Genomic DNA, 112241 nt, shown 5'->3' on the forward strand with positions numbered 1-112241 from the left:
CCCAGAAATTCACAACTTTCAATATCTGTAAAGTTGGATACGGGCTAGTTTATGGTTTGATGCACCTCTAGTGAACCAAAGGAGGATTAATATCGCCTTGATGTTGGATTAATGGCAGGTTAAAGATCCAAGAATAGACGGATAGTGGTGTGTTGGAAATGTGACAAAAAAGTTGACATAAACACAAAAGCGGTTAAGAAAATGCGTAAAGAGGCTTTCTAGGGGGATTCTCTCGCTACAGTGAAATTATTGGCAGAGGCGACAGGCGATCGCCCCAGGCCATGTAATTTTAGACAATGGGAAATTCAACTATGCAAGGACTTAACGACTGTCTCCGCCATAAGGTTGCGTATGTGGCGATCGGTGAATTTAAACCTGGACGGTTTGCCCAGGCCCAAACCCTTTATGAAAAAATTGTGTCTAGCTATTCAGAGGGATTCCAAGGGGCTTTTTTGCTGCAAAAAATGGGGCCAAACAGTGATCAAGGCATTGCGATGATCCTTTGGGACAACATCGAGGATATGGATAAAAATCAGACGGAGCTTAGCCAAAAAATTATGGCGGAAATGAATCCTCTCTTTGCAGAACCGCCAGAAACAGATTTTTACCAGGTTTGCAGTGAGGTTCAACCATAGGGAGGGGACTTCTTCCGAGCGGCGATCGCCTTTCCCAGGGCAGAACCCCTTCCGGCCTATGGCCACCTTCCCCAGGGAAGGATTTATTAGCTTTCGGCGGCGAGTTGTTCGAGTTGAGCCTGTTGGTCTTGGGAGATGCAAGCCTGGAGCATATCCTCAATATCTCCTTCTAGGGCCGGGGCTAAGGAAAAGTTTTGGCCTAGGCGGTGATCTGTGACGCGATTATCTTTGTAATTGTAGGTGCGAATTTTTTCGGAACGGGCTCCGGTACCCACCTGGGATTTGCGCATGGAACTGACTTCCTCTTGCTGTCGCTGGAGTTCCATCTCATAGAGCTTTGCCCGGAGAATTTGCATTGCCCGCTCTCGGTTCTGTAATTGCGATCGCTCTTCTGTACAAAAGACGCGGATTCCCGTCGGTTTGTGGAACAGGTCAACGGCCGTTTCTACTTTGTTGACGTTCTGGCCCCCAGCACCGCCAGAACGGGCGGTGGTCATCTCAATGTCCTTGGGATCAATTTCTACTTCGACATCATCAACTTCTGGCATCACAGCAATGGTTGCTGTGGAGGTGTGAACCCGCCCCCCAGCTTCGGTGACAGGCACCCGCTGGACTCGGTGAACGCCAGCTTCATACTTTAATTTGCTGTAAACTTGTTCCCCTTGAATTTCTAGGATGACGGCCTTAAAGCCCCCCATGTCGGCGGCCGATTCACTCAGGAGTTTCACCCGCCAGTTTTGACCTTCGGCATAGCGAGAATACATACGGAGCAGATCCCCAGCCCAAATGCTCGCCTCATCGCCCCCTGTTCCGGCGCGAATTTCTAACATGATGTTCTTTTCGTCGTTGGGATCCTTGGGTAACAGCAGAATCTTCAGGCGATTTTCGAGGGTATCAATGGTATTTTCAAGTTCCTCGACTTCTAAAGCCGCTATTTCCTTCATTTCGGGATCTCCGGCGGATTCTTTGAGGATTTCCTTTGCTCCCCGGAGTTCTTCTTGTGCTTCTTTCCACTGATTGAAGGTATTTACTGTTTCTTCGAGGGAGGAGCGAATTTTTGCCACCCGTTGCAGTTCATCGGGGTTCGTCGCGATGTCGGGATCGGCCAGGCGTCGGGTCATTTCCTGGAAGGTTTGTTCGACGGACTTTAGTTTATCGAGTAAGTATGCTTCAGCCATAATGCACAGAACGTTTTTACGCTAGGGGAAGGAAAGAGATCCCTAAAAAACAAAGGAACCCAGCAGGGGGCTGCCGGGTTGGGAAAACTCAAGGAAATACCTATTTCTGGTCGTCGGAATTGTTGCTGAGCATACCGTACTTCCGGAGGAAACGGTCTACACGACCTTCGGTATCGATAATCTTTTGAGTTCCGGTGTAGAAGGGGTGGTTACCAGACCAAATTTCAACGTTGATTTCAGGTTGGGTAGAACCAATCGTCATCACAACTTCACCGTTACAGATGACTTTGGCGTCTGGGTACCATTCAGGATGAATATCAGCTTTGGGCATGGGAATTATTCTCTAATCAATTTAGTTTAATAAAATGCATAAAGGCGATCGCCACAGTAGCCATAACGAACGCCAGACCAAATAATTAACGCTTGGAGAACTGAGGCGCTTTGCGGGCCTTGTGTAAACCGTACTTTTTCCGTTCCTTACAGCGGGGGTCACGGGTCAAATAGCCTTCAATTTTTAAAGGCTGGCGGTTGTCTGGATCCAATTCACACAGCGCACGAGCAACACCTAGCTTCACGGCATCTGCTTGACCAGTCAAGCCACCACCATGGGCATTCACAAGAATGTCATACTCGCTTTCTAGGCCCAGGGTTTCCAGGGGAGACTTTAGCACCGCAAGGTAACCAGGAATCCGGTTGAAATAATCTTCCCCGGAGCGGTTGTTAACAACAACTTTGCCAGAACCAGGTACAAGGCGTACCCGGGCAATGGATGCCTTACGACGACCTGTTCCCCAGTAAATAGGGCGATCTTGAGTAGCGGTTGCGTTCATTAGTTATCTCCTCCGGGAATAGTATTGATGGTCAGAACTTCGGGTTGTTGGGCGGCATGGGGATGTTCAGTCCCAGCATAGACCTTTAGCTTGGTGAACAAACGACGACCAAGGGCATTTTTCGGCAGCATTCCTTTCACTGCTTTTTCGATAATGCGCTCAGGAATCCGGTCTTGCAGCTGATTAAAGGTTTCAACTTTCATCCCACCAGGACGACCGGAGTGACGACGGTAAAGCTTTTGCTCAGGCTTGCGACCCGTCACAACCACTTTTTCGGCATTCACGACAATCACAAAATCCCCAGTATCCATGTGGGGAGTGTATTCCGCTTTGTTTTTGCCCCGGAGTACTTTGGCAACTTCGCTGGCTAAACGACCCAAGCGTTGGTCAGCAGCATCGACCACGTACCATTTCTGGTCGAGGGTTTCTTGTTTCGGTAAAGGTGTCTTAATCATAAAATTTTTGCGCTAGATGACGCATAAGGAATTCAACTAATGAGTTAGTAGAAAAGTTGGCTGGGTATCAAACCAAATATGGGGTGGAAACAAAGGCTCAGGATAACCAACCCTAAGTAAACATAAGCCTTTTGCTGGGGCTGAATATTTTACAAGGTGTCGCTTCTCATTTTTCCAAATATCTTGGAATTGCGCTAAAGAAAGTTTACCTTGTCCAATGTCCACTAGCATCCCGACCAGTAGGCGAACCATCCCATACAAAAACCCATTGGCTTGAATTTCTATATGAATAAAGGAGCCTCGACGGGAACATTCTGCTGCCTGTACATTGACCCATGCATGGGATCGCTTGGAACCAGTCCGTTGAAAAGCAGCGAGGTGATGTTCACCCAATAGGGGCGTCAGGGCTGCTTGGATGAGAGTCTCATCGAGGGAAGCTTGGTAATAATGCCAAGCATAGGGCTGAATGAACAGGTTTGGGGTTGGGTGGGTATAGATGGTGTATCGATACCGTCGCCATTGGGCAGAAAATTGTGCGTGCCAATCCTGGGGAACTTCGCAAGCACCACGGATATTGATATCGGGTGGCAGGCGATCGTTGAGGATTTTGGCCCATTTATAACCAGGGATTAGGCTTTCACATTCAAAGTGGGCGAATTGTCCGGCGGCATGGACACCACTATCGGTTCGGCCGGCACCATGAATTGTGATTTTTTTGCCGACAACGGTGGAGATTGTCTCTTCAATGACGGCTTGCACTGTTCTTTCTGCTGTTTGCCGTTGCCAACCACAAAAGTGAGTGCCGATATATTGGATGACCAACGCGATGCGTTTTCTGGGGTTGGCTTGGGACATGGGCATGGACAGTTGGCAGATTAGTCTGGGTTAGACTAATTCGATAATTGCCATTTCTGCGTTGTCACCGCGACGACGAACGGTGCGCACAACGCGGCTATAACCCCCTTGGCGATCGCCATAGCGATCTTTTGCTTGGGCGAACAGGGCATGGACAAGATCTTTGTCGTACATATAGCCCAAAGCCCGACGACGGGCAGCCAAGGAACCATCTTTTGCCAAGGTGATCATGCGATCCACTTCAGAACGAACCGCCTTAGCCCGCGCTTTGGTGGTTTTTACTTGGCCATGGCGAATCAGTTGAGTGGTGAGGGCACGTAAGAGGGCCTTCCGTTGATCCGCCGGTCTCCCCAATTCGGGAACGCGACAACCGTGACGCATTTTTTCTTCCTCCCTAGGATGTAAACAGTACAGTCAATGAAAAATCAAATAAATTTAAACTTACTTCGCCGTTTTTTCTTCCGGTAAAGTAATGCCTAAACGGGTTTTGAGGGCGTCGATCACTTCTTCAGCTGATTTTTGACCAAAGTTTTTGATTTCTAGCAAATCTTCTTGGCTATAGTCTAAAAGATCAGCGACAGAGTTGATTTGCGCCCGCTTGAGACAGTTGTAAGCCCGTACCGATAGCTGTAATTCTTCGATGGGAATTTGGCTAGTGGGGTCTTCGTCCTCTTGCAACTCATCTTGGATGGCTTCGAGGGTGAGATCCTTGAGGGGATTAAACAGTTCAACGGCGATCGCCGCTGCCTGGGATAATGCTTCCTCTGGCTTAATACTGCCGTTTGTCCAGATTTCGAGAGTTAGGCGATCGCGAACCGCGTCTCCCTCACTATGGATACTATCGACGCTATAGTTCACCTTAGTGACTGGCATGAACACCGCATCAATCTGTAGAAAATCTAAAGCAGTGGCCTCGTCCCGATTCCGCTGAACGGCGCGATAGCTTTTCCCCTTCTCGATCCGAAACTCCATTTCCAGCTTTGCACCATCAGCGAGGGTCGCAATATACTGGGTCGGATCTACGACCTCCACCTCAGAAGGCAGATCAAACTGAGCCGCAGTCACTTGACCAGGGCCAGTGGCTGTTAAGCGGCCAATCTGAGGCTGATGGGTGTAGCTCTTGAGAATGATTTCCTTCATATTGAGGATAATCTCAAGGGCATCTTCCCGCACACCAGGGATCGTCGCAAACTCATGGTTCACGCCACCAATCCGCAGCGCTGTTACGGCGGTTCCTTCTAAGTTAGACAGTAGAATTCGTCTGAGGGAATTGCCGAGGGTTGTTCCTTGACCCCGCTCTAGGGGTTCAAAGACAAACTTGCTATATTGACTTTGATTTTTGTGTGTTTTGCTTTCTACACACTCGATTTGAAACTGTGTCACGCTTTTTCTGATCTCCCGTTTTTCGCGATCTGAGCCAGGCACCAAGCCTTCAGACAAGATGGATATTTACTTGGACTGATTTTCCTGTTGTCAAGGATTCAGTCGCAGAGGATTTATACCCGTCTACGCTTGGGCGGACGACAACCATTGTGGGGAATGGGGGTAACATCGCGAATCAAGGTAATCTCCAAACCAGCGGCTTGTAGAGCACGAATCGCAGTTTCACGACCCGCACCGGGGCCACTCACCATCACTTCGATTTGGCGCATTCCTTGTTCCATTGCGCGGCGAGCTGCGTTATCAGCGGCAGTTTGGGCAGCAAAGGGAGTCCCTTTTTTCGCCCCTTTAAAACCACTTGCACCGGCAGAAGACCAGGACACGGCATCGCCTTTGGTATCGGAGATGGTGACGATTGTGTTGTTAAAGGTGGATTGAATGTGGGCAACACCGTTGGGGATATTCTTTTTAACCTTCTTAGGGCTGCCTTTCTTTTGTCGTGCCATAATTTTAATCTGTAGAAGATAGGATAAATGCGTAGCTTTGTGAGGTAAAACTCAAGGGATTAACGCGGTGCTTTCTTCTTACCGGCAACAGTGACGCGACGACCACGGCGGGTGCGGGCATTGGTCCGGGTTCTTTGACCACGTACGGGCAAACCTTGGCGATGACGACGGCCCCGGTAGGTGCCGATGTCCACCAGACGCTTGATATTCATGGACTCTAGACGTCTGAGATCCCCTTCAACTTGGTAGTTGTCGGTAACGTAAGACCGGAGCTTAAGAGCATCTTCGTCAGATAGATCCCTTACTCTGGTGTCGGGGTTTACCCCAGTGTTTGCGATGATCTCCTGGGCTCTTGATAAACCAATGCCATACACATAGGTCAGGGCAATTTCAATGCGTTTATCGCGGGGAAGATCAACACCTGCAATTCGTGCCACGATTTTTTCTCCCTAAATGAACAATTTCAATAATTTATAAGTTACGGAATAAATGCCTCAGCGACTTCTACGGTTTACCCTTGACGTTGCTTGTGCTTGGGATTGGCGCAGATCACCATGACACGACCGCGACGGCGTATCACGCGACATTTATCACACATTTTTTTGACGGATGCTCGAACTTTCATAGGTTTTCAGGTTAGATTTAGCAATTTTCTATATATTGATTCTGCTATGAACCGATTGGCGATTAGCACAAAACTCCGCAAGCTTATCATCATAGCAAGTTTTTTTGCTATTGAATATAAGAAACGGATGGGATTGGCTTATTTTTTTCGGAGTCGGTAGGTGATCCGCCCTTTGGTTAAGTCGTAGGGGGTCAGTTCTACTTTGACGCGATCGCCCGGTAAAATTTTGATGTAATTCCGGCGAATTTTGCCAGAGATGTGGGCAAGCACATTAAAGCCATTGTCCAAGTCAACCCGGAACATAGCGTTGGGAAGGGACTCGGTGACGGTACCTTCCATTTCAATTAGATCTTGTTTAGACAAAACAAATAGATCTCCTAATAAATTTCATCAATCGGCATCGAGTTCTAACCAGGAGTTATGAAGCGATCGCCTGCTCTAGGGCGGCGGTAACTTCTTCGAGGGAGCGATCGCCATCGACGGATTTCAGAGAACCCTGTTTTTGGTAGAAGTCAATCACTGGGGCTGTTTGCTCCCGGTAAACTTCTAAACGACGCCGAATGGTCTCCTGGTTGTCATCTTTTCTGCCACGACTTAGTAAGCGTTCTACCAATGTGGCATCGGGAACTTCCAAGTTAAGGGCAACGTCACATTGCTGCTTCAGCTCAGTGAGTAAGGTGTTAAGGAACTCGGCTTGGCTCACATTGCGCGGAAAACCATCCAAAATCCAGCCTTGCTGGGCATCTTGCTCCTGTAGTCTTTCGCGAATTAAATTCAGAATCAGACTATCGGGCACTAATTCACCACGATCCACAAACCCCTGGGCCTGTTGGCCAAGTTCTGTTTGATTGGCGATCGCCGCCCGGAGAATTTCGCCAGTAGAAATGTGGGGGATTCCACAAGACTCTGCCAAAACCTGAGCTTGAGTGCCCTTGCCAGCCCCTGGGGGCCCCAAAAAATTAACCTTACTCCCTGAGCCATAACGCCTCTATTCCCATCCAAATTGCTTACTAAATCAACAAAGAGTTTAGATATTCCAGCTAATATCTAAACCCTGCTAAAAACACTACTGTTTAACCATGCCTTCATAACGCTGGGAAATAACATAGGTTTGAATTTGCTTGGCTGTGTCAATCGCAACCCCCACCAAGATGAGTAGGGAAGTGGCCCCAAAACCCCGTAGGGTCGTGACCCCCGTTGCCCCTTCGACAAAAGTAGGAACCGTTGCAACTAAGCCAAGGAAAATTGCCCCCAATAGGGTCAAACGATTGATCACTTTTTCGAGGTATTCACTCGTGGCCCGACCAGGACGAATGCCAGGAATACTAGACCCCATCTTCTTCAAGTTCTGGGCCATATCTACCGGATTCACGATCAAAGACGCGTAGAAATAGCTGAAAAAGAGAATCAAAGCGAGATAGACCAACACATAGGGAATTCTGCCCGGTTGTAGCAGTGTCGAAATTGTGGCGATCGCTTGACCAAAGAACCCTTCCCCTGAGCCAGCCAGACCCGCCAAAGAAGAAGGCAGCACCAGAACAGCCGAGGCGAAAATAATCGGCATTACCCCACCCTGATTCAGTCGTAGGGGCAAGTAGCTTGTGCGTTCCCGATAGAGCTTACGACCCACCTGACGACGGGCAGAAACAATCGGAATCCGGCGTGTCCCTTCTTGCACAAACACAATCCCGACAATCATGATCAGAAAAACGACCAGCAGCAAGATGACTTTAGCAATCACTGCTCGACCACCAGTCTGGGCAAATTCAATAGTATTGCCTAAAGTTCTTGGTAATACGGCCACAATGTTGACGAAAATCAACAGAGAAGCCCCATTGCCTAAACCTTTTTCGGTAATCAGCTCAGAAATCCACATCACAAAGACAGAACCTGCCGTCAGTGCTAATGTGGTTTCCAACACGAAAGTAAAACCAGGATCTAAAGCATAGGGGCGCAGAATTTGCAGCGTAATCCCAAAACTTTGTAAAGCCGCCCAGCCCACCGTCACATAACGGATAATCTGGGAAATTTTACGACGCCCAGCCTCACCATCATTCTTTTGCATATCCTCAAGGGCAGGAATAGCCGCCGTCATGAGCTGCATAATAATTGAGGCATTGATGTAGGGAAGGATCCCTAGGGCAAAAATGCCGACAGCGGAAAGACCACCACCGGCAAATACATCTAGAAAGCCCAAGAGAGGAGAATTTTGGATCCCCTCACTTAGAGCCACCCGGTCAATGCCGGGGATTGGAATAAAAACGCCAAACCGAACAAGAACCAAAAGACCAAGGGTGACAAGCAGACGACCCCGAAGGCCAGCGGCTTGTGCCATTTGCATAAAGGTTTCCTGGGCGGTTGGTGTTTTTTCGCGACTGACAACCATAGTGATGTTCTCTTCGGGAGTTTACGTAATGAACAGTTCTAAGAAGTATTAAGCAACCTTGATAAATTCTAACTTAGTGCTTTGTTCCCGAATTTTTCTAGGCTTCACAACTGCCGCCAGCCGCCTCGATTTTTGCTTTAGCGCCGTTAGAAAACGCCGCCGCAGTTACTTTGAGAGCAACGGACAATTCACCATCACCAAGAACCTTGAGGGGGCCATCGTTGGTGGTGACAATGCCTGCTGCCATTAAGCTTTCAAGGGTAACTTCTGTATTGGCTGGCAGGTCAGCTAATTGGCCAACATTCACAATGGTGAAGTTTTTCGGATTCACGATGGTGAAGTGCTTTAGCTTCGGTACACGGCGGTAAAGGGGCATTTGTCCCCCTTCAAATCCAGCTTTTGTACCAGTACCAGAACGGGATTTTTGACCCCGCATGCCGAAGCCACAGCTTGCGCCTTGGCCAGCAGCGATGCCACGGCCGACACGACGACGACGCTTCTTTGACCCCGCTTTAGGGGATAGATTGGATAACTTCATGGTTTTTTTGAGTAAACGTTTTACTAATGTCCTTAGCCCGCCAAATTAGGGTTAGGCATAGATCCGTTCGATAGAAACGCCACGCTCTTGGGCAACGGAAGAGAAACTCCGGAGGTTACCCAATGCATCAACGGTCGCCCGAGCATTGTTCAGGGGGCTACTAGAACCCAATTGTTTGGCGAGAATATTTTTCACACCAGCGAGTTCGAGTACAGTCCGCACAGCACCACCAGCAATTACACCGGTACCGGGAGCAGCGGGACGCATCATTACTTTTGCGCCACCCGCAACGCCATTGATCCGGTGGGTAATGGTGTTGGTTTTTGTTAAAGGAACATCGACAACGTGTTTTTTCGCATCGGAGACACCTTTGCGAACAGCACCAATGACATCTCCTGCTTTACCGACGCCAACGCCGACCTTTCCGGTCTCATTGCCAATGACAACAATGGCGCGAAAACTGAGTTTCTTACCACCCTTGACAACTTTGCTGACGCGACGGATTTGGATCACACGCTCTTGCCAGTTTGTTTCTTTTTCTTTGTTCTTTGATGATTTACGACGCTTTGCCATAATTATTTTCCTAATGATTTCATCAACAGCTTAAAAGTCCAGACCGGCTTCTCTAGCGGCATCTGCTAAGGCTTTGACACGACCATGATAAAGGTTACCGCCGCGATCAAAGACGACTTTGGTAATGCCTTTTTCGAGGGCGCGCTTGGCAATGAGATTACCGACTGCAGTGGAAGCTGAGATGTTACCACCGGATGCGAGTTCGCCCTTGAGATCTTTGTCTAGGGTAGAAGCAGCGACTAGGGTATGTTGCTTCTCATCGTCAATCACCTGGGCATAGATATGCTTGTGGGAGCGGAATACTGCTAAACGGGGGCGATCGCCAGTCCCTTCGACACGACGGCGAATACGGAAATGACGACGCTGCGTGAGTTGTTTGCGAGTTGCTTTCATCTCTACTTCTTACCTGCCTTACCAGCTTTACGTCTGATGTATTCACCTTGGTAGCGGATCCCTTTACCTTTGTAGGGTTCAGGAGGTCTGACAGCACGAACTTTAGCAGCCGTGTTACCCACAACCTCTTTATCAATACCAGAGATGATCACTTGAGTATTTTTTTCACCCATAGCCGCAGTCACGCCTTCAGGCATTTGCATTTCTACAGGCTTACTGTAGCCCACATTAAGGGTGAGCTTATTTCCCTGTACCTGGGCCCGATAACCAACACCGATAATTTCGAGTTGTTTTGAGTAACCCTGGGAAACGCCTTCAATCATGTTAGCCACGAGGGTGCGGCACAAGCCATGACGTTCGCGGGCCGTCCGAGAGTTATCCACGGGGGAGACAACAACGGTGTTGTCTTCTTGGGTGACAGTTACTTTTTCGGGTAATGTCCGCTCAAGGGAACCTTTCGGGCCCTTAACCGCAACATTGGCACCATTGAGGGTAACGGTCACTTTGTCGGGGATGGGAATTGGTTTTTTACCAATACGAGACATTCGTTTTTCTCCTGATATCAACTTCAGCCACGATTACCAGACGTAGCAAAGAATTTCACCACCAATACCTTCTTTACGGGCTTGGCGATCTGTCATCACGCCTTTGGAAGTTGAAATAATCGCAATTCCAATCCCACCGAGCACGCGAGGCAAGTCTTTGTGGTTACTGTATACCCGAAGCCCCGGCTTACTTACCCGTTGAAGTTTTTGGATAATCGGTTGACGATTACGACCTTTGTACTTCAGGGAAATAACAAGGTGTTTTTCAATCCCTTCACCTGCTTCGGTGTAGTTGTCAATGAAACCTTCGTCCTTCAGCACTTCAGCAATGCTCCGGGTCATGCGAGTCATCGGGACTTTTGTGTTGTCATGCTGCACCATGCACGCATTACGGATGCGGGTGAGCATATCGGAAATGGTATCGTTAGCCGCCATTATTACCTTTAATCTCTCCTAAGATTTAGCTTTCACGGAAGGGCATACCCATTTCTCTCAGCAGCGCACGACCTTCTTCATCGGTTCTCGCGGTGGTGATGATGGAAATGTCCATTCCTCGGATTTGATCAATGGAATCGTAGTCAATTTCAGGGAAAATCAGTTGCTCACGAATCCCTAAGCTGTAGTTGCCACGTCCATCGAAACTTTTAGGGCTGATGCCACGGAAGTCACGGATGCGGGGCAGGGCTAAGCTGATGAGACGATCCAAAAAGGAATACATTTTTTCGGAGCGCAGCGTCACCATCACGCCGACGGGCATCCCTTCCCGAATCTTGAAGCCGGCGATCGCCTTTTTCGCACGGGTGATTACGGGGCGTTGACCAGTGATGGTTGACAGTTCCTTGATGGAAGACTCCATCGCCTTGGCATTAGAAGAAGCTTCCCCGAGACCCCGGTTCACTGAAATTTTGACAAGCTTGGGCACTTCATGGACATTGCTGTACCCAAACTGCTCCGTTAATTTAGGAACAATATTGTCTTGATAAAGGGTTTTGAGTCTTTGAGACATAGATTTTACGTTTAACCTCCCTGGGCTTGGTCAGGGAAAAACTAAATGTAGATAAAAATTTCAAGAAAAGCCGATTAGTCGATCACTTCACCGGTTTTCTTTAATACACGCACTTTACGGCCATCTTCAGTCAGCTGGTAGCCAATGCGACTAGCGACTTTTTCCTTCTCGGAATAGTGCATCACATTGGAGCTGTGGATCGGTGCTTCAAAGGTTTGAATCTGACCCGACTCACCTTCCTGTTGAGGCTTGACATGCTTGGTGCGGATATTGACATCCTTGACTACGACTTTGCTGGATTTGGGCAGAGTCTTAATGACTTCGCCTACTTTGCCTTTGTCGCGACCAGAAATGACTTGAACCGTATCACCCGTTTTCACATGCATTTTGTGACGTGTGGGGGTGGAACTTTTGCGTCCTGCCATGGTTAAATGACCTCCGGTGCAAGGGAAACAATTTTGGTGAAGTTTTTATCCCGTAACTCACGGGCGACGGGACCAAAAACACGGGTGCCTTTCGGATTGCCTTCTGCATTGATAATGACAGCGGCATTGTCATCGAAACGAATACTCATACCGCTAGCACGGCGGAGTGGTTGACGCGTCCGCACGATAACGGCTCGAACGACATCAGATTTTTTGACACCCATGTTGGGAATTGCTTCTTTAACAACAGCGATGATTTGATCGCCGATGCCACCATAACGACAATTCCCTGTACTCAGAACCCGTAAGCACATCAGTTTACGAGCACCGCTATTATCGGCAACATTAAGATAGGTTTGTTGTTGAATCACGGCTTTACGGTAAGGGTAAAGAAAATAGATTAGGGTCAACAGTTAGTTAAAACTATTGGTTGAGGATTTCGGCAATAGTCCAGCGCTTGGTTTTGCTGGTGGGAGGGGTTTCGCGAATACGAACGCGATCGCCAACTTTGCACTTATTTTCCTCGTCGTGGGCTTTAAAACGCTTGGTCTTAACCACGATTTTTTTGTATTTCGGGTGGGGAGAGCGGTTTTCCACAGCCACAATCACGGTTTTATCCATCTTGTCGCTGACGACCATTCCCACTCTTTCTTTCGTAGCCATACGAGATTCTGTCTCCTACTTTTACTGAGCTTGGAGTTGTCTTTGGCGCTCGACTGTCATCAACTGGGCGAGACGGTGACGAGCATGCTTGATCTCATGGGTTTTCTCCAGGCGACCAGTACCTTGTTGGAGACGGAGGTCAAACAATTGTTTCTTGACGGCAACGATTTCGTCAGCAAGCTCTTGGTCATTGAGTTTGCGAGCATCTTCAATCTTGGGTAAAGGCATGATTTAGATATACTCCTCGTTGCGGGTGATGAACTTGGTTTTAATCGGCAGCTTTTGGGCCGCAAGGCGCATGGCTTCACGGGCGATCGGCTCAGCGACACCATTCATCTCAAACATGATCCGGCCAGGCTTAACCACAGCAACCCAGAATTCAGGGTTACCTTTACCAGAACCCATACGGGTTTCTGCCGGACGCATGGTGATGGGCTTATCGGGGAAAATTCGGATCCAAATCTTACCACCCCGCTTGATGTAACGGGTCATCGCACGACGGGCGGCTTCAATTTGACGGGCGGTAATCCAACTGGGTTCCACGGCTTGGAGCGCGTAGTCACCAAATTGAATGTTGTTGCCGCGATACGCCATTCCCCGCATGCGACCGCGATGCTGCTTCCGGAATTTTGTACGTTTTGGACTTAGCATTGTTTCCTAAAGGGTAAACAGTGAGGGTAGAAAATTAAATTGCCAGTAGTTGGGCAATTTATTGTTCGCTACGGTCTTCAAACTGCTGACGTCGGGATTTACGACGGGGCAGAGGGGCAGCATTAGCGGCAGAAGTTTCTTCTTGACCCGGAATAATTTCGCCTTTGAAGATCCAAACTTTAATCCCAAGAATTCCGTAAATGGTTTGGGCAGTTTTGTAAGAGTAGTCGATGTCAGCGCGGAGTGTGTGTAGGGGAACACGTCCTTCGCGCACCCATTCTGTCCGGGCAATTTCTGCGCCGTTTAAGCGACCACTTACCTGGATTTTGATCCCTTGAACTTCTGCTCTTTGGGCCCGTTGAACGGCTTGGCGAACAACCCGACGGAAAGATACCCGTCGCTCAAGTTGCTGAACGATATATTCAGCAATGAGGGCAGCGTCGGCGTCAACGCGGTTAACTTCGACAACGTTGATGCGGATTTGGCGCTGATCGCCAAGGACATCCTGGAGACCCGTTCTGAGGGCTTCGATGCCAGAACCACCACGGCCAACGACAACACCGGGCCGGGCAGTGTGAATCTCTAGGTCAACTTGATCGGCTTTGCGTTCGATCAAAACTTTAGAGATACCAGCGTTATTGAGGTTTGCGTCAATGTGCTGGCGGATTTTGTAGTCTTCCTGCACGAGGGCAGGGTATTGTTTGGGGTCGGCGTACCACCGGGAGAGGTGCTCTTTTGTAATCCCCAAACGGAAACCAACTGGATGAATTTTCTGTCCCACGGTTTGTTCCTTTTGATGTTTACGATCTACGACAGGTTAGGAGTACTATTCGGCAGCACCAGGGGCCACAGCAACGGTGATGTGACAGGTGGGCTTACGAATTTGATAAGCACGTCCTTGGGCCCGGGGGCGGAACCGCTTCAACACGGGGCCAGCATCAGCAAAGGCTGCACTAACAACGAGATCGGCGGGGTCTAACCCTTCGTTATGCTCTGCATTAGCAACGGCAGATCGTAAAACCTTCAGTACAGGTTCACAAGCGCGATAGGGCATAAATTCGAGAATGATTAAGGCTTCGCGGTAGCTACGGCCACGGATCTGATCGAGGACTCGTCTGACCTTGATCGGAGACATCCGAATATAGCGGGCGATCGCCTTGACTTCAGTTTGAGTATCGATAGTCATTGTTTTCTTTAACCCTTATCGACGTGCTTTCTTATCACTCTTGGCATGACCCTTGAAGGTCCGTGTGGGGGCAAATTCTCCCAGCTTGTGACCTACCATTTGCTCAGACACAAAAACAGGCACATGTTGGCGACCGTTGTGAACGGCGATCGTGTGACCCACCATCTGAGGCAAAATTGTCGATGCCCGTGACCAAGTTTTAATCACTTGTTTATCACCGGAAGCATTGAGCTTCTCGATTTTTTTTAGGAGGCTGTCCGCGATGAACGGACCCTTTTTCAGTGAACGACCCATAGTTTCTTACAGCGTGTAATGAACAAAAATAGATAATTAACGGCGACGGCGCACAATCAAAGAGCTACTTTGCTTCTTCTTCTTGCGAGTCTTCTTACCGAGGGCAGGTTTACCCCAAGGCGTCACAGGACCACTGCGACCAATGGGTGCTCTACCCTCACCACCACCATGGGGGTGATCTACCGGGTTCATAACACTACCGCGGACTTGGGGCCGACGTCCCAGGTGACGGGTTCTCCCCGCTTTCCCAAGCTTCAAGTTCCGAGCTTCGGCGTTGCCCACTTTGCCAATGGTGGCGTAGCACTCTTTGCGAACCATCCGGACTTCCTTGGAAGGCAGCTTGATGGTGACATAATCACCTTCTTTAGCGACCAATTGGGCAAAAGCACCCGCAGAACGAACCATTTGGCCACCACGACCGGCATAAAGCTCAATATTGTGGATTTCAGTACCAAGGGGGATTTTGTAGAGCGGTAAAGCATTGCCGATTTCGTAGGGCGCTTCTTCCCCAGCGATAATCGTGTCACCGACGCCAAGGCCAGCTGGTTGCAGGATATAGCGTTTTTCGCCATCTTCGTACTGCACCAGGGCGATGCGAGCATTCCGGTTTGGATCGTACTCAATCGCAATCACCTGGGCGGTCATATCCCGCTTGTCGCGGCGAAAATCGATCAGACGATAAAGGCGCTTGTGGCCACCACCCCGGTGACGACAAGTGATCACACCACGGTTGTTACGGCCTTTTTTGCGGTGTTTGTATTTGGTAAGAGATTTTTCCGGTTTGGATTTGGTAATCTCCGAAAAGTCAGAGACCGTAGCCTGACGAGTTCCCGGAGTATATGGTCTAAATGAACGAATACCCATGATTTATTCAAGTGAATGACGACTATACTTCTGGGAACAATGTGATTGTATCCCCTTCTGCCAAGGTGATGACTGCCCGCTTGTACTGGGGTTTGAAGCCCATAAAGCGACCGACGCGCTTTTTCTTGCGGGGTGGCCGACTGGTGTTGACCTTAACAACTTTGACTTCAAACAGAGTTTCAATGGCTGCTTTGATGTCGGTTTTTGTTGCTTTGAGAGCAACATCAAACACATATTTGTTGTCTTCAAGCAGAATTGTCGCCTTTTCACTAACAATGGGCTTGAGAATTAGATCGGCGAGGTCACGGGTTGGAACCCGGCTCGCGGTAGGCATTCTACTAGTCATTGTAAACCTCCTGGATTTTAGCCAGTGCTTCGGAGGTGACTACGATTTTGCCAGCGTTAAGAATATCAAAAATATTCAAACCATCGGCAGGAACCATTTTCACAGAAGCAATGTTGCGGGCAGAGAGATATACGTTGTCAGTCATCTCAGCAAGTACAAGGAGTACTTTTTCACCGGATGCGACGCCCCAGCGGGTCATGGCATTGACCAACTCTTTGGTTTTGGGAGCGGCAAATTGCTCGGCAAAGTTTTCAACGACGATGAGATCTTCGTTCCGGCTGTGGAAAGCGGTACGAAGTGCTAAACGACGCTCTTTGCGGTTCATTTTAAGGTTGTATTCTTTGGGTTTGGGGCCAAAGATGACACCGCCACCTTTCCATAATGGGGAACGGATTGAACCAGCTCTTGCCCGGCCAGTTCCTTTTTGACGCCAAGGTTTGCGTCCACCCCCACGGACTTCTGCACGGGTTTTCGTGGAAGAAGTTCCCTGACGTGCGTTATTTAGCTGACGTACAAGGGCGCGGTGGACAATATGTGCGGCATTTTCTTCTTTGGCAACTTTGAAGTCGAGGTTGGCTTGGCCAACTTCTTCTCCTTGCCAATTTTTTACTGCGCAGTTAACCATAGTGATGAAGTATCGGATTATCGGTTATCAGCTAATGAAATAAATAAAGCTGTGGTTTTTCGTAAAGGGGTTGTAAATGGCGATCGCCACGCAAACCTAATTACTTTTGGCCCACAATATTGCTCGGAGCAATACTTAATAAATTGCCGGCTTTGCCAGGAATTGCACCTTTGATCAGCAATAAATTCTTTTCTTCGTCAACGCGAACGACTTCGAGTTTACGGACGGTGATCTTGGTTCCACCATAACGACCCGCCATGCGCTTACCGGGATAAACACGACCGGGAGTCGTCCCTGCACCGGTAGAACCGGGGAGACGGTGGTTCTTAGAACCGTGGGTCATGTTGCCTCGCTTAAAGTTATGGCGTTTTTGATAGCCAGCGAAACCACGACCAATGGTATTTCCAGAAACATCGACAACTTGGCCGGCCTCAAAAATATTCGCAGTGATCGCTTGGCCAAGTTCATAGCCAGAAACGTCGTCGAGGCGATATTCCTTGAGGTGGCGGAGGGGGGCAGCATCTGCTTTTTTGAGATGCCCCAGTTGAGGCTTCGTTAAGTTCTTTTCCTTAACGTCTCCGTAGCCGATTTGCACGGAGGTGTAGCCATCTGTTTCGGAGGTTTTGATTTGGGTGACGGTACAGGGCCCTGCTTGGACAACGGTAACAGGAATCGCAGTTCCGGTTTCGTTATCAAAGATTTGGGTCATACCGAGTTTAGTACCGAGGATACCGAGTGACACGGAACAGAGACCTCTATCTACTAATAGACAACATTAAAAGGTGAGTAGAAATAATATGAACCGCTCCCGAGGGAGTTGTGGTTCTTGTCTTCTACTCTTGGATATTCAGAGTGTTTTATGGCTCTGAAAGGTTTTTGCCTACAGGTAGGTGTGCTACGTTTTACCCAAGACTTAAAGCACTTGCTTCAGTATCTTGCTGTAACTGCAGGAGGGGGGCTGTCGCTTGGGGCGATCGCCTAAAAATTGTGACCGGAAAATGCAGCCTGAGGGAAGCCTGTTTCTGGGTTGAACCGATGCGACGAACAAGGGGGCAGGGGTTCTATGCTTCGTCAGGAAACTTCGTATAACTGGTTACATTTAGCCACAAGCGAGCATTATAAGCGGAGAAAGTGAGCCTTGGCAAGGGGCGTATCAGAAAAACATGACAGTTCTTAATTCTTGAGACAGAGATTGACGCTTTGAAGGAGATTTTTGGGAGTTCAAGGAACCAGGGGCGATCGCCAATGCTGTCTAGGATCGGGGCCAGCATAAAGTGTTACGATTGCCACAGAACGAAGAAAAGTGATCATAAACAAAAGGACAACACGCAATAATGCAAGAACATATTCAGTCGATTTCTTTCGATGGGCGAGAAATTCGACTAAAAACAGGTTTGTTTGCGCCTCAGGCCGGCGGGTCAGTTTTAATTGAATCAGGAGATACAGCGGTTTTAGTCAGTGCAACGACAGCCCCTGGCAGACAAGGAATTGACTTTCTACCTTTGTTGGTAGATTACGAAGAACGGTTATACGCAGCAGGACGAATTCCCGGTGGTTATCTAAGAAGAGAAGGCCGCCCCCCAGAACGGGCAACGCTCATTTCGCGCCTCATTGACCGACCGATGCGCCCGCTATTTCCCCAGTGGTTGCGGGACGATATTCAGATTGTTGCCACAACGCTCTCCCTCGATGAAGAGGTGCCGCCGGATGTTCTCGCTGTGACGGGGGCTTCTGTGGCCACATTGCTCGCGGGTTTACCTTTCTACGGGCCGATGGCTGCCGTCCGGGTTGGTCTGGTGGGGGATGATTTTATCCTCAATCCCACCTACCGAGAAATGATGAATGGGGATTTAGACCTCGTAGTTGCTGGCACCCCCGACGGTGTGATCATGGTTGAGGCCGGAGCCAATCAGTTGCCAGAAGCGGACATGATCGAGGCGATTGATTTTGCCTACGAGGCGATCCAAGAGTTGATCGAAGCCCAACGTGCGCTGATGAAGGAACTTGGCGTTGAAATGGTCAGCGCTGAGCCACCCGCTAAGGATGAGGAGCTCGAAAAATTCATTGGCGATCGCGCCACGGACAAGATCAAAAAAGTCTTGAGTCAATTTGATCTCGATAAAAATGGTCGCGATGCCGCCCTCGATGAAATCAAAGCAACAGAAGTCATTGAGGCCATCGAAGCTCTGCCGGAAGATGCACCACTGCGGCTGAAAACCACAGAAGAACCTAAGCTCATTGATAACACTTTCAAGGCGCTGACGAAAAAGCTGATGCGGAGCCAAATCGTCGAAGATGGGGTTCGGGTTGATGGTCGTAAATTGGATCAAGTGCGCCCCATTTCCTGCCGCACTGCTGTATTACCGAGAGCCGTCCATGGTAGCGGTTTATTTAACCGAGGTCTAACCCAAGTTTTATCCATTGCCACCCTCGGAACGCCCGGTGATGCCCAAGAGATGGACGATTTACATCCCTCCGACGAAAAGCGCTACTTGCACCATTACAATTTCCCCCCCTACTCCGTGGGTGAAACTCGCCCAATGCGATCGCCTGGCCGTCGAGAGATTGGTCACGGGGCCTTGGCCGAACGCGCCCTTTTACCCGTATTGCCGCCGAAGGATGAATTTCCCTATGTCATTCGGGTCGTTTCTGAAGTCTTATCTTCCAACGGATCCACCTCCATGGGTTCTGTTTGTGGCTCTACCCTCGCATTGATGGATGCTGGGGTGCCCATTGCCAAGCCCGTGAGTGGTGCCGCGATGGGGCTGATCAAAGAAGGCAAAGAAGTCCGCATCCTCACCGATATCCAGGGGATTGAAGACTTCCTCGGCGACATGGACTTTAAGGTTGCCGGGACAGCGGACGGGATTACGGCCCTCCAGATGGACATGAAGATCACTGGCCTAGCCGTTGAAGTGGTGGCAGAAGCGATTAAGCAAGCGTTGCCTGCTCGTCTCCATATCCTCGAAAAAATGACCGATGTCATTGCCGAGCCGAAGGAATTGTCCCCAGCCGCTCCCCGTCTACTCACCATCAAGATTGATCCCGATTTAATTGGGATGGTCATTGGCCCTGGTGGCAAAACCATTAAAGGGATTACCGAGCAAACCCGCGCTAAGGTGGATATTGCCGATGACGGTACCGTAACGATCGCCTCCTCTGAATCGGAAAATGCCGAGAAAGCCAAGCGCCTAATCGTAAACATGACTCGCAAGCTCAACGAAGGGGATGTGTATTTCGGTAAAGTCACCCGCATTATTCAAATTGGTGCCTTTGTGGAAATTATGCCGGGGAAAGAGGGCATGATCCACATTTCGCAACTGGCAGAAGGTCGCGTGGGCAAAGTCGAAGATGAAGTTGCTGTCGGTGATGAAGTGGTGGTTAAAGTGCGCGAAATTGATAACAAAGGACGCATTAATCTCACCCGCCTAGGGATCCATCCTGATGAAGCGGCCGCCGCTCGGGTTGCTGCTCAATAAAAATATAAAACATCACTATTTTTCGGTGTTGTAATTTAATGTAATTTCCCTCAAGTGACTTGGGGGATTTTTTTTGTTTGGCACCAGAATTTATCGTTGTCAAATGGTCGGAAGAATAGACTAACCAATCAAATTGTTTCAAGGTAAGAAATTTTCAACAAAAGGTTAAGATTAGACTTTAAGAAAGTGTAATTTTCAGGGAAGCTAAATTAGATACAAGCTGGTTTGCTAGAAACTGCCATACTCTAGGGTAACCATCGCGATCGCTTTAAAGTTATTCAGGGTATGGATCGTCCCCACGCTGCACCTCAATTTTCTCAAACCCCTTTTCAACGAGTGACAACTGGGTCGATCTTTTTTTTAATCACCATTGTGATTGCGATCTGTGGCTATATGTTGTTTGGTTGGACGGCCCTAGAATCGTTTTATATGGTGGTGATCACGGTGTTTGGGGTGGGATATGGAGAAGTCAACCCCCTGGAGACAACACCAGAGAAGCTCTTTACAATTTTTGTCATCTTAGCGGGGACATCAGCGGCCATCATTGACTTCAAAAAAAGATCTGGATATGATTTAAGGCGTTATCATTGTGTAGATTAATCAATTAGCTGTTGCCATGAATGTAAAAAAACTAAGCCTATATCTTTTCTCTATCAATTTAGTGACTAGTTTTTTTGCTGTGGCTACAGCAGATGAAGTCAACGAATCTCTGATAGGAAATTCTACAGATACCAATGCTTTCGACTTAGAAAATAGTGCTCAGATGCTGATTTCAGATATTGTTGAGCAGGAAGATGCCGATACTCAAGAAGCAATAGTCACAGGAAATCGAGTCATTGAATATTCGACCAGTCCTTTCGAGGCTAATTTTTTAGAGCCTGCAACTATAGAATCAGCAACTACATTGCCTTCAGGCGTTCTTGATCTTAGTTCTGGATTTATTGTCTATCCTACTAATTCAGAATCCACTGGTGTGGGGTTACAAGTATATTATGGTTCTATTGAATATGGTGTTACGGACAGATTACAAATAGGTGCGGATGTCTCATTTTTTGATGATGTTTTAGGTGATAGATTTAATGGAGAAAGAACTAATCTAACTTTTTCATCTGTAGCACCAAATGTTAAGTACAAACTGATCGAAGAGCCTTCCTATAGTCTTGGAATTGTTGGTTCACTTGAATGGATACAAGTCCGTTCCGAAAATGGTTTATTCAGTGAACAAGGTACTTCTGCCCGCCAAAAAGATAATGTTCTGGCTGGTACCATTCAATTACCAGTGATATATAATATCTCCGAAAATGCTCAGTGGCATGCAGTGGCTGGAGCGACGATTTTCCCTGAGACCGTTAATGGGGGAGATTTCTACGGTACTTTCTTTAATGTTGGTACAGGGATAACTCTTCAATTAAGTGAAAGATTTGGTTTGCTAGCGGACATTAATTTTCCGATTGGCTCTTCTGGCGGCAATAGCGTCAATACAGACGGTAGTATTAGCGAAAAGGTGGTTTGGAATGCTGGTTTTAGTTATTTGCATAGTCCGAACCTCGCCTTGGATTTTTCAGTGACCAACCGGCTAGGCACCACACCAGCAACTAAGTTACTAACTTTTCTGCCCAATGGTGATGAAGTAGGAGCTTTATTTAAGCTTAGATATACACCTGATCTTGCTCAAACCTATCGGGGGAACTTTGGAGATAACCCTTTTCCTCCTATGACGTATCGAGAGAAGCAATTACTATTTGATGGCATTCTTCTTAGTAGTCCCACCACTGTTCGTAAAGGCATGATTCTTTTGGATGGTGGAATTACTACTGATGGGGACAGTGGTGGCGCACAGCTTAGTTTTGGTCTCAGTGATACCGCTCAAATAGAATTTCTAGCTTCGCAATTAGCAGATAATGATCAGCCATTACAAAATAATTTTAAATCTGGTGTTGCGACTAAACTTAATTTTTTGAATCAGGCCCAAGGTGATTCCTTTTCCTTAGGTTCGAGAATTGCACTTGTATTTCAAGATGGTACCGATTCCTTTTTAGGAGATTTATCTTTTGCTTATTCTCCCAATGATACGATCAGTTTTACGTTAAATCCGAAAGTAGCGTTATTTTCTGACGAGAGCATTGTTGGTGCAGGTTTAGGTGTTAATTTACAGCTGTCTCCCGGACTACAGCTAATTGGTGAAGTAACTCCTATGCTTAGTGATGATCCCTTTGTTTGGGCAGCTGCTGCGCGTTATCTATTTCCCAAATCCAATTTTGGTTTAGGAGTTTATGGTACCAACACCTCAGGCAAAGGAAATATTGGTAGCCTAATTCGTCAATCTGATGATGATGTGAGCGTTGGTTTTAATTTAATGTGGTTACTAGGTGGTGGTAGAAGTGATTAAACATGTCTTATGAAATCGTCTCTATACTTCTAAAAAAATGACTGATGTCATTCATTTTGAGTTAAAGGAATTGTTTCTGGCAGCCTCGTCTACCCGCTGCCAAAACTGAGCCCAATTTCCTACATTTTATCCCCTCAGTTTAGCTTCAGAATTTAGGAGTAACATCGTTATTTTTCAGGGTTTTTACTTAACATAAAATCCTCAAGCGGCCTGGGGACTTGTTTTATTTAATACCATTATCTATCCCTGTAAAATCAGCAGAAGAACAAATCAATCAATTTTCTCCGGAGTAAGAAATCCCGAACAAAAGGTTAAGACTAAATTCCAGAAAACTACGATTTTCAGGGAAGCTAAATTAGATACAAGCTAGATTGAAAGAAACTGCCATACTCTAGGGTAACCATCGCGATCACTTTAAAGTTATTCAGGGTATGGATCGTCCCCACACTGCACCTCAATTTTCTCAAACCCCTTTTCAACGGGTAACAACTGGGTCGATCTTTTTTTTAATTACCATTGTGATTGCGATCTGCGGCTACATGCTGTTTGGTTGGACGGCCCTAGAATCGTTTTATATGGTCGTGATCACGGTGTTTGGGGTGGGATATGGAGAAGTCAAACCCCTGGAGACGACGCCGGAAAAACTGTTTACGATTTTTGTCATCTTAGCGGGGACATCAGCGGCCATCTATGGGGTGGGAGGATTTGTGCAAATGGTGACAGAGGGAGAGATTAATCGGGCGTTTGAGGCAGAAAGACAACGTAAAAGCATTTCCAATTTAGAAAATCACATTATTATTTGTGGCTTTGGCTATATTGGCCAAATTCTAGCCCAAAAACTCGAAGATTCGGGGCAAGCTTTTGTGGTGCTCAGTATTGATCCAGAACAGTTGGCGATCGCCGAACAGCGAGGGTATTTAACGAAGGAGGGAGATCCAGCAGATGAGCTGATTTTGCAGGGGTTAGGCATTCGGCGGGCCAAGGCTTTAGCAACGGTGCTTGATAGCGATGCCAGCAATGTATTTATTACTTTGACTGCCCGGGAGTTAAACCCAGACTTAATGATTTTGGCGCGGGGGGAAGTGCCCAGTACCGAAAAAAAGCTCCGGTTAGCAGGGGCAAACCACGTTATTTTACCTGCCAGTGTCAGTGGGGCGCGGATGGCTAATTTGATTACGACACCTCCCGCAACGGATTTTTTTAGTCAGTCTTCTCAACAGGAACAACTGAATGATCTTTTGCAACAAATTAATGTGCAGATGATCGAGTTGGCGATCGCCCCCCAATCATCCCTCGTGGGGAAAACAGTCCGGGAGCTAGAAATTCGCGGCAAAGGGGCTTTTATTGTGGTGGCTTTACGGCGATTTCAAGGCGATTTTATCACCCATCCGAGTCCAACTTTAATGTTAACTTCTGGGGATATTTTAGTGGTTTTGGGTCACGAAGAAGACATTCCTAAATTTGCCCGGTTTTATCAATTATTTCAACCTAAATAAGCTTTTTTCCTTCAGCAAAATTAATTTAATCCCGATGAATTATCCGTTTCTAAGGAAACCCATTACTTTATGATTGATCAACTGTGGTTGCTAATTTGTGCTGGTTTGGTACTGTTGATGCAAGCTGGCTTTATGTGCCTCGAATCTGGCCTGACCCGCACAAAAAATAACATTAATGTGGCCGTTAAAAACCTCTCCGATTTTGGTCTGTCGGTGATGCTGTTCTGGGGGATTGGCTATGGTTTGATGTTTGGGCTATCCCAGTGGGGAGGGATCGGTGGGAGCAATTTCTTTTTGGGCACGACTGGGAACCCCGAAGAAGCGGCGTTTTTCCTATTTCAGGCGATGTTTTGCGGTACGGCCACAACGATTATTTCGGGGGCGATCGCCGAACGCCTCAAGTTTGAAGCTTATATCATCATTGTGATCCTGGTATCGGGGTTTATCTATCCGGTTTTTGGACATTGGGCCTGGAACGAAGCGGGTTGGTTGCGACAACTGGGGTTTCTGGATTTTGCGGGTAGTACGGTGGTGCATAGCATGGGGGCTTGGGTGAGCCTGGGCACCTTGCTTTTAGTCGGGGCCAGGGAAGGGCGATTTACCCCCACAGGAACCCAAAAAATCCAAGGATCGAACTTGCCTTTTGCCGTTTTGGGGGCGTTGCTGTTGTGGGTGGGCTGGCTGGGATTTAACGGGGGAAGTACCTTCGTTTTTAATGACCAGGTGCCCCAAATTATTACGAATACAGTACTGGCAGGAACTGCGGGGATGGTGACGGCGATGCTCCTCAGCCAATGGTACCTCAAGCGCTCAGAGGTCGAGGAAATTATTAACGGTTCCCTGGCGGGACTGGTGGCGATTACGGCCTGTTGTGATCTGGTGTCGAGTCCTTTGGCGGTGGTGGTGGGGATAACGGCGGCGGGGGTGGCCCGGTGGGTGTCGAGTCTTTTAAAGCGCTACAAAATTGATGATGCGGTGGATGCGATCGCCGTTCATGGGGGCGCGGGACTGTGGGGAACCCTCTGTGTCGGTTTATTTGGCAATGTTGAAGCCCGCCATAGTCAACTGTTGGTACAACTCTTGGGGGTGGCGATCGCCCTTGCTTGGGGGACGGGACTGACTTGGCTAATTTTGCAGCTGTTGCAGCGGTGGTATCCCTTGCGGGTTTCCCCGGAAGCCGAAGCCCTGGGTTTGAATATTTCTGAACATGGGGCCAAAACCGATGCCTACGAACTGTTTCAGGTGATGGATCACCAGGCCGCGACCCAAGACTTGACCCTGCGGGTACCCGTAGAACCCTTTACGGAAATTGGCCACATTGCCACCCGTTACAACCAAGTGATCGACGCCCTCGAACAAAATCACCGCGAAAATGCCGAATCCCTAGAGGAACTTTATACAATCACCGCAATGGCCGTGGCCGCCATTGAGCACCAAAATTTTGACCCCGATTTGTTTGCCAGTTTTGGCGATCGCCCCGATGAATTGGGCATTTTAGGCCGCTCCCTCCAACAGTTGCTCCAGACCATTAACCAACAAACAGCCGCCCTCGAACAACTACAGCAGCAACAACAAACGACCCTAAAGACTGTACTCGGAGAAATTTTCCAGCAGCGGTTTGGGGAACCGAGCCTCACCTATCAAGGACAATTACCCGATTTGCCTCCGGCGCTGACCATGGCCGAAATCACCCACATGGCGATCGCCGCCACCAGCTTTGGGCAATTTTTAACACAAGTGCAGGCTACCAACGTTGCCTCTGGAGAAAATCAGCCAGTTGCCGCAGATTGGAGTGATTGAAAATATAAATTCACCAAGTCCTGAAACACTGACAAAGCCTCTACCCCTGGGCCTGCCTTTTTCCGGGAAAATTAAACCATAGGTCTTTTCGGAGAATTGTTAGCCGTGGTCATCGATGCTCAGGATCGTTACGAAGCGCGTACCCAACAAATTGCCAGGGAGTTAATCGCTGCCACCAGGGAAAAACGGTCATTTTTCTCGAAAATCCAAGACCAGATGCGCCTAGATGATAAATTGCTAGGCTGGGCCATGGAAAATCCCCATTTGCGGGTGCAACTGTTTCGCTTCATTGATGTGTTGCCAGCCCTCAAGGACAATACGGCGATCGCCCAGCATCTCCAACAGTATCTAGGGGATGAGTCGGTGGAGTTACCTGGAGCTTTAAAAAAAATCCTCAATTTTACTGAACCCCATTCTCCTCCGGCCCAGATTGCGGCCGCAACCATTAGTAAATCCGTGGAAACCCTCGCGTTTAAATATATTTCGGGGGAAAACGTCAAGCAGGTGCTTAAAACCGTTGAACGTCTGCGTCGAGACAAAATGGCGTTCACCATTGATCTCTTGGGCGAAGCGGTGATCACCGAATCAGAAGCCCAGAAATATCAGCAAACTTACCTCGATTTAATGGCGGATTTGGCGACAGCGGCAAAACATTGGTCTAAGGTCGATGCCATTGATGCGGCGGACGGTGAGGATCTCGCCAAGGTGCAAGTATCCGTAAAATTGACAGCGTTTTATTCCCAGTTTGATCCCCTCGATCCGGCGGGCAGCAAAGAAAATGTGGCGGAACGGGTGCGGCTATTGTTACGCCATGCCCAGGAATTGGGGGTTGCGGTGCACTTTGATATGGAGCATTACGAATATAAAACCCTCACCCTCCAGATTTTGAAAGATGTATTGCTAGAAGCGGAATTTCGGCACCGCCGTGACATTGGCGTGACTTTACAGGGCTACTTGCGGGATTCCTATGCAGATTTAGAAAGTTTGATTGAGTGGGCCAAGGAACGGGGTACCCCTGTCACTGTCCGTTTAGTGAAAGGGGCTTACTGGGATCAAGAAACGATTACGGCGCTGCAAAACCACTGGGAACAGCCGGTTTTTAACGAAAAGGGCGCAACGGATATTAATTACGAACGCATGACCCGGCTGCTGCTAGAAAATCATCAATTTCTCTACGGGGCGATCGCCAGCCATAATGTGCGTTCCCAGGCGGTTGCCTGTGCGATTGCAAAAGAACTCAACATTCCCCGGCGTAATTTTGAATGTCAAGTGCTGTACGGCATGGGCGACCAAATTGCGAAGGCGTTGATAAAAGAAGGTTATCGGGTGCGAGTGTATTGTCCCTACGGCAAAATTTTGCCGGGCATGGCCTACCTAATCCGGCGTTTGTTGGAGAATACCGCCAACAGTTCTTTCCTCCGCCAGAACCTAGAAGAGCGTCCCGTTGAAGAATTAATCGCGCCCCCCACTGGTGATCTCAAGGCAACGATTCATGATCTTGATAGTAGTCATCTGCAATTTGCCGGGGCTGCCAACGTTGATTATGCCGAGCCGGAATTGCGGGATAAGTCCCAATTTGCGATCGCCGAGGTGAAAAAACAGCTTGGCAAACGTTATCTGCCCTACATCAACGGTGAATATGTACAAACCGAAAATTTTGTGGACTCGGTGAATCCCTCCCGTTCCACAGAACTCATTGGTAAAGTTGGTCAAATTTCCCTAGAGCAAGCAACGGAGGCGATCGCCGCCGCCAAAGCCGCTTTTCCCGCCTGGAAGAAAACCCCCGTCTCGGAACGGGCCAACATTCTCCGTAAAGCTGCCGACATCATGGAAGCCCGTCGCCACGAGTTGAATGCGTTGATTTGTCTAGAAACAGGCAAAATCCTTAAGGAAGCGGATCCAGAAGTCTCCGAAGCCATTGATTTTTGTCGCTACTACGCCGACGAAATGGAGCGTTTGCACCAGGGTTATACCGTTAAACCCGATGATTTATCCCAAGTGCAGGGTTTCAAAAAATACGATGTTTGCGGCGAAACCAACCGTTACCATTACCAACCGCGCGGCCTTGCGGTGGTGATTTCTCCGTGGAATTTCCCCTTTGCGATCGCCACAGGGATGACCGTTGCAGCCTTGGTGACAGGCAACTGTACCCTCCTAAAACCCGCCGAAACCTCCAGCGTGATCGGTGCAAAAATCGCGGAAATCCTCATTGAAGCGGGGATTCCTAAGGGCGTCTTTCAGTTTGTGCCAGGGCGTGGCTCCACCGTAGGCGCAGCGATGGTTAAACACCCCGATGTGCATCTGATTGCGTTTACGGGTTCCCGTGAAGTGGGTTGTAATATTTATGCCAACGCGGCGATCGTCCAACCCGGTCAAAAGCACTTGAAGCGGGTCATTGCCGAGATGGGCGGCAAGAATGCGATTATCGTCGATGACAGTGCCGACCTCGACCAAGCGGTGACGGGTGTACTCCATTCGGCCTTTGGCTATAGCGGTCAGAAATGTTCGGCTTGTTCCCGTGCCATTGTGATGGGAGCGATCCACGATATTTTTGTGGAACGTTTGGTGGAGGCGGTGAAATCAATCCAGGTCGGCGAAACGGATAATCCGAGCGTCAAGATGGGGCCGGTGATTGACGGGGCAGCCCAAGCGAAGATCAAGGACTACATCCTGAAGGGCAAGGAACAATCAAAAGTCGCCTTTGAAACGGCAGTTCCCAACAATGGTTATTATGTGTCCCCAACTATTTTCACTGATGTGCAAGCGGATCAGGCGATCGCCCAGGAGGAGATTTTTGGGCCAGTGCTGGCGGTGATTAAAGTGAGTTCTTTCGATGAAGCCTTAGCAGTTGCCAATGGCACAGACTACGCATTGACCGGAGGCCTTTATTCCCGGACACCGCAACACATCGAGCGAGCAACGGAGGAATTTGAAGTGGGCAATCTCTATATCAACCGGGGGATTACGGGGGCGATCGTGGCCCGTCAACCGTTTGGGGGCTTTAAGATGTCCGGTGTGGGTTCTAAGGCGGGCGGCCCTGATTATCTCCTGCAATTCTTAGAGCCACGTCATGTGACGGAAAATGTCCAGCGTCAAGGGTTTGCGCCCATTGAAGGAGTTGATTAATTTCTAAAAAATGGCGATCGCCTTTCTGTAGAAATACGGGAGGGCGATCGCCTCAATTACTTTAATCGGGTGGGTGCCATCCTGCCGAAATCCAAGCTTGTCGCACCATGACTGCATAGGGATTATTCAGTTGAAGAGCAAGCACTGTCGCACGACCACAAGCAGTTAAACCACGAATCAAAGCACCTTCTCTTTCCCAGATGAAATGCTCTGACCACTTTTGAGTACGGGGATTAAACAAAGCAACGGTGGTATTCGTCACTGGATCGATGCCATGGGTTTTCGTGCCTTTGTAGGAATTACAGAGACGGCAAGCTAGCCACAAATTATCTTCTTCGTCTGAGCCGCCCGCTGCTTTTGGGATAATGTGATCGATTTCTAAGATACCTAAAACATATTTCTGAAGGCTTTTGCAGTAACCACATTGATTATTGGCGGTTTCTTTCACCTGTTGGCGCAGCTCTTTTGGGATGTAGCTCATTCGCTGAGGGGCTGAATTAATCCACGTTTTACGGCTTCGTTTAATGCTGTCGCTTTACGCAGAAGTCCTTCTTGATAAACTTGCATCAGAGTCTGAAGTTCGGAGGAATCGGGATTGGACAGTTGCCCTGCTTGTTGTAAATCCAGTAGCTGGCTAAGGCGGGCATCTTGTTCTGGCTCCATCTGTAGCTCGGTTAGACCTAAAATCTCTTCATCATCTAAAGCTGTAATCGCAGGAGTTGCTGTGCTATTGGGATGGGAAGCAGGAATGAGAAGCTGAATACTCTCCGCCACAACACTGGACAAGTCACGATTGGCGAGATGGGCAAATTGCTCAACTCTCTGGTAAACGTCATCTGGTAACTCAATCGTAATGCGAGTGCTCATAAATTTTGACTACTTAATGAGTTGAACTCTGGCTAAAATTATATCGTGAGGTTTTAGTGTTCAAGCTGTCTGGTGTCGAGTCTAAGGCGGGTGGCCCTGATTATCTCCTGCAATTCCTAGAGCCGCATCATATAACTAAGAATGTCTAGCGTCAAGGGTTTGCACCCATCGAAGGCGTTGATTAATCGATGAAGTAGTGGCGATCGCCTTTCTGTAGAAATATGGGAGGGCGATCGGCTATTAAAAATAAAAAAGATTATCCTTCAAGACTCTAAAATGATAGAATCCTAGACCATATATTTAACCAAGTAAGTAAGCGCATTATTTTTTAGACTGATACTAGAATGAACGATCAAGTGTATCCAATTCTTAAAAGACAAGAGAAATTAAACAATATGTTTTCTGACAAAAACTCTATCTCCAAAGAAAAAACACCGATTCAAAAAATATTATTTGGCAGCCCTGGAACTGGAAAAAGTCATAGAATCAAAGAGGAAATCATCCCCATAAACTTGGGAATTGATAGGCAAAAATCTCCAGAAGATATCATTAAAACAGTATTTCACCCAGAATATACTTATGGCGATTTCATGGGGAAATTAGTGCCGATAACGAAATCAGGAAAAGTGGAGTACAATTACTACGAAGGTCATTTTTTAAAAGCCTTAGGGCAAGCTTATAAAAATATTCAAATGACTAAGCCCAAATCTTTTCAGGACATTCGGTGGGAAGATATTTCTAATGTTGTACTTGTAATTGATGAAATAAATAGAGGTAACTCTTCTGCAATTTTTGGTGTGGCTTTTCAGTTGCTGGATAGAGATGAAAGTGGTTGGTCAGATTACTCTGTTAATCTTACAGAGGTTGAGTTTTATAAATTTATTGAACTGATTGGAACCAAGATTTCTCTTGTTGATGGAAATCTAAAATTTCAATTTCCGGGAGATAGTCACTTTGTTTTTTTTGAAAATCTCAAAGATAAATTTTCTCCATTAGGAATTAATACAGAAACAAAAGAAATCAAGCTTCCACCTAATCTCTCTATTCTTGCAACGATGAATACATCAGATAATTCCATCTATTTTATGGATAGTGCATTTAAGCGTAGATGGGACTGGGAATTTATCAATTGGGACAATAGCAGATCGCCAGAAGCTACTTATGGAAAAAATGGCATTTTAGATGCATCAGAATGGAAAAAGTTATTTTTAATTTTAATGGTTTTATCAAAAAGCATCACACTTCCATTCGAGGTATTGAAGATAAACAGATTGGGTTTTATTTTATTAAGAAACCTTTTACTTCTCAAAAAATTCAAAATAAACTTATGTTTTTTGTTTGGGATAGCATTTTTAATCGTGACAAAAAGCCGTTGGCTGATTTGTTAGGAGTAAGTCGTGATAGATTGGTGACTTTTGGTGATTTTACTAAGCTTCACAATGAGTTTGTCACTAGACTTATGGAGTGGAAGGAAGAATAAATTTTTAATTTATGTTGGATTTTTCTGCTTTAAAATTAGTCAAAAATAATAACGATTCATTTGTTGGTATTCGTAAATCATCTTCTGGTAAAGAATTTGAATTTTGTTTACCCTATGGATTTGACGACTTTCCTGATGGAGATTTTAATGCCATTAAAAATTTTTTCTTCTCCATGTATCGGACTTTCAAGAAATTTGAGAAAGACAATTTAGCTTCAGCTCGATTCAAACACAACACAGAGACTTATCAGCAAGCCCAAGATCAAACTACTCTTACCGCAGGTGGTATTACCCTTCAAACACAAGAAGGAGATACCTGTGTTTTGTATAGTAAAATCACAATGATCGAACGTATTTTAGAAGCTTATGATGATCTTGCAATAAATTCAATCCAGAAAAAGATCAGAAGGACTGATGAAATTGACTATTCTCAAATTCACCGATATTTAGAACGAGCTACATATTTAGATAATGACGTAATTTATATCGACACCATGGACTTACCACGTCCCACAATCCATTATGAAAGTACAGATCTAATTAATTTATATTGCTATATTTTAGATGAAATTGTTCAACAACTTCAAGAAGATGTGCCTGACAACGTAAAGGCGAGACTAGCTGATATACAGTTTCTTTCCCAAAATTTCAAAGATTCATATCTTACTGCCAATCAATCAATCTTTGATCAAGATACATTTGATGAAACCATTAGTATTTTAAAAGAAACGTTTGACGCAATAGATAGAAATACTTATTATAAAGATGTAGATTATTGGCAATTGTACGAAGCAATAGAAGCTTTTCTTTATGGAGAACTTAATCCAAACGATCTTGATGGTGAATTTTGGGGGATGCACGGCTTTCCACTTGTATGGGAAGATATGTGTAGCACGTTCTTCTTTAAAAGATATCGTCAGCAGATTCTTTATTCTGATTCGGATATTATTTTAAGTGATTATTTTAATCCCGACAGAAATTCTCCAGAACAAAATAGAGTTGCAAATCTAAATGTTGCGGGTCACTGGATTTATACTAAGCAATCAGAAGTACTTTCTCCGACAGAGGATCGATATTTTCAGTGGTATGAATTTTTTGCAATCGAATTAGATTTATCCCCAGCGATTCATGTCTATGAAAATGAAGAACATAGTAATTTCAAGCAAAGAGGTCAAAACAAATTCTGTCGTTATTCAAGACCAGATTTAATTTTACAAGATCAAGATATATCTTCTAAAATTGAAATTTATGATTTCAAATATGTACCTTTTGATTTTTATGCTCTAAATCGAAGGTCAGAAAAATTTAAAGATGATGTGACAAAACAGATCATGTATGAATTTGCAATTCAGAAATACTACAATGTTTCTAGTAGCTACTTTTTTCTCCCTTATTTTTTTAAAAGTGATCAACAAATAGGACATCTTTATGGAGAAAAAGGATCACCAATTAGAAAAGAAGGGAAAGCTACTGGGATTTATGTATATAAAGCCGATTTTTTACTTATTCAAAAAACTTACTTAGAAGAAAGCATATTATGAGCAGTAATTTTTTTCAGTTGCATTCTCTTGGAGGTGAACCTGTTAAGACTGTTTATAGTTCATACATTCCTTTTATAACGTTTGTTGATCCTGAGAAAGTAGAAAAATCAGAGCAATATATACTAAAAGAAGCTGAAGACTTTTTTTTGAAAATTTTAGGATTGCCAAATGTACCTGAATTAATAGATTATCAAAAAACACTCAACTGGAAAGATTTTCATAAAGTTCCTTTTAAATACTTTTATGATGTGATCTTTTGTGATTTTTACGAGCGAAATAGAGAAGGAAAATTGATCAATAAGCTTAAATGGGCGATCACCTTCGACGAAGAGCTTACTCCAATACAAGTTGCATCAATACGAAGAGATCTTAATGCAACAAACCAAGAAGGTGTAAAGCGTGATTTTTTTGATCGCCGAAGAAATCGTGTACGCCCGCATTACCGCAATCACAATCCATATCCGCCATATCGAAAATATGGATATATCAGCATTAGCGGTGAACCTGTCTTGTATTATTTGCATTTTACGCTACAGGAAATTTTAGATGCATTAAAACTTTGAAGAGTGCGATCGCTATTCAGTAGTGTGGGGAAAAAGGGGGCGATCAGCGTAGTGAGTTAGGTACTTTGAAAGGGATTCACAATTTTCAAGCCATCGATAGCCGAGTAACCAAAATCTTCGGTGTATAGGATTTCAATATTTGCATCTAAACAAGCCGCAACAATCATCGAATCCCAATGGGACAAACTAAAGCGGTTCATCAAGTCTTCAGCACGATTAATCACATTCCAATTTGGCAAAGCCGTGTACCAAACCTGTTGTAAATCACGAATATATTGATATGCTTGCGCTTTGTCATAGCCTAATAGTTCTAGCTTACGACTGGCAGCTAAATACTCACAAGCAACCTGCCAAATCAAAACACCGTCTGTTAATGAACATATTAGAGATGCAGCGATCGCCTGTTTTTGCGGGTCACGAGGATCGTTAACGTAAATAAGAATGTTCGTATCAACCGCGTTCATGCAACATCTCCCGCGTAAACCGAGGAGCATCAGAAGGGATAGGAGCTTCTTGCATCCGTTCTACAAGTTGCATTAGAAAGTTTTGTCGAGCGGCAAGGTCAGTGATTTTAGGAGGAATAACTTGAGAGGATTGCACCAAAAGCTCCACTTCAACGCCTTCAGGCAAGTCACAATCTGTCTGAAGGATAAACGTACCACTTCGATAAACGGCTTTTATGGCTTGGGACATGGGGAAACTCCTTCTGTAAGGCAGGCAACCTTGCGAATAACGACTCAAACTACTGACATAACATTATTTTAATCCAGATACTAATATAGATTTACTGAGACTGCTCATCATAAAATACATGCCTCAAAATTCGGAAATAAATGACGACTTGCGTCCTGAATATGACTTTACGCAGATGCCGATTGTGGCACGTGGACAACGGCGACAAAAACAAACTGAGACAGTCGATTTAGTACAAAAATTAGAGAATTTAGAAAAAGAAGTCAGTGCCCTCGAACTTGCTGGAGATATTGTTGGCTGTGTTGAGGCTCCAGAAGACCTAGCAACCAACAAGGATTACTTTGCAGATTTTGGTAAATAAACGGAAGTTCAGTTGTGAAGAGAGAGAAGGGGGCGATCGTGGCCTATCAACCGTTTGGGGGCTTTAAGATGTCCGGTGTAGGTTCTAAGGCGGGAGGCCCTGACTATCTCCTGCAATTCCTAGAGCCGCGTCATGTGACGGAAAATGTTCAGCGTCAAGGTTTTGCTCCTATTGAAGGCGTTGATTAATGACCGGAAGAATGGAGCTAAAACCCCGTCCTAACTTCGGCAAGTTCAGTCACCTTCTAGGACAGCTTTCTGGTAAAGAGCATCGGGAGACCCTAAACGGACATGGAGAGATGGTAAGGCCAATTGTGTTGCAACCCAGCTAAGTATCAAGAAATCTTCGACCGTTTACGGCGGGAAAGTATGTCAACTTTTTACTGGAGTGTTCAATGGACGGTCATCCATATCGGCAACATTTGAACGTTGTTTTCCCTTGTGAATATGACCATTTTTGACCGTGTGGGAAAATGCGCCGTTAAGACCGACAGGCATGGGGTTTGGCGACCCAAAAACTCCACTTTTCCACCATTACATCTTGAGCACGACCGAGTCGTGTCCTAGGGGTGGGGCATAATATTGGGGATATGTTGCCCATCACGGGGTTGCCACAAGGGAGTTGCAAAATCTGTAACCCAACGCTGGTCTCTATTTTTCTCACCTAAGCTGTAACTATGCGCCCTAGTCTCCAAGCCGTTCCTACCCCTGCGTCTTTTGCGGATTTGCCCCTGGCCCAGCCCCCCGATGGTCAGCAGCTAGAGAATATTAAAAGTCATCTGGACTTGGTTTTATTGGCGTTGGAGTCCTTAGCGGGCCTGAGTTCAGAGGCGATGTTACAGGCGGCCAAAGAGCTAAATTTAGAGGCGGTCATCGGCGATCGCGTTACCTTATGGCGACTGCGACAGTCCAACCCCCTCCGGAAAAGTAGTGGGGGCCGCAAAAAATTAGACGTCGAAGAAGCCCGCTCTTTGGTGTTGATCATTTGCCATTTAGCCCGCCAGCAGCAGGATGACATTCGCCGCGCCTGCGCTCTCCTGGAACAGATGACCGAACAAGGCCAGGAACCCCACCGAGCCGCCCTTTTAGGGGATTACCTCGATAACTTTAGCAACACCTACCAAGAACGCATGGAGGAAGGGGAGGCGATCGCCTCGGCCTCTTTAGTGGGACTCGCCCTGAAATTACTGATTGATTTGCTGTTCTATGGGGCCAAAAATGGACATCGACGCCTCTGGTTGGCATTAATCGATCAAGGCAAAACCTAGAGACTTGACCTAAACTCCACCCTTGATTTTTTCTCTTTTTTACTCAATTCCCCCGTAGTTTGTTTTCGTTCTTAGATGGTTCCTATGCTCTCTCCCACCCTCACCCGTCGCTATACTCCCCCCACCTGTAGCCTGGAAGTGGCAGCGAAAACCTCGGCCCTCTCCCAGTGGACAGGGAAGCCGCTGATTAAAGAATTGAATTTTGAGTTGAGTTTTGATGATCCGCGCCTTGGCCCCGACCAGCGCATCGTCATCAAAGGCGATCGCCCCCAATTGGATGCCCTCGCCACCGCCGTCAATGAGTATGTCCAAGGGTTTCTCCAAGACCTCAGTCCTGACTTAGAATGGCTGCCCCAAGCCACCTCTGTCTATGGCTACCACAACACCCCTGGTCAGACCGTCGCCACCCTGCCCCAACCCCAGCTTGTCACCCAGGGGCTTTTGTCCCATACCCTCCACCTGGGTCGCCTAGCAACCAAGGAATCTGGCCCGACCCTCCAACTCAACGCCACCCAACTCCATGACCTGGCGGAGGCCCTCGAAACCTACCAGACGGACATGGTGGCTTTACCCAGCCTCACTGCTAGCCAACAACGCCGGACTGTCACTCGCTGGGGGGCGATCGCCGCGTCTTTTCTCCTCGTGGTGGGGATTAGTAACGCCGTTTGGCAACAGCAACAAATCCCGGAAACCAGTAGTGCCCTAAACCTCGAAGCTACGGATGAAGCGGGCAACCAAGTAGAGCTTATCCCTCCGGATCCCCACGCTTCCTATACCTTCTCGCCAGTGCCATCCGCAGCCGATGCGCCCCTAGATGACCCACGAGTTGCCCCCCAAACCGTTGATCTGACTCAACCGACGCCAGGGGAAACCACGACTGCGAATCCGGCTCCCCCAGCCGCATCCCCCCCTAGTCCCCCTAGTAATGATCCGGCCCCGATCACGGCTACTGCCCCCAGGGAGAATACCAGCCTGAGCGTCGCTCCCAGCTTTGGGGGACAAATGGCCAGAACTACCGCTGCCGATCAAGCAGAACAATTTGCTGATGCGCCCCAGCAAGAGGCGATCGCCCTGTCTCCCGCCAATGCCCCAAGGCTAAACCCCGAACAGCGAGTTGAACGTCATTTTCAAACCCAGTGGCAGAGTCCCGCCGACCTCGGTGAAGTGTTGGAATATCGTTTAAAGCTCAGTGAACAAGGGGCCATTGAAACAGTCTTTCCCATTGGTAAAGCCGCCGAACTGTATCAACCCCAACTTTCTTTTCTCTCTGTGGGTCGCAATGTTGGCGCTTCTTTTCCTGCTGAAAGTCGGACATTTCGCCTGGTGTTAAATCCCGATGGTCGTGTCCAAGCTTTTACCGAAGCACCCCGCTAAAAACAGCCTTGGTAAAGGGGAAGTTAAATTCGCGATAAGCCCAAAGAAATACGCAAAAAAGCGGCCTTAGCTCCACTATGATCGTGAATAGGCGGGCATTGACTCGTTTTTAGAAATTTATTTCGAGAGTTCAGAAGGAACTAAATCATGATGGCGCATTTTGACTTATTTAGACATGACCACGACACCCAGGATTTCGCAGCGGGCACTGTAATTTTTAGCGCAGGCACCCCGGGCGATCTGCTCTACATTATCCAAACCGGGGAAGTGGAAATTCAGTTTCAAGGGCAACCCTTGAGTATCCTCGGTGAAGGGGAAGCTTTAGGAGAAATGGCCGTCATTGAGCCGGGTTCCCCCCGCAGTGCAACGGCGATCGCCAAAACGGATTGTCGCCTCGTGGTGATTGACCAAAAGCGATTTACCTTCCTCATCCAGCAAAATCCCTACTTTGCCATCGAAATCATGAAAACCTTAGCCGAGCGTTTAAGTCGCACAAACCAAAAGCTAGAGGCCCAGGGTTAGGGACAGTCATTAACAAAAGTGCCTTGCGGTTGAATCCCGCTGAGAAGATTCACTGAGAAAAGCTGCTTCAATTTATCCCCTGGGAAATGGCAGATCAGGGGGCACCACATTGGTAAACATCACTGTAGTAGCCAGAAACCCAAACTTGTTCAGAAGCGCGGCAGTTTGACAAAGGAATCGGTTCAAAGATGTTGATCGACCACAGTTCAAAGGGCGTTTGGGGAAATTGAGCACTGATTGTGTCTAGATCGTCAGTGTAAGCTGCTGGCGCATCTTGTTTTGGTACAAAAGCAAAAAATACAGGACGTTCTAGGGCACGTCGTTGCTGTTCCCAGGCAATCCCCATCATTTCGCCAATTTGCACGGTGCTTTCCCGGGGGAGCACCATCAGTACAGGTTGAGTTGCTGTTGCGAGTCTGTCAACGATTTTGTCGGGGTGGTAGTACTTTTGGTAGCCCCAATCATGGACGACGGTTAGGGCACTACAAAAACTAATCAACACCATAAAGGCGATCGCCTTTGTCCCAGATTTCACCTGGGGAAACCGAGTCCCCATCGTTTCAACCCCTAGACAGCGAATATTCTCCCGCTGCCAAAAATAGCTCAGGCCAACGGCTCCCAAGAGAATCACCGCCGGAAAATACACAAAACTGTAGCGAGCCCCACGGGTAATATCGATGCCGAGGCCAAAACTGAGCACCCCAAAGAGTCCCCAGGCAGCCCCCACAAAACGACAGAGAAAAAATAACTCATCCTGAAATTGAGAAACCGTGCTCTGGGCCTTGATGCCTTGTCGCCACAGGGTTAAAAAACGAATACCCACCACGATCATCACCGCACCACAGACAATCACCGTCGGCAAAAAATCCACCTCGATGGGCAAAAGCATCACCATCGTGACAACGGTGGCCAACAACTGAAAGACCGGACTGAGCCATGCCAGCCAATCACTGCGATCGAGGCGAATCCAGCTAGTCATACTGGTGCCATAGCTGTCGGGGAGCACCTGGGTTTTCCAGATCAGCCCCAAAAGCCCCACTGTCAGAATGATCGTTCCTAAACGCCACCATTGCTTCGGAATCGGATATTTGCGGTGGGCCACCATCCACCACCCCAGGGCGATCGCCTCGGCCAGAAGCGTCAGAACAAAAAAGTAATGCACTAACAGCCCCGCCCCACAGAGGACAATCCCCACAAAAACTTGCCCCCAGGACAACGCCTGCCGGGTCTTAATTTGGCGCAGCACTAGGAAACTAAATCCCAAGGAAGCGATCACAAACAAACCAATCAATGTATAGTGACGAGCCTCCTGGGCCAGGTAAATATCAAAGGGCGAAAAAGCCATCAAAGCCGCCGTAAGTTGGGCAATTTTTTCTGACTGAAAGAGCCACTTTGCCAAACCATAAAGCGCTCCAATGCCTAACAAACTAAGCAGCACCGAGAGGAGACGCACCCCATCAATGGAAATGTAGCTCCCCATCTCTAGGGGAAATAGGCGCTGCCAGAGGTTAACCACCATGAAATACAACGGCGGGTGGTTATCGTAATGGATCAAAAAATGGGCCGCCGCAGTGACACCTTGGTCTGGGTAGCCGAGCAGTGGCGCTAAAAGCTCTTTCCCCGTGAGAATTTCGTCGTAGGGCAGTTGATTATAATTTTCGGCGCGACTGTAGAGGAGGGTCGCAAATTCATCGGTCCAAGGGGGTTTTGCACCAAGGTTTGTCAGGCGAATAATCCCGCCTAAAATCACCCAAAACCATAATAAAAAAACGGGCAAAGTTTTGCTTGAAATAATATTTTTTGGGGCGGTATTTAAAAAGAATTTCAACTTAAAAATGAAGCCTTAACTAAAATGGACGGCAAGGGGATGCAACCCCAGGGAAGTCTTTGTCTTCTCGCAATGGTGAACGATATTAGCAGACCGCAGCGATAATTTCGACGATGGCAGAAGCGTGACAAAACTTGTTAGGATGTGGTTTTTATCCATTAAAATCCTTTTGTTTTTTTCACCATGGAGGTTACGAGTGAGTCATGAAGTCCCAATCCCCCGAAGCGCTACTATTAGTGGATGGTTATAACGTCATTGGTGCTTGGCAGGAGCTTAAGGCAACTCGCGATCGCCACGGCCTTGAGATGGCACGGGACGAATTGATCGAAGTTTTAATTAACTACGCCTCCCACAACTGCTACCGGACAAAAGTCGTTTTTGACGCCCATTACCAGCAGACCCCTAGCCAAGAAGAAGAACATACGCAATTTGTTTCCGCTTACTACACCGCTTTCTCGGAAACTGCCGATACTTACATCGAAAAAGCCTGCGCCGCTTTTCGGCACGACTATAATACGCCCCGACGGGTAATTGTGGTGACCTCCGACCAGGCCCAACGGCATACGGTGGTGGGTTATGGGGCGGAATGGATGTCTTCTTTAAAGTTGCAATCGGCTGTGGCCGCCGCCAATCGACGTTCCCGGGATCATCGCAAACGTCAACGCCAGCAGCGACGGGGGCAACTCTTGAATAGTCTTGATCCGAAAACCCAACAGATTTTACGTCAGTTACGCCACGGCCTCTAGGGTTTCAAGGTTTCAAAAAAAGGCGATCGCCAAGCCGACGATAAACGCGATAGACCGTGCGTACATGGTCTAAAAAAGCATAGGGTATTTTTAATTTGAGACCAGCAATCAGGGGTCGATACAGGCAATAATAGGCCCGTTTAAGATCTTTCCAGGCATAACAGGGCTCTGGTTTGAGGAAGTCGGAAATATCTACCACAAGTCCCCGACCATCGACCCCCAACATCACATTTTTCCCGTGGACATCATGGGGATTAAGGCCCTGGGCATAGACATAATCCAAGGCTTGATCAATATCTTCAATAACTTTTCTCGGAATTGGAATCCCCCGGTGGGCACAGTCGTAGAGGGTCGTGCCATGCAAACGCCGCAGCACTAAAATGCCATCCTTGGCGTAATAACATTCCGAAAACGCAGCATGGGTCCCTAGGCGACGATAAACTTCCACTTCTGCGGCAAATCCTTCCCGGTGGGGGGCATAGACCTTTACTACCCACGCCGGAAAGTCAGGATGGGCGACAACCGCAGCATAGTTCCCGGTGCCCACGCAATACCAAGGGCTGGGACAATGGCGCACGATCACAGGATGGTGGGGATGCTCGCTGGTGAGATCGAGGTGGGGTCGGAGTTCCTGTTCGAGGCGATCGCAAAAAACTTGGAGTCGGGGTTGAGCCATAGATCCTTTAGGGGAGGATTTTTCGCATCAAGATTGCATGGGGCTGGTAGGTGAGGGTCTGGTAAAAGCTCTGGGCCGTCTGGTTATTTGTGAAAACCTGGAGGGTGATTTGGCGATCGCCTTTGGTTTTCGCGTACCGTTCCGCTGTGGCCATAAGCGCCGAACCCAGCCCCCGACGGCGATACTCCGGCATCACATACAACAGAAAAATATGACTGTGGCGATCGCCGCTAATCTGATCAACACTATTGCCCAGCCAGAGACAACCCACCACTTGCTCCGTTTCTGTCCGTACCCACCAGAGGGGCGTATCCACTGTGAAATAATGGTTCAAGGTTGTACGGAGGTGATCGAAGCCCGTTTCCGGATAAAGTTCCTGGTAACTGCGGTGCAAAAACTTTAACAATAACGGTCGGTCGATCATCGCACCCCGTCTCAGAGAAAAGCCCGCTGGTAGCATGACCTAGCCCAAAAAACCAATGGGTGCTGGGGCGAGCATATCGGTGGGGAGAAAAATCCGGGCGCTGACAATCCCTAAAGCCAAGAGGAAGACCAGCAAAATTAAGAACGGCAGAATCTGTTGACGAAATAAGTCCATAGGTGGCGATCCCAAACAACACATAGAAAATATCTCTGTCAGTGTAACCTCTCCCCTTGGCATAATGGAATCTGTGCCAAATTGAGTATCCATGACCATTGCCATGACCCCCCTTTTGCAATACCACCAGCACCAAGGCTTTCCTTTAACAGCTTCCGGTGAGGCCGTTGTAACCTTTGGGAACGACGCCGACATTTCCCAAGATTTCAGCAATGGCTGTCTGCTCTACGACCAAAGCCATTGGGGTCTCCTCAACTTTACGGGCGCTGACCGTCAACGCTACCTCCATAACCAAAGCACTAATCAAATCCAGCAGCTTCAACCGGGCCAAAGCTGTGACACTGTCCTCGTTAATTCCACGGCCCGCACCATCGATCTCGCCACGGTGCATATTCTGGATGATGCCCTCTGGGTGCAGGTCTCACCCCAGAAAAAGACCTTTCTCCTGGAATGGTTTGATCGGTTTCTCTTTCCAATGGACAAAGTAGAAATTAGTGATCTTTCTGGGCAGTTCAATATCCTGTCTTTGATGGGTGTTCAGGCCAAAGAAATTCTCGAAAAACTCACTGGCGTAACCTTAGCTGACTTTCCGAATGGTGGCCATCAATTTCTAGAAATCCAGGGACAAAACATTCTCTGTGCGACGGGGAACAGTTTGAAATTACCGGGCTATACCCTGTATATTCCCGCCGAGGCTGGTGTCGAAATTTGGCAGGCTCTGATGAATTTAGGAATGATCCCCTGTGGCGAAGCAGCCTGGGAGAAACTGCGCATTCACCAAGGCAGACCCGCCCCGACCAAGAACTCACCGAAGACTATAACCCTCTGGAAGCAGGGCTTTGGGATTGCATTTCCTTTGATAAAGGCTGCTACATTGGCCAGGAAACCATTGCCCGCCTCAATACCTACAAAGGCGTTAAACAGCGCCTCTTTGGGATTCAACTTTCTGCCCCCGTAGCAGTCCCTTGCAAAATTTTTGTGGGTGAAGAACGGGCTGGCGTCATCACCAGTATTGACCCGGATAACACCTTTGCCCTTGGTTATATCCGTACGAAAGTGGGTGGAGAAGGGTTAGAAGTGACAGCAGGAGAAGTGACTGGAAAAGTTGTCGCGGTTCCCTATGTGACCCATGCTTACCCCGAACCCTAGGGAACTGTCTTTGGTCGCTTTATTTATTCGTCTAAAAAGATGAAGCTGCCGCCCCAGGAGCCATAGTCGGCAGTAACTACGCCATTGCGATCGCCGCCGGTGTAGCTGTCCTGACCGGGGGCAATTTCGATGGTGATCGGGCCGCCCGTAGCTAGGTCAATTTCTCCGGCATGGACTGCCGCCACACAGATTGCGGAATCGTTGGTGTAAATATCTGTCCCCCAGACCGAGGCCCCTAGTTCACCGTTGGGTGGGCAATTGAAACTGTAGCGATCGCCAACATTTTCGGCAATCCCGAAGGAGCCTGGGGTTGAATCCCACTGGATATTTGGCGTTGTTGCAGCGTTACCACTGGCCTCCGGAAAACGGAAGCTCCCACCCCAAGCGCCGTAATCACGACTGGTCACTGCATTTTGTTGACTACCGGTGTAGAGGTCTTGGCCCGCGAGGATTTCTAAAGTTAAATTCCCCCCGGTCTCTGCGGCGAACAGACCTGCATGGACGGCGGCGGCACAAATGGACGAATCGCTGGTGTAAACACCCGTACCCCAAATCCTTTGGCTGGGATCCCCCGGCGGACAGGAAAACTCGAAGGTTTGTCCCACCTGGTCTTGGATTTCAAGGCTAACGGGGCTTGCTTCCCATTCTAGGGCGGTAAATTGGAGGGTTGGGGGCGACGCCGGGGTTTCCGGTGCTGCTTCTGGGGGCGCCACAGTTCCGCCCCCAGTGGCGTTAGATTCTGGGGTGGTGCTGCTTTGGGTACAGGCGCCCAGGGAAAAAGCCAGGGCGATCGCCCCGAAAAAATAAGTCGTAGATTGCATCATGAAGCTTAGAAATAAGAAGAAATTCGTTTAGGGATGAAGGTCAGGATCTGGGTCTAGGCCAGTTGGCTATTGGCAAAAAAGGCGATCGCAATACCCAAGGAAAGCCCCACAAATACCTGTACTGGTGTGTGACCGAGTAATTCCTTGAGCCGTTCTTCGCTAAATTCTTTTTCCTGGAACATATCATCAATGATCTGGTTGAGAATACGCGCTTGCTTACCCGCAGCTTGGCGCACTCCGGCCGCATCGTACATCACAATCACTGCAAACAAACAGGCGATCGCAAACTCAGAACTATCCCATCCCTTCGCCTGACCAACCCCTGTCGCTAAAGCCCCGACCAGAGCAGAGTGGGCACTGGGCATCCCCCCAGCACTAAAAAGGGAACGGAGGCTGGTTTTTTGATAACGAATTAAATCAATGGGAATTTTGAGCAACTGTGCCGTAATGCAGGCCACTAATGCCACAATCAGGATGTGATTTTGGAAAACTGCGCTGAAATTATCCATGGTGCTTGGCCGTGACGCGGGTTAGTTTTTACGGTTAACGATGTATTCCGCCAGGGCTTTAAGGGGATTGGCCTTTTCACCATAGGGTTCGAGGGAGGCGATCGCCTCTGCCACCAGCTTGCGGGCCTCAGCCTGGGATTTTTCAATACCCCATAGGCTCGGATAAGTCACTTTCTGGGCTTCGAGGTCTTTGCCCGCTGTTTTACCCAATTCCTCCGCTGTGGCGGTGATATCGAGAATATCATCGACAATCTGAAAAGCCAGACCAATATTTTGGGCATAACGGGAGAGTAATTGTACCTCTTCGGGTTTCGCCCCGGCTAAAATTGCCCCCGCCGTAACGCAAACTTCCAGCAATGCCCCTGTTTTATGGGTATGGATAAAGTTCAAGGTTTCTACAGAAACATCGGTTTTCCCTTCCGATTCGAGATCCACCACTTGGCCACCGACGAGGCCTTCTGCCCCCACCGCTTGGCCGAGGCGTACGATCACTTGCAACAGACGTTCTGCCGGAACATCCGGGGTGCGGGCCACATATTCAAAGGCGTAGGAGAGCAGGGCATCCCCTGCCAAAATGGCAATATCTTCCCCATAAACTTTATGGTTCGTGGGTTTGCCCCGACGGAGATCGTCATTGTCCATGGCGGGCAGATCATCATGGATTAAAGACATGGTGTGGATCATCTCCAGGGCGCAGGCCGTATTCATCGCCATGGCAGCGGTGCCCCCCAACATTTCACAGGCGGCAAGACAAAGAATCGGGCGTAGCCGTTTCCCCCCAGCCAGGAGGGAATAGCGCATGGCTTCGTAGATGGTGACAGGCTCAGTGATAACTAAGGATTGGTCAAGGGCGGTTTCGACGATGGTCTTTTGTTCTTGGAGATATTGCGCGAGGGAAAAGCCCTGGGTGTGAGCGTCTGCAACTACCATAGCTACGTTTGGAAAACTGTTGATTTTTTCAAGAATATTCTACAGGGCTTTGGGGGCAAGTCTGGGGGAATCATCCTGGGTTGCTTGCAGAGAGGTGCTAATTCTGGCCTCTAAATGTGAAGTTGTTTTGCTCTGTGTGGTTCATTACACTCGCCGGGAACGTTTGGGTTTAAAACAGGAAGGGTAATTGATCTGTTGAGATAAGTCCTGATCAACCCAGGCCCAGTTTCCATGCAACCAAAAATTATTGTCTGTGGTTTAGGACGAACGGGATATAAGATTTTTCGTCTACTGCAAAATCAAGGGGCTGAGGTGATCGGCATTAGCGATCGCCCGAGCCATCAGCGAGCATCCGGAATTATTGTGGGCGACCCCAGGCAGGGACAACTCCTTGTGCGGGCGGGCATTCATGCGGCCCAAACCCTTGTCCTCGCCAGTGATGACGATGCTCTCAATCTTGCGGTGCTGACCCAAGCGCGGGTGCTGAATCCAAATATTCGCATTGTCAATCGTATCTATAACCAAGCCCTGGGCGATCGCCTCGATCAAACCCTGCCGGATCATGTGACCATGAGTGTTTCGGCCCTGGCCGCTCCCATTTTTGCCTTTGCCGCCCTGGGCAATAAAGCCATCGGCCAACTGCGTCTCTACGAAAAAACCTGGCCGATCTATGAAGAAGTGATCACCACGGATCATCCCTGGTTAGGCCAACCCCTCAGTGAGCTTTGGGAAAATCCGGAGCGGATGTTTATCCACTACCTACCAGCCCAGGGGGAAATGGATTTGGTGTCAGCGGTGGTGGCCGACCAAACCCTCCAGGTGGGGGATCATTTAATCTTGGGAACGCCGCCCCAGGTTAAAAGTCAACGTTATTCCCTCTGGCAAAAATTTCGGAAGGCGATCGCCAATCTACGGCAGTACCAACATCACGTGCGGCCGATGACCCTGGTGACGGTGGCGTTGTTGGTGACCATCTGTATTGCCACCTTTACCTATGTTTGTGTGAATTTTAATTTGTCCCTGGTGGATGCCCTCTATTTTTCAGTGGGGATGATCACTGGGGCCGGGGGAAAAGAAGAAGTCGCGGAACTCGCCCCCGATTGGGTCAAGGTTTTCACGGCGGTGATGATGGTGGTCGGCGCCGGGGTCGTGGGGATCTGCTATGCGTTGATCAATGATTTCATTTTGGGAAGTCGAATTCGCCAGTTTTGGGATGCGACAAAAATTCCCCACCAAAACCATTACGTGATCTGTGGCTTGGGAGGGATGGGCATGGCGATCGCCCGCCAACTGCACCACCAGGGTTATGACGTTGTTGTTCTCGAAACTGACCACAACAACCGCTTTTTACGCACCGCCAGAACCTTGGGGATTCCGGTCATTCTTGCCGATGCCAGTGTGACCAGCAGTTTACGGGATGCACGGATTGCCAAAGCAACGGCCCTGATTGCCGCCACCAGCCAGGACATGACCAACGTCGAAATTGCCCTGAGTGCCAAGGCGATCGCCCCCAAGGTCAATGTGATTGTCCGTATTCAAGATACGAATTTTGCCCAGTCGACCCAGGAAGTCTTTTCCTTTGATCTGGTGCTTTCCCCGACGGAACTCGCAACCCATTCTTTTGCTGCCGCCGCCCTAGGGGGACGTATCCTTGGCAACGGCATGACCGACGATCTGCTGTGGATTGCCTTGGCAACCTTGATTACCCCAAACCATCCTTTCTGTGGACAGCGGGTTCAAGATGCGGCGATCGCCCAAAATTTTGTCCCCCTCTACCTCGAATCCCAGGGGGAAGCTGTGCACGGTTGGCCCCTCCTGCAACGGCAACTGCAACCCCAGGATGTCCTGTATATCACCATCGCCGCCAATGGTCTCCAAAAGCTATGGCGTAAGGAACCCAGCAATTCAGAAGTGACCTTTAACCCCTTTCCGTCAGTCCAAGGAAGCGAAGCCTTTGTGCCCTAGCAATCAATAAAGTTACATCTCAATCCAGGCGATCGCCCAACTAAAAGCCCTAAAATCAGAGATGTTGAGTACAAAATGACCCACAGCTTTGAATTTTTGGACGTTACTGTTACCCCCTGTTGCTGGCACTGTGATTGGGTATTTCACCAATGACATTGCGATCAATATGCTGTTTCGTCCCTACAAGGCCATCTACCTTGGCGATCGCCGTTTACCCTTCACCCCAGGCCTGATCCCCGCCAACCAAGACCGCCTCGCCCGCAATATTTCCCGGATTATTATGGGGTCGCTGCTCACCCCCGAAGAAATCCAAAAGCTCGCCCAAAAACTGCTCCAAACCGAACGCATCGAAGCCGCGATCCGGTGGCTGCTGCAATTGGCTTTTGCACAAATCCAGGGCGAACAAGAACAAAAAACCGCTGGGATTCTGGCGGCAATTCTACGAGACTTAGCCAGCGAATCTTTGCCCCGCCTCATTAAAGTTTGGTCTCGGGAAGATACCTTTTTAGAAGCCCAGGTTTACCAACTGTTTGATCAACTGCTGCTGGATTTTAAACTTACGGAGGCCCAAGCCCGCCAGCTTACCGATTGGCTGTTGCGTACTGTTCTAACCCCCGATATTCTCCGTCAGGCGACCATTGATTTTCTTACTGACAAAAATATTGAAATTATCGACACCAGCCTCCGGGAAAAAACCAGCGGTACCTATTGGGTCGTTGCGAACCTATTTGGCGTTAAAAATAGCCTGACCCGCCTCCGGGCCTTCTGTTTAGAAGAACGAGAAATTGCCAATGCCCGTCTCCAGGAGTTAATCCTCACCCTCGAAATTCGCCTTAAATTGCGCCTCTGGCTCCAGGGTTTGTCCCTCCAAAATTTACCTGTGTCTACGGTGCGGCAACTCCGTAAAAGTTTTCACCAAACAATCCGCCAGTATTTCCAGGATAAAGGGGCGGGCTTGATGGAATACATTGGTGAGTCGGTGGATTGGGATAATTTGTCGGTGGTGATTTTACGGCGGCTCCAAGCGTCTCAAGTCTTAGATAGTTCCCTGGGTGTCGTTAGCCAAGAATTATCTTTGCTTTTGGATCGCTATTTAGAAAAAGACCTCGAAAAAATTATCAGTCAGGTGATCCCGATCCTCGCCATTGATCAAGTAATCATTGAGCGGGTGAACAATACCAGCCCCAGGGAACTAGAACGCGCCATCCAGGGCATTGTCAAAAATGAACTCCAAGCCATCGTTAATTTGGGGGGAGTACTGGGCTTCCTCGTTGGTGTAGCCCAATCGGTTATTTTATTGCTCAATTGACGTCAAGGTATTTGCTGGGGTTGCTTGGGTAGACGATGTTTCAAGGGTGTTAATGATCTCCAGGAGTTCCCGCTCAAAGGCCACCTGGGCGCGATTGGTTTTCCCTCCCAGATAAAAGCGATCGCCAGCGGCCAGGGCCCACACTTGGGAATAGGAAACGTAGCTCATCACCACCCCAACCATCACCAACAAAAAGCCTGTGTATACCACGGGAACACCGGGATCAGCCTTGATCTGGAGGCCAGTGCTACCAACGAGATCGACTAATTTCAAGCTAATGTCACCCACATCTAGGCGATCGCCAACCCGTACCGCTCCGACCAATTCTCCCTGCTCGTTATAGACAATGGCACTGCCCTGGAGATCCTGCATCAAGATCGACACTCCAGCACTCATATCTGGCTTAATGGGGACCCAACTGCCCCAGAGTTTCGCCCCATTCTCCGTGGGGATTTGGGCGGCGGGTAATTGAAAAATCGGGCTATTATTCAGTTGAACTTGGACACCACCAATAGACCAACTGGTTTGATAAAAGGTGATGCCATCATAGCGGAGGGGGTGGTTTACCGAAATCGTTTTGCGCTCAAGCTCCTGGCCCTGTTCATCGACCACCGATAGATCTGAATAGAATTGATCAATGTCACCCGTGGGGGTGTAGTCGATCCAAAAACGATTCACATTTACCGACCAAGGGCGATCGCTCTCGGAAAAAATCCCCGCCTTAAATACATTATTGACCTTAAAATTCACGCCGCTGGGAATCATCTCCTGGGCCATGAACCCCCCAAAGGCTCCCCAAATAGAACCCACCAAGGTAACGATCATGCCGATGTGGACAATAATCGGCCCAATGCGCCCCACAATTCCTTTCCGGGCATAGAGCTTTTCGCCGTCCTGAAAAATTTTGTAGCGCTTTTTTTCGAGTTGGGGTTTTAGGCTCTGGAGCGAACCATGATCCAATTCCGTACTCAGGGCTAATTTATTAAATTGCCGGGCTTGGCTGTAGTAAGTCCAATTTTGGGCTGTTTTCAGGGCAGGCAGTTGCCGCCGAAAGGTACAGGCGATCAAACTCACCCCAAAGGCCAGGAGCAAAACCAAGTACCACCAAGTTGTATAAACATGATCCAGTCCCAACCCTAATAGAACTTTCCAAGACAAAAACCCCAACAACGCCGGATCTTCAGGGTAGTTCTCTTGGTAAAACTGGATGGTACTGCCCTGTTCGATGACGGTTCCTAAAATGCTAAATACCGCAATGAGCAACAGCATGGCGATCGCCACCCGGAGATCCGCAATCCACTTTAAACCCGTGCGCCAGACCTTGCGGGGAAAACTGTGCCACGGAGAATTAGGAGAAGAATCAGAAACTGTCATGGTTTAGGGGATGAGAAAAGACAAATTAACAAGAAAAAAGCCCGTTCAGGGTTAGGGAAAATCTAGGCGAGGCCAATGGGCAGACGAATGAGGAGCGAAAACAGCCCAAATCCCAGGAGCAAAGCACCACTCACGGGGTTAATCCAGCCCGACCACTGCCGCAGGGACAGCAAGCGCTTCAGGGAAGCGGTAAAAATTCCGGCAATCAAGACAGGCACCACATAACCAAGGGTATAAGCAAGGAGCAATACCGCCCCCAACGCGAGGTTTTGGGTGGTACTAACCCAGGCTAAAAGGGTAGCCAGCACCGGGGTACTACAGGGGGAAGCCACCAAACCAAAGGTTAAGCCCACGAGATAGGCCCGTACAGCTTTTGGAAAATCCGGCTTAATCCAGTCGGTCGCTCCCAGGGAAGGAAAACGCAAAGGGACAATTTCGAGCAGATTTAAACCCATCAAAATGGCGATCGCACTGACAATGATCGGTAAGCCAACACCAATTTGACCGTATATCTGGCCAAAGCCCGCCGCCACGATTCCCAGGCCCGCCAGGGTCGTCGCGAGCCCCAAACAAAACCACAGGGATTGGAAAAAGGCTTGGAGGCGATCGTTATCCTGGGTGCCGCCGATGTAACCAATGGTGATGGGCAACATGGAGAGGGTGCAAGGGGTCAAGCTGGTGAGGAGGCCCGCCCCAAACACCAAAAAGATACTCAACAAACTCCAATGGCTCAGCTGCTCATTGACCAGGCTGTCACTAAATTGCTGGAGGTGATACAGTTGCAGACTGAAATTTTCCCACATGGTGCCGTGCCCAAAGACTGTTTGCTATTGTATCGGGTTTCTTGGGGGCAACGGCAAAGGTATCTTCCGCCTAAACCAGGGATAATTCACCCACCACATCTAAACGCTTATAGGGACTAAGGGATAAAAATTGTTCCGCCAAAGTATCGGAGACCGCCGGGGTGATCCAGCCCAAACGGGTCAAAAGATAGAGGGCGACGGCATATTTAGCCCGTTTCGCGCCGTCTTTGACCTTGATTGCCAAGCCTAACCCTTCACCGACGCGACCAATGCATTGAATCCCCTCGGCACCCGATTTACTGACGATTTCTCCCTCCGAGAGGCGCATTAATTCTGTGTCGAAGCCGCCCCGGCCAGACACCATGGTGGGGTGGTAGGTCATCGCCCGTACAACCCGCTCAACATCTAGGCGATCGCCAGACGCGAGGTGAGCATAGAGGGTAGCCATTTGGCTAAGCTGCATTAAATAGGTGGGGACACCGCAATCATCCCGCGCGCCGATAAATTCCTGGGCGGGCATCTGGAGTAATTCGGCAATCTTATTGAGGATCAGAGCCTGGACGGGGTGGGACTTTTCCATATAGCTACCGAGGCCCCAGTTGCAATGCTTACAGGTCAACAGCATCCCTGCGTGTTTTCCGGAACAATTGTGCTCGAGGGCGCTGTCTTTGCCGTGGGGAATCGGACATTGCAAAACGTCAGATTCTAGATCCGCCTGCCAGAGGATGCGAAACACCTGACGGGCGTGTTCCTTGGTGCCTTGGTGGGAACTGCAAATGACGGCTAAATCTTTATCGGAAAGTTTGTAATGATCTAAGGCCCCGGTGCCAATCACGGCGAGGGCTTGGAAGGGTTTAAGGGCTGACCGGATAAAGGCAGAGCTTTCGGCATCCCCAGCCATGGATAGGACACGGCCTTTGGTGTCACACACCACGGCTTCGGCAATGTGGGTGGATTCTTTGAGACCTTCCCGGAGGAGGTTAATTTCAAGGGGGGGAGCTTGGACGCGTTTGCCTCTGGACATAACGATTGGGGGTAAAAGTTCAGCAGTAAAAGGATAGGGGAAAAGTACGGGGGTGGCGGGAATGATTGTGAAGATTTAAGGGTTTATAGCAGCCACAGACCGCTGATCAAACCGATGGCGATCGCCACGACAATCAAGCTGGTTTGTTGGATACGGGCGAGGATCGGCGCAATTTGGTAGGACACAATCAGGCGATCGCGTTGGAGGACGGCTTCGGGTTTACGCCAAATTTGGCCATCGTACCAGCCAGATTCTTCGTAGGTGAGTTTCTCGGTTTGGAGGCGATCACGGATGTAGCGCCACCCTAAGTAAAGGCGTAGTAAAACCAAACTCAATAAAAACATCCCGCCGAGATTGGCACTCAAGACCAATTTAATCGGATAGCGGTCGAAGGGAAAACTCGCCCAAGCAATGGGGGTAAAGATGAGGGTCGCCCAAAACCACACCCAGGCTACCTTGCGGATGTAGCAGACCATTTCCATGTTGCCCCAACTAAAAAACCAGGATTCCTTGAGTTGGTCATATTCGTTGAGGGGCTGTTGCTCTTCCGGGACGGGACAAAAGGTAGTGGGAGAATTGTTCATGGATGGCGACGGGACAGAGAAAACCTATGCCCAACAGTGTATCGTTTTTTTCTGGGGGGGCGCAGGGGGCGATCGCCTTTGTATTTGCCAACAAAAAAGTGACCCAGATAGATTTGGATCACTGGCAATATTTTGAACTGTTACGGGACGTGGTAATGCTCAAACGCGACCTAGTCCCTTTTTATTTCACGAGGAGATCTTCTCCTTCGACAACCCGCGCCGATTGAATGCGATCGCCCATTTCAATTTTGTCGATTACCGCAAGACCCTCGGTAATTTGGCCAAACACTGCATAGTTCCCATTGAGGAAATCATTCGGCCCCAAGGAAAAATAAAACTGAGACGAGGCAGAGTTCGGCAGTTGGGAACGGGCCATGGCGATCGCCCCTTTGTCATGTTTGAGCACCACCTGATTCGGATCAAGTTCTGCCTTGCCATACACGGGCTGCTCTTCACCCTGGAGCTTAATTTCTAGGGGGACATCCCGACGAATGCCCGTCTCCGGATCCGTAAAACCACCCCGGCCCAGGGCATTGAGGGGCACTTGGCTGTCCTTACTGAGGGGGTCTCCCCCTTGGACAACGAAGGGTTCCGGCGTCCGAATTACCCGGTGGAAAGCGGTGCCATCATAGACGCCACGGCTGACTAAATCCACAAAATTCCCCGCCGTCACTGGCGCATCTGCACCATTGAGTTCAATGCGGATCGTTTGGCCATCCACTGCTTCAGATTGGCTCTGGAGTACCATTTCGACCACCGCTGTACAGCTATCTTCTGGGGTGGCCTCGGTAGAAGCTGGATTCGGGCAATTTAAACGGGGCTTATAATTTTCGGCACTGGGTGGGGTAGCCGTTGGATTATTGGAAGATGTTTCCGTTGTCGGCGCACAGCCACTCAAGCTGAGGCTGCCCACCAAGAGTGCGAGACATAATAGCTGCCAAGGTCGTTCCATAGAAATTTAGTCGTACTTTTGTTTTAGATAAAACCTGGAAAAATTATAGGAAGCAGCGAAGGTGATCGCCCACTGTCTTTTTTTCGTCTCAGGTGCTTAGAAAGATCTAGAGACCTTCCAGGGGAATGGTTAAAAAGCGGGCCAACTCAGCCCCTTGATTTTCCAGTTCCGCAAGGGGAATCGGCTCTCCGACTCGGTTGAGGGGAATATCACCCCGATTTTTTACCCGGAGATAAAGCACTCGCCGGGGGTTTAAGCCTTCTTTGATCTCTGCTCGAATCGACAAAATATCCTTGAGGGGATACTGGAAATTAATAATCCGGTTTTTGCCCACAAAGCCATTCCGGAAAATAGTCACCTTGCCCGTTTCTTTATTAAATTCGTTGTAACCACCGCCCACATCAAGAAAAAACACAAACCAGAGATAGGCAGACAATAGCGTTCCGGCAACGCCATAGAACGTTAAGGCAGCCCCTTGGGGAATGAATTGGATATTACTAGGGTCACTCACCCCCAGCAGATTTTTGTGAAAATAACTCGAAAGACCAGCTAACAGAAAACCAATGCCACCAATGGCAGAAACACTGGCCCAAAGCATATTACTAAAACGACGGGAGCCGAGGATCGGCTGCCGCAAAACTTTATCCGTTGAAGTTGTCACCTGTGCTGCCATAAACGTTTTTTGTAGAAAATTTATTTAATTTAAGCCCCCTCATTTTACTGGATAATCTTGACTTCCCTGCTTGGAAGCCATCACCTGGGCCATCAGATCCGCCACGGCGCTGGTGCCTTCTGAAGCTTCGAAGGTCACGGGAAATTTGCCATGCCACAGCATCCGCCAACCCAACGGAAAAATCTCACCAACGCTTTGGAGGCCAATCACCATTAAGGCAAAACGCCGTTCATCGATCCATCCCCCAGCTTGCACCAGGTGAAGGAGGGTTTTTCGGTGGCGTACCGCACGACTTTCAGCGGGATCTTTTTGCTGGAGGAGGGTACTTTTGATTTGGGTAATGCGGTCGAGGGGGTCAACCTCTTGGGGACAGACATAGTTGCATTGATAACAGCGGGTACAGGCCCAGGCACCGGCTTCGGGTTGGTGGTAGTGATCTAGCCTGGCGGAAGTCGTATCGTCCCGGGAATCCTTGATCAGCCGTTCTCCCTTGGCGAGGGCGTGGGGACCTAAAAAGTTGGGGTTGACAGTGACGGCATTACATTCGGCGTAGCAAGCGCCACACAGGATGCAGTTGCCGGCTTGGTTGAGGGCTTCCCGCTCCTGGGGAGACTGACGAAATTCTGTTTCGGGAACCTGGGGCGATCGCCTTTGGACATAGGGAACTACCGCTTCTAGCTGTTGCCAAAAGGCAGTCATATCTACCACTAAATCCTTAATCACCGGAAAATTATTCAGGGGGGTAATCGTAATTTTGGGAATGGCTCCAGGATCAGAATCGGTGCCTTGTAGACGGGTAATTTCTTGGCGCACATTTTCTTTACAGGCCAAGGCCGCCCGGCCATTAATCCCCATGGCACAACTCCCACAGATGGTATTGCGACAATTTTTGCGAAAAGCTAAACTGCCATCCTGCTGCCATTTGATCTGATTTAGACAATCTAAAATTGTTGTACTTTCTGGCACAGAAAGCTGATAAGTGAAAAATTCTGGTGCGACGTTTCGTTGCCGTTGGCGCAAAATATTGAAGGCGATGTCCATGGCCAACCTCTTTTTGCCACAAATTTCTTCCCTTCCTAGTCTATCGGGATGAATTCGGCAGTTAAAATCATTGTCGATAAAGTTAACAAATAATCAGCGCCACTCCGAAAACTTTAAAAAATTCCAGGGCCTCTTTTAAAAAACTTTTTAAAAAAACTGCGCAAAACAGAATTTTTGCAGTTATATTTACAAATGTGGTAAGTTTATTGCCGACAAAAATTTAGACTCAAAAAACAAGCGTTTTAGAAATATGAGTGACATCCCGACAACTCCTTTGAAAGGAAAGGCTCTGCTGAGTAAAGTAAAGGAATTATCCCATTTGCCCCGGCGAGAAACAGCAAAGCTTTGTGGATATAGCAGTACGAAAAATGGCTCGACTCGTGTCAATTTGACGGGTTTTTATGATGCTGTCCTTGAAGCAAAAGGACTCCCCCTAGACCCCGGCGGCAGTCAAGATGGCCGTGGGAGAGAGCCGACCTATCGGGTAAGTGTTCACAAAAATGGCCAAATTGTCATTGGTTCAACTTACACGAATCAAATGAACCTGAAACCAGGGGATGAATTTGAAATTAAAATTGGCTACAAGCACATTCACCTAAAACAGATCAACGAAGGCTAAAAAGGCAACAATAGTCAAGCCTTTCGGCAAGTTTTTAGCGTCCCTCCTTGACACGCCTGATTTCATTCCTGGGGTTTGCTAAATCTACGGGTTGATATTTAGAAGAAATCAACTGCCTTAAATGGATTCTCTCCGACAAAATTCTACGGTTGATGCACAAATCACAGGTAGAGATTCCGGGTAATCTGTTGCTTAATTTTTAAAGCTATTTTTGGCTAGTTTCGATGGGAGCTGTGGTCACCATGGCTCTTTTTTATTGTTTAGAGGTTTCAGGGAAAGGATTTGGAATCATGTTAGGGCGAGTGATTTTGGCGATCGCCATTGCCTTATGGTGGGGCCTATGGGTTGTTTGGGCGGCGCCTCAATCGCAGTTTTTGACAATCGCAAAAACCGTCGCAACCCCTTGGAATTACGCAGATCTTGGCCCCCAGCGGTGGGGCGAGTTGCAACCAGAGTTTCAGACCTGTGCCGTTGGCGAAACCCAATCACCCCTGGCGCTTTTTCCTGAATCGTCTACTCCAGTTTCGGGGGCGTCGCTGCCTTGGCAGTATCAACCAAGTCTCGGGCTTATCCAGGCGACCCGTACCACTCTACAAATCCAAGTGACGGGGAATAATACCCTACAGCTCGGCGCTGACCGCTACAAGCTTGAGCAAATTCATTTTCATTATCCCAGTGAGCACCATGTCCAGGGAAAACAATATGCCATGGAAGTTCACTTTGTCCATCGGCGCGCTCCCCAAGGAGTCGCGGTTTTGGCGGTGCTGGTTGAGTCCGGAACAATGAATCCAACGTTCACCCACATTTTGCAACGGTGGCCAACCCAAGCCCATCCTAGTCAGGTGATTCATTTCGACCCGGCAGCGTTACTCCCCCAAGGCGATCGCCCTTATTTTCGCTATCTTGGTTCCCTGACGACTCCCCCTTGCACGGAAGGGATTTCTTGGCTGGTTGTGGCAAAACCTATTTTCCTGGGGGCAGCGCAAATCGAACATTACCAGAACTTGTATGCACCGAACGCCCGCCCCCTCCAAACAATGACAACCCATCAAGTGCAGTATTATGTGCCGGGTCAGAAAATGGAAATTTAGGCCACTTTCACGAAAATATTCTCGCCTTCTTCGCGGACTTCGTAGCGGGGTAACCCGGCGGTAGCTGGCCCCTGGATCAGTTCCCCATCTAAAGCAAACCGCGAACCATGGCAATCGCAAACCAGGTCAGCATCGGCGAGTTTTACGGGACAACCCCGATGGTTACAGGTGGGGTCAACGGCCACAAGGCTCTGGTCATTAGGATTACGGAAAACATAGACTTTCTGCCCATTGACCTCTGTGGAAAGTTCACCATTAGCATCGAGACTCCCCACAGCGGTGAAATCAGCCACAAGATTCGCGGCATCTTCTGCTTCGGCGATCGCCCCATCATTGGCCGCAGCTTCTTCTGCCTCGTTGACTGCCGTTGATTCCGAGCCACCAGAACAGGCGGCTAAAATCGTCGGAAAAGAACTCGCAAGTAAACCTAAACCAAATAAACCTACAAATTGACGGCGTTCCATAATTGTTTCTCAAGGGATGTCGAAAATGATGTCTTGACTGTTATAACGAATTTGAAAGGCGTTTTTCGGATTAATGGAGATTTCGTGAAAATGGCGGAGATTGGGATTGCGATAGGCGATCGCCCCGGAAAAACCCCTTAGCAATTGAGGGCTTGACGTTGGGCTTTCGCTTTCTGTAACGACTCGGCCCATTCTTGCTCTGGATCACTGTCCGCAACAATACCGGCCCCCACCTGCCCGTAAACGGTGGCTGACCCCTGGGTATTCGGCACATAAAGTAAGGTGCGAATCAAAATATTGAGATCTAAATTTCCCCGTTGATCTAGGTAACCACAGGAACCATAAAATAAACTGCGCCGCACCGGTTCTAGGGCTTCGATAATTTCCATACAACGCACCTTCGGACAACCGGTGATCGTGCCTCCCGGAAACATTCCCCGAATTAGATCCACTGCATCTTTGTCGGCGGCCAGTTCCCCCACCACATTACTAACGAGGTGAATGACATGGCTATAGCGTTCTAGGACAAATTGCTCATCCACCGCCACACTACCCCAGGTACAAGCCCGACCAAGATCATTCCGTTCTAAGTCCACCAACATGGTGTGTTCGGCCCGTTCCTTGGTGTTCCGCAATAGTTCTTCGCCGAGGGCTTGATCTTCGCTGGGGGTTTGTCCCCTTGGTCTGGTGCCGCCGATGGGACGGGTCTGGGCAAAGCGTCCCTGTTTTTGGATCAGACGTTCTGGGGAGCAACTGATCATCTCCCCCCAGGGCGATCGCCAATAGCTGGCAAAGGGGGACGGATTGATCTGCTGGAGGTGCTGATAAATGGCCCAACTGCTATGGGACGTTTGGGTACGGAAGCGCAGGGAAAGATTAGTCTGAAAAATATCGCCCGCTTGGATGTACTGTTTCGCCTGGCGTACAGCGTCGGTGTAGGCTTGGCGATCGCTGAGGAATTCAAGGGAAGGAGCTTCAGAGCTGACTTGGAATTGATCAAGGTCGGAGGATGCACTCGGTTGACTGAGTTGAGTTGTTAAACGATCGAGATCCGCAACGGTGGCCGCCGCCAGCCAAAGCACCTGTTGGTGGTGGTCAAGCACCGCAAAGGAATCGGGCTGGTACCAATAGGCCACGGGAAAAGGCAGGGGATCTGGATTTTCGTAGGGGAGCGTTTCAATCTCCCAGGCAAAGTCATAGCCGAGCCAGCCTAGATATCCCCCCGTAAAGGGCAAATGGGCGATCGCCGCCGGGGAATCTATTTTTGTGGCGAGGAGCTGCTTTAAACAAGCAGTAATTTCCCCTAGGGCGGGCGTAAATAGCTGATTGGCCTTCGGTGCCCCGGCACAGATGGAGTAGCGGGAGAGCTGGGGATAATCCTTGGGGGTAGGGTAGGGGCTTTCGAGGAGGGTGGCAATCTTGGCTTGGCCGTATAGTCGCGTGAAAATTTCTGCACCAGTGCGTTGTGCTAACGGTTGCGATCGCCAATGCCACATACATTCAACCCCAAGGAAAACTCCCTAGGATTTTGACATACTTTTTTGGTGCGATGGTACTGTCGTCAACACCGCAAAAGCGGATTAATTTTTTGAGCCAGCTATCCTTGGGTGGCCTTACCCCAATCCAGACTACGCAGAAAATCTTGCACCAGTTTGCGACCAGCCACATTGTCGCCATAATCCCCGGAGTCATCATAGAGCACTGACCAGCAATCGAGAATTTCAGTATCCAAGGCGGCACGAATTTTTGGGGCGGCAATAATGATATCGGCGCTGCGGTGGAGGGGGGTCGGGGCCTCGGCGGTTGCGCTCAACAAACACAGCGGTCGTAGCCAATAGCTAGCCTGGGCTTCAATAAATTGAATAACAGCACCATATAAGCGGCGATCGCCAGCGGCTAAGCAAACAATCTGCTGGGGTTTAAAAGGTTCTGTCGTGGTTTGGGACATTGGCAGTTCCAGGGGCAAGTTCAATGATTGAATAATCAGGGTGGGAAAAATTGACAATCTAGTTCTCCAGTTTAAGGCGATCGCCTCATTTTTTTCGCAAATCCCAGCGCTAGAACAAGACATCTCTACCCGTATTTCTTTACAATGGCTGAATGTCTTTAACGCCTGCTAAATTAGCTTAAAAATTTTCAACTGAATCCCCTGAACATCCCCCATTGTTGCTCCCAGGGAGAGCCATCGCCCCCAAACCATGTCCAAACCGAACGCTGCCACTGAAATCCAAGGAATTTTTAATCGCATTGCGCCCCAGTATGACGCGCTCAATGAATGGATTAGCCTCGGTCAGCATCGCATTTGGAAAAAAATGGCGGTGAAATGGAGTGGCGTTACCGGAGGCGATCTTGCCCTGGATGTGTGTTGCGGCAGTGGCGATTTAACTTTACTGCTAGCGAAAACCGTCGGCGTTTACGGTAAAACCGTTGGCATTGATTTTGCGAGCCAACAATTGGCGATCGCCGCCCAGAAACAAAACCGTCTCTGTCCTCACCTCGATATCCAGTGGCAGGAAGGAGATGCTCTGGCTTTACCTTACCCCGACAATCATTTTGATGGGGCAACCATGGGCTACGGGCTGCGGAACGTTACCGATATTCCCCAGGCACTGCGGGAATTACAGCGGGTGTTAAAACCAGGTAAAAAAGTGGCTATTTTAGATTTTCACCGTCCGGATAATCCTGGGAAACAGGTGTTTCAACAATGGTATCTGGATCGCTTTGTGGTGCCCCTCGCAGAACGATTTCAGCTCACCCCCGAATACGCCTACATTCAACCCAGTATCGAACGGTTTCCCACCGGAAAAACTCAAGAAAAACTGGCTAAAGAAGCGGGCTTTCGGAACGCAATTCACTACGGCATCGTCGGCGATATGATGGGTGTACTAGTGGCTACCAAGTGACGGGGATAGGGGACACATGGGTCAGCGACGAATCTGTATAGGAGATGTGCATGGTCATTACGATACGTTGATGGCCCTGCTGGAGCTGGTTGCGCCCGGAACAGAAGATGCGGTTTACTTCCTCGGTGATTTGATTGACCGAGGCCCCAAAAGTGCGGACATTATTGAGTTTGTGCGCCGTAGTTCCTATCAGTCTCTCCTCGGCAACCATGAAATGATGATGCTAGAGGCGATCGCCAACGATGGCAGCGTCCAGCAAGAAACCTTTATCGCCTGGTACCATAGCGGCGGTGCGAATACCCTCCAAAGCTATAACCACCGCATCCCGGCCGAACATTTACAATGGTTGCGCCAGCGGCCCACCCACCTCGATCTAGGGGATGTTTGGTTAGTCCATGCGGGCCTTTCCCCCCACCTACCCATCGAGCAACAGGGGGCGGAACAATTCTGTTGGGTGCGCAGTGAGTTCCATTCCATGACCCAGCCCTACTTTGCCAATAAGCTGATTATTGTCGGCCATACGATCACCTTCACCTTTCCGGGGGTACAACCGGGACAGGTGGTGCAGGGGCCGGGCTGGTTGGACATTGACACCGGGGTCTACCACACCAAAAGTGGCTGGTTAACGGCCTTTGATATTGATCAACGCCAAATTTATCAAGTGAATAGCCACACCGCCGAAAAACGCCAACTCCCCCTAGATGCGATCGCCGTTACACCCTTTTTATCGTTCTAGTCGCCAGCCTTGGCCGCACAGGTTTTCTTAGAATTTTTCCGATCAGCAGTCGAGATTCACGCTATGATATTTCTGCTCATCACTTTTGGAGAGGTGGCAGAGCGGTTGAATGCGCCTGACTTGAAATCAGGTTTCGGGGCAACTCGGACGGGGGTTCGAATCCCCCCCTCTCCGTACAGATTTTTTTAATTCATTTTTTCAAATAGCGGACTGTCGTCGCCCCAATTGCCGGTTCCCCCATTTGTGAATAAATAAAATTTTTGGGATATTTTCCTGCGCCGCAGCGATGGATTTAGGCAAAATAATGGGAAGCGCTTGCCTGAAAATAATTCTGTCTCCATGTCTAAACCTGATTTTTTCCCGACCCAAACTGAGCCGATGCTCGTGCGTTTAGTGCAAAGTATTGCCTATTGGGTGGGGCGTTTTAAATATCAACTGAAATTGCGGGTGAGCGAGGCAGATCTCGGTAAGATTCGGGATTTGGGAGATGCGCGCGTGATTTTTATGCCCAATCATCCCACCTTTGACGATGGTTTGGTGCTATTTTTGCTCTCAGCCCAGTTGGGGGAAATCTTCCATTACCTGGTGGCCTACGAAAATTTTACGGCGCAACTCGCTGGGTTTTTGCAAAAGATGGGCTGTTATTCCATTCGTCGGGGCCTTGGCGATCGCCGCAGTATTGCCCACACGTTAGATCTGTTGAAACAGGAACGCTCCCGGATGGTGATTTTTCCGGAGGGAGGCTGTTCCTTTCAAAATGATGCAATCATGCCCTTTCGCACCGGGGCGATCCAGTTGCCCATGCAAGCGATGTTGGCGATCGCCAAACAAGAGGGTCAATTTCCCCCCTGTTATCTGGTGCCCATTAGCATCAAATATCGCTACCTCAAGGCCCCTGAACTAATTATTCAGCAGAGCCTCAAAACCCTAGAGCAGAAACTAGAAATTACCCCCAGTGACCCCGAACCCTATGGCCGTCTGCGGGGGGTCGCCCAGGTGGTGATGCAGCAACTAGAAGCAGAATATAACCTCACTCCGGCGGCCGATGATGATTGGAATGACCGGATTGAGCGCATTCGGAACCGGGCCCTCAGCCTCTGTGAAACGGAATTGGGACTAAATTTTCCAGAGGATTTCCCGCTCCGGGAACGGGTTTATAAAATGCAGGCGCTCCTCATTGAAAAAGCCGATGGGGAGATGGCCCTCGACCTCGACACCTACGAAAGCCTCTACCAAACAACGGTGCGTTTGCTGAACTTCGATGCGATCTACGATGGCTATGTGGGGGATCATCCAAGCCCTGAACGGTTTATTGATACCCTCACTCGCCTAGAACGGGAGGTGTTTCGGGTGGAAATCCCCGCGCCCAAGGGACTCCACGAGGGCTGGCTTCGGGTGGGCACGCCGATTAATCTCCAGGATTATGTGGCCCAATATAAAGGCGATCGCCAGGGCACCCTGCAGCAACTCACAGACGCAATGCAGTACGAAGTGCAGAACAACCTCCTCGATATGATTTATCATCCTTAGAATATTGGCAAAAATAAAAATTTCCCCAAACCAACCATCGATCTAAGCTGAAATCACCGTTCCTTGATAACGTTAAAACAGGGTGATTAAGACGCCTCTCAATCCCTTCTACCCCAGCCCTAAAGTGTGAGGAGAATCTACTGTGGATGCCGCCAGTCAACAAAAAATTCTCGGCTATTTCATTGAAGAAGCCAAAGAACACCTTGAAACCTTAGAACAGGGCATCCTGGAGCTGTCGGAGGTGGTGGATGATACCGAACGGGTCAATGAACTTTTCCGGGCCGCCCACTCAGTAAAAGGGGGGGCAGCGATGTTGGGCTACACGAGCATCCAAAAAACGGCCCACCGCCTCGAAGATGCGTTCAAGGTCTTTAAGGACAATACGATTACCGTCGATGAAACCCTAAAGTCTCTTTTTCTCAATGCCTACGATGTGCTCCAAGAGCTCCTCGAGAAGCTGCAAAGTCCCTTTGGCCTCCAGGAAGAAGAAATTGAGAAAATCATGGCGGAGGCTGACCCTCAATTCAGCGAATTACAAAAGTATTTGGATCGTCTCGCCGTCAGCGATAACCGTAATCCTGTCGTTTCTCCAGAGGTTGCGCCGCCGCCGCTAACGCCTGCCCCTATGGGATCACCAACGGCGACGGGGTTTTCTTTTGGGCCGCAAGTTCGTGGCTTGTTGCAGCAAATGTTGGGACTATTTCGCCAGGATGCCACCCCAGAATGCCGCCAGCAACTCCAAAAGCTCTGTATTGAACTGGCTAAACTGAATAAAAAAGCGAAACCTTGGCAAAAATTACTCAAGGCAAGTCATAAGGCGATCGCCAATCCGGCCCATCGTTTTTCGACCCTTGCCCCCATTGTGCTTAAAAGCATCAAAGAAGCTGCTGACCATTTAGAACGCAACGAACCGGAACGCATTAGCCTGCCAACGGATTTAAAAAATTTGGCGATCGCCCAACTCCCCTACATTCTGATTCCCACAGAACCCAAGGAGGCGGCCCAAATCTTGAACAGTGCCTTTAGCGAAGCCCAACTGGCCCAATTGGTCCAGGCCCTGAAACATCGCGCTTAGTATTCTGCAAAGTTTCCGAACTGAACCCGAATCACGAAAATCACTATGGCGATCGCCCCCTGGGTAGTGAATGGTCAGTCTCTTAATGCTTGAAATGGCTGCATCAATGTTGGAGATAATCACAACAAAAGAGGCCCAACCCTGGGGCTGAACCTCCTTGCTTTTTTTAAACTGAGTAGAAATTGAAAGATTGGTTAGAGGGTCGCGGTCAGACGCTCAATCCTTGCCCCTAGAGCCTTAAACTTCCCTTCAAGGTCATCATAACCCCGATCCATGTGGTGTACCTCGCGCATAATGGTTGTGCCCTCAGCCGCCAAACCAACCAAAACCAAGGCTGCTGAAGCCCGGAGATCGGTCGCCATTACGGGAGCCCCAGATAAGAAAGGTACCCCTTTAATGATGGCGTTATTGCCCTTAACTTTGACATCCGCCCCCATGCGCTTAAATTCTGCGACGTGGTGCATCCGGTTTTCAAAAACCGTTTCCGTGACGACACTGCTCCCTTCACAGAGGGTGAGCAACGCCATGAACTGGGCTTGCATATCCGTAGGGAAGCCGGGATAGGGTAGGGTTTCAATGTCCGTCGCCCGGAGAATCCCTTGGGGTTTGATCCGCAGACGGTTCGGCCCTTCGGCGATGACCTTTGTCCCCGTTGCTTCGAGCTTGGCAATCACCGGTAAAAGGTGGTCTGGGACGACGGGAAAGACGCTAAATTCTGACTGGGTAATGGCCCCGGCCACGAGAAAAGTCCCGGCTTCAATGCGGTCGGGAATAATCGGGTAGTCGGTAGCGTGGAGGCGATCGCACCCTTGAATCACAATTTTGTTGCTGCCATCTCCGCTAATGTGTGCCCCCATAGACCGACAGAAGTTTGCCAGATCAACAATCTCTGGCTCCTGGGCGGCATTTTCAATGATTGTTTCCCCTTCAGCGAGGGTTGCCGCCATCATCAGGGTTTCGGTCGCCCCAACGCTCGGATAATCTAAGTAGATTTTGGCTCCCTGGAGCCGTCGTCGATTTCCCTTGACTGTCGCTTGGACAACCCCATGTTCAATAATTACCTCGGCCCCCATCGCCTGGAGACCTCGCACATGGAGATCTACGGGCCTAGCACCAATGGCACAGCCCCCCGGCATCGGCACTTTTGCTTCCCCAAGGCGGGCCAGGAGTGGGCCAATGACAAAAAAGCTCGCCCGCAGCTTGGAAACCAATTCGTAGGGCGCTTCTGCTGTCCTAAGGTGGCGAGCATCGAAATCAAGGCTGCCAGGGGTAGCAACGATTTGTACCCCAAGGGCGGCAATGACTTCGGCCATCCGTTTAATATCCGCTAAATCCGGGATATTTGTCAGACGGCATTGATCGCTACAGAGTAGGGTTCCCGCCATGATCGCCAAGGCAGAATTTTTCGCGCCACTGATTTTAACCTCGCCACTGAGGGGGTGTCGCCCTTCAATTTTGAGAATGGTTTCAGCGGTCGCACGGGTGGGGGTGAGGGGGGCAGAAGTTTTAATGGGTCGATCCTCCACAAATGGAAAGAAGATGGGGGAAATTTTGTCAAATTTTCGTCTTGATTCTACCGGAAAGTCTTGGCCTATGTTGCTCAGAATTACACTTTTTTGTTCACGGTTTAGAATAGGTTCCTTGGTAATAGATAATCTTTTGGCAATTGGCTTGACGCTTTTCGTTCTTCAAGTAATAATTGTTGATTGTGTAATTACATATTTACCTGCGGAACTGGCGGAATTGGTAGACGCGCTAGATTCAGGTTCTAGTGGGAGTTTTATCCCTTGCGAGTTCAAGTCTCGCGTTCCGCATTTATCCGGCAAAAGTTGTTTGCCTTGCCTGAAGCCTTTTGACGACAACGGTAAGGTCGATGGGGGCAAAGATGCTCACAAGTTTACAAAATCCACTGGTCAAGGAGATTCGCCGACTGCACCAAGGGCGGGAGCGGCAAAAACAGGGTCGTTTGTTACTGGAGGGAACCAATCTAATCGAGGCGGCGATCGCCAAGGGATTTTCTTTCCAGACGATACTGTTTACGGCAGCTTGGCAGACAAAATATCCGGCATTGGCTAGTCAACTCAAAGGCGATCGCCAAACCTTAGTTTCAGAAGAGGTGCTGCAAAAGGTGGCAACCACGGTGAATCCTGATGGCATTGTGGCCACCCTCGACCAGGCACTCATTTCCCAGACCCCACCCCAAACCCTCCAATTGGGGGTAGCCGTGGAACGACTCCAGGATCCGGGCAACCTGGGAACCATTATTCGCACGGCAACGGCGACAGGGGTCGATGGTCTGTTATTGAGTCATGACAGCGTCAATCCCAGTAACCCGAAGGTGCTGCGGGCTTCGGTGGGGGCTTGGTTCCAGACGACGCCTGTGGTTATCCTCACCTTTGCTGAACAACTGCAACGGTATCGCGCCCAGGGGGTACAGATTGTGGCAACGCTCCCCCAGGCAACTAAAACCTACTGGGATGTGGATTGGCGGCAACCGAGTTTGATTTTATTAGGCAATGAAGGGGCGGGTTTGTCCCCAGCGATCGCCAGCCTCGCCAACGAAACGGTACAGATTCCCATGGGGCCGGGGGTAGAATCTCTCAATGTGGCGATCGCCTGTGCCTTGATGCTCTACGAAGCCCGTCGCCAGCGGGATCACCAAACTCTTCCCTAATTTCCCGACAGTTGGGTTTTGAGCGTCTCCAGTACCATTTGAGCATGGCCTTTAACCTTCACCTTTGACCAAATTGCCGCCACTTGACCTTGGGGATCGATTAAAAACGTGCTCCGAACAATCCCCATATATTCTTTGCCCATAAATTTTTTTAGTTGCCAGACCCCATAGGCCTCAGCGGTTTGATGGTCGGGATCGCTCAACAATTCAATGGTTAACTCTTTTTTTTCAATGAAGCGGCCATGGGATTTTTCCGAATCGGGACTCACGCCTACGATCACGGCATTCAAGGCGGTAAATTCGGGGACAAGGGCCGTAAAGTCTAGGGCTTCGGTGGTGCAACCGGGGGTATTGTCCTTGGGGTAAAAATAAAAACAAGCCATTTGCCGCCGTAGTCCACCAGGGTACGGGCTTCACCTTGGGCATTGGTGAGGGCAAAATCAGGGGCTGCTTGGCCAATCGTCAGGGTCGTCATGGAATTAGGCGTTCACTTGAAAATTTATAATCGTATTATTCCTTAGGCCAAAGCAGATCTCTAGAGTGAGATTTGAGCAAAGCCTTGCATTGCCCCAAGATTTTTCCAGACGACCCAATCCTTGGGAAAAGTCTAGCGATTTTCGTACCAGTAGCCGATGAGTTTATACACCAGCTTGGCGGCGGTGTACTCAGAAACCACAGAGTCATCTAAGGGGGCCAGTTCCATAATGTCGCAGCCGATCACTTGTTTTTCCCGAAACAGGCGACGCAAAAAGCGCAGGGTGCTGTACCAGTCCATGCCACCGGGTTCAGGGGTGCCGACGCCAGCGATCAGGGTCGGGTCAATGCCGTCTAGATCAATGGTGAGGAAAACTTTTTCTGTTTTAATATTAGCGATCGCCGTTTCGATCCAGTTGGTGTCATTTTGCATCTCCCACGCCCAAATCACTGGAATTTCCTTCGCTGCCAATAAATCCGCTTCTTCCCGACAGAGGCTCCGGATCGCCACGGGCAAACTCGGCAACCCCAAATCCATTACCCGTCGCATAATGCAAGCATGGTTGTGTTCAGAACCTTCGTAGCTCTGGCGCAGATCCGCATGGGCGTCAATTTGCACCACCGTAAAGGGTTCTTGGTAAAACTCCAGATGACCTTGCACCACCCCTGTGGTGATCGCGTGTTCACCCCCCAGGGCAATCACAAATTTTCCATCTTGCAGGAGGTTTTGGGTGGTCTTGCTGGTGACCGCTAACATTTCCTCGGCAGATAGCTCCGGATTCTGGCGCGTATCGGCGATCGCCCCATGGGTAAAAATCCCCACATCAAAGCAAGTTTCCCGGCGCAACTCATCGTCATAACATTCCAGCTGATGGGACGCTTCTAAGAGTGCATCCGGCCCCCATTCACAACCTTTGCGATAGGTGGTTGTCGCTTCGTAGGGAATGGGCAAAATCACCACCGGAGATTCTGCATAGCTCCGTTCCACTTCAGAACCAATGAAATCTTGTAAGACAAATTGAGACATAGATATTCCCTAACCGCGATAACCGAAAAATAGACCTAAAACTATACGTCAAAACGGTCTCAAGGGATCTGTTGCGGGGGAAAATGGGGTAAAGTCACCAAATTCAACCAAAAAGCAATGATTTGCTGCACCACGGTAAAAAAATCATCCACATTACTAGGTTTGGTGATAAAGCAATTGGCCTGGGCCTGGTAGCAACGGAGGATATCTTGTTCAGCCTGGGAGGTGCTAAAAATAATCACCGGGATCGCCTGGAGATAGGGATCTTGTTTGATCCGATGGAGGAGATCCACGCCGGATATTTTGGGTAAATTTAAGTCTGAAATGATTAGGGAGGGATAAATCCAATGGCTCTGGTTCTCGGCTGCCGACGGTGCAAGGGCTTGTCCTTGATTGAGAAACTGCCAGGCCTGTTCACCATTGGGGGCTGTTTGGAGGTGCAATTCTGGAAAGTATTCTTCGACGACTTCTGCCATCAACTCTAGATAGCCAGGTTGATCATCCACCATCAGAATGGAGCGTTGGATGGCGGTCAAGGAACAAGCAGAATAAATGGGGGCGTTGGGCGTTTGGGTCAAGGGCGTTGGGGTTAGAAGCCAAAGAAAGGGTCTAGGCTACGATGACTCTAAATTTTTCAAAATATACTACCGATCTCAATGGTATCGAACCTACCTAGGGGCATGACCCTGCGGATGCCTTAAATTTTTCTGTTATTTTGCGGCTAAAGGCGATCGCCCCTCAACTTGCTGTCAATTAATCACTCAATGGTGATAAATGGGCAGCGTGAAGTAAAAAGTTGCCCCTGCCTGGGGTTGGGAGGTGACCCAAATATCGCCCCCATGGATTTTGACAATGCGGTGACAAATGGCGAGACCAATTCCAGTGCCGGGGTATTCTTCCTGGGTGTGGAGCCGCTGAAAAATTTGAAAAATGCGCTGTTGATGTTTGGGATCGATCCCAATGCCGTTGTCTGCGACCATAAACTGCCAGTGGTGTTCGGTTTCGGTGACGTTGATCGTGATTTTGGGTTGGCGATCGCCCCGGTATTTAATCGCATTGCTGAGGAGATTTTGCCAGAGGCTCTGGAGTTGACTCCCATCACCCAGGACTTCTGGGAGAGTTTTGGGACAGTGGAGTTGGGTGTGGGTGCGCTTGAGTTTGAGCTTGAGGTTGGCGATCGCCCGTTGGAGACAATCCTCCATGGACACCAGTTCCGGTTTACTTTGACGGGTATTCAGGCGGGAATAACGCAGCAAGTCTTGAATTTGCGTTTGCATCGTGCGGGTGCCGGCGGTGATGTGCTGGAGATACCGTTGGGAGCGCTCATCCAGGCGATCGCCATTGCGACGGGCTAGCAGTTGGGCATAATTGGCCACCAGTTGCAACGGTTCCTGGAGGTCATGGGAAGCCACATAGGCAAACTGTTCGAGTTCTTGGTTAGAACGGGCCAGTTCATTGGTGTAATGGCGTTGGCGTTGCAGTAGTTCCGCCTGGTTGAGGGCAATGCAAATTTGATTGATGAGCTGGCGCAGAAGATGCAATTCATCGGCATTCCAAATTTGAGGAAAATGGCACTGCTGGACACAAATCAAACCCTTTAGCCGCGGTTCTCCTTCGGGATCATCCATAGCACTCACGAGGACGGGTAAAACAGCGTAGGCGACAACGCCATATTCCCGGAGCATAGCATCGTGGGCCGGGGGAAACTTCGCGGCTTCTACGTCGATGCAGGTCTGGAGTTCCCCCTGGCGAAATAGATCAAAATCACCCCGGTTAAAAGCCGCCAGGGGAAACCGATGGTGGAGCATCGAGCGGACATTGGGGTGAGTCGCCTCCGCCGTCACTTTACCTTCAGTTTCATTCAAGATCTCCCAAAAAATCACCCGGTCGGCTTGGAGGGTTTTGCGGAGTTCCTGCACCGTCGTAGTTAACATTTTGTCCATATCCCAGGAGCGCAAAATTTTAACCGTCAAGGAAGCCAACATATGTTGATGGCGACTGTAGCGCATTTTGGTCAGTTCCAGTTGACGCTCTTCGGTGACGTCCCGGGCGCTGCCTTGGATCTGTTGGATGGTGCCCTGGCGATCGCGGATCGGGATCAGACAAGTCCGCCAAATTTGGGTGCAGTCGGGAAGTTCGATCACTTCTTCAAACAACAGCGTTTCACCAATTTCGAGGCAACCCTGGAAAGAATCACACAGTTGTTGCGCCAGCTTTTCGGGAAAGACGGCTTGGGGCGATTTCCCAATGATTTGCCGGGGATAAACCCCCATTTTTTCGCAGTAGGTGGGGTTGACCATTTCAAAGGTAAACTCAGTCACCAACTCGGTCAGGTCAACGGGAGCCGCAGCAGTAATGGCGATCGCCCGGTGGACACGGATCAAAAAAATAGCCTCCGCAGAATGGGTCACAATCCCGGCATAGAGTGCTTCGGAGGCTTCTAGTTCCCGTTGGGTAGCAGTGCGGATCAAATTGTGGTGGAGCAGTTCCGCCGCCATCTTTAGGGCTTGAATCTCTAGGGCTGACCAGGGATGGGTGCGGGCCACTTCGCTGGTAAAAATTAAATGACCCCAGTGGTGGCCTTGGTGGTCAAAAATCGGTAGTCCCAAAAATGCCTTGACATCTAAAAATTCCAACAGGGGAACTAATTTTGGGTCTTGGTGCTGGTGGGCGATCGCCACGACATCACCAAGCTCTAGGAGTTGTTGCCACCAGTGGAGGGGAAATTCTGCGACCTTTTTTTGGCAAGGGGGAGAACCATCATAGGACCATTGTTCAACAATGTTGGGGGGCGAATTAATCTGACCTGCCCCATCCCAATGCCATTGAAAAATAGTGATCCGCTCCATCTGGAGGTGGCGTCCCAGGATTCCCAAGGCCTGATCGAGGGTGGCTTCAGGACGGAAAAGGGCCTGGGAAAATTTGACCAGAATGGTGGTGAGCTGGAGATGGGTTTCTAGGGGACGGGGGGCTGGCTGACGCACCAAGTCGGAGGATTTTTCCTGGAGCACAGCCCGAAAACCGAGTTCTAGGGTCAACGGCGATAGCTCTCCGGGGGGAATTGCGATCAAGCCAGGTTGCTTGGGGAGCGGAGCTGCGGTAATCACCACCACCGGGAGTGCCAGGGCCAAGCTTTGATCAAGCCATATTTCGGTTAGTGCTTCAGGACAAAAGAGAATGATCAAGTCAGCAGGTTCTAAGGGGGTCACAAAGGGTTGCGATCGCCAACTCAGATCCCACCGAGAAATTTGCTCTAGGCAATCCTCCAGGGGCGATCGCCCTAAATCTTCCCCTACAATCAAAATATGGAGTAATGACTTTGTCAGGGTTGATGCTTGTGCCAGCGGAAGATAGGTCATTGGCCCGGTTGCGATAGATCAGTGCTCATCCCCATTGTCGCGCCTAATTTAAAAATTGCCCGCTGCCCCCTGCTGTGTCCTGTTTCGCCATGTCCCAAACAAGTTTGACCATTATTCCACCCGGTCAGCCCGGCGATCGCCATCTGTTGATCTGTCAGCACCGGAGTTGTCGTGAGCGGGGTAGTGCTTTAGTCCTCCAAGCTTTTCAGCGGGCATCCCTACCACCACGGGTCTTGGCGATCGCCAGTCCCTGCCAAGGCCAATGCCACTTGGGTGTGACCGTGCGCCTGGTACCCACAGAGGTGTGGTATTGCCAGGTAACTCCTGCCGATGTGCCCCATATTTGTGCCGCACTCCACCAAGGCGATCCCCTAGGGCATCGAAATATCGCTAACCCCGTGCGAGCAAAACTTAACCCCAGAATTCATCCCCCAGGGTCGTTGATTTAAGAGGTAACGGCTTCCTGGGCGTTTTTTTGACGATGTTGCACCTCCAAATAAACCAGCAACGCATTAATATCTGCCGGGTTGACGCCACCGATGCGTGTGGCCTGACCAATGGTGAGGGGGCGCACCTTATTTAATTTTTCCCGGGCTTCCATCGACAGGGTTTCCACCGTCAAGTAATCCAAACCTTCCGGCAACTTCCGATTCGCATGGCGGCTAATTTGGTCAATTTGGTTTTGTTGCCGCTTGATATAGCCAGAATATTTAATATCAATTTCTGCCCCTGCTTGCTCTGCCTGGGTGAGCGCCTCATTCCCCAAGCCATAACTGGCGAGATCGGCATAGTGAAACTTGGGTCGCCGCAATAAATCCGCTAAGGTCACAGAACTTTTGATTTTCTGGCCCGTATCCGCCGCAATTTTCTGACCCAAGGGATCCAATTCTTTGACCCGCTCCGTGTGGAGTCGTTCTTTTTCGGCAGCAATATTTTCCTGCTTCGTTTGGTACAAAGCCCAACGGCGATCGCCAATTAAACCAATTTCCCGGCCCAGGGGTGTTAACCGCTGATCGGCATTATCAGAACGGAGAATCAAGCGATATTCCGAACGGGAAGTCAACATCCGGTAGGGTTCCCGCAAATCCTTTGTACACAGATCATCAATCAAAGTGCCTAGATAGCTTTGTTCCCGGGGGAAAACAACCATCTCCTGACCCTGGGCAAATTTCGCCGCGTTGATGCCTGCCACGATTCCTTGGGCTGCTGCTTCTTCGTAGCCCGTGGTGCCATTGATTTGTCCCGCTGAAAATAAACCTTCGACCCGCTTGGTCATCAGGGTGGGGTAACACTGGGTTGCGGGTAAGTAGTCATATTCCACCGCATAGGCTGGGCGGAGCATCACACAATCTTCCATCCCCGGCAGACTTTGGAGCATTTGTAACTGGAGACTTTCGGGCAGTCCCGTCGAAAAACCTTGGATATAAAGCTCTGGAATCGTGCGCCCTTCCGGTTCAATAAAAATTTGGTGGGAGTCTTTATCGGCAAACCGGACAATTTTGTCTTCAATGCTCGGACAATAACGGGGGCCTTTGGAATCAATAAAGCCACCATAGATGGGAGACAGGTGCAGATTATCTTTAATCAATTGATGGGTCTTTGGGGTTGTTCGAGTCAGGTAACAGGGCATTTGTTCACGCTCTACCCAGGCTTCAGGATCAAAGCTGAACCACCGTACCTCTTCGTCCGCCGGTTGAATTTCCATTTTGCTGTAATCGACCGAACGGCGATCCACCCGGGCGGGGGTGCCTGTTTTTAAGCGCCCCGTCTCAAACCCTAACTCGTTCAAGGTTTCCGTCATGCCCACTGCGGCAAATTCTCCGGCCCGGCCCGCAGGCATCGATTTGTTCCCAATCCAGATCGTGCCCCCAAGGAAAGTCCCCGTTGTTAGGACAACAGCCTTGGCCCCAAAACAAGTCCCAAAATAGGTTTGAATCCCACAAATTTCATCGTTGTCGCCTAACACAAGATCCGTCGCCATCCCCTCGCGAATCACAAGATTATCTTGGTTTTCAACGATATTTTTCATCACTGCAGCGTACTCGCGTTTATCGGTTTGGGCGCGCAAGGCCCAGACGGCTGGCCCCCGGGACGCATTGAGCACCCGCTTTTGGAGATAGGTGCGGTCTGCCATCTTGCCAATTTCTCCCCCAAGGGCATCCACTTCGTGGGTTAGCTGGGATTTTGCGGGGCCGCCCACGGCAGGGTTACAGGGTTGCCAGGCGATTTTGTCGAGGTTGAGAGTCAACATCAGCGTGCGGCAGCCTAAACGGGCCGAGGCCAAGGCCGCTTCACAACCGGAATGGCCAGCACCAATGACAATGACATCAAACTCATCTTGAAAATCAACGGGGGTTCGCAGCATTGTTTTGTTTTGGGGAATGATGGGTTAGGACTAGGGATTCAATATTCTATCAAGGCGAGGCAGATTGTTCGCTGGGCAAAATGTGAGTTTAGCCCCTGAAATTTTGAGGATATTTTTGGGTTTGATCGGGATTGTTTTCTACATTTCGTAGCCAAATTTGTTGGGATCAACGGCGGTTAAATCGATATCAGCGAGGCCATATTCTGCCCAACGGCGATCGCACCTTTCGGCAATCTTAGGATCGGACTCAAGGACTTCACCCCACTCGTGGTCAGTTTCGGGGGGAATTTTTGTCGTCGCATCAATGCCCATGCGGCCGCCCATACCGATTTTTTCGCTGGCAAAATCGAGGGTATCGAAGGGGGTATCCGGCAGGATAAACACATCCCGCACGGGATCAACTTTAGAACTGATCGCCCAGACAACTTGACGGGGATCGCGGATATTTACATCCTTATCCACCACAATCACAAATTTCGTATAGGTAAATTGGGGCAGGGCACTCCAGAAAGCGAGGGCAGCGCGACGGGCTTGGCCAGGATAGGCTTTGTCGATGGAAATAATCGCGGCCTTGTAACTGAGGGCCTCCATCGGCAGGAAAAAATCGACAATCTCGGAAACTTGTTGCCGCAGGATCGGCGTATAAATCCGGTTCAAGGCGATCGCCATCATCGCTTCTTCCTTGGGAGGGCGACCGCTAAAGGTAGCCAGATAAATCGGATCCTTGCGGTGGGTCAGGCAATGGAAGCGCACCAGGGGAGAATCCTCGACGCCGCCGTAATAGCCCATGTGATCGCCAAACGGCCCATCGGGGAGCATTTCGCCGGGGGTGATCGTCCCTTCGAGGATAAATTCGGCATCGGCAGGGACTTCGAGATCAACGGTTTTACATTTGGTCAATGCCACCCCAGAACCGCCATATAGCCCTGCAAACAGCCACTCTGACAAGTCCACCGGAATCGGTGTTGCTGCCGCCATGATTAAGATTGGATCGATACCGATGGCGATCGCCACCTCTAATTTTTTGCCATTTTCTGCCGCCTTGCGCAGGTGACGCGCGCCCCCCCGCACCGAGAGCCAATGCACCGTCATCGTATTTTTTGATTGCAATTGCAGGCGATAAACCCCCACATTGGGCACACCCGTTTCACAGTCTTTTGTAATCACCAAGCCGAGGGTAATATTTTTCCCCGCATCCTTCGGGTAGGGCCGCAACATCGGGATCAAACCCAAATCCAGTTCTTCCTGCTCAACAACAACCTGCTGACAAGGAGGGAAAAAACTCCCACCGGGTTTTGCCTTCAGGACATCAAACAGCACCTTGCCAAAATCAATCGCCTGGGAAATCTTTTTCGGGGGCTTCGGCTGTTGGAGCATCGCCAATTTTCGGCCTAGATCTTCTAATTCTTCGGGCTTTTCCATTTTCATCGCCCAACAGATGCGTTCCACTGTCCCCAGCAGATTTACCACCACCGGAACGGAAGTTCCCCGCACATTCTCAAATAACAACGCCGGGCCACCGACCTGAAGCATCCGGTTTGCAATCTCGGCAATCTCTAGATCCGCATCCACCAGAGCCTTAATGCGGCGCAGCTGCCCCCGTTCTTCTACCAGTTTGATAAATGCGCGTAAATCCCGTGCCATGTCTGCCGTCTGAGTTATATGAGTACGTTCTATAGCTTAACGGGTTTATTCAGGGAACAGGGATCAGATATCAGCGATTAAAGGCTCCATAGCATCTAGCACTTAGTGCTATACTCAACCAAGGGGAACGCTATGATTATTTATCAAACACGTACATTTTGGCGTTGGGCAAAAAAGCAAAATATCGCGGATCAAAATCTTTGTCGGGCGGTACAAGAAATTTTATCGGGTCTGCATGATGGAGATTTAGGCAGTGGCTTAATCAAGAAAAGGGTGGCTCGTCCAGGCCAGGGCAAACGCGGTGGTTTTCGCACATTGCTGGCCATTAATCAGGGTGATCGCTGTTTCTTTATCTATGGTTTTTCTAAAAGTGAACGGAGTAATATCGATGAGCGAGAGAAAGAAGCTTTAAAAAAATTGGCTCGGTTCTATCTATCACTGCCTAAACAAGATTTAAAAATAGCCCAGGATGCAGGTGAATTAGTTGAGGTAATTTGTAATGAAACAATCTAAACTTCTTGAAGCGATCCATGAAACCGTTGATGGTTTGCATCAAGCAGGAGTGATGGATCAAATGACGTTACGAGAATTTGAACAGCTTTGTTTGCCTCCAGTGCCGTCATTAAATCCCGAAGAAATCAAAGAAATCCGAGAAACTTGTCAAGTCAGTCAAGCTGTATTCGCTGCGCTGCTAAATATTAGTGTTTCTACTGTACAAAAGTGGGAAATTGGCAAAAAAAAGCCGAGTGGAATGGCATTAAAGCTACTCCATTTGGTCAAGAAGAATGGCTTGGAAGTTGTTCTATTTTGATGTGGGTTTTTTGAAGAAAATCCCTCAGTCTATTTTGTACAGATAGCACCTTGAGAAACTAGGGGCGATCGCCTCTAAAAAGAGGATTCTAAATTAGATCATTTTTAGCCAATGAAAAATCTGATCGACACTGAGCTTGATATCTAACTCTGGTAAGACAGGAACCTCTTGATCCCCTTGGAATAAGATGGGTTGTTGCTGGGGTTCTAAAAACAAAATACTAAGATCATCTGGGTCAATAAACCATCCCAAACGACTGCCATGTTCCAGGCAATAGAGAATATTACCAAGAACCTTATTCGCTCTTTGGTCTGGGGAAAGAATTTCAATCGTCCAATCTGGTGCTAGATCAAAATTATCGGGAACGCTGCCAGTTGCGGTAAAGGGAATTCGATCCCACCGAAAAACTGCAATATCAGGCACGATGGAGCGTGTACCAAAGCTGCATCTTAATTCAGGGAAAGCATAGGCAACTTTTTGGTCTTCTGTGATCTGATTAATCACAGCACAAAGCTTTCCTTGTAAACGACTATGCCTTCCTTTTGGCATCGGCTTCTGAACGACTTCTCCATCAATATATTCGCTGGCAGGTGTTGTTTCTGGTTGCTGTAAAAAAGCTTGGAGGGTTAGTCTTTGGGCGAGGGTGTCTACCATACCAAGCACCTTGATTCGTTGATGATGTTTCTTTAATCCTACTCAATTCTGCAGATGTTGCTTTTGACTTCAAGCATTTGAATTGACTAAGACCACAAAGCACGCCAAACAAATTGCGGTAACGCCAACATCCGTCGCCAGCGCCAGGGTTCCTGATAAAGACGATAAAGCCACTCTAAATGGAGTTTTTGCCAAAGTTTTGGTGCCCGCTGTTTTACCCCAGCCCACACATCAAAACTTCCCCCTAGACCAATCCAAGTGCTGTGGGGACAGAGGTGACGATGCTCTTCGATCCAAAATTCCTGTTTCGGGACACCGAGGCAAGTGAAAATAAGTTGGGGTTGTAACTGTTTAAGTTGACTTTGCCAGTCCGCTGCCATTTCTGGGGTGAGATAGCCGTGCTGGGTCGTGATATCTAAATCAGGATAACGTTTGAGCCAATTTTCCTTTGCTTGGTCGGCAATCCCAGGGGAGCCACCAAAAAAGACGACGCGCCAATCATGGGCCGCAGCCTGGGCTAACAGTTGTTCTGCGAGTTCGATGCCGGGTACTCGGTGTTGTTTTTTACCCTTGAGCTTGAGGTAGAGGACGATCCCTGCGCCGTCGGGAATAATCAAATCTGCCTGCTTAATCACCTTGGCGATCGCCTTACTTTTTTCCGTCATCATCGCAATTTCGGCGTTGAGGGTGACCACGTGCGTTCCCTGATGGTGCTGGATCCGCTCAGTCAGCCATTGGCAATAGTTGGGGTGTAGATGTACCAACACCTGAAATACAGGGACACTCGGCAGAAAAGATTCAGCAGTCAACATAGACGAACGTCAACACCTTAGTGAAATAGACAAAAAATTAGGCGTCAAGATATAGCATCCACTCTAGCAGGCTATTGATCGCGCTTGTCTAAAGTTCTCAGGAAGATTTGGCGATCGCCACTGATAAAACACTTTGCCTGGGCAGTTAGACGCTAAAATTCTAACTCAACCTCTGTTTTGTCCCCCGTCCGGCGCTGATGGTACACATCAAGCAAATCGAGCTTTCCCACTTCAAATCCTTCGGTGGTACCGTCGCCGTGCCCCTACGTCCTGGTTTTACGGTGGTTTCTGGGCCAAATGGTTCGGGAAAATCGAATATCCTCGACGGCATTTTGTTTTGCTTGGGCCTCGCCAGTTCCAAGGGGATGCGAGCCGAACGATTACCAGACTTAATCAATCACAAACACAGCCAAGGGAAAGGTGCTGCCGAAACGGTGGTGTCGGTCACCTTTGACCTCAGTGATCTCGCCCAGCAATATCAAACGGAAGCCACAGAAGCCTCGGAATTAAAGGAATTTTTAGCGCAATTCCAGAGCCACGATTGGACGGTGACGCGCAAACTCCGGGTTACCAAAAGCGGCAGTTATGCCTCGACCTATTACATTAATGACCAGCCCTGTACCGCCACGGAACTCCACGAACAACTGAATCGCCTGCGTATTTACCCCGAAGGCTATAACGTCGTGCTCCAGGGGGATGTGACGCGGATCATTACGATGAACGGGCGGGAGCGGCGGGAAATCATCGATGAACTGGCGGGGGTCGCAGAATTTGACCGCAAAATTACCCAGACCAGAGAAACCCTCAATGCAGTCAAAGAACGGGAAGAAAAATGCCATATTATTCGCCAGGAGCTAGAACGCAATTTAGAAAAGCTGGCCGACGATCGCCTCAAGGCCGAACAATACCAACGGCTTAAAATTGACCTGGCCCGCCAGCAGCAGGAAGAAGTTCTTTTAACGTGGCGATCGCTCCAACTCCAGGAGGAAAAACTGCAACGGGATCTCGCCAGCAGCGCCCAGGAACGCACCCAGTTAACTCAAAATTTGAACGCTTTGGATGGGGAAATTTTTCAGACTGGCCAAACCCTAGAAAGTTTAAACGCGAAAGTAAAAGCCCTTGGGGAAGATGAACAACTTTCGGTTGCGTCCAAACTCGCCACCCAAAAGGCAAAACGGCACCAATGGGGCCAACGGCAAACGGAATTAGAGGAAGACCAACGGCGATCGCTCCAGCTCCACCGCCAACTTTTAGCAACGGTGCAGGTCAACCAACAACAACTCCTACGCCTCGAAGAAGAAAAACTCACCCTCCAGGAAGAAACCCTCCCCCAGCACCAGGCCGCCCAAGCCGCCGCCGCAAAGATCCTCCAAGACAGTCGCCACCGGGCCGATGAGTTAGCCAGTTCTTCGGAAGCTTGGGTACAAGAACAAGCCGCGATCGCCAAGGATATCCAAGGCATCCAAGACCAGCTCAATCCCCGACGCACCGAACAAGCCCTCCTGCAAGAACGCCTTAGCCAGCTTCAACAAACGATTACCAGCCAAACTGAGCAAATTACCCAACTCAGCGCCGATATTACTCAACAGGAAACGGAATTAGCCACGGCCCAAACGGAAATTACCCGTCAGCAGGAAACCATCCAAACCCTTGCGACACAATTCGCCCAACTGGAAGAAAGTCGCAAACTCGACCAGGAAACGGGCGATCGCCTCCAGCGAGAACAACGGCACAAACAACGGCAACTCGATCAGCTCGAAGCCCGTTCCCAGGCTCAACAGGAAGCCCAGGGCACCTACGCGACGAAGGTGATTTTGAACGCCAATTTACCCGGTGTCCACGGCTTAGTTGCCCAACTGGGTCAAGTGGAAAAAAATTACCAGCGAGCCTTAGAAATTGCCGCTGGGGGTCGCCTCGGTTATCTCGTCGTCGAAGATGACGAAACAGCGGCGACGGGGATCAAGCTCCTGAAAAATCAGCGGGCAGGCCGTGCCACGTTCTTGCCCCTGAATAAAATCCGCCCTCCGAAATTACAAACCAATGCCATCCCTCGCTATGCCCAGGGTTTTGTTGATTTTGCCGTTAACCTGATCCAATGCGATCGCCGTTATCTAGATATTTTTCGCTACGTTTTTGGCAATACCGCCGTCTTTGAAAATCTCGATTTCGCCCGGAATTTTATGGGGCAAACCCGCATCGTTACCCTCGACGGGGAGCTTCTCGAAACCACAGGGGCGATGACTGGGGGCAGTCTTGCCCAAAAATCAACCCTCCATTTCGGCAGTATGGCCACGGGGGATTCAGCGGAAATCGTTGCCCTGCGGGAACGACTCGAAGAAATTGAGCACCTGTTGCGCTACACCGAAAATGCCCTCCTCGACAAGGGCGATCGCCTCCAGGATCTCAGCCAACAACTAACCCAAGCCCGCCAACGGGAACGGGAAGCCCAACTGCACCAGGCACAACTCACGAAATCCCTCGAAAAATTACGCCCCCAACTTGCCCAAACCCAACAACAGCAACAGCAGTCTCAAAACGAATTGGCGATCGCCGAAACCCACCTCGAAGATCTCACCCAGACAATTCCGCAACTCGAACAACAATTAGCGGCTCAACAACAACATCTAGCCCGGCTCGAAGCCCAGCAAACCCACCGGGAGTGGCAAGAAATCCAACAGGAAATCAAAGCCCAGGAAGTCACCCTCCAAGCGGCTGCCCAGACCCTCAACAGCACCCAACAAACGATCCAAGACCGCAACGCCCAGCTAATTCGTCTCAGTGAAAAATTAACCAACGACGAACAACGACTCCAGGAAACCCAAACCCAACTAGAAGATCTCCAAGGCCAAATCGCTGTTATCCAAACCCAACTCGATCAAATTGATACGGAAATCCAAACCACTGAAACCCTGCTGGCGGAACTCTCTGCCCAGATGGGCGATGTAAAAAACAACGGGATCAGGCGGAAATTCAGCTCAAAAATCTCCAAAAACAGCACCAAGACAGTCAATGGCGTCTGGAAAAACTCCAAACTCAGCAACAGGAACGGGCGCAACAGCTCGAAAAACTGCAACAACACCTCCAAGCCCAAGAAGCCGAACTGCCGCCAGATCTTGATCCCGCCCATCTGATCCTGGAAGTAGTACCCGAAAAACTCGACCAAGCCCTCCAGGAGATCACAGAACAGATTGAGAAACTGCAGCGGGCCAGCCGTCGCACCCAAAAGAAAATCGAAGATCTCGAACCCGTGAATATGCTCGCCCTTAAGGAATATGAACAAACCCAAATTCGTCTGGGGGAGCTATCTGAAAAATTATCCACCCTCGAACAAGAACGCCTCGAAGTCTTGGCCCGCATTGAACGCTTTACCACGCGCCGCTTCCAGGAATTTAAAAAAGCCTTTGACGCCGTTAACGAAAATTTCCAAAAAATCTTTGCCACTCTTTCCGACGGTGATGGCTACTTACAACTTGATGACCCAACGGATCCCTTTGCGGGGGGCTTGAATTTGGTGGCTCACCCCAAAGGCAAACCAGTACAACGGCTCAGTTCCATGTCCGGGGGGGAAAAATCCCTCACGGCCCTATCGTTTATTTTTTCGCTTCAACGTTATCGTCCCTCTCCCTTCTATGCCTTCGATGAGGTGGATATGTTTTTGGATGGGGCGAATGTGGAGCGTCTTTCCAAGATGATTAAGCAGCAGGCGGCCCAGGCGCAATTTTTGGTGGTCAGTCTACGGCGGCCGATGATCGAAGCTTCCCAGCGCACCATTGGTGTCACCCAGGCCCGGGGTGCCTATACCCAGGTTTTAGGGATTCAATTGTGATGCTTTTTGAGAACTTTGTCAGGGATATTTTTAGGGCTCATTTAATAGACAATCACCCATCGCTAGAAGGTAAAAATCAAGAAATCTGGATTGCGGAATAGGTATTTAAACTTAGTTGGTGAAATAAGTCTATCTTTAGCTAGTTGCGCTTTTTGGAATATTGATAAATGTTTTCTTTGGTTTCGGTCTGTAACGATTTTCGCTGAAAACCAGAAGAAACGTTGTTATTCTACCCAAAACAGACAAAAAATCGATCCCCTGAGGAATCGACCCGAACGAAACAAGTTGAAAAGAATTTTAGTAGTTTATTATGTTGGGATCTATATATATCAGGTGATCCCTTGTTATATTTTCTGTAAAAGATTATGCCTGATGATTGCCAATCTCAACAGATTCGTAACATTTTTTTTATATTTATCGAGGTTTACTTTTGTGGCCTTTTGTAAAGGTTTGTTTCATGTCATCAAAGGAGGCCCCAAGAAATTTTGAAATCCAGACTTCGATATTCCGCACTGGGTTTTGGCGTGTCGCCACGAGGGGATCAATCATCGGCTCCACCAAAATCGTAAATAAACCCAGGCGATTGCCAGCGAGGACATCTGTAAAAAGGCGATCGCCAACCATCGCCACTTCTTGGGGACGCAGATCCATGGCATCCATCGCTTTACGGAGCTTTTTCCGAGATGGTTTTTTTGCCCCGAACAAATAAGGTAACTCTAGGGACTCAGCAATCCGCCCAATCCGTTTTTGGCTGAGGTTATTACTCACGAGCCAAATATCCGCCACCCGTCTGACTTGGGTCACCCACTCCAGCACATCATCTGAGGCATAGCTCTGGCGCATCGAGACCAACGTGTCATCCACATCGAGGATCAAACCCTTTAAACGGTGATGACGGATAATCTCTGGACTGAGATGCAAGATGGTTTTCCCTAAAATTAAGTTTGGCTCCAGTAAATTGGAATTAAATAGCGCCATAACACCTCAGTTGCTGTTGATTTCCAAGCTTTTATTTTAGCGGCTCACTTCCCGGTTTTCGGCTCTGGATCATCTGCAAACTTCCGCCTGCATACTGTTCCTGTTTATGGATTTCAAAGCCTGTGGCGGTGAGTTTTTCGGCTAAATCAGTTTTGATCAGCTGCCAGGCGGTCTCGGTCTCAAAGAGAAACATAAACGTATAGAGACTGGGAACGAAAAAAGGGTTGGTCGGCTGGTGTAAATCGATAAAGGTAAAAATGCCGCCGGGCTTAAGAACACGGTACACTTCCTGGAAAATTTGGCTCAGTTGCGTCGGGGTCATTTCATGGAGGGCGGCACTGGTATGAACCAGGTCAAACTGCTGATCCGGCAGGGGCATTTTTTCGGCAGGGGCAACGACGTAATTCGCCTGGGGGACATTTTTTTCGCCCGTTCAATGGCGAGGGGGGAAATATCAAGCCCGGTGACGTCGTCGCTATATTGGGTGAGAAATTGGGTGGTTTGGCCAGCACCGCAACATAAATCGAGGATTTTTAGGTTTTTGTCTCCGGTTAAGCCCTGGAGAGCAAGGTTCCGAAAACGGGTCTCACCACCGACAGTTAGGGCCGCGAGGCGGGAAATGGTGTCGTAAAGCCATTGATAACGGTAGCTGAGAGTCCGGAGAAAGGTAGCCATGGCGATCGCCTCGGAAAAATATCGTCAAAAAATGCACAGTCCAGAACATAAGCTAACAAAGAATCCCCGACGCTGCCGCGCTATTGCTGGATGCCTCCCTGGTGATAGAGGGCTGTGATTTCTCGCAAAAAGTTAAGGCTCTGGGGGCCAGTCATCGAAACGGGCGAAAAGGTCTCTGAATGGGAATATTTCAGGATAATCTGCCGCACTTCGTCCTGATTATTCAGTTGCAACACCTTCATCGACCAGATCCCAAAGTCGCGCTGGTCAATTTCTGAAAACTCGATTAATTCGGCGTTGGTGTGGCGCGAATCTAGCAAAATGCGATTGTAAGTTTCACTAATGGCCCGCCGACTCCCTTCCAAAATTTGTAAAAACATCAAATCGCCAAAGGCTAACATCCCCGTAATTCCAGCTCGACGATTGTTAAACTCCGATTTCTGCAAAATTTCGATGAGATCGCGGTACTCTAGCTCGGCGATCGCCTGGCTAACGTAGATAAGTCGATAAAGCGCCATGGTTTTGTGTTTCCACCCCGAAATAACGTGTATAAGACTACCAAAAAAAATTCATCTCCGGCGGTGATCAAGAAGGCGATCGCCTGGCTTCTCCCCCAAGCTCAAGGACGACTCTTGGGGAAATTGCAACCCCTGGAATTGAATAAAGCAAGGTTGATGGGGCAAAATCAGTATTGGTTTAGTTGTGTAGTTGAGATTTACCGTGACTATTTGGGAACTTGATTTTTATTCGCGCCCGCTTTTGGATGACAACGACAAAAAACTGTGGGAAATTCTCATCTGCGAAACTCCCACCCGCATCCAGCAGGATCCGACGACCCTTTTCCGTTACAGTGAATTTTGCAGCAACACCGATGTAAATTCGATCACCCTCAAGACAGCCATCGAAAAGGCGATCGCCACCTCCGGCCAAAGCCCCACCAAGATCCGCTTCTTTCGCCGCCAGATGAATAACATGATCACCAAAGGTTGCGAAGATGCAGGCATTCCCGCCGCCCCCTCCCGTCGCACCTATACCCTAATGACCTGGATCACCCAGCGGGAACAGGAAGTCTATCCCCAGGAAGCCAACTACGACGAGAAATCCGCCAAATCTAGCTCCGTCCAATATCCCGCCCTTAATGCGATCGCCCTTCCCGATGCCGTCCGGGGAGATAAAGGAGACAAATGGGCGATCGTTTCCCTCGAAGCTAGTGCCTTCAGTGATTTTGACGAATGGGACATTGCCTTTGGCGAACCCTTTCCCCTGACCCACCTCGACCCCACGACAAAGATCCCCGGTCTTTTGATTTTTTCTCCTCGGGCTGTCCCCCTCGCTGGTTGGATGTCTGGCCTCGAACTCGGATTTCTCCATCTCCAAAAAAATCCCCGCAGTAGCCTCGTCCTCGAAACAGGGGTGAGCGACAGTTGGATCGTCGCCGACCTACCCAACGCCCAAACCCTCAAAGAAGCAGAATCATTTGAAGCCGCCAAAAAAGCCGCAGCAGGAATTCATTTCCTTGCTATCCAAAAAAGCCCCGACGAAGAACAATTTGCCGGGTTTTGGATGCTCCAGGCATAATCCTTAAAATTCTTCCTTAGAAAAACAAACTTTCCCTAGAAAGCGTTCTCTAATGGGCATCAGCCTTTAATTCCTCAACCAAGCGACTCAGGTGATCCACATCCGCATGGTACACCTCGTTGCAGAAATTGCAGGTGGCCTCTGCCCCACCATCTTTTTCGATCATATCCAGCAACTCATCCTGGCCCAACATCTTCAGGGCACCCATCATCCGCTCAAAGGTACAGCCGCAGTCAAAGCGCACCATTTGTGTCTCTGGGAAAATGTTGAGATCTTCATCGCCGAGGAGATCCTGGAAAATATCATGGAGAGACTTGCCCTGCTGCAATAGCGGCGTAAAGCCCGATAATTGTCCCAGCCGACTTTCTAGTTTGGCCACTAAGCTCTCGTCACGGGCCGCTTTCGGTAGGATCTGCAGCAAAATTCCCCCAGCGGCGGTTACCCCCTCTGCACCGACAAAGACTCCCACTAACAACGCCGAAGGGGTTTGTTCCGAGGTTGCTAAATAATGGGTAACATCATCGCCAATCTCCCCAGAAACCAACTCTACCGTACTGGAGTAAGGGTAGCCCCGACCAAAATCTTTCACCGCATAAAGAAATCCTTTGCCCACAGCGCCGCCCACGTCTAACTTTCCCTTCGCGTTCGGAGGCAACTCCACGCCTGGATTTTGTACATAGCCCCGCACGGTGCCATCTGGGCCAGCATCCACCAATAATCCCCCCAGGGGGCCATCGCCTTTGATGCGCAGATTGAGGCGGGCTTCCTGTTTTTTCATACTTGAAGAAATCAACAGGGCCGAAGCCATGGTGCGACCTAGGGCAGCCGTCGCCACATAGGATAATTTATGGCGTTGTCGGGCTTCCTCAGTGAGATTTGTGGAAATAACGCCCACTACCCGAATGCCATTGTCTGCTGCGGTACCGCGAATGAGTTGATCTGCCATAGGTCTAGGAAAAGTGAATTTTTGTAAATTCTATTATGGCAACTTCTCCGTCACAAAATCGTGGTGGGTACCGGAGATTCTCGTTTTAGATTTAGGCCAGATTATTTCGCAATGCGGGTGGCAAAATTCTCTGCGCGGGTCGGAGAAAGGGCACGGGCCTTGAGGATTGCCGCAGCAAGAAAAGCATAGGAGAAAACCCCCACCACCGCCAACAGGATACTACTGAAAGAGCCGACAGTATTCCAAAGGGCATGGAGTAACGAGGAGGTAAGGCAACCAATAATCAGGATCTGCACAGACTTTGAAGGTTTGAGGACACTGAGACCGATGAAATAACCAAAATAACCGCTGTAGGCCATGTGCCCAGCAACGGAACCGAGGATTCTGGGAATGAGCAGTTGTAAACCGAGTAATTCCCCTGTGCCGGGATCGACTTGAAGGGAAACTTCGTTAATGATGTTGGGGACGTACTGACCGAGGGTTTCAATCAGGGTAAAACCGACGGCGGAGGCTGCTCCAAGCAAAATACCATCGAGGGGTTCGGTGACACCAATTTTTTCGCGACGTTTCGGGCCAAACAGGTTGCCGATGCCCATGGCGACGAAAATAGGAATTGCCTTCAAAATTTCTTCCATCAGGCCAGCACCAAAAAACATGCCGACGAAGAGTCGACCCACGCCATCAGCGTCACTGATATTGCCCGGCAGAATGACTCGAAATACAAAAATGAATAAGTCAACAACCGGGGTAACTAACATGAGGGCTGTAAGGAAGCCGGAACCAAGTATAACGATCCAAGCTTTACGCTTACCACAGAGTTGATAAATGTAGTAAAAAGCGGCCCCAGCAATATAGGTTCCCAGTAAAAAATTAAAGAGGCCAGGTGCGCCAATGGTGGCGAACATGAGGACGACAAAAATAACGGTGAGGATCCCCGGCACGAGATAGGCTTTGCTGGAGAGGTCTTTCCCGGTGGCGGCGATGGGAAAAAGTTGGGTCAGGGTGAGGTTGGAGTTGGGACTGACAATGGGGCCGGGGACAGGGATATGGGAACCGGGATCGAGGGGAGCCTGGGGATTGTGGCCTTGGCTCTGGAACTCGAAACTAAAGCTGGGGCCATTGTCTCCGAGGGTGAGGCGATCGCCTGCTTGCAGGATTCGTGAACCCTGTAACCGTTGACCATTGATAAAGGTGCCATTCGCACTGCCGAGATCAACGGCTTCCCAACCTTGACCCTGGGGACGAATCAGAACGTGGCGACGGGAAACAACGGTGTAAAGATTGGGGTTGAGGGCAATCTGGCAACTGGGTTCGCGGCCAATGAGAATTTCTTGACGATGATCAAGGGAAAAATCGGGCAGCAGTGGGGCTTGAACACCGCCAGTAGAAATTTGGCGCAAAATACCAGAAGCGTGCATCGTAATAATTTTTTTCTAAAACGCAAAAGGCGGAGGAGCGCCCCGCCTCAACTTTAGTTATAACGATAGATTGCCGGATCTTAAAGATATTTTTGTAAATTGATACGGGCTGTTGGATGCCTACTCTTGGTTGGCGCGGGTATCTTGGACGGCCCACAAAAAAGAGGCAATGGTCAGGGGAATACTGAGGGCCAGGATAATGGTGGTATTGGTCGCACCAAGATCGGGTTCGCCGGAACTGAGTTCAAACACGCAACCCACAGCGGCGATCGCAAAGACGCAGCATAGTAATAATAAAACACCACTTTTGGGGGTCATCGAAACCATGGTTTTATGCCTCAAAGATTTGGTTTAGGGGATTATAAAAAAGAGTGAGATAAGGGAAAAACAGAGGTTCCTTTGAATCTATTCAGCGAACAACCCCTGTTTTGATGCCAAATTCTAACGTAATTTATGCAGTGACTTTCGCTCGCTTATAGGCTTCGTCGAGAACTTCCGAGAGGGTCGGGTGGGCGTGGACGTTAAACGCCAATTCTTGGACGGGTTTTTTCTCGGCGATCGCATTGGCGGCCTCTTGGATCAGATCCGAAGCGTGGATCCCCATAATATGGACGCCCAACAATTCCCCGGTGTCCTTACGGTAGATAATCTTGGCGATGCCGTCGGTTTCTTTTTCAGCGAGGGCTTTAGAATTTCCCTTAAAATAGGTTTTAGCCGTGGCAATTTCAAAACCACCCGCAGCGGCGGCTTCCTTCGCTTGGGGTTCGCTCATCCCCACATAGCTAATTTCTGGGTGGGTAAACGCTGCTGCCGGAATCGCGGCATAGTCTACGGTCATGGCATTGCCGATCATATTTTCTACAGCCACAACCCCCTGACCAGAAGCGGCATGGGCCAGCATCATTTTTCCGGTGGCATCGCCCACAGCCCAGAGGTGGGGTACAGGTTGACCGTCTTTGATCACCTGCATTTTGTCATTTACCTCAATGAAGCCCCGGCGGTCTGTTTCTACACCAACGGCATCTAAGCCGAGGTTTTTTGTGGCGGGGACGCGTCCAGTGGCGACCAGACAAGCATCTACTTCGAGGTTTTCGACGACTTCTTTAGTTTTTGCGTCGGTGAGTTCGATCTTGACCGGAGAGCCAGGAATAACTTTCGTGGCAAAAACGCCGGTGTAGGTTTCGATGTCACGGCTATCAATTAAGGCGCGTTTTGCTAGTTTCGCAATCTCTGGGTCAAAGCCAGGCATCAGATCATCGAGGGCTTCGATCATCGTAATTTCGCAACCGAGGGCGGTGTAAACGTCGGAAAATTCGAGGCCGATGTAACCGCTCCCAATGATCGCCACCCACTGGGGCAGGGTTTCTAAACGGACTGCATCGTCGCTAGTGAAAACGGTTTTGCCATCGACTTGGATGCCGGGGGGGACAAAGGGTTTCGAGCCAGTGCAAATCATAATTTCTTTGGCGGTGATGTTTTTCACACCGTCTTCGCCAATGACACAGACTTTCTGGACGCCGTCAATTTTTCCCCAACCGCGAATAATATCGACATTCAAACGCTTGAGGCTATTGGTGAGATCGCTTTGGATTTTGTTTACCAAATCGGTAGCATGGGCGGCGATCGCCTCACGACTAAAATCAACCGCACCAACATTAATACCCATCTCGCTGAGGTGCTTCTGGTCGCGCATTTCCCGGACTTTTCCGGAGGCAGCCAACAGCGCTTTAGACGGAATACAACCACGATTGACGCAAGTCCCGCCCATGTCTGCGGCTTCAACAATGGCCGTTTTTAGACCACATTTCACGGCATGGAGCGCGGCACCGTGGCCACCGACCCCCGCGCCGATAATCACCAAATCATAATCAAACTGTGTTTCACTCATGAAGTTTTAATGCTCTCACTCAGCCAATTTCCTTTTGTTAGCTTATCCTAATTGCCGTCCCCCACAGTCATCTCCCCCGCAAAACCGCAATGGGCGATCGCCTGTTGTGTTTGTCGATCTCTAAGGGAAAAAAGCAGTGGGGTTATTCGGTCAATCAGGTTGAACCATGATGTTGCATTTCACACCCCAGAAGTTACTGGCCCTCAGCGTGGCCCTACTGCTGTTTACTTCACCGATGTCAGCGGCGATCGCCACGCCCATTGATCCCTGCCTGCTGCGGGAAGAAAGTTTTGGCTTTACCATCGATGACTATGCCATTGAGCACCAAGATTGGGCAATTCTCAATATCGCTGTCGATTTTCGATACGTTGACCAACCCACAGCCCAGCGGTCAAACTACATTAATTTTGTGCCCCTTGCCGCTGAAATTGAGCGTTTTCTGCGGGAATACCCCAACGAAACAGATTACTGGGAAATTATGAACCGGAATTTAGCCGAATCTATTTTTGCAGACCATCCCCAGATGAGCGCCCTGAAAGTCAAGTTAGACATTGCCAAAAGTTCTGGGGAAGAACCCTATTCTCGCCATAGTGTTGTTTCCCTCACCCGTGACCAGGGTTGCCCCTTGACGCAATAAATCCAAAAGTTATGTTTTTAACTTGTGGGACTCATTACTTCCGGTGTGATGTCAATACCTAATACTTAAACAGCACTATCCACAACCCTTGATCGCTATATTCTTCCGCAGTTGTAGCCGCCATTATTTCAGGTCTAGGAGCCCCTGTTCCTTGAGCTTGGGCTGAAAGCGGAGGTCAATTTTGAGGCCCCGCCCGATTAGGTATTCTTTGATAGTTGCTTCCCGCTGGCGAGCATAGTTTTTCAGGTGTTTGACCATCTCCAATTCGCTGCTCTGCTGGAGGGCTTCCCGTGCTGCTGGGGGCAAATCTTCTTTAATGTCGATGGGTTGCGTCCAGAGGGATTCTGCCTCGCCGTTGCCGGGGGGCACGGTGCCATTTTCTGTTAACCAAGCAGCCCGCATTTCCTCTAGGAGAGTCCGGCTGGGGCGATCGCATTGAAAAATTTTCACCCAATGGCATTGTTCCGGACAACGAATAAGGTGCTGCTGCAAGCTTTTGGACACATCACGAGAATAACCGACATAGCAGAGGGTCTGGCTCCCGTCGAAGATCCCATAGAGACCAATCTTGCCCCCCAGGGTCGGGGCGATCGCCCCATCAGCATCGATATAGGGCAGAAAGTCTAACTCAGCGAGTTTGGGCAAAGACATAGACAATTGGGAACAATGGAAAGGGGCATTACTATTGATCCTAGGTAAGGCCGTCCCCCGGCGAGGGGCGATCGTAAACATCCTTAATGGTTTTCTCTTCAACCTATGGCACAACCGCAGCATAATTTTTACCTCAGCCTCGAACGACGTTGGGTCGCTCCCGCCTATGGGGGTGGCATTTTATTTGTCATTGCCCTCTGTTTTTTTGGGGCCGCCACAAATACGATGGCGGGCTGGTTATATGTCCTCAGCGGTACGATCCTCGCCATTTTATGTTTAGGGGCAATCCTGCCAGTGCGAGCCTTGAGGCAACTTGAAATTCGGCGATCGCCCACGGCCCCGGTTAGCGTTGGGGAAGTTTTAAGCCTCCATCTCACCTTGACCAATGACAGTAAAAACGCCAAAACCCTCATTGCTGTCACAGATCAAATTTCGTCTGGCTTGGGGGCACCCCGGCGGACAGTCCTAGAAATCCTCTCACCCCAGGAAAGTTTAGATTGGGTCTACGAGCTAGATGCCCAAAAACGTGGTGTATTTCAGTGGGAGGGAGTCGAGTTGCGCACCGCAAACCCCTTGGGCTTGTTTTGGTGTCGGCGGCGGCGTTCAGTACCGGGCCGGGTTGTGGTTTATCCGCAAATTTTTCCCCTGAGTAGTTGCCCGATCATTGACCACATCGGCAGCGAAGACAGCACCAAATTTCAGAGTGAAAATCTCTATCAAAACGCCACCGAAGGGATGACGAAGGCGATTCGGAACTACCGGATGGGCGACCCAATGCGGTTGATCCACTGGCGCAGCAGTGCCCGCTTTGGGGAATTTAAGGTACGGGAGCTAGAAATTACCACGGGCGGCGAAGAACTGATTATTTGCTTGGATCATCATTTTGCTTGGGAGGCCGATAGCTTTGAACAGGCGGCCAGTGCAGCGGCTTCTCTCTATTTTTATGCCCGGCGATCGCAACTGAATGTGAAATTTTGGACAGCCCAAAGTGGTCTGCTCAACAGCCGCGCGACGATCCTCGAAGCCCTCGCCCGGATTAATCCTGAGCCATTGGGAGAAAATACCTCTCCATCCCGTCCGGAAGGTTCATTGTTATGGTTAACCCAAAACCCCCAAACGCTCCTGGAGCTAAACCCCGGCAACCGCTGGCTCTTTTTCCAAGGAGCGCCTGAACAGACGGTGACCGGGGGCCATTGTCCAGGTCTCATCATTAATCCCATCGATCCTCTACCCCAGCAGCTACAACGGCAAAGCGATCGCCTTTTGTCCTAGGGTAATCCCAAGCAAACCAGGGCAGCGTGAGCAATTCTCCACAATTGCCGCGAAAAATCCCGGAGGCCCCCTGTATAATGGCTTGCAACCCATCTAGCGTTGACGAAAACCATGGCAAATTGGCACAAAATTTCTGGCAGTGTGACGGCTCCCAAGGGCTTCCGGGCCGCAGGGATCACCGCCGGACTCAAACCTTCGGGGGCACCAGACCTGGCGCTGATTGTTTCTGACACCGAAGCGATTACCGCCGGGGTGTTTACCCAGTCAGAAGTGCGCGCCGCCTGTGTCGATTATTGCCGTCAACGCCTCCAGGAAAAACCCAGCAGTCGGGCGATTTTGTGTAACTCCGGGCAAGCCAATGCCGCCACGGGGGAAGCCGGTTGGCAAGATGCGATCCAGTCGGCCCAGTGGTTAGGGGAAGCCCTCAATATCCCTCCAGAAAGTATTTTGCTGGCCTCTACAGGGGTGATCGGCCAGCGGATCAAAATGGCTGCCCTAGAAACGGGAATCCCCCAGGTGGTATTTGCCCTTTCCCCAGAGGGAGGCGATGCAGCGGCCCAGGCGATTATGACCACGGATCTTGTGTCAAAGGCGATCGCCCTAGAAACAGAAATTGAAGGGCGGCCTGTGCGGATCGGCGGCATTTGTAAAGGCTCCGGGATGATCCACCCCGACATGGCAACAATGCTGGGCTTTATCACCTGTGATGCGGCGGTTTCGACACCACTGTGGCAAGGGATGTTGAGCCGGGCCGTGGCCAAAAGTTTTAACCAAATCACCGTCGATGGCGACACCAGCACCAACGATTGCGTCATTGCCCTGGCCAACGGTCAGTCCCGCACCACGGCGATCACCGATCCCCAGTCCAAAAGTGCCCAACAACTAGAGGCGATGCTCACGGAAGTGTGCCAGTATCTCGCCAAGTGCATCGCCAGGGATGGGGAAGGGGCCACCTGTTTAATGGAAATTCAAGTGTCTGGCACCGTAGATGATCAAGCGGCCCGGAAAATTGCCCGTACCATTGCCGGATCATCTTTGGTGAAATCAGCGATTTTTGGGCGAGATCCTAACTGGGGCCGCATCGCCGCCGCTGCTGGCCGGGCTGGGGTGACCTTTAACCAAGAAGATCTGCAAATTTCCCTGGGGGATTTTCAGCTTATGGACCAGGGACAACCTCTTTCTTTTGATCGGGCAGCAGCCAGTCAATACCTCGTGGATCGTGCTGCCGGAGCCTATCTCACAGACGATACGGTGTTGATTGCTGTTTGTGTGGGCAATGGCTCAGGTAAAGGTACGGCCTGGGGCTGTGACCTCAGCTATGACTATGTGCGCATTAACGCCGAATATACGACCTAATCGATCTGGGGTTGCCAGGGCATGAGGGCATAGACCTGCTTGGGATCATTGAGCGATCGCCACAGTTTGATGCTGGCCTGGAGCCGGAGCCATTCTTGGGAAAGGGGATCACTCGCTTCGATCTGAGCCCCAAATAGATTACTAAAAATTTCTTCTTCCCAAGTTTGGGGCCGGGGATATTCTTGAACAGTGAAATCTTCCCCTAATTCTGCGGTGTCCACGGCATAGGCGATCGCCGCCGATAGCCCCCCTAATTCATCCACGAGCCGAATCGCCTGGGCATCTTCCCCAGACCAAACCCGTCCCTGGGCAATTTGGCGCACCTCAGCTTCCGTAAGACCCCGCGCCGCACTGACCCGGTCTAAAAATTTGCCGTAAATATCATTGACAAAGTTCTGAAAAATCGCCATTTCCGCTTCGGTTTTCGGGCGAGATGCCGTGCCTAAATTCGCCAATTCCCCCGTTTGGACGCTATCCCAGGTGAGGCCATTATTATTACCAATGGTTTGGATATTGGGCAAAATGCCAAACACCCCAATCGAGCCGGTAATGGTATTGGGCTGGGCAAAAATGCGATCGCTTTCGGTGGCAATCCAATAGCCTCCGGAGGCCGCCAGATCGCCCATGGAGACAATCACGGGTTTGTCTGCTTCGCGGATCAGTTTCAACTCCCGCAGGATAATTTCTGAGGCGATCGCACTACCCCCAGGACTATTGATGCGCAGCACGACGGCTTTGACCTCAGGATCCTGACGCAACTCTCGCAGTTGTCGCGAGAGGGAATCCCCGCCAATGGTGTCCGGCGTCCCTTCGCCACCGACGATATTGCCCTCGGCATAGACCACCGCCACGGTATTTTCCGAGGTAACCCCGATCTGGGCTAAATCCTGTTCCAGACTGTAATCGGCCAGATCCACCTGGGGTAAATCTTCATCGAGTTCTGTGCCCGTAAAGGTTTTGAGCTCCGCCAGGATTTCATCAAAATAGGCCAAGCGCGTCACCAATTGCTCCTCTTGGGCCACCTCTGGCAGAAGAATCCCCTGGGTATCAGCCAGGCTCTGGGGCAAGGTCGCGGCAAAGGGGCGATCGCCAGCCACCGTATCTTTAAAATCTGTCCAGAGATCACTGAGCAGGGCCTCGGTTTGTTGGCGATTTTCAGGACTGAATTCCTCTTGGGTAAAGGGTTCTACAGCACTTTTATAATCACCGACCCGCACCACCTGCACCCCGATCCCATATTGATCCAGGGCTCCCTTAAAGAAAAGCTGCTCACTACCCAAACCGTTCATTTCCACAACCCCCAGGGGATTGAGCCAAATTTCATCGGCCAAGGAACTCAGGTAATATTCCCGCTCCGTCATTTCCACATCGTAGGCATAGATTTTCTTCCCGGCGGCTTTAAAGTCCTGGAGAGCTTGGCGCACTTCCCGCAGTGTGGCATAACCATTCAAGCTATTTTGCCGACCATCGAGGAAGAGTCCCGTAATTTTGTCATCCTCGGCGGCAGCGCGGATACTTTCAGTGACATCCCGCAGACTGAGGGTTTCGGGAAAATCTCCGGCAATGACATTCCCAATGGAACTAGAGGGATCCCGGTCTTGGATAATCGTCCCCATATTGAAGATCAAAATACTGTTTTCCTTAGGTTTGCCGCCACCTTCTTGGGCAGAGAAGAGGGCAATCAGGGCAATAAACGCTGACAGAGAGAGGGTTGATAGAAGGCTGAGGGCGATCAGGGTACCGAGGCAACTGCTAAAAACCTGTTTAAAAAAATCTTTCATGGTTGAGGCATTCGGGAGAGAGGTCTTAGTTTTTACCTTAGAACTTGTGCAGGCAATTCGCCCGTTGCAGTTGCTGAAAATTAGCATTGCCCGTACAAAACAGCACTGTCCGCAATTCCAGTAGCAGCAGTTCGACCCACTCGGCCAAAGCCTCTGGGGATTCACTCGCCGCCTTGAGAAAGGGTTGGGCATAGCCAACAAGATCAGCCCCCAGGGCGATCGCCTTGGCCCCATCTAAACCGTTCCGCAGGCCCCCGGAAGCAATGAGGGGAATTTCAGGATCGTAATGGGCGATCGCCGCGAGACAGTCCGCCGTAGGAATTCCCCAGTCCCCGAAGGTTTGCCCTAGATTGCGCAAAAGTTGGTTTGGCGATCGCGCCGCTTCTACTTTTGCCCAGGAGGTGCCACCTGCCCCAGCCACATCAATGACCTGCACCCCCAAGTCCCGGAGACGCTGCACCATTTTGACGGAGATCCCATTGCCCACCTCCTTCGCGATTACAGGTACGGGCAGTTGGTGACAGACCTGTTCAATTTTGCCCAATAGCCCCTTAAAATTCGTGTCCCCCTGGGGTTGGATGCATTCCTGGAGGGGATTGAGATGGAGAATTAGCGCATCAGCTTCGAGCAAATCAACAACTTTGCGGCATTCTTCTACGCCATACCCGTAATTGAGCTGCACTGCCCCGATATTTGCAAACAGGAGAGCATCGGGGGCTTTTTGACGGACTGCAAAAGTAGCCGCCACCTCTGGTTTTTCGAGGGCAACCCGTTGAGAACCAACCCCCATGGCGAGGCGATGGGTTTGGGCAACTTCTGCCAAGCGAAAGTTAATCTGCTGGGCCTGGGCTGTGCCACCGGTCATCGAAGAAATCAGAATCGGTGCACCGAGGCTTTTCCCTAAAAAGGAGGTACTCAAATCAATATCGGTGCAGTCCAATTCAGGCAGACAGCAGTGCTCAAAACGGTACCGTTCAAAACCGGCGCGATTGTGGTGAAATTGGACATCTTCTTCGAGACAGATGCGGATATGGTCGGCTTTACGAACTTGGGTGCTGTCAGTCATGGGTTAGGCAAGGTTTAAGCTCCCCAAATTGTACAGAATCCCTTCTGGGTTCTCGGCGTTAGGCAATGGATTGCAATATTTTTAAGCTGCCAGGGCGATGGGTCTGGCTTCACTGATGCGTCAAAGACTCCAGATTTATCTCCTAGAACAGGGGTAAGATCAGCCTAAAATTTCGAGTATTCCTTCGCCAAAGACCAATAACGATTCCAGATGAATGCCAATTTTCTGACTGCGGTGCTGCTCCCCCTAGCTCTTTTCGTGATTATGCTGGGCATGGGTCTGGGTTTGACCCCCACGGATTTTAAACGGGTCTTGGTTGAACCTAGGGGGGTGATTGTCGGGGCGATCGCCCAATTGTTACTGCTGCCCTTGGTGGGCTTTGGCCTCGCAAATTTGTTTCCCCTCACCCCGGAATTGGCCGTGGGGGTAATGGTACTAGCGGCCTGTCCTGGGGGATCAACGTCTAATCTAATTACCTATCTCGTGCGGGGGAATGTGGCCCTTTCGATTACCCTCACGGCGGTCAGTAGCTTGATCACAGTTTTTACCATTCCCCTGGTGATTAATGGGGCAATGCAATATTTTCTGGGGGCCAGCGCCACCCTCCAATTGCCATTTTTTAAAACGGTGATCCAAATTGCGGTGATTACCCTGATTCCCATTGGGATTGGCATGGTGCTCCATCGTTACGCCCCGAAATTTGCGGCCATGGTCGAGGGCTATGTGAAATGGTTATCGCTCTTTTTCTTGGGTTTGGTCATTGCGGGTTTGCTGTTGGCAGAACGGGCCAATGTGGTGAGTTTCTTCCTCCAGGTGGGCTGGGTAATGTTGGCGCTCAATGTGACCATGATGTTTTTGGGTTATGCGATCGCCCTCGGCACGAAGCTGGATGGCCCCAGTGCGAAGTCTATTAGTGTAGAAGTGGGGATTCAAAATGGCACCTTGGCGATCGCCATTGCCAGTACACCGACCCTTTTAAATGCGCCAACAATGGCGATCCCGGCCGCGATTTATTCTTTGCTGATGTTTATTACCAGTGCGGCCTTTGGTTGGTTTATTCATTCCCAAACCCGGTCGCCAAGGCCAACGGAGAAGGATTCTCGTCCCTAAAAAATATTTTGTTACAAGAACATAGAGCCAAGGCAACCAATCAATACAATGGTTCAAGTCTGCTTGGCTCCTTCGTCATGGGGCTGACTAACGAATTGTGAGGTGTAACAACAATGGGTGTAATTGACTGGGCGATTGTGGCGATCTATGGCTTGATTGTCATTGCCATCGGCGTCATCGCCAGCCGCAAACAAACCAACACGGACGAGTATTTTCGGGGCGCCCGGCAAATCCCCTGGTGGGCGATCGCCTTTTCGATCATCGCCACCTCCTTTTCTGCCGCCTCACTCTTGGGGGGGCCAGGGGAAGGCTATACCAATGGCTTTCTATACCTCCAACTCCAACTGGGCGACCTTCTTGGTTATGGTCTTGTGATCGCCCTGCTTCTCCCCTTTTTTGTGCGGCTGAATCTCACCACCGCCTACGAGTACCTCGAAAAACGCTTCGATGCTAAAACCCGTTCCCTCGGTTCCCTCTGCTTTTTGCTGTTTGTCATTGCCCGGCTAGGGGGATTGCTCTATGCCGCTTCCCTCGTGGTCGCCACGGTGACAGGGATGCCCACCGGCATCGCCATTCTCTTGGTGGGACTCATCTCAATTGCCTACACCGTCGCTGGGGGCATTACCGCCGTCGTTTGGACAGATGTGTTGCAGTTTGCGATGATTTTTGTCGGGATTGGTGCAGGGATCTGGACGGCCGTGACCGGGGTTCCCGGCGGCTTTGGGGAACTATGGCAAGTGGCGGCGGCCAATGATAAGCTTGCAGTCTTTAATTTTTCCTGGGATCCAGGCTCGATCCGGTCTTTACCGACAGCCCTCTTTGCCTACGGGATCCTTGCTTTTGCCGTAGCTGGCACCAATCAGCAATCTGTACAGCGTTATGTTTCCTGCGCCGACGAAACTTCAGCCCGCAAAGCGATTTTACTCGGTTGGTTTTCCGGTCTTGTGGGTGTAGCGGCGACGCTTTTACTAGGGGTGCTGCTATTTGGGTTTTACAGCATTAATGGGGGTTTACCCGCCGAAGTGCCCGCCGACGGTATTTTGTCCCACTTCATTATCAATCAAGTACCCCCAGGGGCTTCTGGCTTTTTGGTAGCCGCGATTTTTGCAGCAGCAATGTCTTCCATTGACTCGGCCCTCCATTCCCTCGCGACTTGCATTACCGTCGATTTCTATGACCGCTACCGTCAACCGAAGGCCAGCGAAAAACAATCTCTACGCATTGCCCAAATTCTGATCGTGATTTGGGGCCTAGTAGGCATTGGGGCGGCGTTTTATGTGGCCTCAACGGGGAAAGATTTACTGGAATTTCTGGTGAGCTATACCACCATGTTCCTGGGGCCATTGCTCGGTATTTTCTTGATGGGGGTTTTGTGTCCTCGGGTCAACGGTACGGGCGCTTTCTATGGGACGGTGGCCGCCGTCATTTTGGTGATTATTGGCTCGAATGCGGGGTGGCTGACATTTCCTGGTATTTGGCGATCAGCGATCACGGCTCCCCTGGGGATTTTATTGGGCTATGGGATCTCCCTGTTGGGTCAAATTCCGCCCCGGCGATCGCTACAGGGGCTCACCCTCTGGAGCCAAACCCAAGGGACTAAACCCCTAGGAAGACCGGGCCTAGAGGAAGATGTTTCTCGCTATGAGGATTATTAGGCATTTGTATCAATAGGCCGAGAGTAGGGTCAAATGGCACGTTGCACCACGGCTCCGCCCAAAAGTTTAACGACAGGGGCTAAGGGAATCCGATATAATTTTTTGGCAAGTTCAATCCATCTCAAGATCGTAAAACCATGGCACTTCTGACCACCGGCAAAAGCTTCATTCGCACCGTAGAAAAGTCTGGCGCAGTTGCAGTCTATGCTCCCCTTGAGGGTGGTTTTGAAGGCCGCTATATGCGTCGTTTACGTTGCTCTGGTTATTCAGTGGTCAATTTGACGGCGCGGGGTTTGGGAGATGTAGCGGCTTATCTAACGCAATACCACGGGATTCGTCCTCCCCACCTGGGTAAAAAAGATATTGCTGGCAGTGGCGCGGCGGTGGGCCTCCGGTATTATGTGCCGGGAATTGCGAGCTACCAATTGGAAAATCTTCCCCAAAAGAGCAAAGGGATTATTCTCTGGATCATTGAAGGGTTTGTGCTTTCTCGCCAGGAACAGGAATACCTTGTGAGCCTGGCTCAGGAAAATCCTCAGATTAAAGTGGTCGTAGAAATGGGTGGCGATCGCCAATTTTCCTTTAAGCCCCTGGCTGACCTCTTGGTTTAGTTAGAGAGCCGGGCGTAATTTTAAGTAACCGTACAAAGCAGTTACGCCCACCACAATCCCAGCGACCATTAAGCTACCGTTAAGCCCCCACAGCCACGTTGCGCCATTGGCGATCGCCGCCAGCCCGATAAACAGCAACCGAAACGCAAAGCTATTCAGGGAAATTAGGGTCGCCCGTAGGTTCGAGGGAATTCGTTCATTGAGATAGCTCAAGACCAAGGGGGTGTTGCAGCCCCGCACAAGATAAATAACGACAATTAATAAAATCCCCCAGAGGTTTTCAATCAGGCCCATCGCAATGTAGGCGATCGCCATGCAGCCCGGCAGGAGCGCAAATAGACGTCGATAGGAAAACCAACGGACGAGGGTGTGAATGCGCCAAGAAATAAGGGCCATTGCCCCGTGAAACAGTAGCCAAGCCCAGCCCAGTTGGGTCACATCCAGACCCCGTTCTACGAGATATTCTTGGGAAACCCACACCACCAAAAAAGAACCACAACTCAAGGACGCCGAAAAGAGCAGGAGCCACCGGAGCGATCGCCTTTCCTGAAAAATTGCCCGAATCTGCGGCAACAAAGTACGCCAGCCCGGTGTTTTCTCAGAGTGCTGTTGGGGCGGTTCCCGGAGTGTCAATGCCAAGGCGAGATAAGCGCCAATGCAGAGAGTTTGTAAATAAAATGGATAGCGCAGATCCCACTGGGCGACCCAAGCACCACCGAGACCACAGATCGCTTCTGTGATGCCCATGATTGCTACCCCTTTTCCTTCCCAGGCGGCATATTTTTCGGTGCGACCGAGGGAAAGCAAACTATCGTAGGCGATCGCACTATCGGCCCCAGAGATTAAACTGCCACCAAGCCCCGCTAAAATTTCGGCCCAGGCAAACCAGCTAAAACTACCCTGGGTACAATAAATCAGCCAACCCACCAACCACAAACTCGCCCCCAGTACCAAACTATTTTTGCGGCCAAATTGATCGGCAAAATAACCCGAAGGAATTTCCCCCACAAAGATCGCCGCTGACAAAATAGCCTTGAGGGCGATCGCCTGGGCAATGGACAATCCCTGGGATTCATAAAACAGCACAATTACCGGAATGGGAAACCAGGCAGATTCAAGGCCCTTGAGCAGCCAGAGGGTTGTTAAATTTTTAGCGGTTAGTTCTGCTGGTCTTAAATACGCCATGTTTTGTCAAATACACCACTGGTTTTATCAGGTGTTGCGAAACTCTGATTTTCATTGCTCGCCTGAATCGCCCAGCCCTTGTATCCATTGGCGATTAAGAAACAATAAGCAACGACTGTCAAGCATAAATCGTCACTACAATGACAAATATTTCAAGGTGCTGCAAAAGACCTCAAAAAATTCAAATCTTACCCTAAGCAAACGTTTTTCGATCGGTTGAGACCGCCCCAAAAAAGGCAGTTTATTTGAGGTTGCTTTAAGATTCGCCCTTCTTTATTGTCGATTTTTTAACTGATTGATCATGGTTCGTTTCACAAATTCTTTTTTACAACCGATGCTACGGGCCGTTGCTCCCCTCACGGTGCTGACCCTCGCTAGCTGTTCTTTTTCCGTCGAGGGCTTATCCTTTGGTTTCGGCAACAGAACCCTCGATGCTGAAAAACTCGAAACAGAAATCTCCCAGGGACTTACCACCCAAACGGGATTGGCGACGACAGCAGTGACTTGCCCTGAAGATCAAGCCATCGAAGCGGGCAATGTGTTTAGCTGTGAGGCCGCTTTGGAAGGAGGCCAAACCCTCGCCATTCAAGTCACCCAAAATGATGATGAGGGCAATGTTAACTGGAGTGCCGATGAGGGCCTCGCAAATCTCCGGGGATTAATCTCCAGTGAGACTTTAGAAACACAAATCGCCCAGGGTATCGCTGAACAACTGAACGTCGAAGCGACCATCGATTGCGGTGCTCCCTATCGGATCTTGCTCACCGGCGAAACTTTTAACTGCACGGCCACAGATAATTCTGGTAATTCGGCTTCTGTGGCAGTAACCGCCGAGGATGATGCGGGTAATGTGGTGTGGCGACTGCAATAAATTAGGCTTCGGGATTCCCGGAGTGCCCCAAAAGGCGATCGCCACCTTGTAAAATACCCACTTAACCATTGAGTTTTTTAACAGCAAGCACCTCAAAGCATTATGGACGCAACAACGCGGGTAGAACTGGGAGAAAATAGCTACAATATTGCGATCGCCAAAGGAAGCCTCCAACAAATCGGGACTTTTCTCCGTCCCCTCGACTTGGGTCAGAAGGTCTTAATCATCTCCAACCCGGAAATTTACGGCCACTACGGCGAAACGGTGGTGAATTCTCTCCAGGCCGCTGGCTTTAGCGTTGATACCCACCTAATCCCTGCCGGAGAACAGTCTAAAAATCTGGCCTCCATCGAAAAAATTTACGACACAGCCTTTAAAAATCGCCTTGAACGCTCCTCGACGCTGCTCGCCCTTGGGGGTGGTGTAATCGGTGACATGACTGGGTTTGCGGCGGCCACCTGGCTCCGGGGCATTAACTTTGTGCAGGTGCCCACAACTCTATTGGCAATGGTCGATGCGTCCGTCGGCGGTAAAACAGGGGTGAATCATCCCCAAGGCAAGAATTTAATCGGGGCATTCTACCAGCCGAAATTTGTCCTCATCGACCCGACGGTACTCAAGACTTTACCCGTGCGAGAATTCCGGGCGGGCATGGCCGAAGTGATTAAATACGGTGTGATTTGGGACGCCGATCTCTTTACGAAACTCGAAGCCGCTGAGCAGATTGATTGCTACGAAACCATTGACCCCGATTTGCTGGATCTGATTCTGGAGCGTTCTTGCCGGGCGAAGGCGGAAGTGGTCAGTCAAGATGAGCGGGAATCGGGTTTGCGAGCCATTTTGAACTACGGCCACACCCTCGGTCATGCCGTCGAAAGTTTGACCCACTATGAGACTTTTGTCCACGGGGAAGGGGTTGCCATTGGGATGGCCCTGGCAGGGGCGATCGCCACCCGGATGAATCTCTGGACAACGGCTGAAACCCAACGCCAAGATGCCTTGATTAAAAAAGCGGGTCTTCCCACCGAATGCCCCAATCATTTAGCGATTGAAGCCATTCTGGAAACCCTCCAGAGCGATAAAAAAGTGAAGTCGGGGAAAGTCCGGTTTGTCCTCCCGACCAAAATTGGGGAAGTTTTGATCACCGATCAAGTCAGCGCCGGCCTGATCACCGACGTTTTAGCACCTGCCCTCTGCTAGAAATTTAGGGGGATGTCTGCTCTGCCACCCATTCGATCACCTGTTTACCGATGGAGACCCCATCGAGGCGATCGGCTTCCCGGACACCTGTGGGACTGGTGACATTCACCTCCGTCACATAGCCACCGATAATATCGAGGCCGACAAAATATAACCCATCGGCTCTAAGTTGGGGAGCTAAGGTTGCGGCAATTTCCCGGTCGCGCTCCGTAATATCCACCTGGGCGATGCGACCGCCAACGGCCATATTCCCCCGGAAATCGTCCCCTGTCGGAATCCGGTTTACGGCCCCAATCGGGTCTCCATCTAGGACGATCAGACGCTTATCGCCTGCCTGGGCAGCGGGCAAAAATTCCTGCACCATCACCGGCTCTTTACCCTGTTTGGTGCTGATTTCCACGAGGGAATTGAAATTGCGATCGCCTTTTTCGATTAACAAAATCCCTTCCCCTGCTTTCCCACCCAGGGGCTTTAAAACGGCTTTTCCTTTAGCTTCGATAAATTGTCGTGCCACTGCCTTTTCTGTAGTGATAATGCTGGCGGGAATCACCGTGGGAAACCGGAGGGCATAGAGTTTTTCGTTGGCGGCGCGGATCCCCTGGGGATTATTCAACACCAGGGTTTTGGTGGGGATGAGCAAATCCAAAATGTAGGTGGCATAGAGATAGGCCGCAGTCACAGGCGGATCGGTGCGCATAAAGACCGCATTCATCTCCGTGAGGGGCAACAATTTCCGTTCTCCGAGGCGAAACCAATGTTCCTCAGCAACCCAGAGACCATTTTCCAAACGCACTGGCTCTAATTGCACTGCCTGCAGCGTTGCCCAGGCCTGGTGGTCAACCACACTCAACTGTTCCATGGTCGTAATCCAAACCTCATGGCCGAGGAGTTGGGCCGCTTCCATAAAAGCCACCGTCGTATCATGGCAGGGGTCAAGGTTGGCAATGGGATCGAGGATAAAAGCCAGTTTCACAGGGAGTTGCTTCCTAAACACAATGGAACCCACTGATCATAATCAATCGCTAATTGAAAAGGCAAAGGATTAGTTTTACCCAAGGGAGGCGATCGCCGTGGCAATATCTAAAGCTAAAAATCGATCCAGGGCTTGGTACATCCAGTGGATCGAACCTAAATCCCCTTGTTGAGTCGGCTGAAAACCCAGGGCCGTAGCCAGTTGGGCATAGCTCGGATGGATGATTAGAGTATGCAGATCACACAGATTGGGAAAATCCCCTTGCATTTTCTGTAATGTTTGCTGGGCATCCACCAGGAAGGTCAGTCGATAAGCCGTTAAATATGTCGGATCAATCACCCAACTGCGAATAAACACCGACACACAGGTTTCGTCACCCACAGTGGCCAGGGTAAATGGATCGACGGCGGCCATCGTACTGAGGTGCAATGCCTTTTTTGCAGGCCGAAAAAAATTCACATCGGAGCGGGGGGCGGTCGGATAGAGCAGATAAAAGCCCACCGGATTTTGATTATCCACACGCCTTAACACCCGCATTCCCCTGGGATATTGTTGTCCCCACTGGCGCAACAGTCTGGCAATCCGGTGGGGCACGGCATCGTTATTTTTGTTCATCCAGTTGTAATTTACCGCGAGCAAATTCGCTACGGGAATCGCATCACAACGGGGATTAAACTCCCCCAAGGTTAGGGAAACAACCTCGTCGGTTTCAGCACTCAAAACCTGTTGCGGTAACGGCAAAATTTCAATGCAGGTGGTGTTGCCGTCGAAATATTTGCGAATCAACCCCAAGGCCGCCAGCTTATCTAGCATCATACCTGCGGCGCGATCGCCGCCTTTTTCCTGATCGCCATAAAACAATTCTGCTGCCTCTCGGTGGGTACAAATAATCGCCCCAAATTGAGTTTGCAATTCTGTTAAGGGGGGCCGTAGCTGCGGCTGTTGCGTTAGTTTCGCCTTCACCAGGAGATAGATCCAAAGACGCAAAAAATATTCAGCCCGCACCCGCGTGAGGCCCACCACCTGCTTTAGCTGGGTCAGCAAGGCCTGTTTTTGGGTAGTAGGGAACCAGTGCTCAAGCTCCTGGAGGGTAATCATGGCTTTCTCTGGAAGTCTAATTACTTCATCCTACTTCACCTTACTTCTACGGGCTTGGGTTTGCTCATTGCGACTACAGAAAATCTTTCCCGACAATGAAAGTAAGCAACGACAAGTCTTCATTGAGGTTCCAGATCATGGCCACTCCTAAATTTGATGCCCCAGCCACCCACACCAATGCTTGGATTTTTCAAACCTGGTTAGCGTTTATTCTGTCCCTCAGTGCCATGGGGATCGGCATTTATCTGTTGCCCCTCAACGGTTGGATGAAAAGCTACCTGGGCATGGGGTTTGTGTTTTCGATTAGCTCTACCATTAGCCTAGCGAAGACGACTAGGGACTTAGAAGAATCAAAACGCATCTTCAATCGGGTTGACGAGGCCAAACTCGAAAAACTATTGGCAGAATATGATCCGTTTAATAAATAGGCATTGGTTCCCAAAAAATTGGGGAGAACATTATTGCTCTCCCCGGACTGAAGATATTGGGCGATCGCCTTTATTTTTTCCTTTATTCCACCGTGACAGATTTGGCGAGGTTGCGTGGTTGATCCACATCTAAGCCCCGTCGTGCAGCGATGTGATAGGAAAGGAGCTGGAGGGGAATCACCGCCAATAGGGGTGACAAAATTTCGTCCACCGCCGCTACAGGTAACACTTCATCAAAGGTTTGGGTCGCTTCCGTATCATCTAAGGCCGTCACACCGATCAAAAGGGCATCCCGCGCCTTCGCTTCCTGGGCATTGGAAATGACTTTTTCGTAAATGTCCCCTGGCATGGCGATCGCCACCACGGGCACCTTCGCATCCAGGAGGGCAATGGGGCCATGTTTCATCTCCCCGGCAGGATAACCCTCGGCGTGGATGTAGCTGATTTCCTTGAGTTTGAGGGCACCTTCTAGGGCAATGGGAAAGTTAATCCCCCGACCAATAAAGATGAAGTCCTGGGTATCAGTGAAATTGTGGGCCAATTCTTCGATGCTCTTTTCTTGATCCGCCAGGATCGACTCAATTTGGGTCGGAATCTGCTGTAATCCGGTGACAATGTGCTGGAGTTTTTCAGGGGCGAGGGTTTGACGTCGGGCCGCCAACTCCAGAGCCAGGAAATAAAAGCTCATCAGTTGCGCCGTAAAGGTTTTGGTGGCCGCAACGCCGATTTCAATGCCGGCATGGGTATAGAGCACTTGGTCAACGATGTGGGTGATCGTGCTTTCCGAACGATTGGTAATACCTAGAAGGCGGGCCTTGAGGTGGTCGTTGTGGTGGAGGCGACGCTCTTTTTCCATTTCTAGGGCGGCGATCGTATCGGCGGTTTCACCGGACTGGGTCACGCCAATGGTCAGGGTATTGGGCATGATCGGTGAAGGAGAATAGCGAAACTCCGAGGCATAGTGCACAAAGGTGGGAATGCCGGCGAGTTGTTCGAGTAAATATTTCCCCACGAGGCTGGCGTGCCAACTGGTACCGCAGGCCACAATTTGGATATGGTCGATGTCGTCGAGAAATGTGGGGTCATTAATACCGAGGTTGATCGGCTGGGCTGCTTCTGGATTGAGATAGACTTCGAGGTTGGTGCGCACCACCGCCGGCTGCTCATAGATTTCCTTGAGCATGTAGTGCCGGAAGCCTTGTTTTTCCACTTGACCGGGGTTCCAGTCGAGGGTGCGGGGGGCTTTTTTGAGGCGATCGCCCGCGAAATTATAGATTTCCATCCCCAGGGGCGTCATCCGGGCCATTTCGCCATTTTCAAGGGTTAGAACTGCCCGGGTGTGGGGAATTAATGCCGTAATATCCGAGGCACAGAAAAATTCTCCCTGGCCAAACCCCAGGGTCAAAGGCGCCTGCTGCCGGGCAACGATCAACTCATCGGGATAGTCCACACAAATAACGGCGATCGCAAAGGCTCCTTCTAACCGTTGCACAGCCTTTTGTACCGCAGCGAGGAGGGGTTCCGGTTCAGATTTCGTCGTTTGGAGCAGATCCGCAATCAGATGGGGGATGACTTCCGTATCTGTTTCCGACAGGAAAGTATAACCCTTACCCTGGAGTTCTTCCCGCAACTCCCGGTAATTTTCCACGATGCCATTTTGAACCACGGCCACCCGTTGCGCCATGTCCAAATGGGGATGGGCATTGTGTTCCTCTGGTTTCCCATGGGTCGCCCAGCGGGTGTGACCAATGCCAATGGTGGCGGGGGTACTGTTTCCTTCTAATTTTTCCCGGAGACGATATAGTTTGCCCTTGGCCCGTACCGAGTGGAGTTTTTCTTGCCAGATCGTCGCAATGCCCGCCGAATCATAACCCCGGTACTCTAGCCGTTCTAAGCCTGAGACCAGAATATCTGTTGCCGCTTGCGTGCCTAAATATCCCACAATGCCACACATAAAATCAGGTCTCCCTACACGAAAAATGAGCCGTTACTATCCTATAGTCTTTAACCTTGAATTTTTGTTTTTGTTCCCTAGAAGCGGTCAGATTCTGGGACTGAGGTCGTTCCAGGTTGATTGAGGAAAAGATTCCCTGCCGCATCATTTTGATAGATACAGTTAATACTCGGTGACCCTTGTAGGCTACCGGTATAGCCAAAGGTATTCATGCGCCGTTTGCAGTCATTGACCTGTTCTGAGGTGACCAGGTTTTGGCGTTCGAGAATCGCCCAGTTATTTTGCCGAATCACACAGCCTGGTTCCATCTGCGGCTGAGTGACAAAGACGTTGAAGGGGTTGAGGGTCACAAAGATTTTCATGTCCGTCACAATGGCACTCGCACCAAATTGTTGGCAAAGTTCAGCATCCGGAGCTTGACGGTCAATTTCCAGGCGAGAATCAATGCTTGTCGGGTTAAGATTGGTACTGGAGCTAAAGCCGATGCCCACCGTCACCCCTAGGACAAAAATTCCCCCAAACAGTGCCAGGGTTGCATAGTTGAAGTTAAAGAGGGACTTTTTGGGTTCCCGTTCGGGATACCTCGGACGGTCGTAGGGAGGGCGATCGTAACGTGAACGAGTTTGACGTTTCATCAGCGGATATCTATGGGGAACAGCGGCTCCATCAAGTCGATACGATACTTTGTTAAGTGATCATTCTATCCACTATAGCGATTTACTACTCCACCCGGAGCTTATCTCGAGGTTTTCCATGGCGGATCGGCACACATTAGTTTTATTGGATATTCTCATTTCGGCGCGGCTCGCGATTAATTATTTAGCGGATCTGAGTTGGACGGAATTCCTCGGCAATATTGTGGTTCAGGATGCGGTGATTCGGCGGATCGAAATTATGGGTCTGGCGGCGCGAAATATTCCCAAGGTGATGCACCCAGAACTCCCCCAAGTGCCTTGGTTTGAACTAGAGGCGATCGCCAAAACCATGAGTGAAGATTACGAGGCGGTCAATATTGCCTTTGTCTGGGATCTGGTGCGTAATGATCTCCCGGTTTGGGCAGAGGCATTGGAAGTGATCTTGCCGGAAAATCTCCACGTCTAGGGATGCTGTTTAAGCCTGTTTCCTATAGCGCCTGGGGCCGACAGTTGTGGTTTGTGCGCCACGGAAATCGCTTAGATTTTGTGCAACCGGCTTGGTTTACCACGGCCCTCTATCCCTACGATCCGCCCCTTTGTCCCGCTGGCCACCATCAAGCTCAGGATTTGGGCGATCGCCTCGCCCCAGAAACGATTCACCACATTTTCACCTCCCCTTTCCTGCGCACGATCCAAACGGGTCACTATTGCGCCCAACGTTTAAACCTCCCTCTGAAGCTAGAGCCGGGCCTGGGGGAATGGCAAAATTCCCATTGGATGACTCGCCCGCCGCTGACCCACCCCAAGGCTTTTTTACGCCAAAACTTTATCCATATCGACTGGCGCTACCAGGAAAAGTATTTACCCGACTACCCCGAAAATGCCGCCCAGGTGCAGCGACGGACGATCCAGACCCTCAAGCGATTACTAAAATCCTATTCCGGCAACTTGCTTTTCATCGGCCACAAAATTCCCCTGGGCATTTGTCTGAATTATCTACTGGGAACAAACCAGACCATTAGCCCCGATGTATGTGCCCTCAATCAATTGGTTAACCTTGGCGATCGCTGGCTCTGGCAACGACAAAATGAGACCGATTTTCTGACCGACCCAGGCATCAAGGTGGCCCCCTAAACCATCAATCCGCCCAGTCGCCATCGAGGAAATTCCCGGAAATATTGTAAGATTGCTCCCATTACCGGGCAAAAATCACCATGAAAAACGAAGCGAACGGCCAATCTTCCCCTTGCTTTCCTGTCAGCCTCAGCGAACAGACCATGAGCTATGACATTGTGCAAGAAGCCGTGTTATCCCTCTGGCAAGTGGTCAATGGCCTGAGTAGTATTCAGCCGCCCCGCCGCGATCGCTATCGCGTGACAATTTTTGGTTCGGCCCGCATTACCCGTGACTCGCCCCTCTACCAAGACGTGCGCCGCTTAGCCAGTGAGTTGACGACCCTCGGCTGTGACATTGTGACGGGGGGTGGCCCTGGTTTGATGGAAGCAGCGAACGAAGGCAGTGTTTTAGCAGATCCCCATGACCGGACAAAATCCATTGGTATTCGCGTGGATTTGGGGTTTGAACAGGAGGTTAACCCCTTTGTCGAAGAGGTGTTTCAGCACCAGACTTTTTTCTCACGCCTGCACCATTTCGTTTTGGTTTCCGATGCGTTTGTGGTGATGCCGGGGGGAATTGGGACAACCCTCGAAGCGTTGATGATTTGGCAATTGCTCCAGGTGCGTTCAATTCATAATATGCCGTTTATTTTGGTGGGCGACATGTGGACAGAATTAGTCCAGTGGGCCGAACAAACCATGGTGCCCCAGATGGCCGATGCAGTAGATTTTGAAATTCCTGTGTGTGTTGGGTCGGTGGATGAGGCGATCGCCCGTTTGAAACTCTCCCATCAGGCCTGGGCGCAATGCTCCCCCTAGCTTTTTTCTGCCCGGTAGGTGTAGAACTGCTGAAAAATCCCCACCGTCTCAAAGGAGTACCGTGGAAAGGGCTCCGGCAAAACGATATCCGTTTGGTAGATGCTAAAGAAAAAATAATTATTGACGCTGGTTTGCCGACTGACGATTTCGCCCAGTTGGGCCTGGCTCGCGTCCACCAGGGTTTTGCAGTAGTTGCGCAGCAAATCGCTTTGGAGATTGCCTAAACCGAGGGGCAGATCCTCGCCCGAATTTTGGCAGACATTATCCTTAAGATAGATGGCAATCTGTTCGCCCGCATAATTGCGATATTGGCTCAGGGGAGGATTGGTTAAGTAGGCGATCGCCCCAAGGACAACAACGCCGAAGCCGCTGACCACACCGCTAATTTGAGAAAATTTCATAAAAAACCTGGACAAAATAAAATCAATTCGATAAGATTATTAATCGTGATTATGGCGAGCGTAGCCAAGTGGTTAAGGCAGCGGATTGTGGTTCCGCCATTCGGGGGTTCGAGTCCCCTCGTTCGCCCTCTCAAATCTAAACAATTTTATAACCGAAGTCAGGGTTCCCTCACAGCCTGTCCCAGGGGATATTTTTTCAGTCAGTACCGGATTTTTATCCTCTCGTAGACCAAGCACAGGGTCATTCAGATAGTGACTTAAGCTTGCAAAAAGTAAACCTTCGTTGAGAGCCTTGGCGTAAAAAACCTTAGCAACAGCTTGCACCCACATTAAATCCAGGGAAAACGACCAGAAAATTGATTCCCTAGAGCCGATATTGTCTTACTGCGGACGATTCCCCACCGGACTGTACCGGACGTTGCTGGAGTTGTTGGTTGAACCAAAGGGCGATCGCCAAACTCGAAAAGAACAGCAGAATCGGCAACCAACGGGGCGCTTGGGTTGAACGCTGGGTTTGGCGTTGGGGCGCTTGGCCACGAACCCGTCTAATTTTTTCGGGCCATTCGGCAAATTCCCGCTCGGTGGTCATGGTGAAATTCTCTAAAACTTGAATGCAGCAATAATTTGTACTTGTGTTTTTTATTATACAAAGTGGCAATCCGGCATTGGGGCTTGGGTCGTTGCTGGGATAGGGGAACTCTTCTATGCTTTAGGGGCAACCATTTTGACCGAAACAATGCAGGACATTCGCCTACTGGTGTTGGATATTGACGGCACGATTTCCGGGAAAATAAACCAAGTGAGTCCCCAGGTTTTAGAGGCGATCCAAGCGGCCCAACGGAAAGGGATCAAAGTGGCGATCGCCACCGGGCGTATGTTTTGTTCGGCCAAGCGATTTTACGAAGCCATTGCCTCCGATGTTCCTTTGATTGCCTACAACGGCGCTTGGATTCAAGACCCGCTACAAACTCTTCCCCATCAGCAGCTTTCGGTGCCAGCAGACATTGCCCTTGATATCCTCGATTTTCTTAGTACCCAGGCTTGGCGATCGCAGCTCCATTTGCACGTCTATCACAACGACGAGTTATATGTCGATGACTTTAATGAGCGGACTGCGGCCTACCAAGAGAGAACGGGTTGCAAGGCAAATTTGCTCACCGATTTGCGGGATATTGTGGCCCAGGCTCCCACAAAAATTCTTGCGGTTTGCCACACAGAAACGGTACCGAAAACCCTCTTGCCCCTCGTGCAAAAACGCTACACCCAGCAGCAAATTTACTGTACCCAGTCCACGGCTGTGTATGTAGAATTTACCTCACCGACGGCGACGAAAGGCCAAGCGGTGAAATTTCTCACTGAAGAAATTCTGGGGTGGCAGGCTGCTAACGTGATGGCCATTGGCGACAATTTTAACGACCGGGAAATGCTCGAATATGCGGGGCTTGGCGTAGCCATGGGGGATGCTCCTGCTGCCCTCAAAGCCGTTGCGGACGCCGTGACAACCTCCGTCGAAGAGGATGGAGTCGCCAAGGCGATCGCCAAATTTTTGCTTTAAGTTAATCAATCACACGAATCGTTTTTAGACTCGGATCATTGGCCCCGGTAATCACTCCCCCCAGTTGTAACGTCTGGCGCAAGCTGGCGAGGGTGGCTGCCGTAATTTTTTCACCGGGCATGATCGCTGGAATCCCAGGGGGATAAGGACAGATCAACTCCGCGCAAATTTGATTGAGACTGGCTTCAAGGGAAACGGCTCTACTGGTGGCAAAAAAAGCTTGGCGCGGCGAGAGTTGTGGCAGTCCATAGCAGGTTTCAGGCTGATCGGTTGAAATGTTTGGCTTGTTTAAAGGTTGTTGTGCTTGATTGTTTTCGCTGAGGGTTTGAAACGCATCGATTAACCGCTGAATATCCTGGTTTGTATTGCCAAAGGTGAGGATAAAAGTGAGCGATCGCCCCAGGGGGAGTTCTGCAATCACCCCCAGAGTTTCCGTCAAGATTTCATCTGCGGCATAACCCGTCAACCCCAAGCCAAAAACATCAACGGTGAGGCGGGTGGGATCAAAATATTCAATACCTGCCTGAGGCTGGGGATCAAAAATTTTTAAGCCTGGAATCGAGGTCAAGGCTTGCCGTGCTTGTTGCGCCAAAGTGAGTGTTTCTGACCAAAGGGTTTCGCCCTGTGTTGCCATTTGAGCGCGGGCCGCATCCAGGGAAGCCAGGAGTAAATAACTGGGACTGGTGGATTCGACGAGTTGTAAAGCGCGGTTGATTTTCTGGGGATCAACCCTGGCTCCTTGTCGATGGAGCATCGAGGCTTGGGTCATCGCCCCTAGGGTTTTGTGGGTTGATTGGATTACCAGATCAGCACCGAGTTCGAGGGCAGTGGGTGGGAAATTAGGATGAAATTTAAAGTGGCTCCCGTGGGCTTCGTCAACAATGAGGGGAATATTGTGGCGCTGGGTGATGGCGGCGATCGCCTTTAAATTTGGACAAACCCCTTGATAGGTGGGAGAAAGAACAAAAACCGCTTTAATATCAGGATGAATTTGCAAGGCTTGCTCGACAGATTCTGGCGTTAAACCATAACTCAAATCCCATTGGGGATTGTAGGGCGGATTCACAAAAACTGGCATCGCCCCAGACAAAATCAAGCCGGAAATGGCCGATTGATGGACATTGCGGGGTAAGAGAATTTCTTCCCCTTCCCCCACCGTCGCTAAAATGGCGGCGATAATCCCACAGGTGGAACCATTGACCAAAAACCAGGTTTGATCAGCCCCAAAGATTTCAGCAGCTAGGGTTTGAGCCTCTAAAATCACCCCTTCTGGCGCAAATAAATTATCGAGACCGGGGAGTTCCGGTAAATCTGCCCGAAAAATTTCCTTCCCCCAGGCCTGTGCCAACCCAGAAAAAATCCCCTGACCACCTTTGTGACCGGGGGCATAGAAGGCTGCATGGTTATCGTGGGCGAGGG

Annotated in this window: 122 protein-coding genes, 3 tRNA genes and 3 pseudogenes (1 of these 128 running past the window's edge); 49 read left to right on the plus strand and 79 right to left on the minus strand. The window is 49.8% G+C overall.

Going from position 1 to position 112241, the window contains the following annotated elements; translation table 11 throughout:
• The first annotated feature begins 311 nt into the window (after positions 1-311).
• Positions 312-635, plus strand: a complete 324-nt coding sequence (locus AACR41_RS12870; protein WP_030006180.1) for a hypothetical protein — start codon at positions 312-314, stop codon at positions 633-635.
• 86 nt (positions 636-721) lie between these two features.
• Here the strand turns inward: AACR41_RS12870 and prfA are convergent, their stop codons facing one another.
• From prfA to rplC, 31 genes are all read right to left on the minus strand, one after another.
• Positions 722-1813 carry a peptide chain release factor 1 gene (gene prfA / locus AACR41_RS12875; protein ID WP_030006181.1) on the minus strand — a complete coding sequence of 364 codons (1092 nt, stop codon included), beginning with the start codon at positions 1811-1813 and terminating at the stop codon, positions 722-724.
• A 100-nt stretch (positions 1814-1913) separates the two neighbouring features.
• Positions 1914-2144 carry a 50S ribosomal protein L31 gene (gene rpmE / locus AACR41_RS12880; protein WP_012306663.1) on the minus strand — a complete coding sequence of 77 codons (231 nt, stop codon included), beginning with the start codon at positions 2142-2144 and terminating at the stop codon, positions 1914-1916.
• 85 nt (positions 2145-2229) lie between these two features.
• A complete protein-coding gene (gene rpsI, locus AACR41_RS12885) occupies positions 2230-2643 on the minus strand; it encodes a 30S ribosomal protein S9 (protein ID WP_012306664.1) in 414 nt (137 codons plus the stop codon).
• On the minus strand, positions 2643-3098 hold the full coding sequence (rplM, locus tag AACR41_RS12890; RefSeq protein WP_012306665.1) for a 50S ribosomal protein L13: 456 nt from the start codon (positions 3096-3098) through the stop codon (positions 2643-2645). The genes rpsI and rplM overlap by 1 nt, the downstream gene beginning before the upstream one ends.
• Positions 3099-3134: 36 nt before the next feature.
• Positions 3135-3959 carry a tRNA pseudouridine(38-40) synthase TruA gene (gene truA, locus AACR41_RS12895; protein ID WP_030006182.1) on the minus strand — a complete coding sequence of 275 codons (825 nt, stop codon included), beginning with the start codon at positions 3957-3959 and terminating at the stop codon, positions 3135-3137.
• 24 nt (positions 3960-3983) lie between these two features.
• Positions 3984-4334, minus strand: coding sequence for a 50S ribosomal protein L17 (rplQ, locus tag AACR41_RS12900; RefSeq protein ID WP_012306667.1), 351 nt, complete (start codon positions 4332-4334; stop codon positions 3984-3986).
• A gap of 60 nt (positions 4335-4394) precedes the next feature.
• Positions 4395-5336 (minus strand): DNA-directed RNA polymerase subunit alpha, encoded by a 942-nt coding sequence (locus AACR41_RS12905; protein WP_012306668.1) that lies wholly within the window; start codon positions 5334-5336, stop codon positions 4395-4397.
• 113 nt (positions 5337-5449) lie between these two features.
• Positions 5450-5839 (minus strand): 30S ribosomal protein S11, encoded by a 390-nt coding sequence (gene rpsK / locus AACR41_RS12910; protein ID WP_012306669.1) that lies wholly within the window; start codon positions 5837-5839, stop codon positions 5450-5452.
• Between the two features lie 59 nt (positions 5840-5898).
• A complete protein-coding gene (gene rpsM, locus AACR41_RS12915; RefSeq protein ID WP_012306670.1) occupies positions 5899-6276 on the minus strand; it encodes a 30S ribosomal protein S13 in 378 nt (125 codons plus the stop codon).
• A gap of 74 nt (positions 6277-6350) precedes the next feature.
• The gene (gene rpmJ / locus AACR41_RS12920; protein WP_071819462.1) at positions 6351-6464 is read right to left on the minus strand and encodes a 50S ribosomal protein L36; all 114 of its coding nucleotides are present in this window, start codon (positions 6462-6464) and stop codon (positions 6351-6353) included.
• Positions 6465-6602: 138 nt separating this feature from the next.
• Positions 6603-6827, minus strand: a complete 225-nt coding sequence (gene infA, locus AACR41_RS12925) for a translation initiation factor IF-1 (protein WP_006276978.1) — start codon at positions 6825-6827, stop codon at positions 6603-6605.
• A 55-nt stretch (positions 6828-6882) separates the two neighbouring features.
• A complete protein-coding gene (locus AACR41_RS12930) occupies positions 6883-7419 on the minus strand; it encodes an adenylate kinase (RefSeq protein WP_030006183.1) in 537 nt (178 codons plus the stop codon).
• Between the two features lie 111 nt (positions 7420-7530).
• Positions 7531-8850 (minus strand): preprotein translocase subunit SecY, encoded by a 1320-nt coding sequence (gene secY / locus AACR41_RS12935; protein WP_012306672.1) that lies wholly within the window; start codon positions 8848-8850, stop codon positions 7531-7533.
• Between the two features lie 97 nt (positions 8851-8947).
• Positions 8948-9388 (minus strand): 50S ribosomal protein L15, encoded by a 441-nt coding sequence (gene rplO / locus AACR41_RS12940; protein ID WP_030006184.1) that lies wholly within the window; start codon positions 9386-9388, stop codon positions 8948-8950.
• A 51-nt stretch (positions 9389-9439) separates the two neighbouring features.
• Entirely contained in the window at positions 9440-9961 is a 522-nt protein-coding gene (gene rpsE, locus AACR41_RS12945; protein WP_012306674.1) for a 30S ribosomal protein S5, read from the minus strand.
• A 30-nt stretch (positions 9962-9991) separates the two neighbouring features.
• A complete protein-coding gene (rplR, locus tag AACR41_RS12950) occupies positions 9992-10354 on the minus strand; it encodes a 50S ribosomal protein L18 (RefSeq protein ID WP_012306675.1) in 363 nt (120 codons plus the stop codon).
• Between the two features lie 2 nt (positions 10355-10356).
• On the minus strand, positions 10357-10899 hold the full coding sequence (gene rplF, locus AACR41_RS12955) for a 50S ribosomal protein L6 (protein ID WP_030006185.1): 543 nt from the start codon (positions 10897-10899) through the stop codon (positions 10357-10359).
• 33 nt (positions 10900-10932) lie between these two features.
• Positions 10933-11334 carry a 30S ribosomal protein S8 gene (gene rpsH, locus AACR41_RS12960; protein ID WP_030006186.1) on the minus strand — a complete coding sequence of 134 codons (402 nt, stop codon included), beginning with the start codon at positions 11332-11334 and terminating at the stop codon, positions 10933-10935.
• Positions 11335-11359: 25 nt separating this feature from the next.
• Positions 11360-11905, minus strand: coding sequence for a 50S ribosomal protein L5 (rplE, locus tag AACR41_RS12965; protein WP_030006187.1), 546 nt, complete (start codon positions 11903-11905; stop codon positions 11360-11362).
• Between the two features lie 74 nt (positions 11906-11979).
• The gene (gene rplX, locus AACR41_RS12970; RefSeq protein ID WP_012306679.1) at positions 11980-12330 is read right to left on the minus strand and encodes a 50S ribosomal protein L24; all 351 of its coding nucleotides are present in this window, start codon (positions 12328-12330) and stop codon (positions 11980-11982) included.
• 2 nt (positions 12331-12332) lie between these two features.
• Entirely contained in the window at positions 12333-12701 is a 369-nt protein-coding gene (gene rplN / locus AACR41_RS12975) for a 50S ribosomal protein L14 (RefSeq protein ID WP_012306680.1), read from the minus strand.
• A 52-nt stretch (positions 12702-12753) separates the two neighbouring features.
• Positions 12754-12993, minus strand: a complete 240-nt coding sequence (gene rpsQ, locus AACR41_RS12980; protein ID WP_012306681.1) for a 30S ribosomal protein S17 — start codon at positions 12991-12993, stop codon at positions 12754-12756.
• A gap of 21 nt (positions 12994-13014) precedes the next feature.
• Complete coding sequence (gene rpmC / locus AACR41_RS12985) at positions 13015-13221, minus strand: 50S ribosomal protein L29 (protein ID WP_030006188.1); 207 nt, start codon at positions 13219-13221, stop codon at positions 13015-13017.
• A 3-nt stretch (positions 13222-13224) separates the two neighbouring features.
• A complete protein-coding gene (rplP, locus tag AACR41_RS12990; protein ID WP_012306683.1) occupies positions 13225-13644 on the minus strand; it encodes a 50S ribosomal protein L16 in 420 nt (139 codons plus the stop codon).
• 58 nt (positions 13645-13702) lie between these two features.
• Positions 13703-14425, minus strand: a complete 723-nt coding sequence (gene rpsC, locus AACR41_RS12995) for a 30S ribosomal protein S3 (protein ID WP_012306684.1) — start codon at positions 14423-14425, stop codon at positions 13703-13705.
• A 45-nt stretch (positions 14426-14470) separates the two neighbouring features.
• Positions 14471-14830: a 50S ribosomal protein L22 gene (gene rplV, locus AACR41_RS13000; protein ID WP_030006189.1), complete on the minus strand. Its 360-nt coding sequence runs from the start codon at positions 14828-14830 to the stop codon at positions 14471-14473.
• Positions 14831-14845: 15 nt separating this feature from the next.
• Complete coding sequence (gene rpsS / locus AACR41_RS13005; RefSeq protein WP_012306686.1) at positions 14846-15124, minus strand: 30S ribosomal protein S19; 279 nt, start codon at positions 15122-15124, stop codon at positions 14846-14848.
• Positions 15125-15160: 36 nt separating this feature from the next.
• The gene (gene rplB, locus AACR41_RS13010) at positions 15161-15988 is read right to left on the minus strand and encodes a 50S ribosomal protein L2 (protein WP_030006190.1); all 828 of its coding nucleotides are present in this window, start codon (positions 15986-15988) and stop codon (positions 15161-15163) included.
• 22 nt (positions 15989-16010) lie between these two features.
• Positions 16011-16322: a 50S ribosomal protein L23 gene (locus tag AACR41_RS13015; RefSeq protein WP_030006191.1), complete on the minus strand. Its 312-nt coding sequence runs from the start codon at positions 16320-16322 to the stop codon at positions 16011-16013.
• Between the two features lie 4 nt (positions 16323-16326).
• The gene (rplD, locus tag AACR41_RS13020) at positions 16327-16959 is read right to left on the minus strand and encodes a 50S ribosomal protein L4 (protein WP_012306689.1); all 633 of its coding nucleotides are present in this window, start codon (positions 16957-16959) and stop codon (positions 16327-16329) included.
• A gap of 100 nt (positions 16960-17059) precedes the next feature.
• A complete protein-coding gene (gene rplC, locus AACR41_RS13025; RefSeq protein WP_012306690.1) occupies positions 17060-17701 on the minus strand; it encodes a 50S ribosomal protein L3 in 642 nt (213 codons plus the stop codon).
• Between the two features lie 592 nt (positions 17702-18293).
• Between rplC and AACR41_RS13030 the strand changes: the two genes are divergently transcribed.
• The 6 genes from AACR41_RS13030 to pruA all read left to right on the plus strand — a co-directional run bounded on the left by AACR41_RS13030 (position 18294) and on the right by pruA (position 29249).
• A complete protein-coding gene (locus tag AACR41_RS13030) occupies positions 18294-20438 on the plus strand; it encodes a polyribonucleotide nucleotidyltransferase (protein ID WP_030006192.1) in 2145 nt (714 codons plus the stop codon).
• Between the two features lie 285 nt (positions 20439-20723).
• On the plus strand, positions 20724-21038 hold the full coding sequence (locus AACR41_RS13035; protein WP_030006193.1) for a potassium channel family protein: 315 nt from the start codon (positions 20724-20726) through the stop codon (positions 21036-21038).
• A 16-nt stretch (positions 21039-21054) separates the two neighbouring features.
• Complete coding sequence (locus tag AACR41_RS13040; RefSeq protein WP_030006194.1) at positions 21055-22827, plus strand: hypothetical protein; 1773 nt, start codon at positions 21055-21057, stop codon at positions 22825-22827.
• Between the two features lie 431 nt (positions 22828-23258).
• Entirely contained in the window at positions 23259-24323 is a 1065-nt protein-coding gene (locus AACR41_RS13045; protein WP_030006195.1) for a potassium channel family protein, read from the plus strand.
• 69 nt (positions 24324-24392) lie between these two features.
• Positions 24393-26123, plus strand: a complete 1731-nt coding sequence (locus tag AACR41_RS13050) for an ammonium transporter (protein WP_030006196.1) — start codon at positions 24393-24395, stop codon at positions 26121-26123.
• Between the two features lie 105 nt (positions 26124-26228).
• On the plus strand, positions 26229-29249 hold the full coding sequence (gene pruA / locus AACR41_RS13055) for an L-glutamate gamma-semialdehyde dehydrogenase (RefSeq protein WP_030006197.1): 3021 nt from the start codon (positions 26229-26231) through the stop codon (positions 29247-29249).
• 61 nt (positions 29250-29310) lie between these two features.
• On the opposite strand, the gene AACR41_RS13060 is transcribed toward pruA, so the two are convergent.
• The gene (locus tag AACR41_RS13060) at positions 29311-29730 is read right to left on the minus strand and encodes an HNH endonuclease (protein WP_030006198.1); all 420 of its coding nucleotides are present in this window, start codon (positions 29728-29730) and stop codon (positions 29311-29313) included.
• A complete protein-coding gene (locus AACR41_RS13065) occupies positions 29727-30116 on the minus strand; it encodes a hypothetical protein (protein ID WP_030006199.1) in 390 nt (129 codons plus the stop codon). Before AACR41_RS13065 ends, AACR41_RS13060 begins: the two co-directional genes overlap by 4 nt.
• Positions 30117-30460: 344 nt before the next feature.
• Here AACR41_RS13065 and AACR41_RS13070 point away from each other — a divergent pair, with 344 nt between their 5' ends.
• From AACR41_RS13070 to AACR41_RS13080, 3 genes are all read left to right on the plus strand, one after another.
• The gene (locus AACR41_RS13070; RefSeq protein ID WP_200870489.1) at positions 30461-31504 is read left to right on the plus strand and encodes a restriction endonuclease; all 1044 of its coding nucleotides are present in this window, start codon (positions 30461-30463) and stop codon (positions 31502-31504) included.
• A gap of 103 nt (positions 31505-31607) precedes the next feature.
• Positions 31608-33137 carry a hypothetical protein gene (locus tag AACR41_RS13075; RefSeq protein ID WP_052349592.1) on the plus strand — a complete coding sequence of 510 codons (1530 nt, stop codon included), beginning with the start codon at positions 31608-31610 and terminating at the stop codon, positions 33135-33137.
• Complete coding sequence (locus tag AACR41_RS13080; protein ID WP_052349594.1) at positions 33134-33700, plus strand: hypothetical protein; 567 nt, start codon at positions 33134-33136, stop codon at positions 33698-33700. Before AACR41_RS13075 ends, AACR41_RS13080 begins: the two co-directional genes overlap by 4 nt.
• Before the next feature lie 56 nt (positions 33701-33756).
• Here the strand turns inward: AACR41_RS13080 and AACR41_RS13085 are convergent, their stop codons facing one another.
• Positions 33757-34164, minus strand: coding sequence for a PIN domain-containing protein (locus tag AACR41_RS13085; RefSeq protein WP_030006200.1), 408 nt, complete (start codon positions 34162-34164; stop codon positions 33757-33759).
• A complete protein-coding gene (locus AACR41_RS13090; RefSeq protein WP_030006201.1) occupies positions 34151-34393 on the minus strand; it encodes an antitoxin family protein in 243 nt (80 codons plus the stop codon). The genes AACR41_RS13085 and AACR41_RS13090 overlap by 14 nt, the downstream gene beginning before the upstream one ends.
• A 118-nt stretch (positions 34394-34511) precedes the next feature.
• On the opposite strand from AACR41_RS13090, the gene AACR41_RS13095 reads away from it, so the two are divergent.
• The 5 genes from AACR41_RS13095 (at position 34512) to AACR41_RS13115 (ending at position 37917) form a co-directional block, all read left to right on the plus strand.
• On the plus strand, positions 34512-34754 hold the full coding sequence (locus AACR41_RS13095; RefSeq protein WP_152550967.1) for a hypothetical protein: 243 nt from the start codon (positions 34512-34514) through the stop codon (positions 34752-34754).
• A 14-nt stretch (positions 34755-34768) separates the two neighbouring features.
• On the plus strand, positions 34769-34942 hold the full coding sequence (locus AACR41_RS13100) for a hypothetical protein (RefSeq protein ID WP_219729292.1): 174 nt from the start codon (positions 34769-34771) through the stop codon (positions 34940-34942).
• Between the two features lie 488 nt (positions 34943-35430).
• Positions 35431-36021: a DUF3038 domain-containing protein gene (locus tag AACR41_RS13105; RefSeq protein WP_012306700.1), complete on the plus strand. Its 591-nt coding sequence runs from the start codon at positions 35431-35433 to the stop codon at positions 36019-36021.
• Positions 36022-36105: 84 nt separating this feature from the next.
• A complete protein-coding gene (locus AACR41_RS13110) occupies positions 36106-37395 on the plus strand; it encodes a DUF4335 domain-containing protein (RefSeq protein WP_030006203.1) in 1290 nt (429 codons plus the stop codon).
• Between the two features lie 147 nt (positions 37396-37542).
• Positions 37543-37917 (plus strand): Crp/Fnr family transcriptional regulator, encoded by a 375-nt coding sequence (locus AACR41_RS13115; RefSeq protein ID WP_012306702.1) that lies wholly within the window; start codon positions 37543-37545, stop codon positions 37915-37917.
• Positions 37918-38011: 94 nt separating this feature from the next.
• Here AACR41_RS13115 and AACR41_RS13120 read toward each other — a convergent pair whose 3' ends face one another.
• Entirely contained in the window at positions 38012-39694 is a 1683-nt protein-coding gene (locus AACR41_RS13120) for a glycosyltransferase family 39 protein (RefSeq protein ID WP_030006204.1), read from the minus strand.
• A 254-nt stretch (positions 39695-39948) separates the two neighbouring features.
• On the opposite strand from AACR41_RS13120, the gene AACR41_RS13125 reads away from it, so the two are divergent.
• Positions 39949-40491: an NYN domain-containing protein gene (locus AACR41_RS13125; RefSeq protein ID WP_030006205.1), complete on the plus strand. Its 543-nt coding sequence runs from the start codon at positions 39949-39951 to the stop codon at positions 40489-40491.
• 4 nt (positions 40492-40495) lie between these two features.
• Here the strand turns inward: AACR41_RS13125 and AACR41_RS13130 are convergent, their stop codons facing one another.
• From AACR41_RS13130 to AACR41_RS13140, 3 genes are read right to left on the minus strand one after another with little or no spacing between them, the layout of a single operon-like run.
• Positions 40496-41167 carry a serine/threonine protein kinase gene (locus AACR41_RS13130; protein ID WP_030006206.1) on the minus strand — a complete coding sequence of 224 codons (672 nt, stop codon included), beginning with the start codon at positions 41165-41167 and terminating at the stop codon, positions 40496-40498.
• Positions 41168-41174: 7 nt separating this feature from the next.
• A complete protein-coding gene (locus tag AACR41_RS13135) occupies positions 41175-41591 on the minus strand; it encodes a GNAT family N-acetyltransferase (RefSeq protein WP_223209858.1) in 417 nt (138 codons plus the stop codon).
• Positions 41592-41630: 39 nt separating this feature from the next.
• Positions 41631-41765 carry a hypothetical protein gene (locus AACR41_RS13140; RefSeq protein ID WP_254903385.1) on the minus strand — a complete coding sequence of 45 codons (135 nt, stop codon included), beginning with the start codon at positions 41763-41765 and terminating at the stop codon, positions 41631-41633.
• A 91-nt stretch (positions 41766-41856) separates the two neighbouring features.
• Here AACR41_RS13140 and AACR41_RS13145 point away from each other — a divergent pair, with 91 nt between their 5' ends.
• Together AACR41_RS13145 and ygfZ are read left to right on the plus strand one after the other, a co-directional pair.
• A complete protein-coding gene (locus tag AACR41_RS13145; protein ID WP_223209859.1) occupies positions 41857-42723 on the plus strand; it encodes a YgfZ/GcvT domain-containing protein in 867 nt (288 codons plus the stop codon).
• Positions 42615-42914, plus strand: coding sequence for a CAF17-like 4Fe-4S cluster assembly/insertion protein YgfZ (gene ygfZ, locus AACR41_RS13150; RefSeq protein ID WP_223209866.1), 300 nt, complete (start codon positions 42615-42617; stop codon positions 42912-42914). The genes AACR41_RS13145 and ygfZ overlap by 109 nt, the downstream gene beginning before the upstream one ends.
• 23 nt (positions 42915-42937) lie before the next feature.
• Here the strand turns inward: ygfZ and AACR41_RS13155 are convergent, their stop codons facing one another.
• From AACR41_RS13155 to crtE, 3 genes are read right to left on the minus strand one after another with little or no spacing between them, the layout of a single operon-like run.
• Entirely contained in the window at positions 42938-43738 is an 801-nt protein-coding gene (locus tag AACR41_RS13155; protein WP_084149987.1) for an LCCL domain-containing protein, read from the minus strand.
• A gap of 53 nt (positions 43739-43791) precedes the next feature.
• The gene (locus tag AACR41_RS13160) at positions 43792-44247 is read right to left on the minus strand and encodes a divergent PAP2 family protein (RefSeq protein WP_030006209.1); all 456 of its coding nucleotides are present in this window, start codon (positions 44245-44247) and stop codon (positions 43792-43794) included.
• A 21-nt stretch (positions 44248-44268) separates the two neighbouring features.
• Positions 44269-45177, minus strand: a complete 909-nt coding sequence (crtE, locus tag AACR41_RS13165) for a geranylgeranyl pyrophosphate/diphosphate synthase/geranyltranstransferaseCrtE (protein WP_030006210.1) — start codon at positions 45175-45177, stop codon at positions 44269-44271.
• Positions 45178-45408: 231 nt separating this feature from the next.
• Here crtE and AACR41_RS13170 point away from each other — a divergent pair, with 231 nt between their 5' ends.
• On the plus strand, positions 45409-47142 hold the full coding sequence (locus tag AACR41_RS13170; protein ID WP_030006211.1) for a potassium channel family protein: 1734 nt from the start codon (positions 45409-45411) through the stop codon (positions 47140-47142).
• A gap of 88 nt (positions 47143-47230) precedes the next feature.
• The gene (locus AACR41_RS13175) at positions 47231-48451 is read left to right on the plus strand and encodes a DUF445 domain-containing protein (protein WP_030006212.1); all 1221 of its coding nucleotides are present in this window, start codon (positions 47231-47233) and stop codon (positions 48449-48451) included.
• Here AACR41_RS13175 and AACR41_RS13180 read toward each other — a convergent pair.
• The 7 genes from AACR41_RS13180 to AACR41_RS13210 form a co-directional block, all read right to left on the minus strand.
• Entirely contained in the window at positions 48437-49825 is a 1389-nt protein-coding gene (locus AACR41_RS13180) for a cytochrome c biogenesis protein (RefSeq protein WP_030006213.1), read from the minus strand. The genes AACR41_RS13175 and AACR41_RS13180 overlap by 15 nt on opposite strands.
• A 62-nt stretch (positions 49826-49887) precedes the next feature.
• The gene (locus tag AACR41_RS13185) at positions 49888-50628 is read right to left on the minus strand and encodes a cytochrome c biogenesis protein CcdA (RefSeq protein ID WP_030006214.1); all 741 of its coding nucleotides are present in this window, start codon (positions 50626-50628) and stop codon (positions 49888-49890) included.
• Between the two features lie 70 nt (positions 50629-50698).
• On the minus strand, positions 50699-51652 hold the full coding sequence (locus AACR41_RS13190) for an asparaginase (protein ID WP_012306715.1): 954 nt from the start codon (positions 51650-51652) through the stop codon (positions 50699-50701).
• 83 nt (positions 51653-51735) lie between these two features.
• Complete coding sequence (locus AACR41_RS13195; protein WP_012306716.1) at positions 51736-52236, minus strand: CGLD27 family protein; 501 nt, start codon at positions 52234-52236, stop codon at positions 51736-51738.
• 181 nt (positions 52237-52417) lie between these two features.
• Complete coding sequence (locus AACR41_RS13200) at positions 52418-53188, minus strand: peptidylprolyl isomerase (RefSeq protein WP_030006215.1); 771 nt, start codon at positions 53186-53188, stop codon at positions 52418-52420.
• Positions 53189-53294: 106 nt separating this feature from the next.
• A complete protein-coding gene (locus AACR41_RS13205; protein WP_012306718.1) occupies positions 53295-53861 on the minus strand; it encodes a photosystem I assembly protein Ycf4 in 567 nt (188 codons plus the stop codon).
• Positions 53862-53900: 39 nt separating this feature from the next.
• On the minus strand, positions 53901-54902 hold the full coding sequence (locus AACR41_RS13210) for a succinate dehydrogenase/fumarate reductase iron-sulfur subunit (RefSeq protein ID WP_030006216.1): 1002 nt from the start codon (positions 54900-54902) through the stop codon (positions 53901-53903).
• A gap of 250 nt (positions 54903-55152) precedes the next feature.
• On the opposite strand from AACR41_RS13210, the gene AACR41_RS13215 reads away from it, so the two are divergent.
• Both AACR41_RS13215 and AACR41_RS13220 read left to right on the plus strand, forming a co-directional pair.
• Positions 55153-55521: an AbrB family transcriptional regulator gene (locus tag AACR41_RS13215; RefSeq protein ID WP_012306720.1), complete on the plus strand. Its 369-nt coding sequence runs from the start codon at positions 55153-55155 to the stop codon at positions 55519-55521.
• A 242-nt stretch (positions 55522-55763) separates the two neighbouring features.
• The gene (locus AACR41_RS13220) at positions 55764-56612 is read left to right on the plus strand and encodes a carbonic anhydrase (RefSeq protein WP_161768730.1); all 849 of its coding nucleotides are present in this window, start codon (positions 55764-55766) and stop codon (positions 56610-56612) included.
• Here AACR41_RS13220 and AACR41_RS13225 read toward each other — a convergent pair.
• From AACR41_RS13225 to AACR41_RS13235, 3 genes are all read right to left on the minus strand, one after another.
• Complete coding sequence (locus AACR41_RS13225) at positions 56609-57076, minus strand: QcrA and Rieske domain-containing protein (RefSeq protein WP_030006218.1); 468 nt, start codon at positions 57074-57076, stop codon at positions 56609-56611. The genes AACR41_RS13220 and AACR41_RS13225 overlap by 4 nt on opposite strands.
• Positions 57077-57213: 137 nt before the next feature.
• Positions 57214-58572 (minus strand): anthranilate synthase component I, encoded by a 1359-nt coding sequence (locus tag AACR41_RS13230; RefSeq protein WP_030006219.1) that lies wholly within the window; start codon positions 58570-58572, stop codon positions 57214-57216.
• 101 nt (positions 58573-58673) lie between these two features.
• Positions 58674-59147, minus strand: coding sequence for a hypothetical protein (locus AACR41_RS13235; protein WP_223209860.1), 474 nt, complete (start codon positions 59145-59147; stop codon positions 58674-58676).
• Between the two features lie 127 nt (positions 59148-59274).
• Here AACR41_RS13235 and ubiE point away from each other — a divergent pair, with 127 nt between their 5' ends.
• The 5 genes from ubiE (at position 59275) to AACR41_RS13260 (ending at position 63320) form a co-directional block, all read left to right on the plus strand.
• On the plus strand, positions 59275-59979 hold the full coding sequence (gene ubiE / locus AACR41_RS13240) for a bifunctional demethylmenaquinone methyltransferase/2-methoxy-6-polyprenyl-1,4-benzoquinol methylase UbiE (RefSeq protein ID WP_030006221.1): 705 nt from the start codon (positions 59275-59277) through the stop codon (positions 59977-59979).
• Between the two features lie 16 nt (positions 59980-59995).
• Complete coding sequence (locus AACR41_RS13245) at positions 59996-60715, plus strand: metallophosphoesterase family protein (RefSeq protein ID WP_012306726.1); 720 nt, start codon at positions 59996-59998, stop codon at positions 60713-60715.
• Positions 60716-60802: 87 nt separating this feature from the next.
• Positions 60803-60889, plus strand: a tRNA-Ser gene (locus AACR41_RS13250).
• 165 nt (positions 60890-61054) lie between these two features.
• Entirely contained in the window at positions 61055-62245 is a 1191-nt protein-coding gene (locus AACR41_RS13255) for a 1-acyl-sn-glycerol-3-phosphate acyltransferase (RefSeq protein WP_012306727.1), read from the plus strand.
• A 142-nt stretch (positions 62246-62387) separates the two neighbouring features.
• A complete protein-coding gene (locus AACR41_RS13260) occupies positions 62388-63320 on the plus strand; it encodes an Hpt domain-containing protein (RefSeq protein ID WP_030006222.1) in 933 nt (310 codons plus the stop codon).
• 194 nt (positions 63321-63514) lie between these two features.
• Here AACR41_RS13260 and murA read toward each other — a convergent pair whose 3' ends face one another.
• The gene (gene murA, locus AACR41_RS13265; RefSeq protein ID WP_045441543.1) at positions 63515-64831 is read right to left on the minus strand and encodes a UDP-N-acetylglucosamine 1-carboxyvinyltransferase; all 1317 of its coding nucleotides are present in this window, start codon (positions 64829-64831) and stop codon (positions 63515-63517) included.
• A 217-nt stretch (positions 64832-65048) separates the two neighbouring features.
• On the opposite strand from murA, the gene AACR41_RS13270 reads away from it, so the two are divergent.
• Positions 65049-65134 (plus strand) — tRNA-Leu (locus AACR41_RS13270).
• A 71-nt stretch (positions 65135-65205) separates the two neighbouring features.
• Positions 65206-65994, plus strand: a complete 789-nt coding sequence (locus AACR41_RS13275; RefSeq protein WP_030006224.1) for a TrmH family RNA methyltransferase — start codon at positions 65206-65208, stop codon at positions 65992-65994.
• On the opposite strand, the pseudogene AACR41_RS13280 reads toward AACR41_RS13275, so the two are convergent.
• The 4 genes and pseudogenes from AACR41_RS13280 to AACR41_RS13295 form a co-directional block, all read right to left on the minus strand.
• Positions 65991-66394, minus strand: a pseudogene (locus tag AACR41_RS13280) (peroxiredoxin). The gene AACR41_RS13275 and the pseudogene AACR41_RS13280 overlap by 4 nt on opposite strands.
• A 207-nt stretch (positions 66395-66601) precedes the next feature.
• A complete protein-coding gene (gene speB / locus AACR41_RS13285; protein WP_030006225.1) occupies positions 66602-67495 on the minus strand; it encodes an agmatinase in 894 nt (297 codons plus the stop codon).
• A gap of 59 nt (positions 67496-67554) precedes the next feature.
• Entirely contained in the window at positions 67555-68073 is a 519-nt protein-coding gene (locus AACR41_RS13290; RefSeq protein WP_049761576.1) for a response regulator, read from the minus strand.
• Between the two features lie 183 nt (positions 68074-68256).
• Entirely contained in the window at positions 68257-70854 is a 2598-nt protein-coding gene (locus tag AACR41_RS13295) for an ATP-binding protein (protein WP_052349598.1), read from the minus strand.
• 89 nt (positions 70855-70943) lie between these two features.
• Here AACR41_RS13295 and AACR41_RS13300 point away from each other — a divergent pair, with 89 nt between their 5' ends.
• Positions 70944-71303, plus strand: coding sequence for a (2Fe-2S) ferredoxin domain-containing protein (locus AACR41_RS13300; RefSeq protein WP_045441518.1), 360 nt, complete (start codon positions 70944-70946; stop codon positions 71301-71303).
• On the opposite strand, the gene mnmG is transcribed toward AACR41_RS13300, so the two are convergent.
• Together mnmG and AACR41_RS13310 are read right to left on the minus strand one after the other, a co-directional pair.
• Positions 71300-73219: a tRNA uridine-5-carboxymethylaminomethyl(34) synthesis enzyme MnmG gene (mnmG, locus tag AACR41_RS13305; protein ID WP_030006228.1), complete on the minus strand. Its 1920-nt coding sequence runs from the start codon at positions 73217-73219 to the stop codon at positions 71300-71302. The genes AACR41_RS13300 and mnmG overlap by 4 nt on opposite strands.
• A gap of 138 nt (positions 73220-73357) precedes the next feature.
• Complete coding sequence (locus tag AACR41_RS13310) at positions 73358-74863, minus strand: UbiD family decarboxylase (protein WP_030006229.1); 1506 nt, start codon at positions 74861-74863, stop codon at positions 73358-73360.
• Positions 74864-74995: 132 nt separating this feature from the next.
• On the opposite strand from AACR41_RS13310, the gene AACR41_RS13315 reads away from it, so the two are divergent.
• Both AACR41_RS13315 and AACR41_RS13320 read left to right on the plus strand, forming a co-directional pair.
• Entirely contained in the window at positions 74996-75376 is a 381-nt protein-coding gene (locus AACR41_RS13315; protein ID WP_030006230.1) for a type II toxin-antitoxin system RelE/ParE family toxin, read from the plus strand.
• The gene (locus tag AACR41_RS13320; RefSeq protein ID WP_030006231.1) at positions 75363-75674 is read left to right on the plus strand and encodes a helix-turn-helix domain-containing protein; all 312 of its coding nucleotides are present in this window, start codon (positions 75363-75365) and stop codon (positions 75672-75674) included. The genes AACR41_RS13315 and AACR41_RS13320 overlap by 14 nt, the downstream gene beginning before the upstream one ends.
• Positions 75675-75767: 93 nt before the next feature.
• Here the strand turns inward: AACR41_RS13320 and AACR41_RS13325 are convergent, their stop codons facing one another.
• Both AACR41_RS13325 and AACR41_RS13330 read right to left on the minus strand, forming a co-directional pair.
• Positions 75768-76328, minus strand: a complete 561-nt coding sequence (locus tag AACR41_RS13325) for a Uma2 family endonuclease (protein WP_030006232.1) — start codon at positions 76326-76328, stop codon at positions 75768-75770.
• Positions 76329-76414: 86 nt separating this feature from the next.
• Positions 76415-77140, minus strand: a complete 726-nt coding sequence (locus AACR41_RS13330) for a WecB/TagA/CpsF family glycosyltransferase (RefSeq protein ID WP_030006233.1) — start codon at positions 77138-77140, stop codon at positions 76415-76417.
• Positions 77141-77337: 197 nt separating this feature from the next.
• Here AACR41_RS13330 and smc point away from each other — a divergent pair.
• Positions 77338-80966: pseudogene (smc, locus tag AACR41_RS13335) on the plus strand (chromosome segregation protein SMC).
• A gap of 414 nt (positions 80967-81380) precedes the next feature.
• Here the strand turns inward: smc and AACR41_RS13345 are convergent.
• The 3 genes and pseudogenes from AACR41_RS13345 to AACR41_RS13355 all read right to left on the minus strand — a co-directional run bounded on the left by AACR41_RS13345 (position 81381) and on the right by AACR41_RS13355 (position 83137).
• Entirely contained in the window at positions 81381-81944 is a 564-nt protein-coding gene (locus AACR41_RS13345) for a YqeG family HAD IIIA-type phosphatase (protein ID WP_012306742.1), read from the minus strand.
• A 31-nt stretch (positions 81945-81975) separates the two neighbouring features.
• Positions 81976-82619, minus strand: a pseudogene (locus AACR41_RS13350) (class I SAM-dependent methyltransferase).
• An 80-nt stretch (positions 82620-82699) separates the two neighbouring features.
• Entirely contained in the window at positions 82700-83137 is a 438-nt protein-coding gene (locus tag AACR41_RS13355) for a BLUF domain-containing protein (RefSeq protein ID WP_012306744.1), read from the minus strand.
• 27 nt (positions 83138-83164) lie between these two features.
• On the opposite strand from AACR41_RS13355, the gene AACR41_RS13360 reads away from it, so the two are divergent.
• Together AACR41_RS13360 and AACR41_RS13365 are read left to right on the plus strand one after the other, a co-directional pair.
• Positions 83165-83359: a hypothetical protein gene (locus tag AACR41_RS13360; protein ID WP_152550968.1), complete on the plus strand. Its 195-nt coding sequence runs from the start codon at positions 83165-83167 to the stop codon at positions 83357-83359.
• Positions 83340-84197, plus strand: a complete 858-nt coding sequence (locus AACR41_RS13365) for a Tab2/Atab2 family RNA-binding protein (RefSeq protein WP_030006234.1) — start codon at positions 83340-83342, stop codon at positions 84195-84197. Before AACR41_RS13360 ends, AACR41_RS13365 begins: the two co-directional genes overlap by 20 nt.
• Positions 84198-84246: 49 nt before the next feature.
• Here the strand turns inward: AACR41_RS13365 and hslO are convergent, their stop codons facing one another.
• The 4 genes from hslO to lpdA form a co-directional block, all read right to left on the minus strand.
• Positions 84247-85143, minus strand: coding sequence for an Hsp33 family molecular chaperone HslO (hslO, locus tag AACR41_RS13370; protein ID WP_012306746.1), 897 nt, complete (start codon positions 85141-85143; stop codon positions 84247-84249).
• Positions 85144-85244: 101 nt separating this feature from the next.
• Entirely contained in the window at positions 85245-86561 is a 1317-nt protein-coding gene (locus AACR41_RS13375) for a PrsW family glutamic-type intramembrane protease (protein ID WP_030006235.1), read from the minus strand.
• A 120-nt stretch (positions 86562-86681) separates the two neighbouring features.
• A complete protein-coding gene (locus AACR41_RS13380) occupies positions 86682-86879 on the minus strand; it encodes a hypothetical protein (RefSeq protein WP_030006236.1) in 198 nt (65 codons plus the stop codon).
• 133 nt (positions 86880-87012) lie between these two features.
• Positions 87013-88449, minus strand: coding sequence for a dihydrolipoyl dehydrogenase (gene lpdA / locus AACR41_RS13385; RefSeq protein ID WP_030006237.1), 1437 nt, complete (start codon positions 88447-88449; stop codon positions 87013-87015).
• A gap of 166 nt (positions 88450-88615) precedes the next feature.
• On the opposite strand from lpdA, the gene AACR41_RS13390 reads away from it, so the two are divergent.
• Positions 88616-89086 (plus strand): hypothetical protein, encoded by a 471-nt coding sequence (locus tag AACR41_RS13390; protein WP_030006238.1) that lies wholly within the window; start codon positions 88616-88618, stop codon positions 89084-89086.
• A gap of 123 nt (positions 89087-89209) precedes the next feature.
• Here AACR41_RS13390 and AACR41_RS13395 read toward each other — a convergent pair whose 3' ends face one another.
• Positions 89210-89737: a GIY-YIG nuclease family protein gene (locus AACR41_RS13395; RefSeq protein ID WP_030006239.1), complete on the minus strand. Its 528-nt coding sequence runs from the start codon at positions 89735-89737 to the stop codon at positions 89210-89212.
• Between the two features lie 105 nt (positions 89738-89842).
• On the opposite strand from AACR41_RS13395, the gene AACR41_RS13400 reads away from it, so the two are divergent.
• Complete coding sequence (locus AACR41_RS13400) at positions 89843-91009, plus strand: DUF58 domain-containing protein (protein WP_030006240.1); 1167 nt, start codon at positions 89843-89845, stop codon at positions 91007-91009.
• 111 nt (positions 91010-91120) lie between these two features.
• A complete protein-coding gene (gene argJ / locus AACR41_RS13405; protein WP_030006241.1) occupies positions 91121-92365 on the plus strand; it encodes a bifunctional ornithine acetyltransferase/N-acetylglutamate synthase in 1245 nt (414 codons plus the stop codon).
• Here the strand turns inward: argJ and sppA are convergent.
• Together sppA and fni are read right to left on the minus strand one after the other, a co-directional pair.
• Positions 92362-94146 (minus strand): signal peptide peptidase SppA, encoded by a 1785-nt coding sequence (gene sppA / locus AACR41_RS13410; protein WP_030006242.1) that lies wholly within the window; start codon positions 94144-94146, stop codon positions 92362-92364. The genes argJ and sppA overlap by 4 nt on opposite strands.
• A gap of 37 nt (positions 94147-94183) precedes the next feature.
• Positions 94184-95212, minus strand: a complete 1029-nt coding sequence (gene fni / locus AACR41_RS13415; RefSeq protein WP_030006243.1) for a type 2 isopentenyl-diphosphate Delta-isomerase — start codon at positions 95210-95212, stop codon at positions 94184-94186.
• Between the two features lie 210 nt (positions 95213-95422).
• Here fni and AACR41_RS13420 point away from each other — a divergent pair, with 210 nt between their 5' ends.
• The 3 genes from AACR41_RS13420 to AACR41_RS13430 all read left to right on the plus strand — a co-directional run bounded on the left by AACR41_RS13420 (position 95423) and on the right by AACR41_RS13430 (position 98588).
• Positions 95423-96322 carry a bile acid:sodium symporter family protein gene (locus AACR41_RS13420; RefSeq protein WP_030006244.1) on the plus strand — a complete coding sequence of 300 codons (900 nt, stop codon included), beginning with the start codon at positions 95423-95425 and terminating at the stop codon, positions 96320-96322.
• Between the two features lie 113 nt (positions 96323-96435).
• Positions 96436-97977, plus strand: a complete 1542-nt coding sequence (locus AACR41_RS13425) for a sodium:solute symporter (protein WP_030006245.1) — start codon at positions 96436-96438, stop codon at positions 97975-97977.
• A gap of 137 nt (positions 97978-98114) precedes the next feature.
• Positions 98115-98588: an NAD(P)H-quinone oxidoreductase subunit N gene (locus AACR41_RS13430; RefSeq protein WP_030006246.1), complete on the plus strand. Its 474-nt coding sequence runs from the start codon at positions 98115-98117 to the stop codon at positions 98586-98588.
• On the opposite strand, the gene AACR41_RS13435 is transcribed toward AACR41_RS13430, so the two are convergent.
• Complete coding sequence (locus AACR41_RS13435) at positions 98589-99773, minus strand: MFS transporter (RefSeq protein ID WP_030006247.1); 1185 nt, start codon at positions 99771-99773, stop codon at positions 98589-98591.
• Between the two features lie 301 nt (positions 99774-100074).
• Between AACR41_RS13435 and AACR41_RS13440 the strand changes: the two genes are divergently transcribed.
• Complete coding sequence (locus tag AACR41_RS13440; protein ID WP_030006248.1) at positions 100075-100644, plus strand: DUF4333 domain-containing protein; 570 nt, start codon at positions 100075-100077, stop codon at positions 100642-100644.
• Between the two features lie 102 nt (positions 100645-100746).
• Positions 100747-101844, plus strand: coding sequence for a 3-dehydroquinate synthase (aroB, locus tag AACR41_RS13445; RefSeq protein WP_030006249.1), 1098 nt, complete (start codon positions 100747-100749; stop codon positions 101842-101844).
• A 4-nt stretch (positions 101845-101848) separates the two neighbouring features.
• Here the strand turns inward: aroB and gshB are convergent, their stop codons facing one another.
• Positions 101849-102817: a glutathione synthase gene (gene gshB, locus AACR41_RS13450; protein WP_030006250.1), complete on the minus strand. Its 969-nt coding sequence runs from the start codon at positions 102815-102817 to the stop codon at positions 101849-101851.
• A 75-nt stretch (positions 102818-102892) separates the two neighbouring features.
• Entirely contained in the window at positions 102893-103912 is a 1020-nt protein-coding gene (locus AACR41_RS13455) for a hypothetical protein (RefSeq protein ID WP_045441552.1), read from the minus strand.
• 140 nt (positions 103913-104052) lie between these two features.
• On the opposite strand from AACR41_RS13455, the gene AACR41_RS13460 reads away from it, so the two are divergent.
• Positions 104053-104343 carry a YiaA/YiaB family inner membrane protein gene (locus AACR41_RS13460; RefSeq protein WP_012306772.1) on the plus strand — a complete coding sequence of 97 codons (291 nt, stop codon included), beginning with the start codon at positions 104053-104055 and terminating at the stop codon, positions 104341-104343.
• A gap of 82 nt (positions 104344-104425) precedes the next feature.
• On the opposite strand, the gene glmS is transcribed toward AACR41_RS13460, so the two are convergent.
• Entirely contained in the window at positions 104426-106297 is a 1872-nt protein-coding gene (gene glmS, locus AACR41_RS13465) for a glutamine--fructose-6-phosphate transaminase (isomerizing) (protein ID WP_030006252.1), read from the minus strand.
• A gap of 77 nt (positions 106298-106374) precedes the next feature.
• Positions 106375-106932 carry a DUF3172 domain-containing protein gene (locus AACR41_RS13470; RefSeq protein WP_012306774.1) on the minus strand — a complete coding sequence of 186 codons (558 nt, stop codon included), beginning with the start codon at positions 106930-106932 and terminating at the stop codon, positions 106375-106377.
• A 118-nt stretch (positions 106933-107050) separates the two neighbouring features.
• Here AACR41_RS13470 and AACR41_RS13475 point away from each other — a divergent pair, with 118 nt between their 5' ends.
• The 3 genes from AACR41_RS13475 to AACR41_RS13485 all read left to right on the plus strand — a co-directional run bounded on the left by AACR41_RS13475 (position 107051) and on the right by AACR41_RS13485 (position 108866).
• On the plus strand, positions 107051-107398 hold the full coding sequence (locus AACR41_RS13475) for a HepT-like ribonuclease domain-containing protein (protein WP_012306775.1): 348 nt from the start codon (positions 107051-107053) through the stop codon (positions 107396-107398).
• A 2-nt stretch (positions 107399-107400) separates the two neighbouring features.
• Positions 107401-108066 (plus strand): histidine phosphatase family protein, encoded by a 666-nt coding sequence (locus AACR41_RS13480; protein WP_030006253.1) that lies wholly within the window; start codon positions 107401-107403, stop codon positions 108064-108066.
• Positions 108067-108146: 80 nt separating this feature from the next.
• Positions 108147-108866 (plus strand): LOG family protein, encoded by a 720-nt coding sequence (locus AACR41_RS13485; RefSeq protein ID WP_030006254.1) that lies wholly within the window; start codon positions 108147-108149, stop codon positions 108864-108866.
• On the opposite strand, the gene AACR41_RS13490 is transcribed toward AACR41_RS13485, so the two are convergent.
• Entirely contained in the window at positions 108863-109267 is a 405-nt protein-coding gene (locus AACR41_RS13490; RefSeq protein ID WP_030006255.1) for a DUF4359 domain-containing protein, read from the minus strand. The genes AACR41_RS13485 and AACR41_RS13490 overlap by 4 nt on opposite strands.
• 54 nt (positions 109268-109321) lie before the next feature.
• Here AACR41_RS13490 and AACR41_RS13495 point away from each other — a divergent pair.
• Positions 109322-109394, plus strand: a tRNA-His gene (locus AACR41_RS13495).
• Positions 109395-109631: 237 nt separating this feature from the next.
• Here the strand turns inward: AACR41_RS13495 and AACR41_RS13500 are convergent.
• Positions 109632-109856 (minus strand): hypothetical protein, encoded by a 225-nt coding sequence (locus tag AACR41_RS13500; RefSeq protein WP_030006256.1) that lies wholly within the window; start codon positions 109854-109856, stop codon positions 109632-109634.
• Between the two features lie 147 nt (positions 109857-110003).
• On the opposite strand from AACR41_RS13500, the gene AACR41_RS13505 reads away from it, so the two are divergent.
• The gene (locus AACR41_RS13505) at positions 110004-110822 is read left to right on the plus strand and encodes a Cof-type HAD-IIB family hydrolase (protein WP_030006257.1); all 819 of its coding nucleotides are present in this window, start codon (positions 110004-110006) and stop codon (positions 110820-110822) included.
• A 1-nt stretch (position 110823) separates the two neighbouring features.
• On the opposite strand, the gene AACR41_RS13510 is transcribed toward AACR41_RS13505, so the two are convergent.
• Positions 110824-112241, minus strand: the 3' portion of a protein-coding gene (locus AACR41_RS13510) for an aminotransferase class I/II-fold pyridoxal phosphate-dependent enzyme (RefSeq protein ID WP_030006258.1). The gene runs 28 nt beyond the window's last position; 1418 of the gene's 1446 nt are visible here — the last part of the coding sequence; its start codon lies beyond the right edge, outside the window — the gene reads right to left on this strand; its stop codon occupies positions 110824-110826.

The organism is Picosynechococcus sp. NKBG042902 (assembly GCF_963864045.1).
Taxonomy (GTDB): domain Bacteria; phylum Cyanobacteriota; class Cyanobacteriia; order Cyanobacteriales; family MRBY01; genus MRBY01.

Excerpts from the sequence above, each read along its gene's own strand:
- AACR41_RS12870 (WP_030006180.1), top strand. The coding sequence starts at position 312 with ATGCAAGGACTTAACGACTGTCTCCGCCATAAGGTTGCGTATGTGGCG.
- prfA (WP_030006181.1), bottom strand. The coding sequence starts at position 1,813 with ATGGCTGAAGCATACTTACTCGATAAACTAAAGTCCGTCGAACAAACC.
- rpmE (WP_012306663.1), bottom strand. The coding sequence starts at position 2,144 with ATGCCCAAAGCTGATATTCATCCTGAATGGTACCCAGACGCCAAAGTC.
- rpsI (WP_012306664.1), bottom strand. The coding sequence starts at position 2,643 with ATGAACGCAACCGCTACTCAAGATCGCCCTATTTACTGGGGAACAGGT.
- rplM (WP_012306665.1), bottom strand. The coding sequence starts at position 3,098 with ATGATTAAGACACCTTTACCGAAACAAGAAACCCTCGACCAGAAATGG.
- truA (WP_030006182.1), bottom strand. The coding sequence starts at position 3,959 with ATGCCCATGTCCCAAGCCAACCCCAGAAAACGCATCGCGTTGGTCATC.
- rplQ (WP_012306667.1), bottom strand. The coding sequence starts at position 4,334 with ATGCGTCACGGTTGTCGCGTTCCCGAATTGGGGAGACCGGCGGATCAA.
- rpsK (WP_012306669.1), bottom strand. The coding sequence starts at position 5,839 with ATGGCACGACAAAAGAAAGGCAGCCCTAAGAAGGTTAAAAAGAATATC.
- rpmJ (WP_071819462.1), bottom strand. The coding sequence starts at position 6,464 with ATGAAAGTTCGAGCATCCGTCAAAAAAATGTGTGATAAATGTCGCGTG.
- secY (WP_012306672.1), bottom strand. The coding sequence starts at position 8,850 with ATGGTTGTCAGTCGCGAAAAAACACCAACCGCCCAGGAAACCTTTATG.
- rplO (WP_030006184.1), bottom strand. The coding sequence starts at position 9,388 with ATGAAGTTATCCAATCTATCCCCTAAAGCGGGGTCAAAGAAGCGTCGT.
- rpsE (WP_012306674.1), bottom strand. The coding sequence starts at position 9,961 with ATGGCAAAGCGTCGTAAATCATCAAAGAACAAAGAAAAAGAAACAAAC.
- rplR (WP_012306675.1), bottom strand. The coding sequence starts at position 10,354 with ATGAAAGCAACTCGCAAACAACTCACGCAGCGTCGTCATTTCCGTATT.
- rplF (WP_030006185.1), bottom strand. The coding sequence starts at position 10,899 with ATGTCTCGTATTGGTAAAAAACCAATTCCCATCCCCGACAAAGTGACC.
- rpsH (WP_030006186.1), bottom strand. The coding sequence starts at position 11,334 with ATGGCGGCTAACGATACCATTTCCGATATGCTCACCCGCATCCGTAAT.
- rplE (WP_030006187.1), bottom strand. The coding sequence starts at position 11,905 with ATGTCTCAAAGACTCAAAACCCTTTATCAAGACAATATTGTTCCTAAA.
- rplX (WP_012306679.1), bottom strand. The coding sequence starts at position 12,330 with ATGGCAGGACGCAAAAGTTCCACCCCCACACGTCACAAAATGCATGTG.
- rpsQ (WP_012306681.1), bottom strand. The coding sequence starts at position 12,993 with ATGGCTACGAAAGAAAGAGTGGGAATGGTCGTCAGCGACAAGATGGAT.
- rpmC (WP_030006188.1), bottom strand. The coding sequence starts at position 13,221 with ATGCCTTTACCCAAGATTGAAGATGCTCGCAAACTCAATGACCAAGAG.
- rplP (WP_012306683.1), bottom strand. The coding sequence starts at position 13,644 with ATGCTAAGTCCAAAACGTACAAAATTCCGGAAGCAGCATCGCGGTCGC.
- rplV (WP_030006189.1), bottom strand. The coding sequence starts at position 14,830 with ATGACTATCGATACTCAAACTGAAGTCAAGGCGATCGCCCGCTATATT.
- rpsS (WP_012306686.1), bottom strand. The coding sequence starts at position 15,124 with ATGGGTCGTTCACTGAAAAAGGGTCCGTTCATCGCGGACAGCCTCCTA.
- rplB (WP_030006190.1), bottom strand. The coding sequence starts at position 15,988 with ATGGGTATTCGTTCATTTAGACCATATACTCCGGGAACTCGTCAGGCT.
- AACR41_RS13015 (WP_030006191.1), bottom strand. The coding sequence starts at position 16,322 with ATGCCTACCGCGAGCCGGGTTCCAACCCGTGACCTCGCCGATCTAATT.
- rplD (WP_012306689.1), bottom strand. The coding sequence starts at position 16,959 with ATGGTTAACTGCGCAGTAAAAAATTGGCAAGGAGAAGAAGTTGGCCAA.
- AACR41_RS13030 (WP_030006192.1), top strand. The coding sequence starts at position 18,294 with ATGCAAGAACATATTCAGTCGATTTCTTTCGATGGGCGAGAAATTCGA.
- AACR41_RS13035 (WP_030006193.1), top strand. The coding sequence starts at position 20,724 with ATGGATCGTCCCCACGCTGCACCTCAATTTTCTCAAACCCCTTTTCAA.
- AACR41_RS13040 (WP_030006194.1), top strand. The coding sequence starts at position 21,055 with ATGAATGTAAAAAAACTAAGCCTATATCTTTTCTCTATCAATTTAGTG.
- AACR41_RS13045 (WP_030006195.1), top strand. The coding sequence starts at position 23,259 with ATGGATCGTCCCCACACTGCACCTCAATTTTCTCAAACCCCTTTTCAA.
- AACR41_RS13050 (WP_030006196.1), top strand. The coding sequence starts at position 24,393 with ATGATTGATCAACTGTGGTTGCTAATTTGTGCTGGTTTGGTACTGTTG.
- AACR41_RS13060 (WP_030006198.1), bottom strand. The coding sequence starts at position 29,730 with ATGAGCTACATCCCAAAAGAGCTGCGCCAACAGGTGAAAGAAACCGCC.
- AACR41_RS13065 (WP_030006199.1), bottom strand. The coding sequence starts at position 30,116 with ATGAGCACTCGCATTACGATTGAGTTACCAGATGACGTTTACCAGAGA.
- AACR41_RS13070 (WP_200870489.1), top strand. The coding sequence starts at position 30,461 with ATGAACGATCAAGTGTATCCAATTCTTAAAAGACAAGAGAAATTAAAC.
- AACR41_RS13075 (WP_052349592.1), top strand. The coding sequence starts at position 31,608 with ATGTTGGATTTTTCTGCTTTAAAATTAGTCAAAAATAATAACGATTCA.
- AACR41_RS13080 (WP_052349594.1), top strand. The coding sequence starts at position 33,134 with ATGAGCAGTAATTTTTTTCAGTTGCATTCTCTTGGAGGTGAACCTGTT.
- AACR41_RS13085 (WP_030006200.1), bottom strand. The coding sequence starts at position 34,164 with ATGAACGCGGTTGATACGAACATTCTTATTTACGTTAACGATCCTCGT.
- AACR41_RS13090 (WP_030006201.1), bottom strand. The coding sequence starts at position 34,393 with ATGTCCCAAGCCATAAAAGCCGTTTATCGAAGTGGTACGTTTATCCTT.
- AACR41_RS13095 (WP_152550967.1), top strand. The coding sequence starts at position 34,512 with ATGCCTCAAAATTCGGAAATAAATGACGACTTGCGTCCTGAATATGAC.
- AACR41_RS13105 (WP_012306700.1), top strand. The coding sequence starts at position 35,431 with ATGCGCCCTAGTCTCCAAGCCGTTCCTACCCCTGCGTCTTTTGCGGAT.
- AACR41_RS13110 (WP_030006203.1), top strand. The coding sequence starts at position 36,106 with ATGCTCTCTCCCACCCTCACCCGTCGCTATACTCCCCCCACCTGTAGC.
- AACR41_RS13115 (WP_012306702.1), top strand. The coding sequence starts at position 37,543 with ATGATGGCGCATTTTGACTTATTTAGACATGACCACGACACCCAGGAT.
- AACR41_RS13125 (WP_030006205.1), top strand. The coding sequence starts at position 39,949 with ATGAAGTCCCAATCCCCCGAAGCGCTACTATTAGTGGATGGTTATAAC.
- AACR41_RS13130 (WP_030006206.1), bottom strand. The coding sequence starts at position 41,167 with ATGGCTCAACCCCGACTCCAAGTTTTTTGCGATCGCCTCGAACAGGAA.
- AACR41_RS13135 (WP_223209858.1), bottom strand. The coding sequence starts at position 41,591 with ATGATCGACCGACCGTTATTGTTAAAGTTTTTGCACCGCAGTTACCAG.
- AACR41_RS13140 (WP_254903385.1), bottom strand. The coding sequence starts at position 41,765 with ATGGACTTATTTCGTCAACAGATTCTGCCGTTCTTAATTTTGCTGGTC.
- AACR41_RS13145 (WP_223209859.1), top strand. The coding sequence starts at position 41,857 with ATGACCATTGCCATGACCCCCCTTTTGCAATACCACCAGCACCAAGGC.
- AACR41_RS13155 (WP_084149987.1), bottom strand. The coding sequence starts at position 43,738 with ATGATGCAATCTACGACTTATTTTTTCGGGGCGATCGCCCTGGCTTTT.
- AACR41_RS13160 (WP_030006209.1), bottom strand. The coding sequence starts at position 44,247 with ATGGATAATTTCAGCGCAGTTTTCCAAAATCACATCCTGATTGTGGCA.
- crtE (WP_030006210.1), bottom strand. The coding sequence starts at position 45,177 with ATGGTAGTTGCAGACGCTCACACCCAGGGCTTTTCCCTCGCGCAATAT.
- AACR41_RS13170 (WP_030006211.1), top strand. The coding sequence starts at position 45,409 with ATGCAACCAAAAATTATTGTCTGTGGTTTAGGACGAACGGGATATAAG.
- AACR41_RS13180 (WP_030006213.1), bottom strand. The coding sequence starts at position 49,825 with ATGACAGTTTCTGATTCTTCTCCTAATTCTCCGTGGCACAGTTTTCCC.
- AACR41_RS13185 (WP_030006214.1), bottom strand. The coding sequence starts at position 50,628 with ATGTGGGAAAATTTCAGTCTGCAACTGTATCACCTCCAGCAATTTAGT.
- AACR41_RS13190 (WP_012306715.1), bottom strand. The coding sequence starts at position 51,652 with ATGTCCAGAGGCAAACGCGTCCAAGCTCCCCCCCTTGAAATTAACCTC.
- AACR41_RS13195 (WP_012306716.1), bottom strand. The coding sequence starts at position 52,236 with ATGAACAATTCTCCCACTACCTTTTGTCCCGTCCCGGAAGAGCAACAG.
- AACR41_RS13200 (WP_030006215.1), bottom strand. The coding sequence starts at position 53,188 with ATGGAACGACCTTGGCAGCTATTATGTCTCGCACTCTTGGTGGGCAGC.
- AACR41_RS13205 (WP_012306718.1), bottom strand. The coding sequence starts at position 53,861 with ATGGCAGCACAGGTGACAACTTCAACGGATAAAGTTTTGCGGCAGCCG.
- AACR41_RS13210 (WP_030006216.1), bottom strand. The coding sequence starts at position 54,902 with ATGGACATCGCCTTCAATATTTTGCGCCAACGGCAACGAAACGTCGCA.
- AACR41_RS13215 (WP_012306720.1), top strand. The coding sequence starts at position 55,153 with ATGAGTGACATCCCGACAACTCCTTTGAAAGGAAAGGCTCTGCTGAGT.
- AACR41_RS13220 (WP_161768730.1), top strand. The coding sequence starts at position 55,764 with ATGGCTCTTTTTTATTGTTTAGAGGTTTCAGGGAAAGGATTTGGAATC.
- AACR41_RS13225 (WP_030006218.1), bottom strand. The coding sequence starts at position 57,076 with ATGGAACGCCGTCAATTTGTAGGTTTATTTGGTTTAGGTTTACTTGCG.
- AACR41_RS13230 (WP_030006219.1), bottom strand. The coding sequence starts at position 58,572 with ATGTGGCATTGGCGATCGCAACCGTTAGCACAACGCACTGGTGCAGAA.
- AACR41_RS13235 (WP_223209860.1), bottom strand. The coding sequence starts at position 59,147 with ATGTCTTGTTCTAGCGCTGGGATTTGCGAAAAAAATGAGGCGATCGCC.
- ubiE (WP_030006221.1), top strand. The coding sequence starts at position 59,275 with ATGTCCAAACCGAACGCTGCCACTGAAATCCAAGGAATTTTTAATCGC.
- AACR41_RS13245 (WP_012306726.1), top strand. The coding sequence starts at position 59,996 with ATGGGTCAGCGACGAATCTGTATAGGAGATGTGCATGGTCATTACGAT.
- AACR41_RS13255 (WP_012306727.1), top strand. The coding sequence starts at position 61,055 with ATGTCTAAACCTGATTTTTTCCCGACCCAAACTGAGCCGATGCTCGTG.
- AACR41_RS13275 (WP_030006224.1), top strand. The coding sequence starts at position 65,206 with ATGCTCACAAGTTTACAAAATCCACTGGTCAAGGAGATTCGCCGACTG.
- speB (WP_030006225.1), bottom strand. The coding sequence starts at position 67,495 with ATGTCTCAATTTGTCTTACAAGATTTCATTGGTTCTGAAGTGGAACGG.
- AACR41_RS13295 (WP_052349598.1), bottom strand. The coding sequence starts at position 70,854 with ATGACCTATCTTCCGCTGGCACAAGCATCAACCCTGACAAAGTCATTA.
- AACR41_RS13300 (WP_045441518.1), top strand. The coding sequence starts at position 70,944 with ATGTCCCAAACAAGTTTGACCATTATTCCACCCGGTCAGCCCGGCGAT.
- mnmG (WP_030006228.1), bottom strand. The coding sequence starts at position 73,219 with ATGCTGCGAACCCCCGTTGATTTTCAAGATGAGTTTGATGTCATTGTC.
- AACR41_RS13310 (WP_030006229.1), bottom strand. The coding sequence starts at position 74,863 with ATGGCACGGGATTTACGCGCATTTATCAAACTGGTAGAAGAACGGGGG.
- AACR41_RS13315 (WP_030006230.1), top strand. The coding sequence starts at position 74,996 with ATGATTATTTATCAAACACGTACATTTTGGCGTTGGGCAAAAAAGCAA.
- AACR41_RS13320 (WP_030006231.1), top strand. The coding sequence starts at position 75,363 with ATGAAACAATCTAAACTTCTTGAAGCGATCCATGAAACCGTTGATGGT.
- AACR41_RS13325 (WP_030006232.1), bottom strand. The coding sequence starts at position 76,328 with ATGGTAGACACCCTCGCCCAAAGACTAACCCTCCAAGCTTTTTTACAG.
- AACR41_RS13330 (WP_030006233.1), bottom strand. The coding sequence starts at position 77,140 with ATGTTGACTGCTGAATCTTTTCTGCCGAGTGTCCCTGTATTTCAGGTG.
- AACR41_RS13345 (WP_012306742.1), bottom strand. The coding sequence starts at position 81,944 with ATGGCGCTATTTAATTCCAATTTACTGGAGCCAAACTTAATTTTAGGG.
- AACR41_RS13355 (WP_012306744.1), bottom strand. The coding sequence starts at position 83,137 with ATGGCGCTTTATCGACTTATCTACGTTAGCCAGGCGATCGCCGAGCTA.
- hslO (WP_012306746.1), bottom strand. The coding sequence starts at position 85,143 with ATGGCAGATCAACTCATTCGCGGTACCGCAGCAGACAATGGCATTCGG.
- AACR41_RS13375 (WP_030006235.1), bottom strand. The coding sequence starts at position 86,561 with ATGCACGCTTCTGGTATTTTGCGCCAAATTTCTACTGGCGGTGTTCAA.
- AACR41_RS13380 (WP_030006236.1), bottom strand. The coding sequence starts at position 86,879 with ATGACCCCCAAAAGTGGTGTTTTATTATTACTATGCTGCGTCTTTGCG.
- lpdA (WP_030006237.1), bottom strand. The coding sequence starts at position 88,449 with ATGAGTGAAACACAGTTTGATTATGATTTGGTGATTATCGGCGCGGGG.
- AACR41_RS13390 (WP_030006238.1), top strand. The coding sequence starts at position 88,616 with ATGATGTTGCATTTCACACCCCAGAAGTTACTGGCCCTCAGCGTGGCC.
- AACR41_RS13395 (WP_030006239.1), bottom strand. The coding sequence starts at position 89,737 with ATGTCTTTGCCCAAACTCGCTGAGTTAGACTTTCTGCCCTATATCGAT.
- AACR41_RS13400 (WP_030006240.1), top strand. The coding sequence starts at position 89,843 with ATGGCACAACCGCAGCATAATTTTTACCTCAGCCTCGAACGACGTTGG.
- argJ (WP_030006241.1), top strand. The coding sequence starts at position 91,121 with ATGGCAAATTGGCACAAAATTTCTGGCAGTGTGACGGCTCCCAAGGGC.
- sppA (WP_030006242.1), bottom strand. The coding sequence starts at position 94,146 with ATGAAAGATTTTTTTAAACAGGTTTTTAGCAGTTGCCTCGGTACCCTG.
- fni (WP_030006243.1), bottom strand. The coding sequence starts at position 95,212 with ATGACTGACAGCACCCAAGTTCGTAAAGCCGACCATATCCGCATCTGT.
- AACR41_RS13420 (WP_030006244.1), top strand. The coding sequence starts at position 95,423 with ATGAATGCCAATTTTCTGACTGCGGTGCTGCTCCCCCTAGCTCTTTTC.
- AACR41_RS13425 (WP_030006245.1), top strand. The coding sequence starts at position 96,436 with ATGGGTGTAATTGACTGGGCGATTGTGGCGATCTATGGCTTGATTGTC.
- AACR41_RS13430 (WP_030006246.1), top strand. The coding sequence starts at position 98,115 with ATGGCACTTCTGACCACCGGCAAAAGCTTCATTCGCACCGTAGAAAAG.
- AACR41_RS13435 (WP_030006247.1), bottom strand. The coding sequence starts at position 99,773 with ATGGCGTATTTAAGACCAGCAGAACTAACCGCTAAAAATTTAACAACC.
- AACR41_RS13440 (WP_030006248.1), top strand. The coding sequence starts at position 100,075 with ATGGTTCGTTTCACAAATTCTTTTTTACAACCGATGCTACGGGCCGTT.
- aroB (WP_030006249.1), top strand. The coding sequence starts at position 100,747 with ATGGACGCAACAACGCGGGTAGAACTGGGAGAAAATAGCTACAATATT.
- AACR41_RS13460 (WP_012306772.1), top strand. The coding sequence starts at position 104,053 with ATGGCCACTCCTAAATTTGATGCCCCAGCCACCCACACCAATGCTTGG.
- glmS (WP_030006252.1), bottom strand. The coding sequence starts at position 106,297 with ATGTGTGGCATTGTGGGATATTTAGGCACGCAAGCGGCAACAGATATT.
- AACR41_RS13470 (WP_012306774.1), bottom strand. The coding sequence starts at position 106,932 with ATGAAACGTCAAACTCGTTCACGTTACGATCGCCCTCCCTACGACCGT.
- AACR41_RS13475 (WP_012306775.1), top strand. The coding sequence starts at position 107,051 with ATGGCGGATCGGCACACATTAGTTTTATTGGATATTCTCATTTCGGCG.
- AACR41_RS13480 (WP_030006253.1), top strand. The coding sequence starts at position 107,401 with ATGCTGTTTAAGCCTGTTTCCTATAGCGCCTGGGGCCGACAGTTGTGG.
- AACR41_RS13485 (WP_030006254.1), top strand. The coding sequence starts at position 108,147 with ATGAAAAACGAAGCGAACGGCCAATCTTCCCCTTGCTTTCCTGTCAGC.
- AACR41_RS13490 (WP_030006255.1), bottom strand. The coding sequence starts at position 109,267 with ATGAAATTTTCTCAAATTAGCGGTGTGGTCAGCGGCTTCGGCGTTGTT.
- AACR41_RS13500 (WP_030006256.1), bottom strand. The coding sequence starts at position 109,856 with ATGACCACCGAGCGGGAATTTGCCGAATGGCCCGAAAAAATTAGACGG.
- AACR41_RS13505 (WP_030006257.1), top strand. The coding sequence starts at position 110,004 with ATGCAGGACATTCGCCTACTGGTGTTGGATATTGACGGCACGATTTCC.